We start from the raw sequence: 112,707 nt of genomic DNA, 5'->3' as shown, positions 1-112,707 counted from the left end.
GCCCGGTTACATTCCGAACCCGGAAGCTAAGCCTCATAGCGCCGATGGTACTGCAGGGGGGACCCTGTGGGAGAGTAGGACGCCGCCGAACTTATATTGGAGAAAACCCCTGTACCGGGAAACGGTACGGGGGTTTTCTGCGTTCGGGGTGCGATTCCGGGGTAATGGCAATTCCGGTTCATTGTCGGCGGGTACGGGTACGCATTCGTACCCGTACCCGTACCCGTACCCATACCCGAACCCGTACGCCAGCAGCGTTACTTCAGGCGGGACGAAGAGACGATCGAGACGATGTGGGCGGGGACCAGGAGCCACACGATCGCCGTGATGGCGATGGTGGCGACCTTCGTGGCCGTCAGGTCGCCGAGTGCCGTGTCCACGATCGCGGTCACGAGAAGCAGCAGGGTCGCCTCGATGCCGTTGCACAGGCGGTGCAGTTGGACGGCTGAGGCGAGGCGGCGAACCCGGGCGAGGCCGGTGGAGCGGGGGACCACGGACTGGTCGGTGGCCTTCTGCATGCCGCTGTCCGAACGGGCCACGTGGACGAGGTCGGAGGACGACTTCAGGAGCAGGACGCCGATGGCCGCCACCAGGCCGGCCACCAGGTAGGGGTCCAGGCCGAGTTCGGCGGCGCGCAGGCCCATGCCGACCATGACCGCGGCGTCGGCGAGGTAGGCGCCGAGGCGGTCCAGGTAGACGCCGAGAGGGCTGAACTGCCTGCGCCAGCGGGCCACTTCTCCGTCCACGCAGTCGAGCAGCAGGTAGAGCTGCATGAAGAGGACGGCCAGTACGGCGCCGGCCAGGCCCGGCAGGAGCAGGGCCACTCCGGAGAGGACGCCCGCGAACACCATCACCACCGTGATCTGGTTCGGCGAGACGCGGGTGCCGAGGATCAGGCGGGTGATCCGGAGGGACAGAGCGCGCATGTAGAGGCGGCCGGCCCAGTGTTCCGCTCTGCTGTCCAGCTTGCCCGGTGGGTGGATCACGTTGCGGAGTTCGTCGAGTGGGACCTTGGGCATGCTGCGCTTCTCCATGGAGGGCTGAGGGCTGAGGGCTGAGGGGGTAGGGGGATCTGACGTCGGGTCGACGCCGTACAGGGAAGATCATGGCGGGGACACTGACGGAGGGTGTCGGCAGGGTGGATATCCGGTGGGCGTTGTCGCAGGCGGGCAATACCGTGGATGCCATGAACCACGTGATCCGTTCCATACGTTCCGACGAGTGGGCCGAGGTGCGGGAGCTGCGGCTCGCGGCGCTGCGGGACCCGGTCGCCCATATCGCCTTCCTGGAGACGTACGAGGAGGCCGCGGCCAGGCCCGAGGGGTTCTGGCGCGAGCGGGCGGCCGGAGCGGCTCAGGGGGCGGCTGAGCGGCGTCAGTTCGTGGCCGTGGGCGAGGACGGGGTGTGGGGCGGGTCAGTGACCGTGCTGGTCGAGGAGGCCGGGTCGCGGGACTTCTTCGGGGGCGTCGTCGAGCGGCGGCAGGGGCATCTGGTGGGCGTCTATGTGCGGCCGGAGCACCGGGGGAGCGCGGCCGGGGTGACCGGGGCGCTCTTCGACGCCGCGCTTGAGTGGGCCTGGGAGAGCGGGCTCGGGCGCCTGCGGCTCTTCGTGCACGAGAAGAACTCCCGTGCTGAGGCGTTCTATCGGAAGGCCGGGTTCGCGCCGACCGGCGTGAGCGTGACCGGGGACACCGGGGAGCGGGAGCTGGAGTACGTGATCTCGCGGGCGTAGGGGACTCGGTGGCCGGGTGTCAGACCGGGAGTTCGTACTGCGGCCAGCGGGACCGGGCCTGCTCGTGCGAGCGGAGGAGGGCCAGGGTCGGGAGGCCCCGGGCCGCCCCCGCGGACAGCAGGTCCGGAAGCTGGGGGAGGGGAGCCACGGCCGCCACATCGTCCAGGACGAGGGCAAGTGGTGGGTCGAGGCGACCGGAGGATGACCGTTCGGCCATGCGCCGGCCGCGCTCGACCACGCTTGAGGCGAGGGCCGTCAGGAGCGGCATCGCGCCGGGATTCGCCCTGGGGTCCTCGATGGGTTCACCGACCACATAAAGCGTGCCCCCTTCGTTCACGAAGGAATCCAGAGTGAGGGTGTCACTTCGGTTCGGCGTGCAGGATTCGCGGATGTTGACCGTGGAGAAGGACGAAAGCGCGCGGGCTGTCAACTCCTGCGCGATGTCCCGGCGTTCGGGGTGCGAGGTGAGTGCCGCCTCCAGTTCGCCCGCGGCTCCGGACGCGGCCTTGGGGTTCGTGCGGAGGGCTCGTACGGCGTCCTGTACCTGCGTGCCCTGCGACCAGCGGTGGACGTGGCGGAAGGGCTTGCCCTCCACGGCGGCGGCGTGCAGGTAACTGCGCAGCAGCGTTTCCGCCGCGTCCGCCATGGGCTGGTCCACCTTGGCGGTGGGGCGTACGGGGGCGAGCAGGGTGGCCGCTCTCGCCGCCGCGGTGGCCTTGTCCTCGCAGCCGGCGGAGGGGGACCAGTGGAGGCGGGCCGGGGTGTCGCACAGGTGAGAGGGGTCGTAGAGGAGGACGGGGCCGAGCTTGGCTCTGGCGTCCTTGGTGTCCGACCAGGTTCGCGGGTTCGAGGTGACCACCAGGGCGGGGCCCTCCGCGTCCTGGATCGCCCGGACGGCCTGGGGGTGGCGGGTCTGGGCTGAGCCCAGGAGGACGGGGGCGGCCAGGCGGGGTGTCGTCGCCGGGGTTTCCCAACTGCCCGCGAGGGCGACCTGTTCCAGTGGCTGTGGCTGTGGCTGTGGCTGTGGCTGCGGGGGCGTTGTGGCTGGTGTCGGGAGGGGTTCCCTACCGCTCGCCTGTTCGGCCGGCGCCGACAGGGGAACCGTCGTCGCCAGTGGTTGCTCTGGCGTCGGCTGCTGCGGCTGCGGGTGCGTCGTGGCCGGTGCCGGGATGTTCGCCTGCCCGCCCATCCGTTCGCCCTCCGCCTCCAAGGGAGCCGTCTGCCTCGGCACCTGTGCCTCGATCCGGCGTCTGACCCTCCCCGCCCGCCACCTCGCCACCGTCCCTATGACGAAGACCGTCGTCACCAGCAGCAGCATCAACTGTCCGATGAACAAGCCCCAGAACAGGCCCCAGCCCGACAACTGGTCCGCGGGTGTGCCCGGCCAGGCGCCCGTCAGGTCGTGCGGCTCCCCGACGAGGTGCCGCATGGCCATCGGTGTGTGCGCGAAGGTGACGGCGTGCGGCCAGGCGCCATGGGAGAACAGGCCGGCGATGCCCGTGGACGTCCACACCATCACCGTCATGCCGAGCAGGAAGGCCAGCACTCCGACCAACAGGCCGTCGGGGACCCCTCGTTCGTCGCCGCGCTCTTCCTGTCTCATCTCACGTCACCGTCCTTACGCGACCGTGGACTCGGAGGAACCGTCGAGATCGCCCAGGTGCTGTTCCATGAAGGCGGCCGCGCGTTCCTCCGCCTCCAGTTCCGCGGCGTGCAGCGCGTCGTCGGCGATGAGTTCGGCGGAGGTCTGGGTCATGGCGCGGTCGGTGAAGACGAGGGGGCGTTCGGTCTCCGTGACCAGGTGTTTGACGACCTGGACGTTGCCGTTGACGTCCCAGACCGCGATGCCGGGGGTGAGGGTGGGGATGATCTCGACCGCCCACCTGGGCAGGCCGAGAACCCGTCCGGTCGCTCTGGCCTCGTCGGCCTTCTGGGCGTAGATCGTGCGGGTCGAGGCCATCTTGAGGATCGCGGCGGCCTCCTTCGCCGCGGCCCCGTCCACGACGTCGGACAGGTGGTGGACGACCGCGACGAACGACAGGCCCAGGCGCCGCCCGAACTTCAGCAGGCGCTGGAACAGCTGTGCCACGAACGGGCTGTTGATGATGTGCCAGGCCTCCTCGACCAGGAAGATGCGCTTCTTCCGGTCGGGGCGGATCCAGGTGTGCTCCAGCCACACACCCACGATCGCCATCAGGATCGGCATGGCGATGGAGTTCCGGTCGATGTGGGAGAGGTCGAAGACGATGAGGGGGGCGTCGAGGTCGATGCCGACCGTCGTGGGGCCGTCGAACATGCCGCGCAGGTCGCCGTCGACCAGGCGGTCGATGACCAGGGCGACGTCCAGGCCCCATGCCCGTACGTCGTCTATGGCGACGTTCATCGCCTCGGCCGACTCCGGTTCGGGATGGCGCAGTTGCTCGACGATGTCGGTCAGGACCGGCTGGCGTTCGACGATCGTCTCGTTCACGAAGGCGTGCGCGACCTTGAGCGCGAAGCCGGAGCGTTCGTCGAGTCCGTGGCCCAGCGCGACCTCGATGATGGTCCGGAGCAGGGCGAGCTGCCCGGTCGTGGTGATCGCCGGGTCGAGCGGGTTGAGCCGGATGCCCATGTCCAGGGCGGCGGTCGGGTCCAGCCGGATGGGGGTTATCCCCAGCTCCCGCGCGATGAGGTTCCACTCACCGGCGCCGTCCTCACCCTGTGCGTCGAGCACCACGACCTGCCGGTCGCGGAACCTCAACTGCCGTAGGACGTACGTCTTCTCCAGCGCCGACTTGCCGTTGCCGGACTCTCCCAGCACCAGCCAGTGCGGCGCCGGGAGCTGCTGCCCGTACAGCTGGAAGGGGTCGTAGATGTACCCCTTCCCGGAGTACACCTCGCGGCCGATGATGACGCCCGAGTCACCGAGGCCGGGCGCGGCGGTCGGCAGGTAGACCGCCTGGGCCTGGCCCGTGGACGTGCGGACCGGGAGCCGGGTCGTCTCGATCTTGCCGAAGAGGAAGGACGTGAAGGCGTCGGTCGCCGTGGACAGCGGATCCCGCATCAGAACATCAGCCCCTACCTGCGGATTCCGGTGGCGAACGGCAAGGTGTTGACGAAGGCGCGGTGGTGCTCGCGGTCGCACCACTCCAGCTTCAGATACGACTTGCCGGCCGAGGCGCGGATGGTCCGCTTGTCGCGGGCGAGGGCCTCGGGGGAGCGGGAGCTGACCGTGATGTAGCCGACGAGGTTCACTCCCGCGGCGCCGCTGGCGAGGTCCTCGCCGCGCTGGTCCATGCGTCCGTGGGCGGCGACGTCGCGCGGGTCCACGGTGCGGTTCATCTTGGCGGCGCGGCTGGCCTCGGCGGCGTCGTTGGTCTTCTCGGTCAGCATCCGCTCGATGGCGATCTCGGTGGGTTCGAGGTCCATCGTGACGGCCACGGTCCGGATGACGTCCGGGGTGTGGACGAGCAGCGGGGCGAGGAAGTTGACGCCGACCGGGGTCATCGGCCACTCCTTCACCCAGGCCGTGGAGTGACACCAGGGCGCGCGGGTGGAGGACTCGCGGGTCTTCGCCTGGAGGTAGGTGGGCTCCATGGCGTCGAGCTCGGCCGGCCAGGCGTTGCGCTTGGTCATCGCCTGGATGTGGTCGATGGCGTGGTCCGGGTCGTACATGGAGTGGACGAGGGAGGAGAGCCGGCCCTGGCCCAGCGGCTGACGTACGCGGATGTCGGCTTCCTGGAGCCGCGAGCAGATGTCGGTCAGCTCACGCGCCATGACGACGGCGAGGCCCGCGTCGCGGTCCAGCTTCCGGCCGCCCTGGGGACGGGCCGCGCGGGCCATCGCCTGTGCCTCGGCGGCCAGTTCGCGGGTGAAGTGCATGCAGGCGACGAGATACGCGCGGTGCTGCTCGCTGCTGGTGGACACCATGGACTGGAGCTGGTCGTACGACTGCTGGAGCCAGCCGGGGGCGCGCTCGTCGCCGCGTACGGAGACGTCCTTGGCGTGCGCGTCGGGGTCGGCGGGGAGGGTGCGGGCGAGCATCTGGATGCGGGTGACGAAGCCGTCGCCGTTCGCCACGTGCTTGAGGAGGGTGCCGAAGCGGTCTACGAGGGCTTCCTGGTCCTCGGAGTCGCGCAGGCCGACACCCGGGCCCTCGATCTCGATCGCGGCGGTGACCGTGCGGCGGTCGGCGTGCAGGAGTACGGCGATCTCGTCGGGGCCGAACGGCGCCGCGAGCCAGTTGATCCGGCCGATGCCGGGCGGCGGGCCGATCTCGACCTCGCGTCCGTCGGCGCTGACGCCGGCCTCCATGACGCTGCTGCGGTACGCCGTGCCGCGGCGCAGGCTGCGCTTGTAACTGCGGTTGATCTCGAACCACTTGTAGAACGTGCGGCGCTTGTACGGGACGTACACCGCCGCGAGGGCGACCAGCGGGAAGCCCATCAGCAGCACGATCCGCAGGGACAGCACCGGGACGACCAGACCGCACATCATGCCGAGGAACGCGCCCGCGATGATCAGCGCGATCTCGCCGGACTCGCGGTTCCGGCCGACGATCGCGTTCGGCCGGGCGCGGCCGATCAGATATGTACGGCGGGGCGTGATCACGTGGGACACGTGGGACTCGGTCGTCAACGCCCTTCACCTCCCGTGCGGTTGTTGCGGGCGTTGCTGGCGTGCGGGGTGTTGGCCGGGCTGGTACGCGGTGGGGGTGTGGCGGAGGGGACGGATCCGCCACCTCCGTTCGGCGTACGGGTGCTGTGTGCGGCCACGCCGCCGGAGGCGGGGTTGGCGGGGCGGGCCTGGCTGCCGCCGCCACCGCCTCCGCCGCCGTTGTCGGCGCGGGTGCTGTGGGTCTTGATGCCCTGGGCGACCAGGGTGGCCGGGGAGCTCATGACGGCGGCGGCCTTGCCCTCGGCGCCCTGCATGATGCGGTTGTTGCGGGAGCCGGCGATCTCGTCGCCGAAGCCCGGTACGAAGCGGTAGATCATCGCGCTCGCGAAGATGGCGAGCAGGATGATGGCGAGGCCCGAGACGACGGCGGAGAACGCGTCGGGGCCGTCGGCGGACGACAGGGCGCCGGCCAGGCCCAGCACGATCACGATCACCGGTTTGACCAGGATGACCGCGATCATGATGCCCGCCCAGCGGCGGACGTGGCCCCACAGGTTCTTGTCGACCAGGCCCGCGTACACGACGGTGCCGAGCAGGGCGCCGACGTAGAGGAGGGCGGCTCTGATGACCAGCTCCAGCCAGAGCACGCCGGCGGCGAGGATCGACACCATGGAGACGACGATCAGCATGATCGGGCCGCCGCCGATGTTCTCGCCCTTGGACAGGGCGCCGGAGAAGTTGCCGAAGAAGGTGTCGGTCTGGTTGCCCGTCGTCGCCGACAGGACCTCCGTGACGCCGTCCGTCGCCGAGACGACCGTGTAGAGGATCAGGGGGGTGAACGCCGATGCCAGCACCGTCAGCCACAGGAAGCCGACCGCTTCCCCGAGCGCGGTGGTGAGGGGGACGCCTCGCACCGCCCTCTTCGCCACGGCGAGCAGCCACAGGACCAGCGTCAGGATCGTCGACGCCGCGAAGACCACGGCGTACTGCTGGAGGAACTTCGGGTTCGTGAAGTCCACGTTCGCCGTGTCCTTGACGGCCTCACTCAGCTTGTCGATCGTCCAGGAGGCGGCGTCGGCGCAGCCCTGGGCGAGGGAGGAGAGGGGGTCGAGGGTGTCGGTGACGGGGTTGCTGGGAGTACCCGTAGATCCGCTGTCGTCTTCGCAGTACTGCTTCGCGGGACCGATCAGCAGGCTGCAGGGGTCCTTCGAGGCCGTCGGCGTGGGGGTCGGCGCTGCGAAGGCACGCGTAGCAAGCAGGATGGCCGAGGTTTGCACGACGGCTACGACGGTGGTGAGCCTGAGAACGCGGCTGCGGCTACCGGGCATACGTGAACCCTCCGTACTCCTCGATGGCCTTGCTGATCTCGTCCGAGCCGGCGGCCCTGTCGTCGCCGGGGACCGGGGCGGGTCCGTCCGTCTGGGAGTCCGTCACGATCTTCCAGTCGTCGTTGTCCCACTGGAGGTCGAAGGTCCACGTCTTCCAGGTGGAGGTGACGGGATCCGTGGAGGTCTCCCCGGACATTCCGATGAGCCCCATGTACCAGACGGAGACCTTGGCGGCGCTGTCGCTGTACTGCCCGGCCTTGGTGCCCACGGGGATCGTTCGCGAGACGAACGTGTTTCCATTCGGCGGATTGCCGTTGGCGTCGAGCCCCAGCTTGCCGAGGAAGTCTGTCGAGTAGGCCGCGTCCATCGGGCCCTGGAGTTGGCCTGCCGCGGCGGATGTGTAGATGGTGTTGACGATGTCGTGCCGACTGTCCTTGTTGAACATGCCAGTTGAGCCCAGCGCCACCGCGAAGTTCGCCGCCGCGCTCTCCGCGCCCTGCGGGCTGTGTGCGAACCCCGCCGGGATCCCCGCCACCTTCGACCCCACGGGCCGGTCCCCCGTCGGGGCCGTGGCCGAGGTCTCCGGCTTGTCGGTGGTGGTGTCCGCGGAGGAGGAGTCGTCGCCGCGGTTCGCGAAGGCGATCGCGGCGATCAGGAGGACGACGACGCCGACGACCGTGACCAGGCTGCGGGAGGAGGACCGGCCACGCCGGGCACCCCCGTACACGTCGCCCGCACCACCCGGCAGCCGCGTCCGGGTCTGGCCGGAGCCGCCGTACCCTCTGTCCTCACCGCGCGAGCCGTCGCCGTAGCCGGGTTCGTCACCGAGACTCATGTCGCGTACGCCCCCTCAACCTCTCGCTGAACCGCGTAGTACGACGGTAGCCGTGCTGGTTCCCGCGCGGGCGCGGTGTGGTGAGTCGACATCAGGGAAACGCAACCTCAGCCGGTGGGCACGACGGACGGGTGGGTCGGAGCGGGAGGAGAGGATCCGGGCGAGCCCGGCCCGGCCTAGACGGCCATGCCGTACACGATGGTGAACAGCGTGCCGAGGGACCCGATGATGAAGACTCCGGTGAGGCCCGCGATGATGAGGCCCTTGCCCTGTTCGGCGCTGAAGGTGTCACGGAGGGCCGTCGCGCCGATGCGCTGCTTGGCCGCACCCCAGATCGCGATCCCGAGGCAGAGCATGATGGCGACCGCCATCACAACCTGGACCATCGTCTTGGCTTCGGTACCCAGGCTGCCGAAGGGACCCCAGTCCGGAGCGATCCCGCCGATGATTGTGGTGATGTCGCCCTTTTCGGCTGCGAAAAGCATGTAAGTCACCGCCCCTAGTGGGTAGTTCTGCACCCTCTGCCCTGTGCGCAGAGGTCGAGCCCATTCTCGCCGAAGATGACGCCGTCGGATGTCGACTTGACGTCATTGGTTGGCGGGTTTGGTATGCAAAGGATCGTATGGTCACTCTGTGTATCACGGCTGGTTACGCCGAGCAATGAAGTTGGTGCGGAACCTGTCGTGTGGTTCCGTCGTTATCCCCTATTCATGAAACCGCGGACGGTCGCGCGTCCGCGGGATGTGGCCGAAGGACCGTCAGTCAGAAGGCTATCCCGGGTTGTTGTGGGACAGGGAAACGGGCCGCGGCGCATCGGACGTCCGTGGGCGTACACCGGCGCGGAGGCCGCCTAAGGACCGTCGGACGGGACCGCGGGGCGGTCGGTCCGCCCGCCCTCCGGGTCCATGTGCGGCAGGACGCGGTCGAGCAGGCGCGGTGTCCACCAGGCGCGGTGGCCCAGCAGGGTCATGACCGCGGGCACGAGCAGCAGCCGTACGACCGTCGCGTCGATCAGCACGCTCACCGCGAGGCCCAGTCCGAGCATCTTGACCACGACGTTGTCGCTGACCACGAACGCGGCGAAGACGCTCACCATGATGAGGGCGGCGCAGGTGATCACGCGGGCGGTGATCTCCAGGGCGTGCGCGACGCTCGCCTTCGCGTCGCCGGTGCGCAGCCAGGCCTCGTGCACCCGGGAGAGCAGGAAGATCTCGTAGTCCATGCTCAGTCCGAAGATGATCGCGAACATCATCATCGGCACGTAGCTCTCGATGGGCACCTTGCCCTCGACGCCCAACGCGGGCCCGCCCCAGCCCCATTGGAAGACGGCGACGACGACGCCGTACGACGCCCCGATCGAGAGCACGTTGAGTACGGCGGCCTTCAGGGCGACCAGCAGGCCGCGGAAGACGATGAGGATGATCAGGAAGGCGAGGGCGACGACGACGCCGATGATCAGCGGGAGGCGGCTCGCGACGATGTCGGCGGGGGTCCCGGAGACGGCCGCGGGGAGGGTTTCGTCGACGAGGCGGTTGGTGAGGTCGGTGGTCGCGGCGCTCTGCGGGGCCGCCTTCGAGTAGACCGTGCCGACCAGTACGTCGCCGTCCTGCGTGGGTGTGAGCGGGGTGACGGTGGCCGCGCCCGCCACGTCGGTCAGCTCCTTCTGCGCCTGGGAGGAGAGGGCGGAGCGCTGGTCGGAGGGCACGTCGGTCTGGTCGATGACGACGGTCAGCGGACCGTTGGAGCCGGGGCCGAAGGACTGCGCCATGATGTCGTAGGCCCGGCGGTCGGTGAACGACTTCGGGTCCGCGCCGTCGCCGATGTGGCCGAGCTGGATGGAGAGCAGCGGGATCGCCAGCACGAGGACGGTGACCAGGCCGCCCGCCAGGAACCACCAGGGGCGCCGTTCCACGCGCTGCGCGTAGCGGTGCCAGGTGCCGTGCGCGGGTGCTCCGGGCTCCGCGTCCTTCGAGGCGCCCTTCGAGGCGCCCTTCGAGGCGTCCGTCGCGGCGACCGGCTCCGCGTCCGTCTCCGCGACCGGGCGGCGCACGTGGTAGCGGTCGATGCGCTTGCCGATGAGGCCGAGGAGCGCGGGTACGAGGGTGAGGGCGCCGACGACCGCGGAGACCACCGTGACGGCCGCGGCCACCCCCAGTTTGCCGATGAACGAGACGCCGGAGACCGAAAGACCGGCCAGCGCGATGATGACGGTGCAGCCGGAGACGAGGACCGCCCGTCCGCTGGTGGCGTTCGCGCGCCCCGCCGCTCGCACGGGATCGGCACCGTCCATGAGGTTCTGCCGGTGCCGGGTGATCAGGAACAGGGCGTAGTCGATGCCGACGCCGAGCCCGATCATCGTGGCCAGGGTCGGTGACACCGTGGCGAAGGTGAAGGCGGAGGCGAGCAGCCCCAGGCAGGCCAGGCCGCCGATCACGCTGATCAGCGCCGTGAGGAGCGGGATGCCCGCGGCGATCACGCTCCCGAACCCGACCAGCAGTACGACGATCGCCACCGCGAAGCCGATCAGCTCGCTGACCCGGTCGTCGGCCGCGGGTCTGGCCAGTTCGCCCAGCGGTCCGCCGTACTCGACGTCGGCGCCGGCCGCGCGCAGCGGCTGCACGGAGTCGTCCACGCCGTGGAGGTAGTCGTCGCCGAGGGTGGAGGGCTGTACGTCGAAGCGGACGGTGATGTACGCGGTCTTGGCGTCGGAGGAGAGGGGGCCGACGTCAGGCTGCGACTGGCCCGAGGAGGTCTCCAACGGGTTCTGTACGGCCAGGACGTGCGGCAGTTTCTGGAGGTCGCCGACCGTCTGGGACATCTGCGAGGACAGGTCGGTCAGCGGTTTCGACCGGTCCTGGAGCACGATCTGGCTGCTGTAGCCGCCGGCCGCCGGATCGTGCTCCTTCAGGACGTCCAGTCCCTGCTGCGACTGGACGCCCGGCAGGGAGAAGTTGTCCTCGTACTCCCCGCCGAACGCGCGGTTGAGCAGGCTCAGGGCGACGAGGGCGGCCAGCCACAGGACGATGACGGTCACGAAGTGCCGTGCGCACCATTCACCGAGCCGGCGCAGTCGCATGGGTCGCTCCCAGCGGAGACGTTCGATCACGTCCATTAAACGTCCCGATGATCACCGCGTCCTGTTGGACGGGCGCCCTCGTCCCGCGGCTGCCGGGGTCAGCCGATCGCGTCCGCCAGGACCGTGGCCGTCTTCGCGACCAGCGGGTTGTCCGCGGTGGCGGCCGGGTCGGGCTTGGTGGTCAGCACGGCGATGACGACCGGGGTGCCGTCCGGGGTCCAGGCGATACCGACGTCGTTGGCCGTCCCGTACTGGCCCGTGCCCGTCTTGTCGCCGACCGTCCAGTCCTGGGGCAGGCCTTTGCGCAGGCGTTCACCGCCGGTCGTGTTGCCGAGGAGCCAGGTGGTCAGGCGGGTGCGGTCCTCGTCGCCGAGGGCGTTGCCCAGGGCGAGCCGGGCGTAGGTCCTGGCGATGGCGGCTGGGGTGGTGGTGTCCTCGATCCGTCCCGGCTCGGCGGAGTTCAGGGCCGGTTCCCAGCGGTCCAGCCGGGTTCTCGGGTCCCCGAGGGAGCGGCAGAAGCGGGTGACCGCCGTGGGGCCGCCCAGCTCGGTGAGCAGCAGGTTGGCGGCGGCGTTGTCGCTGTAGCGGATCGCCGCGTCGCAGAGTTCCTCGACGGTGAGGCCCGCCGCCACGTTCTCCGGCTTGACGGTGACCGCTCCGCCGCCGGACGCCGTCACGTAGTCCCCCGTGTAGTGGATCCGCCTGGCGAGCGTCTCGCCGTGCCGGTCCAGGTCCCGCAGTACGGCCGCGACCGCCAGCGTCTTGAACACCGAGCACATCGGGAAGAGCTCCGACGCCCGGTACCGCGCGGTCGCCTTCGTCCCCAGGTTGTGGGCGAACGCGCCGACCCTGGCGCCGTGTTCCTCCTCCAGTGCCCGCAGTCGGGCGTGTATCTCGTTCCGGGTACGGAGGTTCGCGTGCGCCTGCCCTCCGGTGAGCGCGAGTGCGGCGGTCGCGGTGGCCGTGGTGAGCAGGGTGCGGCGCGTTGTCGTCGTGCTTAGGATTTCTCGTCCTCCAGTCCCTGTACGAAGTGGTCGAACTCGCCCGCCTGTACGCCCAGTACGAACGCGTCCCACTTCTCCTGAGTTGTAGTGACGATGTTCGTGGGGTCACCGGTTTCACGGATGTACACGAGGTCCTCGTCCCCGAAGGCGAGCTCGATCCAGGGACCGGGGCCGGTCTCGTCGTCGGGGGCGGCGCGGGTCCACTCCAGATCCGGGGGGATGTCAGCCACGGGGTGAGTCCTGTTTGAGGGTGCGCAGGAGGGTGCGGAAGGTGGCGGGGGCGGCGCTGAGTATCGCCGCGGTGGGGTCGCTGCTTTCGGTGAGATGGATCGTTCCGGCGGTGCCTGCGGCGACATGTATGCAGGAGTTGCCCTGGGCGCAATATGAAGACTTCTGCCAGGTGGGTTCAGGCATCTTGGCTCCTTCACAGGTCATGGATGACTTTGTGGATGAAGTCTCGCGACTGCGCCGGGGGCATTGCTGTGGCCTCCATGCGGTCGAGCAGGACGCGGTACTTGTCGAGCTGGGCTTCGGAGTCCAGGAACGCCGGGCCGTGGGACTGGTCCAGGTTCACCGTGTCGAGCTGTGGCACCGGACCCTTGGAGTAGTAGATCGACTGGCCCGAACCGGGGAACGTTCCGGCGTCGAACGGGATCACGTGGAGGGTGATGTGTGGCCGTTCGGCCATGTCCAGCAGGTGCGCGAGCTGCGCGCGGGTCACTGAGGGCCCGCCGAACTTCATCCGTAGAGCGGCCTCGTGGATGATCGCCTGGTGCGGTGTCGGGGGGTCTCGGTAGAGAACCGCTTGCCGCTTCACGCGGAACGACACCCGGTGCTCGATGTCGGGGGGCGACATCTCGGGTACGTCTTGGCGGAAGATCTCGCGGCCGTACTCCGTGGTCTGGAACAGGCCGGGGATGTGCACGGTCACGGCGGAGCGCAGCATCGTGGCGTGGTGCTCGACCTCGGCGAGATCGAGCAGTATCGCGGGCAGCAGCTCGCGGTACTCCTCCCACCAGCCGCGACCCCGCTCGTTCGCCATGTCGCCGAGTGCGTCTACGAGGGCCTTGTCCCCGCAGTCGTAATGGCAGGCCAGTGTGCGCACCCGCTCGGGGCTCACCCCGGCACGCCCTGCTTCCACGTTGCTGATCTGGTTCTGCTGCACGCCGAGCAGCTTGCTGGCCTGAGTGGAAGTCAGGCCGGCGCGCTCCCGGAGTTTGCGCAGCTCGGTACCCAACCGGAGTTGACGACCCGTCGGGTTGCTTCTCACGGGCTGGCCCGCCTCCCTCGTACAGCAGGTCACCCACACGGGTGATTGATCAGCCCTTTCACGGAAACCGTGTAAGACCTTTTACGGTTGCCGCTACTTTATAGCTCGGGCCCTCGCCCAGAAGCACCCCGCTCGACGGAGCGACCGCGGTCACTGGGCAACGTAACCAAACCACCCAACTACCCACCGAACCGGGAGACTTCCGATGGCAACCGTATCCCCGTCCTGGGCCTACACCCTTCAGCTCCCCCACGATCCCCGTGCCCCCGGCATCGCCCGGGTCACCCTCCGCAGCGTCCTCGCCGCGCACGGGCTGACCGAACTCACCCCCACCGCCGAGCTGCTGGCCTCCGAGCTGCTCACGAACGCCCACCTGCACACCCGGGGCCCGTACGTCCTGCGCCTGCACGCCGCCGAGCCCGACCGGCTCCGTATCGCCGTCTGGGACACCGATCCGACGGTCCCCCCGGGCTTCTCCGGCGAGCCCGGCGGGACCGTACCCCCGGACGATGCCGAACACGGCCGGGGCCTGCACCTCGTACGGGCCTGCGCGGACACGTGGGGCGTGTCGGTGCTGCGGGAGCTGGGGGCCTCGAAGGGCGGGAAGCTGCTGTGGGCGGAGTGTCAGAGGGGTGGCCTATGGTGATTGTTCATGTTCGGAGCGTGAAGGGGGGTCGGCGTGGCAGAGCTTGAGCAACGCTTCAAGGGGGCCGCGTGCACACGCGCGGGGCGTGAAGGCCAGTCGGTGGAGGAGACCGCACAGTACGGTGGATTCACCGCCGAGCGAGGTGTCGGGCCTCCCGCCGATCCCGCTCGCGCAGCCGAGGAAGAGGAAGGTCGGAGGTCGTGCGCCGTGCCCATGCCGTCCGTGCCCCGTATCCATCCGAAGCCCCGCCCCGGGAATCTGCGCGAGGTCGCCGAGAAGATCGAGGAAGCGACGGGTCTGCGTGTGCAGATTCTGGGAGGGAAGCTTGTGATGTCCCCGACGCCGCGTGGCAAGCACGCGGGAGTGATCCATCTCCTTGAGGGGATCATCAGGCCGAAGCTGCGGACGGAGCTTGTCGCGGTGGAGGTGTCGTCCATCGCGATGCCGGACGAAGCGGACGACTTCGTGACACCCGATCTCCTGGTGTGCCCCAGGGATTTCCTGGAGTCGGACGACTGGCTGCTCGATCCGCGTGACGTCGAGGTCGCTGTCGAGGTCATCTCGCAGTCCGAGAAGTCCAGAGGAATCCGGGACAAGGCCGACTGGTACGCCGTCGCGGGCGTCGCCGTCCTCCTTGTCATCGATCCCCGCAAGGGCACCTGGGCCCTGCACACCCGTCCGGACAACGGCGCATACCGTGACGTGCTGCCCGGCAAGTACGGCGAGCCCGTACCGCTCCCGGAGCCGCTCGGTTTCGAGGTCGCGACGGACGGATTCCCGGTGTACGGGAGCTGAGTTCCTGACCAGGAGAGCCCTGGCGACGGTACCGGGGACTGCTGACGGCGGGTCAGTGGGCCATGGGTGGGTGCGACGGACGGCTGTGCGGCACCGGGCCGTATCAGGTTGTGCGTGATCATCCCGTTGTGTGGTGGGCGCCTCTACACTGACCTCGGCGGACTCCTGTGCGGTGAGGGGCGGTTGACGGTGCGTAAGGCATGGGTCGTGGCGATCGCCGCCGTCGGGGGCGGACTCAGCTTCGTGATGGTCCTCGTCGTCGGTGTGTATCTGGTCGCGGGGAACCTCGCGGGCGGCGGCGGGGCGATCACCCTCGCCAAGGGCGCCGTGCCGGCCGCGTATCAAACGCTCGTGCAGAAGTGGGGCAACCTCTGCACCGCCATCAACCCGGCGCTGCTGGCCGCGCAGTTGTACCAGGAGAGCGGGTTCAACCCGACCGCCCAGAGCCCGGCGGCGGCGCAGGGGATAGCGCAGTTCATCCCCGGAACGTGGGCGACACACGGAATCGACGGCGACGGTGACGGCGATCGCGACGTATGGGACCCGAATGACGCGATTCCGTCGGCCGCCTCCTACGACTGCGAGCTCGCCTCGTACGTGAAGGACGCGCCGGGGGACCCCACGCACAACATGCTCGCCGCCTACAACGCGGGGGCGTACGCGGTCATCAAGTACGGGGGCGTACCGCCGTACAAGGAGACCCAGAACTACGTGAAGACGATCACCACGCTGCAGGCGAGTTTCGCCGCGCCGGTGACCCGCGTCGACCCCTCCAAGCAGGCCGCGGCGGCCATCTCGTACGCCCAGGACAAGCTCGGCACGCCCTACCTGTGGGGCGGCAACGGCACCGCTGACCAGGGCGGACGCTTCGACTGCTCGGGGCTGACGAAGGCCGCGTACGAGAGTGTGGGGATCACCCTGCCGCGCGTGGCCAACGACCAGTGGAACGCGGGGCCGCACCCCGCCCGGGAAGAGCTGATGCCGGGGGACCTGGTGTTCTTCTCGGACGACCTCACCAACTCGCGGACCATCCGGCACGTCGGTATCTACGTGGGCGGCGGATACATGATCGACGCACCCCGGACAGGGGCCGTCATCCGCTTCGACCCCATCGACACCCCCGACTACTTCGGGGCCACCCGAGTGACCGAAGATGGCGCGAAAGCATTGCCCACAACGGTGTGAACCACCCCTCTGAGCTGCGGCGATGTATCTCTCTTCGATAACGTCTGAGTGATCATTCGGTGGAGGGTGGAACGTATATCAGGGGACTGTGCGTTCCTTTTCTCGTAGAGCTGATCTACGACCACGGGGGTGGGACAGAGCGCCGCACGAAAGGCTGCGCGCGCGGGAAAGACGACGAAGGGGCCGCAGCACCATGGCTGGACTCGCCGAATCCGGTTCCAATCCCGACGTCGACCTGCTCTACGACATCAACCGCCTGGCACAGGAGGCTCCGCGCTGGTTCGACCGCGGCGTCGAGTTCGTCGGTGAGTACGGGCTGCTGATCGCGATGGGGCTGCTGGTCGCCGGCTGCTGGTGGGCCGTGCGGCGGCGGGGCGGCGAGGAGGCCGCGTCGTCCGTGGCCGCGGTGATCTGGGCGCCGCTGGCCGCAGGCATCGCCGTCCTGGTGAACGTGCCGATACGGGACTTCGTGGCGCGCCCCCGCCCCTTCGTCGACCACCAGGGCCTGGACGTGCTGGTGTCCGGCAAGACCGACTACTCCTTCGTCAGCGACCACGCGACGCTCACCATGGCGGTGGCCGTCGGACTCTTCATCGCCCACCGCAGGTTCGGCCTGGCCGGCATAGGGCTCGCGCTGATCGAGGGCTTCTGCCGGGTCTACATGGGCGTGCACTACCCGACGGACGTGATCGGCGGCTTCGCCCTGGGCACCGCGGTCGCCCTGCTGCTCTCCCCGCTCGCGATGCTGCTGCTGACGCCGTTGACCAAGGCGGTGGAGGGTTCCGCGCGCGTCGGCGGGCTGATCCGGGCGCGCGGGGCGGCCCTCCCCGGCTCGGGCGAGGAAGCGGTGCTCACCGGGGCCCGGGTGGAGCGGCCCGAGGACCGGGACCTGGCGGCGTAGTCCCGCGAAGCGGGAATCCACGCGGCGAGGGGCGGGGACCAAGTCGGTCTCCGCCCCTCGCCCTTGTGCGGCCTCGGCCGGCTCAGGCGCCCGGCTCAGGCGCCCGGCGGAACCAGGATCGCCCAGTCCGCGCCCGGCGCCGTCTCGCTGCCGTCGGCCAGTAGCGCGGTCACCCAGTAGTGGTGCGTGGTGCCGGAGGCGGCGGTCGTGTCCGTGTACGAGGTGCCGGTGACCGGCGTGTCACCGGTCAGGCTCGTGTATTGGCCCGCGGCCGGGTCCCAGCGCAGGACGCGGTAGCCGGTCGCGCCCTGGACCGTGTTCCAGGACAGTTCCACCGTGCCCGAGTCATCGGCGGAGGCCGTCAGGCTCACGGGGGAGCCCTCGGGCGTGCTGACCGAGGGGGTCAGGTCGAGCTCGAAGACACTGCTGACCTGCGCGGTGCCGGTCCACTTGAAACTGGAGTTGTAGCTGGTGTCGACCGCGTCGATCCAGTAGCAGCGCTCGTCGCCGTCGGGCAGGGTCGCGTCGACGTAGTGCGTCGTGCCCGGCGCCAGATAGGCCCACTCGCTCCCGGAGCACACGGCCTCGTCGTCGCTCCGGAGCACCTCGCCCCGGTAGACCGTGTACCGCTTGAGGTCCGTCTCGGAGTTGGCGTTCCAGTCCAGGACGATGCCGTACTCGGTTGCCTCGGAGGTCAGTCCGGTGACGGCGGCCGGCGGAGTGGTGTCCCGGTCCGAGGCGAGTGTGGTGACGCTCGCGGTGGCGGAGGCCACGGACTCGCGGTCGCCGTCGTCGAACCCCTTGATCACGTAGTGGTACGTGGTGTTCGCGGACGTCGAGCCGTCCTCGCAGCTGTACTGCCTGCGGCCGTCGGCCAGCTTGACGGAGGTGATGTCGCAGCGGATCGGCTCGGTGGCGGTGTTCACCGGCAGGGACCTGGAGCGGTAGACGTTGAAGGAGTAGTAGCTGCCGTCCGTGTCCGGGTGGGTCTTCCAGCTCAGGTCGACCCGGTCGGCGTCGGGCTTCGCGGTCACCTCGTGCGGCGCGGCGACGGGCCGGACCGCCGTCGCGACGGCGGCCTCGGAGAGCCTGCCCGCCCCGTCGACGGCCTTGACCCAGTAGGTCGAGGACTCCTTCGAGCGCGGGGCCGTCGTGTCGGTGTAGGTCGTGCCCGTCGCGGACTTGCCGAGGACGAGCGTGCCGTTCCTGTACCGCGTCACGCTGTACTTCACCGCGCCGGGCACCGGGTTCCAGGTGAGCTTGACGCCCTCGTCCAGGCCCTGCGCGGCGAGGCCGGTCGGCGCGGTGACCGCGACGGTCACGACCTTCTGGTCGGCGCTGCCCGTGGAGACGTTGCCCGCCCTGTCGTAGGCGCGGACCTCGTAGAAGTACGTGCGGCCGGGCGTGGACGGCAGGTCCGACATGGTGGTGCCGGTGGTCGTCCCGAGCGCCGTCCAGGTGCTGGTGCCGTCCTGGCGACGGTGGAGGCGGTACCCGGCGAGGTCCATCTCCTTGTTCCGAGCCCAGGTCAGCACGGCCTTCGCCGTCGCGTTGTCGAGCTTCGCGGTCACCCCGGCCGGCGCCAGCGGCTTGACCTTGTCGACGGTGGCGGTGGTACGGGGCGTGTACGTCAGCTTCACGTTGGCGGCGCCGGTCCAGGCGGCGTAGTCGACCCGGAGGCTGTGCTTCCCCGCGGGGATCGTCAGGTTGACCGACTTCTTCCGCGTGGACGAGACGTTCTTCCACAGGTCGATCCTGCGTACGCCGTCGACGTAGACGCGTATGCCGTCCTGCGCCTCGGCGGCGAACGTGAAGGGGCCGCCGGACCCGAAGTCGCGGGTGACGCTCCAGCGGACGGAGAAGTTGTCCTTGGGCAGGGTGACCCCCGCCGGGTCGCCGGTGCCGTAGTTCTCGTTGACCGCGCTGTCGCAGTCCGTCTTCTTCGGGGTGCCCGAGAAGCTGGTGTTGGCGAAGAACTGGCGCTTGAACACGGGGGAGGCGCAGCTGACGGCGGCCGAGGCCGGGCTCGCTTCGACAGCGAGCAGTCCGCCCGCCGCCGCGGCGACGACTACGACGGAGACGGGTCTCAGCCCGGTACGGGTCTTCACAGGTGGGAGAGGCCTTTCGCGCACAGGTTCGAGAGTTGCGCGTAGAAGACCAACGGCCGGGGCGGTTGGTTGTACGGGATCTTCACCGACCGCCCCTGCCAGGACCCGAGTTACAGCGCCTGGGGGAAGGTGAAGACGCGCTTGGGGTCGTACACCCTCTTCAGGGCGGTCAGGCGGGGGGCCGCGTCGCCGTAGTACGCCTTGCGCCAGTTGGTGAGGGTGGGGTCCGTGTAGTTCTGGTAGGCGGCGCCGGACGCGTGCGGGGCCATGGCCTTGTGGGCCGTGGTCAGCCAGGACTCGGCGGTCGCGCCGGAGGTGCCCGCCTGCCAGGCGGCGATGTACTGGGCGAGCATGCGCGAGCGGCGGTGCACGAAGGCCGTCGCGGTGGGGGAGACGCGGTTGACCGCGCCGCCCAGTGCCGTCAGGGCGATGCTGCCGGTGCCGCCCCGGACCGTCGAGATCTGGTTCAGCAGGGCCTGGATGCCCGCCGAGGACAGGGAACGGTCGAAGAAGTCGGATCGGGCCGCGTACGTCTCGCGGCCCAGCGCGCCCTGCGTCGAGCGGCCCGGGGTCGAGCCGGGCAGATGGCACTGGGCGTCGGTGGAGAAGGCGGAGCAGCCCGCGTACACCTCCATCGAGTCCTCGTACGACCTGCGCTTGAGCGAGACGCTGCTCGCGGGGGCGCCGATCGTGTCGGCCAGGCGGTCCACGGCGTTCTGGAGTTCGCCGTACGTGCCCAGGGAGAACGCCGATATGGAGACCGTGGGGGTGCCGCCGGCCGCGTTGGCGAGGTGGCAGGAGGACCAGATCTCGTCGGGCTGCGTCGGGCCCCACTCCTGCCACGCCCTGACCACGGCGGCGGCCCTGGACCAGGGCCAGCTCATGTACGCCGTCACGGACTGCGGGGCCGGGTGGGTGCGGTAGCGGAGTTCGGTGACGACGCCGAAGTTGCCGTTGCCCGCGCCGCGCAGGGCCCAGAAGAGGTCCTTGTTCTCGGTGGCGTTCGCGGTGAGCTGCTTGCCGTCCGCGGTGATCAGCGTCGCCTGGGTGAGGCTGTCGCAGGTCAGGCCGTACGCGCGGGAGACCACGCCGTGGCCGCCGCCGAGGGTGAGGCCGGAGACGCCGACGGTGGGGCAGGAGCCGGCGGGGATGGTGACGCCCTTCGCCGCGAGGGCGCGGTAGACGTCGATCAGCTTGGAACCGGCGCCGACCACGGCCTCGGCGGCGCTCGCGCGGATCTGGTTCAGCTTCGACACGTCGATGACCAGACGGCCGTTGCCGGAGGACCAGCCGGCGTAGGAGTGGCCGCCGTTGCGGATCGAGATCCGCAGGGCGTGGGCGCGGGCGTACGCCATGGCGGTGGTGATGTCGGCGGTGTTGGCGACGTAGGCAACGGCGGCGGGCTTCAGGGAGTCGAAGCGGGTGTTGTAGAGCTGGTGCGCGGCCGGCCAGGTCTGGTCTCCGGGGCGGACCAGGGTGCCGTCGAGGTCCCTGGACAGGGCCGTCCAGTTCGCGGTGGTCGCGGGGGTGGTGGTGGCTGTGTGGAGGGAGGCGGAGGCGGAGGTGGAGGTGGTGGGCTTGGTCGCGCCGGGGGGCGGGGTTTTTCCGGTGGTGGTTCTGCCCGGGTCGTCGCACGCGGTGGTGGCCGTCGCCGTGAGTGTGGCGGCGGCGCCGCCTATGAACGTACGCCGTTGCATGTGGGCCTCCCGATGGTTCTCTTGAACGAGACGGGTGCCCGGGGGGCGGGGTTCCATGGGAGTGGAGCGGAGGGGAGTGGAGTGTGGGGGTGGCGGGTTCGGCTGCGGGGAGGGTTTTTTCGCCCCCTCCGCCCCTTCCCGTCCCGTTTCCGGGGGCTGCGCCCCCTAGCCCCCCGCTTCGCGCTTCGCGCTCGTCCTCAAACGCCGGACGGGCTGGGACCCGAGCGGGCTGAATCTGGCGGGTGTCAGAGGACCGCCAGGTTCAGAGGACCGTCAGGTTCACGATCCAGAAGCTCACGGCTGCTACCAGGGCCGCTGCCGGCATCGTGATGAACCAGCCGAGGATGATGTTCTTGGCGACGCCCCAGCGGACGGCGTTGAGGCGCTTGGTCGCGCCGACGCCCATGATGGCGGAGGTGATGACGTGGGTCGTGGAGATCGGGGCCTTGAAGATGTAGGCCGTGACGAACATGATCGACGCGCCGGTGGTCTCCGCGGCGAAGCCCTGGGGCGGGTCGAGTTCGATGATCTTCCGGCCGAGCGTGCGCATGATGCGCCAGCCGCCGGCGTACGTGCCCAGGGACAGCATCATCGCGCAGACGATCTTCACCCAGACCGGGATGGGGTCGCCCGGACCCTGGACGTCGGCGATGACCAGGGCCATCACCACGATGCCCATGGTCTTCTGGGCGTCCTGGAGACCGTGGCCGAGAGCCATGCCGGCGGCGGAGACGGTCTGGGCGATGCGGAAACCGCGCTTGGCCTTGTGCGGGTTGGAGCGGCGGAACAGCCACATGATGGCGGTCATCACCAGATAGCCGACGACCAGGCCGACCAGCGGCGAGGCGAACATCGGGATCACGATCTTGTCCAGCACGCCGTGCCAGTAGACCGTCGTGCCGCCGGCCAGCGCCGCGCCCACCATGCCGCCGAACAGGGCGTGGGAGGAGGAGGACGGCAGGCCGAAGTACCAGGTGACCAGGTTCCAGGTGATCGCGCCGATCAGCGCCGCGAAGAGGATGCCCATCCCCTTGGAGCCCTCGGGCGTCTCGATCAGCCCCTCGCTGACCGTCTTGGCGACCCCGCTGCCGAGGAACGCGCCCGCCAGGTTCATGACCGCGGCCATCGCGAGCGCCGCCCGCGGTGTCAGTGCCCGCGTCGATACGGACGTCGCGATCGCGTTCGCCGAATCGTGGAAGCCGTTCGTGTACGTGAATCCGAGCGCGACCCCGATGGTCACGATCAGCGCGAAGGTGTCCATGAAGAGGTCAGGACTCCTTGACCGCGATGGTCTCCACCGTGTTCGCCACGTGCTCGAACGCGTCGGCCGCTTCCTCCAGCACGTCCACGATCTGCTTGAGCTTGAGCACGTCCATGGCGTCGTACTTGCCGTTGAAGAGCTGGGCGAGCAGCTTGCGGTGGATCTGGTCGGCCTGGTTCTCCAGGCGGTTGACCTCGATCCAGTACTCGGTGAGGTTGTCCATGGTGCGCAGGTTCGGCATGGCCTCGGCCGTCAGCTCGGCCGCCCTGGCCAGCACCTCGATCTGCTGCTCCACACCCTTGGGGAGCTCCTCGACCTGGTACAGCACGACCAGGTCGACGGCCTCCTCCATGAAGTCCATGATGTCGTCGAGGGACGAGGCCAGGTTGTAGATGTCCTCACGGTCGAACGGTGTGATGAACGAGGAGTTCAGCTGGTGGAAGATCGCGTGCGTGGCGTCGTCACCGGCGTGTTCCGCGGCCCGCATACGCTCTGCGATCTCGGTCCGGCCGGAGGCATCGGCCCCGAGCAGTTCCATGAGGAGTTTCGAGCCCGTGACGATGTTGTCCGCGGATGCGGAGAACATGTCGTAGAAGCTCGTCTCCCTGGGGGTCAGACGAAAGCGCACTTGGGGTCCTCGGGGTGCTTCGGTTTCGGTCAGGCTGATGCTAGGCGCATCATCCGGCCACGGCTAATGGGCCGTCTCCCAGTGTCGCCCATCGGGCACAGTGATCAGCACAGGGTCCGGCCCCGCCATCGGGCAAGGGGGCTATACCCAGCAAAGTTCGATACCATATACCTACCAGGGGTATATGTAAGCGGCGAACCGGACGGGATCTCGACAAGATCCTCCGGAATATCCTCCGAGGTGTCCCCGGGGCCCTCCGGGAGCGCCGACAGGACCATCAGGAGGACGCGATGACCACCACCGAGGCCGGCGCGCCGACGCCCTCCGGCGAACCCCCGCAGCAGGTGGTGACCGACCACGACCGTGGTGTGCACGGCTACCACAAGCAGAAGGACGAGCACCTCAAGCGGCTGCGCCGGATCGAGGGCCAGATCCGCGGCCTCCAGCGGATGGTCGACGAGGACGTCTACTGCATCGACATACTCACCCAGGTCTCCGCCTCCACCAAGGCCCTCCAGTCCTTCGCCCTCCAGCTCCTGGAGGAGCACCTGCGTCACTGCGTCGCGGACGCGGCCGTCAAGGGCGGCGACGAGATCGACGCGAAGGTCGAGGAAGCGACGAAGGCGATCGGCCGGCTGCTGCGCACGTGAGATGTCCCGCATCCGCGCGGTGCGACGCCGTGTGCCGGGTGACGGCGACGGGGGAGGGCTATGGGGCCGGCCCCGGTGGCGCGAAAGCGTCGGTGTGGCGGGGGCCGGGCCACACCCCACTGGCCTGAACGGACTACGGGTTCATGGCCCGCACCGTCTGACGCTCGCGCTCATGGGTGCGAGCGTCGGCCACCTTCAGCACCTCGTCGATGCTCTCAAGACTGAGCCGGTCCTCAAGGGCGGCCGAGGCCGCGATGATCAGGTCTCCGCACAGCTCGATCTCGGCGAGGGCCACGTGGTCCTGAACCGCCGTACCGCCGACCGGAGCCACGTACATCACCTCTTCCTGCCGTCACCGACTTCCTAGAGTAGGTAGCGGCCTACACACCGCGCATGGCACGGAAGAACCATTTCCGGCCCCCAACTCCTCCTACGCCCGCCCCAGCCCCCGCCGCCCGGGGCTATTCGGCGATCTTTCCGGCGAAGATGTCCGCGGACTCCGGCAGCCGTACGTCGACGGCGACCCCGAAGTCGTACAGCAGGGTCGTCGAGGCGACGGCGACGGTGCCCTTGTGCTGACCGTTGACGAAGCTGAAGCGGTGCCGGACCTTGCGCAGCCGTCCCTGCTCGTCGAGGTAGGCGTCGAACGGCACCCGGGCGGTGGCGAACCCTTTCGCCGCGGCCTTCAGCGCGTCCCGGTCGGCCTTCGGCGCGCTGCTCGCGGCTACGCCGAGGTCGGCCGTACCGCGGTAGTGCCGCACCGCGGTGCCCGCGAACTCGGTCCTGCCGACGTACGACGCGGTCCGCGCCCCGCGCAGCAACTCGGCCGCCACGTACGGATCGGTGGCGCCGCCCGTCACCAGGTTTCCGTCGGAGAGGGTGGCCGTGTCGACGCGGACCCACTTGTCGGCGGGGACACCGGCGCCGCGGTTCTTCATGAACAGGGCGCCCGGGGCGAGCAGCTCGGTGATGGGCCGGTGTTCGTCGGCGCCCGCGGGATCCGGCGGCAGCAGCACCTTCAGCCGGCCCCGGCGCAGCTCGAAGTCGTAGACGCCCTCGCCCCGGACGGTGACCCTGGTTCCGCCGGTGGCCATCTCCATGGACGTACGGGCCTTCGCGCTGCCCGCCCGGCGCAGGGTGGCGGCGGCCCGGTGCAGCACCTCGACGCCGTCCGCGCCGGCGGCGGCGCGGGCGTCCTCGGCGACGCCGGTCCCCTCCGAGCACCCCGTGAGACAGACACCGACCAGCAGTCCGGCCGTCGCGACGGCGGCCATCCGGCCGGTCCGCCCGTCGTCCGTCACCCGTGACACCATCGCCTGCCGACCCCCAGCCGGTCCGTCCCGGGGCCCTCGGTCCTCCCCGTCGACCGCTTAACGACGTGTGGGGGTGCTTGTCACGCGTATGCGCGCCGTTCACTTGCCCTGGGTAACGTTGTCGACGTGCCGCAGCAGGACGAGACCGCCCAGACCCAGGAACATCGGACGACCACGGTGGAGCAGGGCCGTTTCTGTCTGGCCCGCTGCACCTGCGGGTGGCGCGGCCCGGCGCGAAGAGCCCGGAGCATGGCCCGCACGGACGCGCTGGAACACGGTCAGGGGTAGGGCCGCGGTAAGAACACGGTGAGAATACGAGCGGGCCCGCCCCCGGGAGCCAGGGGCGGGCCCTTCTCGTCCTCACGGTGGCACCGCCATGCAGCACCGCGAGGGGTTCGGGAGGCGTCGGCTCAGCCGAAACGGCCCGAGATGTAGTCCTCGGTGGCCTGGACCGACGGGTTGGAGAAGATGCGCTCCGTGTCGTCGATCTCGATGAGCCTGCCGGGCTGGCCGACCGCGGAGAGGTTGAAGAAGGCCGTGCGGTCGGAGACGCGGGCGGCCTGCTGCATGTTGTGCGTCACGATGACGATCGTGAAGCGCTCCTTCAGCTCGCCGATCAGGTCCTCGATCGCGAGGGTGGAGATCGGGTCCAGGGCCGAGCAGGGCTCGTCCATGAGGAGCACCTGCGGCTCCACCGCGATCGCCCGCGCGATGCACAGACGCTGCTGCTGACCACCGGAGAGGCCCGAACCGGGCTTGTTCAGGCGGTCCTTGACCTCGTTCCAGAGGTTGGCGCCCTTGAGGGACTTCTCCACGACGTCGTTCAGCTCGGACTTCTTGTAGGAGCCGTTGAGCTTCAGACCGGCCGCCACGTTGTCGAAGATCGACATGGTGGGGAAGGGATTGGGGCGCTGGAAGACCATGCCGATCGTGCGGCGCACGGCGACGGGGTCGATGCCGTGCCCGTACAGGTCCTCCTCGTCCAGCAGCACCTTGCCCTCGACGCGGCCGCCGGGGGTGACCTCGTGCATGCGGTTGAGGGTGCGCAGGAAGGTCGACTTGCCGCAGCCGGAGGGGCCGATGAAGGCCGTCACGGAGCGGGGCTCGACCGTCATGGAGATGTCTTCGATCGCCTTGTGGGCGCTGTAGTAAGCGGTGAGTCCGCTTACGTCGATTCGCTTGGCCATTTCACTCACTGCTTCTTTCGAGGGGGAGACGTCGGTCGCTGATATGGCCGCGTCAGCGACCTGTCTTGGGGGCCTTCCAGCGGGCGATGCCGCGAGCCGCCAGGTTGAGGATCATGATGAAGGCGATCAGGGTGAGCGACGCCGCCCAGGCACGGTCGTACGCCGCGCCCGAGCCCGCGCTGTTCGCGTACTGCTGGTAGATGTACAGCGGCAACGAGGCCTGTGCGCCTTCGAACGGGTTGTTGTTGATGAAGGGGTTGCCGAACACCAGCAGCAGTACGGGTGCGGTCTCGCCCGCGATACGGGCGACCGCAAGCATGATGCCGGTGACGATGCCGCCGAGGGAGGTCGGCAGGACCACCTTCAGGATAGTGCGCCACTTCGGGATGCCAAGGGCGAGGGAGGCCTCGCGCAGCTCGTTCGGAACGAGCTTGAGCATCTCCTCCGTGGAGCGGACGACGACCGGCATCATCAGGATCGCCAGGGCGAGCGAGCCGGCGAAGCCGAAGGGCTGCATGTCGAAGATCAGCATGATGCTCAGGATGAACAGACCGGCGACGATCGACGGGATGCCGGTCATGACGTCGACGAAGAACGTGATGGCCCGGGAGAGGTTGCCGCGCCCGTACTCCACGAGGTAGACGGCGGTGAGCACACCGATCGGCACCGCCATCACCGTGGCGAGGCCGACCTGCTCCAGGCTGCCGATGATGGCGGCGTAGATGCCGCCGCCCGGCTCGGTGTCGGCGACGACTCCCATCGAGTGGCTCAGGAAGTAGACGTCGAGGACCTTGATACCCCGCGAGATGGTCGTCCAGACCAGGGAGACCAGCGGCACGACGGCGAGGATGAAGGCGACCCAGACCAGGCTGGTGGCCACCCGGTCCTTGGCCTGCCGGCGGCCCTCGACGCGGGCGGCGATGCCGTACGTCCCGAAGATGAAGAGGACCGCGGCCATCAGGCCCCACTGGATGTTGCTGTCCAGGCCGGCGGCGGCGCTGATGCCGATGCCGAGGGCTACCGAGCCCGCGGCGATCGCCCACGGGGACCACTTGGGCAGCGTCGCGCCCTGGAGGGTGCTGGGACGCTTCGCGTTCAGGGTGTGGCTCATGCGTTGGCCCCCGAGTACTCCTTGCGGCGGGCGATGATCGCGCGGGCCGCGCCGTTGACCAGCAGCGTGATGACGAAGAGGACAAGACCGGAGGCGATGAGCGCGTCACGGCCCTGCTCGGAGGCCTCGCCGAACTTGCTGGCGATGTTCTGGGCGAAGGTGCCGCCGCCCGGGTCGAGCAGGCTGGCCTGGATGTCGAAGGTCGGCGAGAGGACCGTGGCGACGGCCATCGTCTCGCCGAGCGCGCGGCCGAGGCCCAGCATCGAGGCGGAGATCACGCCGGAGCGGCCGAAGGGCAGCACCGACATGCGGATGACCTCCCAGCGCGTGGCGCCGAGGGCGAGAGCCGCCTCCTCGATCATCTGCGGGGACTGCCGGAAGACTTCGCGGCTCACGTTGGTGACGACCGGGAGGATCATGATCGCGAGCAGGATGCCGACGGTGAGCATCGAGCGCGGGGCGCCGCCCTGCCACTCGAAGATGCCGGTCCAGCCGAAGTAGGCGTCGAGCCAGCCGAAGAGGCCGTTCATCTGCGGTACGAGGATGAGGGCGCCCCACAGGCCGTACACGATGGACGGCACGGCGGCGAGCAGGTCGATGACGTACGAGATGGGGCCGCCGAGCCTGCGCGGGGCGTAGTGCGTGAGGAACAGCGCGATGGCTACCGCGATCGGTACCGCGATGACCATGGCGATGATCGAGGAGACCACCGTGCCGAAGGCCAGGACGGCGATGCCGAAGTCCGGCGGGATGGCGGTGGGGTTCCACTCGAACGTGGTGAGGAAGTTGCTCTCGTCCTTGCTGATCGCGAGGACGGCACGCCAGGTGAGGAAGACCGCGATGGCGGCCATGATCACCAGGAGCAGGATGCCCGAGCCGCGGGAGAGACCGAGGAAGATCCGGTCACCCGGTCGGGTGGCGCCGCGGCTCGCGCGCTTCTGCTCGGTCTCGGTGGGTTCGGGGATCGGGGGAGGGGCTTCGGTGTTCTTCGTCGATATATCCATCGGGATTCTCCGGTCTGCGGAGTCGCACGAGATGTGGGGCTCCTGGCGGCGGTGCACCGGACGCGGTGCGGTCCGGCCCCGGGTATCGGGGCCGGACCGCACCGTCGGGGTTTAGCTCAGGGCCGCGATGGTGGTGCGGACCTTGGAGATGATGTCGGCCGGGATGGGCGCGTAGCCGGCGTCGGCGAGGAGCGCCTGGCCGTCCTCGCTGGCGATGTAGGTCAGGAACGCCTTCGTGGCGGGCAGCGTCTCGGCCTTGTTGCCCTTGTCGCAGACGATCTCGTAGGTGACGAGGGTGATCGGGTAGGCGCCGTCGGCCTTGGTGGTGTAGTTCAGCTGGAGCGCCAGGTCCGAGCCGGTGCCGACGACCTTGGCGTCGGCGATGGCCTTGGTGGCGTTGTCGACGGTGGCCTCGACCGGGGCAGCGGCACCGGTGTCGAGGGACGCGGCGTTGATGCCGTCCTTGGCGTAGGACAGCTCCATGTAGCTGATGGCGCCCGAGGTCTGCTTGACCTGGGCGGCGACACCGCTGGAGCCGCTCGCGGACTGGCCGCCCTTGGCCTGCCAGGCCTTGCCGCCCTCGTACTTCCAGTTGTCGGGCGTCGCGGCGATCAGGTACTTGGTGAAGTTGTCCGTGGTGCCGGACTCGTCCGAGCGGTGGAACGCCTGGATCTTGAGGTCGGGCAGCGTGGCGTCGGGGTTCAGCGCCTTGATCGCGTCGTCGTTCCAGTTGGTGATCTTGCTGTCGAAGATCTTCGCGATGGTCTCGGCGTCCAGGACCAGCTTGTCGACACCCGGGACGTTGTAACCGACCGCGATCGGGCCACCGACCATCGGGAGGTCGACGGCCTGGCCGCCGGTGCAGACGGCCTTGGAAGCGGTGATCTCCTCGGGCTTCAGCGCCGAGTCGGAGCCGGCGAAGGCGACCGTGCCCTGCGTGAACGCGGTGACGCCCGCGCCGGAGCCGCCGCCCTTGTAGTTGATCTGAACGCCACAGGCGGAGCTGAACTGCTTGACCCAGGCGTCGATCGCGTTCTTCTGCGCGGACGAGCCGTCGGCGAGCAGCTGGCCCTTGGCGTCGTCACACTTGATCGAGCTGGTGGAGCCGGTCGAAGCGCTCGTGTCGGAGCTAGCACCGGTGTCGTCCGAGCCGCACGCCGTGAGGGCCAGGGCGCCGGAGACGGCGAGAGCACCGAGGGTGAGGGCCCGCCGGTTCATGCGCTGCTGAAGCTTCACTTTCGGGAGTTCCTTCCAGGAGCCGCCGTCTGGTGGCGGCGTGCGAAGTCTGTGTGATGCGGAGGAGACATCCGTCAGGTCGCCTCGCACCGTGTAAGGCCGAAATTAGGCAGATCAGGTGAAGGCGCCGATGGCCAAAAGTGAACGGAGGGTGAACCCCTGCGGTCGGTGCGGTGAGGTCACGGAACGCTTACGTCGAGGACACGGAGAGATCCCGGATTTGGGGACCCGTGGGGAAACCCTACGTAACCGATCGGGGTCTCACACGTTGCGACGCCGCCACGGATGGCGGGTGCCGTACGTGAGGAAGGATTGACGGTGTGTGACGGAGCCGTCGATGTCAGGCCAGGTGCAGTGCGCTCAGGAGAGCGTCCACCAGCTCGCGGTCGCGGGGCTGGGTGAGGAGGGTGCGGGCCGCGTCCGGGGAGAGCCAGGCGATGCGGTCGACCTCGCGGTTGGGGGTGAAGCGGCCGTCCGTGGCCTTCGCGGCCCAGTAGCTGACCTCCTTGCGGCGGCCGCCCGCGTAGTAGAGGACGGAGGGGAGGCGGGCGCCGGGCGCGCAGCGGAAGCCGCTCTCCTCCTCCACCTCGCGCAGGGCCGCCGCGAGGTGTTCCTCGCCGCGCTTGAGCTTGCCCTTGGGGTGCGACCAGTCGTCGTACTTCGGCCGGTGGACCAGGCAGATCTCCAGCTCGCCCGGAACCCGGACGGGGGAGACGCGCCACAGGACACAGCCGGCGGCCTGGATGGTGTCGTCATCGGTCGTCGTCATGGGTACCTCCGGTTCGTCCCAGCGGGTCCCCTCCAAGGGCGTGGGCAGTCCTGGCGGGGCGTACGGCCTTCACGGCACGTGGGGTGTCACGGAAGGCGTGACGGCCTCACGGGGTGCGCACGGGTTCCTTCTGCCAGCTCTGCTGGAAGGCGAACCGTGCCGCCTCCACCTCGTGCCGCTGGTCGGCGTGCAGCACACCGAGGGCGTACGCCGTCGCCGGGGCGATGCGCGGGGTGCGGGCCGCGGCCGAGGCGGCCGAGGCGGCCTCGGCGGCGTCCCGGTGCTGGTTGAGGGCCTGGCCCGCGCCGAGCAGGCGTACGTCGACCGGGCACTCCTCGCCGTGCAGGACCTCGCGGGCGTAGCGGTGCAGGCGCAGCAGCAGGCGGACCTGGTGCCAGGGGGCGTCCTGGGGCTGCGGCGCGGTGTCGGCGGCGAGGCCGTGCACGAGGGCCTCCGCGTTGTAGGGGTTGCCCGCGGTGAGCAGCGGCAGGGTGCCGACGGCGTCGAGCAGCCGGCCCTCGGCGGCGGCGGCCGGCTGGCGCAGGTCGGTCGTGGTGGCCGTGCCGGTCAGCGGGACCTCGCTGGCCAGGACGGCGACGCTGTCCGCGACGGCGTGGAAGCGGGAGGAGCCCAGTGCCTGGAGGGCGGCCGAGTGGGCGCGGGTGCGGGCCAGGGTCAGCTGGCGGTCGAGCAGCGCGCCCGCCTTCGCGGCGCCGATGGTGAGACTGCTCTTGGGGGCCGCGCTCGCCCCGGGCCCCGCCTGTGCGGGGAAGCCGGTGGCCGAGCCCGTGCCGGACAGCCGGTTCAGTGCGCCGAGCAGCCGCTCCAGGCGGGCCGAGTAGGCGTGCTCGCGGGCCAGGGTGCCCGAGAGCCAGGCCAGTTCGGGGCGCATGCGCTCCGACCAGTCCGCGTCGAGCAGTGGCCGGAAGGTGTGCAGCGAGCCGCTGATCCGGCGGGCCGAGCGGCGCAGGGCGCGGGCCGCGTCGACGGACTCGTCCGAGCCGTTCGACGTGCCGCCGGTCTCGCGGTGCAGGCGCAGCGAGCGGAGGAACTCCGTCGCCTGGGCCCGCAGGTACCGCGCGAGGGCGTCCCCGGATGCGGACACGGACACGGACATGGTCCGGGCCGTGGGGTCGTGGGGGTCAAGGTTTCGCTGTGCCACGCCGGCGCCTCCGGGCGTCTATGAGCATCTCCTGGACGTTCCGCAGGGGCTGGCCCTCGGCATCGGTCGCGTGCCGGGTCCATTCGCCGTCCGGGCCCAGGTGCCAGGAAGCGGTGGTGTCGGACATACCGGTCTCGAACAGCCGGTTGAGGGCTGCCCGGTGGGCCGGGTCGGTGATCCTCACCAGGGCCTCGATGCGGCGGTCGAGGTTGCGGTGCATCATGTCGGCGCTGCCGAGCCAGATCTCGGGTTCGCCGCCGTTGCCGAAGGCGAAGACCCGGGAGTGTTCCAGGAAGCGGCCGAGGATCGAGCGCACCCGTATGTTTTCGGACAGGCCCGTGACGCCGGGCCGGACCGCGCAGATGCCGCGCACCCAGATGTCGACGGGCACCCCGGCCTGCGAGGCGCGGTACAGCGAGTCGATGACCGCTTCGTCCACCATCGAGTTGACCTTGATGCGGACGAACGCGGGGCGCCCGGCCTCGTGGTGCTGGACTTCCTTGTTGATCCGCGAGATCAGGCCGTCGCGCAGGGACTTGGGGGCGACGAGCAGCCGGCGATAGGTCTCACGGCGTGAGTAGCCGGAGAGCCGGTTGAAGAGGTCGGAGAGGTCCGCGCCGACCTGCGGGTCGGCGGTGAGCAGCCCCAGGTCCTCGTAGAGCCGGGCGGTCTTGGGGTGGTAGTTGCCCGTGCCCACGTGGCAGTAGCGGCGCAGGGTGTCGCCCTCCTGGCGCACCACCAGCGACAGCTTGCAGTGGGTCTTCAGGCCGACCAGCCCGTACACGACATGGCAGCCGGCCTCTTCGAGCTTCCTGGCCCACTTGATGTTGGCCTGCTCGTCGAAGCGCGCCTTGATCTCGACCAGGACGAGGACCTGCTTGCCTGACTCGGCCGCGTCTATCAGCGCGTCGACGATCGGGGAGTCGCCCGAGGTCCGGTAGAGGGTCTGCTTGATGGCCAGTACGTCCGGGTCACTCGCCGCCTGCTCCAGGAAGGCCTGGACGGAGGTGGAGAAGGAGTCGTACGGGTGGTGGAGCAGGACGTCCCGTTCGCGGAGCGCGGCGAAGATGTCGGGCGCGGACGCCGACTCGACCTCGGCGAGGTCGCGGTGGGTGCCCGCGATGAACTTCGGGTACTTCAGCTCGGGCCGGTCCAGGCCGCCGATGCCGAAGAGGCCGGTGAGGTCGAGGGGGCCCGGCAGCGGGTACACCTCGGCCTCGGAGATCTTCAGCTCGCGGACCAGCAGGTCCAGGACGTACCGGTCGATGGACTCCTCGACCTCCAGGCGCACCGGCGGTCCGAAGCGGCGCCGCATGAGCTCCTTCTCCAGCGCCTGGAGCAGGTTCTCGGCGTCGTCCTCCTCGACCTCCAGGTCCTCGTTCCTGGTGAGGCGGAACGTGTGGTGCTCCAGGACCTCCATGCCGGGGAACAGCTCTTCCAGGTGGGCCGCGATGACGTCCTCGATGGGGACGTAGCGGTTCGGGGCGGCCTCCAGGAAGCGGGAGAGCAGCGGCGGGACCTTGACGCGCGCGAAGTGGCGGTGGCCGCTGACCGGGTTCCGCACGACGACGGCCAGGTTCAGGGACAGGCCCGAGATGTACGGGAAGGGGTGCGCCGGGTCGACCGCGAGGGGGGTGAGGACCGGGAAGATCTGGTGCCGGAACAGGGTGAACAGGCGGGCCTGTTCCTTCTCCGTCAGCTCGCTCCAGCGGACCAGGTGGACGCCCTCCTCCGCGAGCGCGGGGGCCACGTCCTCCTGGTAGCAGGCCGCGTGCCGGGCCATCAGCTCGCGCGAGCGGGCCCAGATCATCTCCAGGACCTCGCGGGGCTGGAGACCCGAGGCGGACTTGGTGGCCACGCCGGTCGCGATACGGCGCTTCAGGCCCGCCACCCGGACCATGAAGAACTCGTCCAGGTTGCTGGCGAAGATCGCCAGGAAGTTGGCGCGCTCCAGCAGAGGTGTGTTCGGGTCCTCCGCGAGCTCCAGGACCCGTTCGTTGAACGCCAGCCAGCTGCGCTCCCGGTCCAGGAACCGGCCCTGCGGCAGCTGGACACCGTCCTCGACCATGTCCTCGTACTCGTCGAGGTCGGCGTCGAGGTCGGGTTCGAGGTCGGAGACGTTCGCCGCCACCGTGTGTGGACGGTGCGCGGCTATGGAACCGACGGAGGGCTGAGCGTGCTGGACCGGGGCCTGGGCGCTTGGGTGGCTCATGGACCCATTCTTCCGCGCCGGGGGCGTTACCGGCGCGTCGGAGAGCGCGGGCGGCAGCGAAGCGAGGCGGATGTTCCCGTTCAGCGGGGCTGGTACGGGCTCGTTCACCGTCTGAGGCAGGGGCTCGCTTCCGTCGGGAGGCGAAGGCTCTGGCACGGCGGGGTTCATTGGTCGAGCGTCGCAAGGTCGTCTGAATCGATGGTTACGAGGACATGACGTGCGGGATATGGAGGGGCGTCTCCCGGACGTCGGCGGGTCCGGGAGAACACGTCCATTCGGTGCTTGTCAGGCCGTACGCCGCTTGTCAGGCGGTACGCCGCTTCAGGGCCCGGAAGGTCAGGAAGACGGCGAGGGCGGCGACGGCGAGGAGTACGGCGGTCTCCGTGAGCTGGAGGGGCCAGAAGTGGGACGAGGGGTGGTGGACGGCGTAGAGGCCGGAGACGCCGTTCTCGCTCATGCACCTCCTGAGGTCGGCGCCCGTGCCGTCGAGGCAGGCGGGAGTCCGGGCCACCCGCTCGCCCGAGGTGAGGATCACACCCCGTTCCAGCAGTTCCGCGCTGTCCGGGACACGGGAGGCCGCGGCGCCCGTGACGGTCACCGCCGGCCACATGCTGTCCCGCAGGAGGTCCTCAAGGACCAGCAGGGCCACGGTGACGGCGACGGCCAGGCCCAGCGCGGGCAGCGTGCGGCGCAGCAGCATGCCGGCCAGGGCGCCCACCGCGAGGGCGCACAGGGCGGCGGCGACCGTGACGGTGCCGTTGGCGCGGAAGACGTCCGGCTCGTACCAGGCCTGGGCGAGGAGTTCGTGGCCGTCGTTCCACATCAGGCGGTGCAGGAGCACCAGCAGGGTGGTGCCGGCGGTGACCAGGGCGGCCGGCACGGCGAGCTGCGCCGCCAGCCAGCGCGCGGGGGTGACGGACTGCGTCCAGGCGAGGGCGGCCGTGCCGTTCTCCAGGTCGCGGGCGACGAGGGTGGCGCCCGCCCAATCGGCGACGAGGCAGGGCAGGTAGACGATGGCGGAGGTGGCGGTCGTGGCGATCAGGTCGTAGAAGCCGTAGGCCGGGCCGTCGAGCGCCGGGTCCACGCACGTCGGCTCCAGGGAGCACCGGGCCACCGTGCGGTTCCACTCCCGCACGCCGTCCGCGCCGGGGCCGTACGCCCACAGCAGGGCCGCCCCGGTCACCGTGACCAGTGCCGCCCATATCCACAGAGCGGTGCTGTGCACCCGCAGGGCGGTCCAGACCGTGCCGCGTGGCAGGAGCGGGGAGCGGCGCGGGGCGAGCGGGTGCGTGGCGGTGGCCGCGGTCATCGGCGCTCCTTGGCTGGGGTGAGTGGGCCGGTGTGGCGCTTCAGCAGGCGGAAGGCGAGGACGGCCGCGAGGGCGGTGAGGGCCAGCACGATGCCGGTCGCCGTGAGCTGGAGGGGCCAGTAGTGGGAGAAGGGGTGCGAGTCGGTGTAGTAGCCGACGGCGCCGAGGCGGTCGTAAAGGTCGCGGCACTCGGGGACCTCGCTGCTGCCGCAGTACGGGTTGGCGATCCGGGCGCCGGTGGAGGTGAGGAGGCCTTCGTCGACGGTGAGGCCCAGGCTCCTGGGGCTGTAGGCCGTGAGGTCGGTGACGGTCGTCACCGAGGGCCAGAGACGGGGGCGCGCGACGCCGACGGCCGCCCAGACGGCTCCCGTCGCCACGAGCGAGACGACGAGCGCGGCCAGGGAGCGGCGCAGTGCCAGTCCGGCGAGGGCGCCGGTGACCAGGCCGAACAGGGCGAAGGCGACCGTGGTCGGGCCGTTGGCGTGGAAGGTGAGGAGATCGGTCCAGGGCTTGGCGGTGTCGATCTTCCCGCGGCCCTTGGACCACACCAGGTTGTGCAGCAGCACCAGCACGCCGGTCCCGGCGGTGACGAGCGCGGCGGGGAGAGCCAGCTTGGCCGTCAGCCAGCGGGCCGGGGAGATGGACTGGGTCCAGGCGAGCTGCGCGGTGCCGCTCTCCATCTCCCGGCCGGTCAGTGAGGCGCCGGCCCAGGCGGCGACGAGGAACGGGACGAGGTTCACCGCGACGCTCATGTACTGCGTGAGCGACTTGTAGGTGAGGATCGCGTCCTGGTCGTAGGCGCAGGCGGCGCCCGTCATGTCGGAGCAGCCGTTCCACTGCCGCCATGCCGAGGCTGCCGCGTCCGTGAGCGGGCCGTAGAGCCACAGCAGCAGGCCTCCGGCGACGACGAGCAGGCCGGCCCAGACGTACAGGGCGGGGCGGTGCAGCCGCAGCATCACCCGGGTCATGGGGAGGGCGGAGACGGTGCTCATACGGCGTGCTCCTGGGCGGCGGGGCGGGTGGCGTCGAGGGACAGCGCGGGCACCTCGGGGCTGCGCAGATGCGCGAGGACCAGTTCCTCCAGGGAGGGCCGGTCGCCCCGCAGGTCGTCCGCGAGCGCGCCGCCGCGGCGTACGAGCGCGGTGAGCTGGCGTCCGGTGGTGCGGGACTCGACGACGGTGTGCGGGGTGAGGTCCCGGGCGGCGCCGGTGTCCGGGGCGAGCGCCGGGCCGGTGAGCAGGGTGTGCGCGTCGAGCAGGTCGTCCAGGCCGCCCGCGAGACGGACCCGGCCGCCGCCTATCAGGAGCAGGTGGTCGCAGGAGCCCTCCAGGTCGGCGACCACGTGCGAGGACATCACGACGGTGGTGCCGTGCTGGGCGGCCTCGGCCATCAGGGTGCCCATCAGCTCGTGGCGGGCCAGCGGGTCCAGGTCGGCCATCGGCTCGTCCAGGAGTAGCAGTTCGGGCCGCTTGCCGAGCGCGAGGGCGAGCGCGACACGGGTGCGCTGGCCGCCGGAGAGGGAGCGGATCCGGCTCTTGGGGTCGAGGTCGCCCCTGGCCACCACGCGCCCGGCGACCGAGGCGTCCCAGCGGGCCGGGTTGAGCTCCTGGCCCAGGCGGAGCGTCTCGCCGACGGTGAGCTGCGGGTAGAGCGGCTTGCTCTGCGCGACGTAGGCGACGCGCTCGCGGGCGGCGGCCGGGTGCGTGCCGAGCACGGTCAGCGAGCCCTCGGTGGGGGCGAGCAGTCCGGCGGCGTGCGCCAGCAGGGTCGACTTGCCCGCGCCGTTCGGTCCGACGACGGCACAGACGCGCCCCGCGGGGAGCCGGAAGGCGCACTCGCGCAGCGCCCAGTTCCCCCGCCGCCCGAACTTCTTGCCGAGGCCGGCCGCCTCCAAGGCGGTGTCCGTCATTCCTGGTCTCCCTTGCTGAACTGTTCGTCGAGTACGGCGGTGAAGAGCGCTGCCACGTCGTCGCGCTGGAGCCCCGCCTCGCGGGCACGGGCCGCCCAGGCGTCCAGTTCGGCGCTCAGCGGCGAGTCGGCCGGGGCGCTGCCCAGGGACCTGCGTACGAAGGTTCCGACGCCGCGTCTGGCCTCGACCAGGCCCTCGCGCTCCAGCTCGCGGTAGGCCTTGAGGACGGTGTTCGGATTGATCGCGGTGGCCTCCACGACCTCGCGGGCCGTGGGGAGTTTGTCGCCCGGTTCGAGCAGGCCCAGGCGCAGCGCCTGCTTCGTCTGCTGGACGATCTGGACGTATGTGGCGACACCGCTGCGCCGGTCGATGCGGTACTCCACCACTGCGTGACCACCCTTTCACTAGTTAACTAGTGAAAGGGTGGTCCATGAGGGTGTGCGGAGTCAAGTGCGGGATCTCGCGGGATCTTTCGGCGGGCGTGAACCGATCGGGGGAGCTCGTCCGATGAGGGAGCGTGAGGGAAACGAGAAGCGACGGGGAGCTGCTGCGGGCCATCGCGGCGGACGGTGACCGGCGCGCCTTCGAGGAGCTGTACCGGCGGTACGCGCCGTGGCTGACCGCGCGGCTGCGCGGCCGGTGCGCCGACGCCGGGGTCGTCGACGACGTCGTCCAGGAGACGTTCCTCGCCGTGTGGCGCGGCACCGCCCGCTACCGCGAGGAGGGCTCCACCGCGGACGCCGCCGGCTGGCTGTGGCGCATCGGCTCCCGGCGGCTCATCGACACCCTGCGCGGCGACGGCGCCCGCGGGCGGCTGCGGCAGGCGCTGTCCCGCCTGCGGCACCGGGACGAGGACTCCGCCGAGGAACGCGTCCTGGCCGGCGTCGAACACGGCGACCTCGCGGGAGCCCTCACCCGGCTCTCGCCCGAACTCCGCGCGGTCCTCCAGGCAACGGTGATCGACGGGCTCACCACCCGGGAAGCGGCCGTCCTGCTCGGCATACCCGCCGGCACGGTCAAGACGCGGGCACTGCGTGCGCGCAAGCAGTTGCGGGAGGCACTGGCATGAGCCGTAGCGAACTGACCTGGCATGTGCCGGAGGACGACCTCCGCGCCTACGCGCGGGGCGAGTTGACGCCCCCCCGGCTCTGGTCCGCCGACACCCACCTCGCCGCCTGCGCCCGGTGCAGGCAGGCGCTGGCCGCCGTGAGCGACCCGGTCGCGCTGGACACCGGCTGGGAGCGCCTGGACGCCGAACTGGACGCGCCGCGCCCGGGATCGGCCGAGTCGCTGCTCGTGCGGGCCGGTGTCGCCGACCACACCGCGCGGCTGCTCGCGGCCACCCCGGTGCTGCGCCGCTCCTGGCTGTTCGCGGTCACCGCCGTGCTCCTGATGACCGTGGCCGCCGCCCACTCGGTGGAGACCGGGGCCACCCCCAGGCTGTTCCTGGCCCTCACGCCGCTGCTCCCGCTCGCCGGGGTCGCGCTGTCGTACGGGCCCACGCTCGACCCGACGTACGAGATGGCCGTCGTCTCGCCGACGCACGGGTTCCGGCTGCTCCAGCTCCGTACCTTCGCCGTGCTCACCGTCGGCCTCGGCCTGAACGGGCTCGCCACCCTCGCACTGCCCTCCTACGGGCTGCGCGCGCTGGCCTGGCTGCTGCCCGCGCTCGCCCTCACCGGGACAGGGCTCGCGCTGACACCCCGCCTCGGTCCCGTCCTCGCGCCCTCGCTGGTCGGCGGCGCGTGGATCGCGCTGCTGCTGGCGGCGCGGGCCACCACCGCCGGACAGGCGACGCTCCCGCCGTTCACGGCGGCCGGCCAGACCGTCGCGGGGGTGGTCGCCGCGCTCGCCGTCGTCCTGCTCCACCTCCTGCGGGACCGGTTCGACCGGGCGCCCGCGCACGCCCCGTACCCCGGCGGGGGCGCCCAGTGACCTCCGGCCCCGTCTCCACCGACTCCTCCGTCTCCACCGGCTCGACCGACTCCTCCTCCTTCTTCGACAGGAGCGCCGTACGTATGACGCCCACCGTCTCCGCCTCCGGGCTGACCCTCCGCTACGGCAGAACCTTCGCCCTGGACGACGTCTCGCTGCGTCTCGGTGAGGGCGTCACCGGGCTGCTGGGGCCCAACGGGGCCGGAAAGACCACCCTGTTGAGGGTGCTCGCCACCGCCGTGCCCGCCGACCGGGGAGCCTTCACGGTGCTCGGGCACGACCCGGCCGGCGCGGCCGGACGCCTGGAGCTGCGGCGCGAGCTGGGCTATCTGCCGCAGGCCCCGGGCTTCCACGAGGACTTCTCCGCCTTCGAGTTCGTCGACTACGTGGCGATCCTGAAGGAACTCACCGACCGCGCCGCCCGGCACCGCGAGGTGCGCCGGGTGCTCGACGCCGTCGACCTGTCCGACGTACGGGGCAGGCGCCTCAAGAAGCTGTCCGGCGGCATTCGCCAGCGGGTCGCGCTGGCCGCCGCGCTCGTCGGCGACCCCGGCTTCCTCGTCCTGGACGAGCCGACCGTCGGACTCGACCCCGAACAGCGCATGCGCTTCCGCGAGTTGATCGCCCAGGCGGGAGAGGGGCGGACCGTGCTGCTGTCCACCCACCAGACCGAGGACGTCGCGATGCTCTGCCACCGCGTGATCGTCATGGCCCGCGGGCGCGTCCGCTTCGAGGGCTCCCCGGCCGAACTGACCGCGCGGGCGGCGGGCCGGGTGTGGAGCAGTACGGAACGCGACCCGGCCGCGCTCGCCGGCTGGCGAACGGGTACCGGCTCCTTCCGCAACGTCGGTGACCCGCCGCCGGACTCCGAGCTTCTCGAACCGACTTTGGAGGACGGCTACTTGCTCACTCTCGATGACGAGCGCGGTGGGAGCGGTGGGTCCGGTGTCGGCGACGAGGGCGGCGGCCGTGGCGGCCGTGGCGACCGTGGCGAGAGCGCGGGGGCGGTCGCATGAGCGGCACGACCGGGCTTGTCGGGGAGACGGCGCCCACGGGGGCGGAGCCGGCACCGGCACCGGCTCCGGATCCGGCTCAGCGGGCGGGCGGGTGGCGCGGGGCTGCCGCGGTGCTCGACCTCGCCCGTTTCGAGGCGCGCCAACTCCTGCTCCACATACCGGTGTTCGCTTTCCTCCTGATCTACCTCGCCGTCACCGGCTGGGGCCTGTTCAACGGCCGTGAGGGCATGGACGAGTTCCCGGTCCTCCAGGACGTCGACCGGGCCTCCCAGTCCGCCCCGCTGCTCCTCGGCGTCGCGCTGCTCATCTGCGTCAGCCGGACCGTGCTGCGCTCGCAACGGCGCGGTACAGACCGGCACTTCGACGTGCTGGTGATGGAACCGTGGCGGCGTACGGTGGCGCACGCGCTGTCCGTCGTGCCGTACGCGGCGTTCACCGCGCTCGTCGTCGCCTTCGAGATCGTCTGGGCCGCGCACAAGCCGGGCGTCGTCGGGCATCCCTCGCCCGCCGAACTGGCCGTGGGCCCGCTGGTCGTCCTCCTGTCCGGCGTCCTCGGTGTGCTGCTCGCGCGGCTGTTCCGCAACGGGTTCGCGGCCCCGCTCTTCGTCGTAGGCGTCGTCACCCTGCCCACCTTCGTGTCGTCTTCGGGCGCGGCGGGCTCGCACTGGCTGCAATGGCTGTCGCCGGTCGTCAGTGAGACGGGCGCCGACCCGTTGCCCTCCGATCTCCTGGGCCGGCCGGCCGGCTGGCACGCGCTGTATCTGGCGGGGCTCGTCGGGGTGCTGTTCTGCGCCGCGGTCCTCGTCAGCGGCGGCCGGGGCCGGGTCGTCCGAGCGGCCACCGTCGTCACCCTCGCCGCCACGGTCGCGGGTGTGGCCGGGCAGTCCCAGGGTGACTCGGCCGCCCTGCTTGCGGCCCGGACGGAGGCGTCCGTGCGCCCGGAGAAGTTCCAGACGTGCCACGAGTACGGCAGGTCGACGTACTGCGCCTTCCCCGAGTGGGATGCCCGCGCGGCCCTCGACTGGGCCCCGGTCGTCGACCGCGTCCAGGCGCTCGCGGGCGGCGCGGCGGGGGGTGAGCGGCTGACCGTACGGCAGCGGATCGAGGCCCGTTACGGCACGACCACCGACGCCGCGCTCGACTCGTCGACCACGCCGGGCACGGTGACCGTGGGCACCCGCTGGGGCGGCAACCGGGTTCCCGAGTTCGCCGTCGGGGTCGCCACGGTGCTGGTCGCGGGGAGCGAGGCGGCGGCCGTCGAATGGTGCGCCGGGGACGCTCGTGCGGTCACCGTCATGTGGCTGGCGCTCGGCGCCGACGCCGACCCGATGACCGCGTTCCGCAACGTCCGGCTCGGCGACGGCCTCGAAGGCCCCGACCTCGTCCTCGCCCCCACGGACGGCATCTCCCTGTCCACCGAACAGACCCGGATCGTAAGAGAGTTGCTGAACAAGCCCCGCTACAGCGTCATCCCCCGGGTGAAGTCCCACTGGACCGAACTCACCTCCCCGAACACGTCCGTCGCCCGGGTGGCCGACATCCTCGGCGTGCCCGCAGCGCCCGAGGGAACGGCTGACGCGTCGGAGGAGGAGCCGTGCGAGTAGTCGCCCCTGGCGGGGGCGCGCTTTTCAGCATGCCTGGTGGTGGTGAGGTCGGCGGGGTGCCCGGCGGTGGTGGACTCGGCGGGGAGTCAGGCGCCGGCAAACCCGGCGGGGCGCTCGGCGTCAGCGAGTCCCGCAGGGTGCCGGGTGCCGGTGAGCCCGGCAGGGGGCTCGGCGCCGGTGGACCCCGCACGGCGTCTGGCGCCGGCGAGTCCCGCGAGGTGCCCGGCGTCGGTGAGGCTGGCGGGGCTCCTGGCACCGGCGAGCCCCGCGAGGTGCCTGGCACTGGGGAGTGCGGCAGTGTGCCCGGCGTCAGCGAGTCCCGCAGGGTGCTTGGCGCTGGTGGCCCCGGCAGGGTGTCTGGCGTTGGTGAGACCGGCGTGGAGTCTGGCGTCGGGGGATCAGGCAAGGCGCCTGGCGTTGGCGAGTCCCGCAGGGTGCCGGGTGACGGTGAACCGGGCGAGATGTCCGGCGCCGGTGGACCCCGCAAGGCGTTCGGCGCCGGTGGACCCTCCCGGGGGCGTACGTACGCCGTGGTTCGTGCTCTTGTCCGGCCCGTGTGGCGTGGTCTGCCTCGCCGGGCGCCGGCGGTGGGGGCGGGTCTGGGGCTGCTGCTCGTCGGTGCTCCGTGGTTTCTGTCGGTCTCGCCGGAGACCTGGCCCGGCCTCGAAATGCTGCGGGCCGCCGCGCTCGCCTTCGGTCTGGGCCTGGCCTTCCTCTTGGACGACCCGGCCCGGAACACCACGTCGGTGGTGCCGACCCGGCGCCCGGTGCGGGTCGGACTGCGCGTGGCGCTCGCCGTCCCGCTCGCCGCGTTCTGGTGGACGGCCGCGCTGCTCCTCGTACCGCGGGACGCCCGGCCGCCCCTGGGCGCGGTCACCCTGGAGGTCGCCGCCGTCGCCGTACTCGCCCTGGCCGGCGCGTCACTGGCGGTCCGGTGCACGGACGCGGCGGAACCCGGCGTCGCCGTGTCGGGCGCCCTCCTCGGCGGCGGACTCACCGCGGCCTTCCTGCTCCCCCGCGGCTGGGCCCTGATCGTGCCGGCCGCCGACCCGCGCTGGACCGCCGCCCACGAACGCTGGGCGGCAGTCCTCCTCGTGGCCGCGCTGACAGCCGGCGCGGCCTGGCCGGAGCCCCTGCGACGACGGGCGGCGCGGGTCACCGGGCGGCGGTGAGGCGTTGTTGCCCCAAGGGGACGTCTCAGTGGGGGCGAGCAGGGGCAGAAATGTGCAGGCTGGGCCAGGGTGTCGGGTCGGCAAGGGGCGGTGGTCCCGGTGCCGGCTCAGCGGGCCATCCAGCGGTCCATCTCCCGTGCCCGGGCGTCCAGCGCGGTGACGGTGGTGGCCGACGCAATCCGGGGATTGCTGGGAACCTGCACGTCGCGGTGGACGCCACCACTCGCCTGGCCGGACTCCGGTTCGGGCATCTCCACCTCGATTCCCGCGCGCCGTGCGAGCGCGACCGCCGTCGCCACGAACCCTTCGGAGAGAGCGAGGACCACGGAGTGCCCCGTCCGGCAGTGCCAGACGACCAGGACGCGTGCGAACTCCGCGTACACGGCCGGATCGACCTCGAGGGTGTCCGGGTCGCCCCCAATGCTTGCCCTGGCCGATTCCCGAAGGCAGCCTGAGCTCCGCCTCGAAGACCTCGACCTGCCGGAGGAAGAGGCGTCCGGCACCGTTCGACGGGTTCCACAGGGTCCGGTCACCGAGGTCGAAGTACATGCTCATCGCCGATCCCCCTGCTCAGCTGCCCCGGCAAAGAGTAGGAGATCGTGCGGGTGGTGGGCACCTGGGTAAAACGGTGCCTCGGAGGACCGAAGCCCGTTGCTCCAGCATGGGCGGTGGGTGAGTCGTCGCCTCCTACCGCGGGCGGGCGGCCCGCGAGTTGCCCTCGGGCGGCGGAGGGCCGAGTCGTCGGCGTCCCGGTCCTCCGCCGGGCCAGGTCGTGAGAGTCCGGCCTCCCTGCCGCCCGGCGATTTGACGGTCCGGGAGCCCCTCCGGCGTGGGTGGGCCGTGGGGCACGGCTCGGAGGGGGTTGGTCCGTGACGGCTCGCCGATGTAGGCCGGGAGCCGTCGCCGCCCACCGCGGGCGGGTGGCCCGTGAGTTGTCCTCGGGTGGTGGACGGGCGAGTCGTCGGCGCCTCGCTCCTTCACCGGGCCGGGTTGCGAGAGCCCGGCCTCCCGGCCTCCCAGCGGCCCGGAGGCCGACGGGGCAGGCCCCCGCGGGCTCCGCCCCCCGGAGCCAGCGCTGGCGCCCCCCGGCGCCCCCCACCTGGAAAGCGGATCGGCACCCCCACACGCGCTACGCGCCCCCCACACCCCCTACGACTCCGTCCGATACATCAAATCCGTCTCGTAGGTGCGGAAGCCGAGGCGTTCGTAGACCGTGACCGCCGCCTTGTTGTCGGCGTCGACGTACAGCATCGCGGTGGGTAGACCCTGCGACGCGAGGTGGCGGAGGCCGATCGTGGTGAGGGACTTGCCGAGGCCGCCGCCCTGGGCGCCGGGGCGCACGCCGACGACGTACACCTCGCCGAGTCGCTCGCGCGCGTGCACCTTCGTCCAGTGGAAGCCGATCAGTTCGCCGTCGCGGAAGGCGAGGAAGAAGCCGGACGGGTCGAACCAGGGCTCGGCCATCCGGTCGTCCAGGTCGCGCTGGGAGAGGGAGCCCTGCTCGGGATGGTGGGCGAAGGCCTCGGCGTTCACGGCGAGCCAGGCGGCGTCGTCCCGGCCCGGCACGAACGCACGGACGTGCACTCCGTCGGGCAGCCTCGGCTCGGGCAGGTCGAGGTCGGTCAACGGCCGCCGCAGCTGGCGCAGTTCGCGGAAGAGGGAGAGCCCGAGGACCTGCGCGAGATGCCGCGCCGCGGCGTGCCCGCCGCGCGCCCAGACCCGCAGCCGCTTCCCGGACTCGGCGAGCAGCGCGGAGCCCAGCGCCCGCCCGTGCCCGTGCCCCCGGTGCCCCGGATGGACGACCAGTTCGGCGGCCGGCGCCTCCACGGGGTCGGTGTCCTCCAGCTGCGCGTACCCGACCAGTTCGTCGCCCAGGGACAGCAGCAGATGCCGTACGCCCGGACGGGAACCGCCCTTCAGATACAGGCGCCCCTGCTCGGACACCGCCTGCTGTCCGTCGGTGCCGGCGGCATCCGCGAGCAGCCGGAGCACCTCCTCGGCCTGGGCCGGGGAGAGCGCGGAAAGGGTCTCGATGGAGCGGGAGCGGCCGGGGTTCGCGGTGTCGTCGCTGGTCATGGATACGAGGGTACGGCGAGCCGAGCGGATGGACCGAGAGGCAACGGCAACCTCCCCGTAACCACGAACCCCCTGTTGCGCTACGCGCGTTGATTCTAAAGTGCCTGCAAAGCATCGGCCGTCGCACAGCTCCCTGAGCCACCCGGCTCCCGGAGCCCTCATCTCCCTGGGGGGAACCCATGTCGCCGACTTCCCGGCACAGACGTACCTACCGCATACTCGCCGGCGCCGCCGGACTGGCCACCGTCGGCGCCCTGGCCGCCGCAATGCCCGCGAGCGCCGGCCAGGACCGGGGGAGCGGCCACGGCCACCAGCCCACCGGCCGCTACCAGGACGTACAGCTGCTGTCCTTCAACGACCTGCACGGCAACCTGGAGGCGCCGTCCGGCTCCTCGGGCCGGGTGACCGAGGTGCAGGCGGACGGCACCACCAAGACGATCGACGCGGGCGGCGTGGAGTACCTCGCCACCCACCTGCGCGACGCCCGCCAGGGCAACAAGTACTCGATCACGGCCGCCGCCGGTGACATGGTCGGCGCCTCCCCGCTGATCTCCGGCCTCTTCCACGACGAGCCGACCATCGAGGCGCTGAACGGCCTCGACCTGGACGTCAGTTCGGTCGGCAACCACGAGTTCGACGAGGGCGCCACGGAACTGGCCCGCCTCCAGAACGGCGGCTGCCACCCGGTGGACGGCTGCTACAACGACGGCGAGAAGTTCGACGGCGCCAACTTCCCCTACCTGGCGGCGAACGTCACCAAGGAGAAGACCGGCAAGCCGATCCTCAAGCCCTACTGGGTGTGGAAGAAGAACGGCGTCAAGGTCGGCTTCATCGGCGTGACCCTGGAGGGCACGCCGAACATCGTCTCCGCCGAGGGCGTCAAGGGCCTGAAGTTCGGCGACGAGGTCGCCACGATCAACAAGTACGCCAAGGAACTCCAGCGGCAGGGCGTGAAGTCGATCGTCGCGCTGATCCACGAGGGCGGCGCGCCCGCCTCGACGGCGTACAACTACGACTGCGACAGCCCCGGCGCCGGTGACGGCATCTCCGGGCCGATCGTCGACATCGCCAAGAACGTCACCCCGGCCGTCGACGCGCTGGTCACCGGTCACACCCACCAGGCCTACGCCTGCACGATCGACGACCCGGCCGGCAAGCCCCGCACGGTCACCTCGGCCGCCTCCTTCGGCCGTCTCTACACGGACACCACGCTGACGTACGACCGCTGGACCGGTGACATCGCCCGTACGGCGGTGAAGTCCGCGAACCACGTGGTGACGCGTGACGTGGCGAAGGCCGCCGACATGACCGCCCTGATCGACCGGTGGAAGCTGCTCTCCGCCCCGATCGCCTCGCGCCCCATCGGCTACATCGCCGGTGAGATCCCGAGCACCGGCACCGAGTCCCCGCTCGGCGACCTGATCGCCGACGCGCAGCTCGCGCACGCCAAGTCCCTCGACCCCGGGGCCGACATCGCGGTGATGAACCCGGGCGGTATCCGCGCCGGGCTCACCTACGCGGCCAGTGGCGGGGAGGGCGACGGGGTGGTGACCTTCGGCGAGGCGTACACGGTCCAGCCGTTCGCCAACACCGTCAACCTGGTCGACCTCACCGGCGCCCAGGTGATCACCGCGCTCCAGCAGCAGGTCAGCGGCCTGAACGAGGCCTCCCCGAAGATCCTCCAGATCTCCGCGGGGCTCACCTACACGCTGGACCTGACCAAGACGGGCGCCGCGCGCGTGGTCGCCGACTCGGTCAGGCTCAACGGCGCGGCCATCGACCCGGCCGCCACCTACCGCGTCGCGATGAACTCCTTCCTCGCGGGCGGCGGCGACGGCTTCGCGGCGCTGGGCCAGGGCTCCAACGTCCTCGTCGGCAGCGACGACCTCGCCGCCCTTGAGGCCTATCTGACGGCCAACTCCTCGGCAGCCACGCCGTATCCGGTGCCGGCCGCCGACCGGATCACGATCGTGAAGTAGTGATCGTGACGTAGTGATCGTGAAGTAGCACCGCTCGACCAGGGAAAGCGGGGCCGGTACGCATATGCGTACCGGCCCCGCTTCTTTTATAAGTTATGTGTGAGTGGACGGTTGGTTCCCGTTGCGGCCTTAGAAGTGTTTTCAGATGCAATTCACTGAGGTCTAAGGCAAATTGGCGATTTCGGGTTTCGGGGTCCCGTAGTGTTTTCCATGTCGAAAGCGAACAGCGCTTACGGCAAAAGCAAATCAGCACTGCGAACTCGCAGCGGACAAGGGAGAACCCCATGAGCTTCCACAAGATCACCCCGGTCAAGAAGTCCCGCAAGGCCGCCCCCAAGGCCGCGCCGAAGAAGACGGCCGCGAAGAAGCCCGCCGCCAAGCGCCCCGTGGGCAAGCAGGGCCGCTAGCAGCCGCTGCGAGGCGGGGTCACCGGAATTCTCCGGTGACCCCGCCTCGGCCGTGTTCCGGACCGGAAAGGAAAGGTGAGTTGATATGCGGGAAGTAAGGGAGGCGTTCACGCGGTTCTGGCCGCTGACGCGCGGCGACCGTAAATGGCTGGTGCTGATCATCGGCTGCGTGATCGTGGCCGCGCTCGCCGAGACGGCCTCGATCCTGCTCTTCGCGGAGCTCACCGACACCGCCCTGAAATACGGCAGCCTCGCCAAGTTCTGGGGACCCGCGGCCGGTTGGCTCGCCGTCGCCGTGCTCGGCGCGGTCGTCGGCTATCTCGGCAACTCGCTCGCCGTGTGGACCGCCGAGAGATTCGTCCTGCGACTGCGCGCGAGTGTCTTCCGCCACATCCAGGAACTGCCCCCCGACTTCTTCCAGAGGCACCGCAGGGGCGACCTGGTCGAGCGCCTCACCGGAGACGTCGAGGCCATCGAACAGATGGTGGTCTCCGGCGTCGTCGGCACCGTCTCCGCCGCCTTCTCGGCCGTCTTCTACGCCGCCGCCGCGCTCTGGCTCCGCTGGGACCTCGCCCTCGTCACCTTCCTCCTGGCCCCGCTCTTCCTGGTCGCCGCGCGCCGCTTCGCCGGCCGTGTCAGGTCGTCCTCCCAGGAGGAACGCACCGCCGACGGCGCGATCACCTCGGTCGTCGAGGAGTCGCTCGGCAACATCGTGCTGACCCAGGCCTACAACCGGCGCCGCGCCGAGGAGAAGCGGCTCGACACCGAGGCCAGGGCCTGGATGCGCGCGAGTGTGCGCGGGGCGCGGGCGAGCGAGATGTACGAGCAGTTCGTCGAGGTCGTCGAGACGCTGTGCGTGCTCGCGGTGATCGGCCTGGGCGTCTGGGAGATCGCCCAAGGGCGCATGTCGCTGGGCCAGTTGCTCGCCTTCGCCGCCTTCCTCGGCTATCTGTATCCGCCGGTACGCAGCCTGGGCCAGCTCGGTCTGACGCTCACCGCCGCGACCGCGGGCGCCGAGCGGCTGGCGGAGATCCTGGACACCGAGCCCGCCGTCACCGACCCCGCCGACCCGGTTCGGGCCTGGCCCGTACGCGGCTGGGTCAGCCTGCACGGCATCTCGTTCCGCTACCCGGGCGCCGGGCGCGAGTCCCTCCACGACGTGAGCCTCACCGCGGCGCCCGGCGAACTCGTCATCGTCACCGGCCCGAGCGGCGCCGGGAAATCGACCCTCTCCAAACTCCTCACGCGCTTCTACGACCCCTCCTCGGGCGTGATCTGCCTGGACGGGGTCCCGCTGACCGACGTACCCCTGGAGTTCCTGCGCGAGAACGTCGCGCTGCTGCCTCAGGAGACCCTCGTCCTGAACGGCACGATCCGCGAGAACATCGCGTGCGGGCGCCCCGGGGCGAGCGAGGCGGAGATCCGGCGGGCCGCGGCCGACGCCTTCGCGCACGACTTCGTCAGCGCGCTCCCCGACGGTTACGACACGCCCATCGCCCCCGGCACGGCCACCCTCTCCGGCGGCCAGCTCCAGCGGCTGGCCATCGCCCGCGCCATGCTGCGCGGCGCGCCCGTCCTCGTCCTCGACGAACCCACCACCGGCCTCGACTCCGTCGCCGCGCGCCGGGTGGTGGGCCCGCTGCGCCGGCTGATGGCGGGCCGCACGACCATCATGATCACGCACGACCTGAGCCTGGCCCCCGACGCGGACCGCATCCTCGTCGTGGACGCCGGCCGGCTGGTGGAGACGGGCACGCACGAGGAACTGATGAAGCGAGACGGCACCTACGCCCGCCTGGCGACACCGGGGGCAAGCGCCCCGACCCCGCCACCCGGCCGTCCGGCTCCGCAACCGGGCCGTCCGGTCCCGGAACCGGGCCACCCGGCTCCGCAACCCGCCTGTCCGGCGCCGGAAGCCGGCCGTCTGGCTCCGCGATCCGGCCGTCCGGCCCCGGAACCTGGCTGGCAGGCTCCACAACCCGGCCGTCCGGCACCGCCATCCGGCCGACTGGCACCGGAACATGGCCGACTGGCACCGGAACCCGGCTGTCCGGTCCCGCAACCCGGCCGTCCAGCCCCGGCGCTCGGCTTTCTGGCACCGGAACCCGGGTGTCCGGCCGCGCAACCCGGCTGTCCGGCCCTGCAACCCGGCTGTCCGGTCCCGGAACCGGGTCATCCGGCCCCGGCGCTCGGAGGTCAGCCGATCCCGTGCGTGCCGGGTCCGCGCGGGGATCTGTCCGGGGGGCCGCACGTGTCCGGGGGCGCCTCCGGGGTCCGCAGTGTGTAGCCGAGGCCGCGCACGGTGTGGATGAGCCGGGGGCCGCCCCGGCTCTCCGTCTTGCGGCGCAGGTACATCACGTACACGTCCAGCGTGTTGGACGCAGGCTCGAAGTCGAAGCCCCAGACCGCCTTACGGATCCGGGCGCGGCCCAGGACCTTCGCCGGGTGTCTGAGCAGGTACTCCAGGAGGTCGAACTCCGTCTTGGTGAGGTCGAGCGGGTGGCCGCCGCGGGTCACCGTGCGGGCACGCGGGTCCAGCGTGACGTCCGCGAGCGCGAGCCGGTCGCCGTGCTCCGGCGCGGCAGCCCCGCGCTCGGGGCTGCGGCGCAGCAACGCCCGCACCCGCGCGAGGAGTTCCTCGGCGGCGAAGGGCTTCGTCAGGTAGCCGTCGGCGCCGTTGTCGAGGGCGACGATACGGTCGCCGACCGCGTCCCGGCCGGTGATCATCAAGATGGGCACCGTGGATCCGGACGCCCTGATCCGCCTCGTCGCGGCCAGCCCGTCCAGGCCCGGCATAGTGACGTCCATCAGCACCAGGTCGGGCAGGCCGTCCGCCCCGGCGACCAGGTCGAGGGCCTCCCTGCCGTCACCGGCGAGGACGGTCTCGTACCCCTCGAACCTGAGCAGTCTGCCGAGCCCCTCTCGTACCGCCTCATCGTCATCGGCCAGCAGGATCTTCCGTGCCATCCGTCCAACGTGTGACGGAGGGCTGTGGGAGAGCTTGGAGGGGGGTGTGGGGAGGCTGGGGGTGAACGGGCGGCCGGTTCACACGCCGATGTCGACTCCCTCCCCGGCCGGCAGCCAGCGGAACCGGTCCCGGACGTCGGCGGGGGCGGCGGCCAGCCGGCGTTCGACGGCCGCGCGGCCCTCGTGGAAGTGGTGCCAGCCGTCGTAGTGGACGGGCAGGGCGGTGTGCGGACGCATCAGCCGGCACAGCTCGACCGCCTCGGCGGCCGTCATGGTGTAGCGGACGGGCCCCGTCAGCCGGAAACGCACCCCGCCCAGGTGCAGCAGCGCGGTCCCCACGTCGAAGCGGCGCGCGACCTCCCGTACGCCCCCGTACAGGACCGTGTCGCCGGAGATCCACAGCACGCCGTGCCGCTGGCCCTCCCAGGCCAGCGCGAAGCCGGTCACCTCGCCGGTGACCGGTCGGGACAGCGGGGGGCCGTGGCGGGCGGGGGTGGCCGTGATCTCGATCGTCGGGCGGGAGGGGGATCGCAGGCGGTACGTCGTCCAGGGCGCCAGCGCCTTCGCGTTGCCGCCGAGACGGCGGGTGCCCGCGCGGGTGGTGAGCACGGTGTCCGCGTGCGGCAGCAGGGCGCGCCCCGCGGTGTCCAGGTTGTCGCCGTGGTGGTCGTGGCTGAGCAGGACGGCGTCGATGTGCGGAAGCCGGTCCGCGGCGACGGCCGGGCCCGCGGTCTTGTACGAGGAGGTGCCGAGGCCGAAGGCGTAACGGTCGCCCGGCGGGTCGAAGGTGGGGTCGGTGAGCAGCCGCCAGCCGCCGACCTCGATCAGCGTGGTCGGACCGCCCATGTGCGTGATGCGAGCCCGGTCCTCGGTCATACGCGGTCCTCTCGGGGGTGGACCGGGGGCGGCCCGTGAGCCGCCCCCGGCGATCCGTACGGCGATCCGTACGGCGATCCGTACGGCGATCCGTACGGCGATCCGTACGGTGCTGCGTCCGCTGCTACGGCGCTACTTGGCGTGCTCCAGCGCCCAGGAGAGCGCGTGGTCCGCGATCTCCTCCCAGCCGGGCGAGGCCGGCATCAGGTGCGGCTGCCCCGGATACACCTTCACCTCGGTGACGGTGTCCGACTTGTAGTGCCTGGCGTTGGACGCCTGCACCTTGGGCGGCATCAGGTGGTCGAGCTCACCGGAGAGGAACAGCAGCGGCGCGCGGTCGTCGTTGTGGTAGTTCACCCAGATGTCCTGGTGGCCGGGCTGGAGGTTGGCCAGCACGCTGTTCCACAGGATGCGGCCCGAGGCGGGGACCGCGTACCGCTCGTACAGCGCCCGCGACTCCTCCTCGGTGAAGGTGTTGGTGAAGGCGTAGTGCCACTCGTCGTGGGTGAGGCCGACGGCCTTGTGGTGGTTGGCCGGGTTCTTGAGCACGGGGAACGTGGACCTCACCTGGGTCAACGGCACCACCGCCACGCCCTCGGTGGGCGCGGAGTTGATCGCCACCCCGGCCGCGCCGAAGCCGTGGTCCAGCAGGACCTGGGTGAACGCGCCGCCCGCCGAGTGGCCCATCAGGATCGGCGGTCTGTCGAGCCCGCGGACCACGTTCGCCAGGCTCTCGATGATCTGCGGGGCGGTGATCCTCTCGACCGGGGCCGGGTCGGCGTTCAGGGCCTCGACCTCCACCTCGAAGCCGGGGTAGGCGGGCGCGATGACGCGGTACCCCTGCTTCTCGTAGCGGTCGATCCAGTGCTCCCAGCTGCGGGGCGTGACCCAGAAGCCGTGGATCAGGACGATGGTGTCCGGTGCACTGCTCATCGGTACTCCTTGTGAGTCGCGTCGAGTCAAGTCAGGTCAAGTCGGGCCTCGTCGGACGAGGTCGGGTCGTCCGGCGTGGGCCGTCAGCGGGTGGCGCGGTGGGCGGCCAGGATCTGGCGGACCACGACGTCCGGGCGGGACATCATCACGACGTGCGAGGCGCCCCTGACCTCGACGGTCGTGCTCCCCGCGCGCCTGGCCATGAAGCGCTGGAGTTCGGCCGGGATCACCTTGTCGGCGGTGGGGATCACGAACCAGGACGGCAGGCTCTTCCAGGCGGGCACCCCGCTGCCCGAGGCCAGTCCGCCGACGCTGCCAGGGCGTTGGGCCGCCGCCATCACCCGGGTCGTGGAGTGCGGCAGGTCCCCGGCGAACACGTCGTGGAACTTCGCCGGGTCGATGTATCCGTCCAGGCCGCCAAGGGTGCCGTCGGGCAGCGGGAACGGACGGGTCAGCAGCGCCCCCTCCAGCTCGCTCCCCGGGAACATGCCGGCCAGTTGCAGCGCGCTCTCGCCCTCGTCGGGCGCGAAGGCACCGACGTACACCAGGGCCTTCACGTTCGCGTGCCCCCGCCCGGCGTTGGTGATGACCTCGCCGCCGTAGGAGTGGCCGACCAGGATGACGGGCCCGGTGAGGGTGTCGACGACGCTGGAGACGTACGCCGAGTCGTGTGCCAGGTCGCGCAGCGGGTTCGCCGGGGCGATGACCGGGAAGCCGGCCTTCTGGAGGCGCGCGATGGTGTCGTTCCAGCCCGAGGCGTCGGCGAAGACGCCGTGCACGAGGACGATCGTGGGCTTGGGGCCCGAACCCGTACGGGAGTTGGCCGAGGCAGTGGTGGCGGAGACGCCGGTGAGCGTGGCCGTGCCGGCCGCGAGCAGGCCGCCGAGGACACGGCGGCGGGGCTGGTCGTTGGAGGTCAAGAGGGGGTTCCTTCCGGTGCGGGACCGATGGGGGTCCGGGCTTCAGGAGTTGAGGAACTCAAGGAGATCGGCGCCGAGTTGGTCCTTGTGGGTGTCGGTGATCCCGTGCGGCGCGCCCGGATAGACCTTGAGCGTCGCGTTCTTCACCCGGGCCGCCGAGGCCTTGCCGCCCACCTCGAAGGGGACGACCTGGTCGTCGTCGCCGTGGATCACGAGCGTGGGTACGTCGAAGGCGTCCAGGTCGGCGCGGAAGTCCGTGGCGGAGAAGGCCGCGACGCACTCGTAGGCGCCCCGGTGCCCGGCCTGGAGACCCTGGCTCCAGAAGGCGTCCCGGATGCCCTGGGACACGCTGGCGCCGGGGCGGTTGTGCCCGAAGAAGGGGCCGTCGGCCAGATCCCGGTACAGCTGCGAGCGGTCGGCGAGCGAACCGGCGCGGATCGCGTCGAACGCCTCGACCGGTACGCCGCCGGGGTTGTCCTCGGTCTTCAGCATGAACGGCGGTACGGCCGACACCAGCACGAGCTGCGCGATCCGGGCGGTGCCGTGCCGGCCGACGTAACGGGCGACCTCGCCGCCGCCGGTGGAGAAGCCGACGAGGGTCGCGTCCCGCAGGTCGAGGGTGTCGATGAGGACGGCCAGGTCGTCGGCGTAGGTGTTCATCTCGTTGCCTTGCCAGGTCTGGCTGGAGCGGCCGTGTCCGCGCCGGTCGTGGGCGATGACACGGAAGCCGTTCGAGGCGAGGAACAGCTGCTGGGCCTCCCAGCTGTCCGCGTTCAGCGGCCAGCCGTGACTGAGCACGACCGGCCGGCCGCGGCCCCAGTCCTTGTAGTGGATCTGGGCTCCGTCGGCGGCGGTGACAAAGGGCATGCGGGGTGCTCCCGTCTGCGATCCGGATACGACACCCCGATCGTCGGCGCGGACGGGCCCCGCTCGAATCCCGTGCGGTGCGTAGTCGTGACCCCGGTCAGAGGTCCGGGGACCCGCCCAACTGGCGCCGGGAGGCGACATCGAGCTTCCGGAACACCTTGCGCAGGTGGTAGTCGACGGTGCTGGCGCTGATGAACAGCTGGGCGGCGATCTCGGCGTTGGTCGAGCCGTTCCTGGCGAGGCGGGCGATGGTGAGTTCCTGCGGGGTGAGCGCGCCGGCCGCCCCCGCGCCGCCGCGCCGCGGCCGTTCCCCGGTGGCGGCCAGCTCCTGCGCGGCCCGCGCCGCGTACCCGGTGGCCCCCATCGCGTCGAACATCCCGGTCGCCGTGCGCAGTTGCTCCCGCGCGTCCCTGCGGCGCCTGCGGCGGCGCAGCCACTCGCCGTACAGGAGGTGGGCGACGGCGAGATCGGCGCGGGCACGGGTGGCGGACAGCAGGGTGACCGCCTCGCGGTACAGCGGCTCGGCGTCCTCCGCGTCGGCGAGCAGCGCCCGGGACCGGGCCAGCAGACCCAGTGCCCAGGGCGTTCCGGAGGCCGTCGCCCGGAAGGCGAGGGTGTCGAGCGCCGCCGCGGCCGACACCCGGTCGCCGCAGCGCACAGCGGCCTCGACCAGCTGGGGGAGGAGCCGGGAGTGCACTCCGAACACGTCGTGCTCGGTGAGGTCGTGGGCGAGGGTGCGGGCCTTGGCGTAGTCGCCGCGGCCGAGGGCCAGGATCAGCATGCCGATACGGGCGATGGACTCGACCGCGCCGAGGCCCAGCCAGGTGCCGGCCTCCATCGACCCGCGCAGCGCGTCGTCGATGTCCGCGGCCTCCGCGTGCCAGGCGAGCAGCTCGGGATGCCGGTAGACGGCCCATACGTCGTCATTGGCGCCCATCGCCGAACGGATCTGGTGTCCTTCGATCAACAGATCGTCGGCGGTGGCCAGTTCGCCGAAGTTCGTCTCCGCCATCGAGGCGCAGTACAGCGCCGAGTCCAGCTGGAACAGCGAGCCGGTCCGGCGGGCGACGTCGACGGCCCGCTCGATGACGGCGATGTGCGCCTTCTCGTCCCACAGGATCATCGACATCGTGACGACGGGCAGATGACCGCGCAGGAACTCCTCGTCGGACGTCCCCGGGTCCAGGAGCATCGCGCTGGCCCGCCGTACGTGCGGCACCGCGCGTTCGTAGCCGTCGGTGACGAGCACGGCGAAGGCGCGCAGCACCAGGTCGACGCCGGTCGCCTCGGTGGTGCGCGGCAGCATGGCGTCCACGGCACGGGCGACCTCCGCCGCGGTCGTGTCGCGTATGAGGTGCTCCGCGGTGATGACCCGGTCGACCGCTCTCAGCAGCGCCTCGCGGGCGAGGTCCGGAGCCGCGTCGGTGAGGAACAGGGCGGCACGCAGGCACAGGGCGGGCGCCCGCGCGAAGGAGTCGGCGTCGCCGAGCGCGAGCACCGCGTGCGCCCGCACCAGCAGTGACCGGCCCCGGCCGACGTCGTCGAGCGGTTCCGCGCCGATCGCGTCGAGCAGCGCCTCCGCCTGCAACGGCGCCCCCGACCGCAGGGCGGCCTCCGCCCCGGCGAGCAGCCGCCCGGCGCGTATCCCGCCCTCCGGCGTCAGTTCGGCGGCGCGGGTGAGGAAGGTGGCACGGGCCGCGTAACCGCCGCGCGCGCCCGCCCGGTCGGCGGCCCGCTCCACCTCGGCGGCCACCGCCGGGTCCGGTCCGATCGCGGCCGAGGCGAGGTGCCAGGCCCGCCGGTCGGTGTCGCTGGGCCGGTCGGTGACCTTGGCGAGCGCACGGTGGGCCCGCCGCCGGGCCACGCTGGTCGCGCCGCCGTACACCGCCGACCGCACCAGCGGATGCCGGAACTCCACGGCGCCGCGCAGCGCCACGAGCCGCCGGGCCTCGGCGGGCGCGGAGTCCTCGGGACCGCCCCCGAGCCGCCGCGCGGCGCTCGTGATGTACCCGAGGTCGCCGGCGGGTTCGGCGGCGGCGAGCAGCAGCCAGGTCTGCGCCGCCTCCGGCAGTTCGCGCGCCTGGCGGAGGTAGTGCTCCTCCAGCCGGCCGCCCACGGGCAGCGGTTCGGGCAGGACGAGCCCGCCGGACAGCTCGTCGGCGGAGAGTTCACGCCCTAGGTCGGTCAGGGCCAGCGGGTTGCCGCCGGTGGCGGCCAGGATGCGGGCGCCGACCCGGGCGTCGAGCCGGCCGGGAACGGTCTCCCGCAGCAGCTCCAGCGCGAACTCGTCCTCCAGGGCGCCCACTTCGGTGACGGGCAGCCCGGCGGGGATCTCGAACCCGGTCCGCGCGGCGAACAGCAGCCCGACCCCCTCGGCGTGCACCCGCCGCCCCACGAACGCCAGGACTCCGAGCGACTCCCCGTCGAGCCACTGCGCGTCGTCCACGCAGCACAACACCGGCCGCCGCCGGGCGACCTCGGCGAGCAGGGTCAGCGCCGCGAGGCCGACGAGGAACCGGTCGGCGGGCGGCCCGTCGGCAAGACCGCAGGCCACCCGCAACGCCTCGTGCTGGCTGGCGGGCAGCGCCCCGGACTCCTTGAGCCCGTCGAGACCGCCCAGCAGCGGGATCAACAGCCGGTGCAGAGCGCCGAAGGCGAACCCCGCGGCCTCCGACTCCACCCCCGCCACCCGCACGACCCGCAGGTCGGACGCCTCCCGCGCCGCGTGCTCCAGCAGCACGGTCTTCCCGATGCCCGCGTCCCCCCGCAGCACCAGCACACCACTGAGACCTTCACGCAGGTCCCCCACGAACCGATCGAGCGTCTGCCGCTCCCCGACCCGCCCCTTGAGAATCACGCCCGCACCCTCCGCCTGTGCCGACATCCTGCACAGGGCCGGCGGATTTTCACGAGCAAGATCCACAAATACCAAGGATCACTCCGCTTCGGCGTCGGCGCCCGGCCGGGACGGATCCTCCGTACGAACCGCTCAGTCCAGCTGGGGCGGAGGCGTGGGCGCCCCCGGCAGCCGGACCGTCGCCACCGTGCCGCCGTCCCGCGCGGGCGTCAGCGACACCTCGCCGCCCGACTGCTGCACCGTACGCGCGACGATCGACAGGCCCAGGCCCGAGCCCGGCAGCGCCCGTGCGCTCGGGGAGCGCCAGAAGCGGTCGAATACGTGCGGGAGTTCCTCGGCGGGGATGCCGGGGCCGTGGTCGCGGACGGTCAGTTCGCCGTCCTTGAGACGGACGTCGACCGTGCCGCCCTCGGGGCTGAACTTCACCGCGTTGTCGAGGATGTTCACGATCGCCCGCTCCAGCGCGGACGGCTCCGCCCGTACGTACCAGGGCTCGACGTCCGCCCTGATCGTCAGCTCCGGGCCGCGCAGCCGGGCCCGGCGCAGCGCCGCGTCCACCGTCTCCTGGAGCGCCACCACCTGCACGCGGTCCGCCGACGTGCCCGCGTCCGAACGCGACAGCGTCTGCAAGTCACCGATCAGCGCGGCCAGTTCGGTCATCTGCGCGGTGACCGAGGACAGCAGCGCCTTGCGGTCCGCCGGGGGGATCGCGCGGCCCGTCTCCTCGCTCCTGGCCAGCAGTTCGACGTTGGTACGCAGCGAGGTGAGCGGCGTACGGAGTTCGTGACCCGCGTCGGCGATGAGCTGCTGTTGCAGCTCACGGGAGTTGGCGAGGGACGCGGTCATCGAGTTGAAGGACCGGGAGAGGCGGGCGATCTCGTCCTCGCTGTCATCCTCCACGGGGATGCGGATGGTGAGGTCCTCCGTGCGGGCCACCCGCTCGACCGCCTCGGTGAGCTTGTCGACCGGGCGCAGTCCCGCGCGGGCCACCGCGAGGCCCGCGGCTCCGGCGCCGATCACTCCGATGCCCGAGACGAGCAGGAGGATCAGGGCCAGCTCGTTCAGGGTGGCCTGGGTGCTCTTGAGCGGGGTCGCGAGGAGCAGGGCGACGGGCTGCGAGTCGGACGCGTCGACACCCAGGTACAGGGTCAGCACGCGGACCGCGTTGCCGTTCTCGTCCGTGCCGTTGCGGACCACGCCGTTGGAGCTCTTGCCGCTCTTGATCACGTCACGGTCGGACTGGGTGACCTTGACCGTGCCCTGGGAGGCCGGGTCGACGCAGGGGTCGCCCTCCTCCTTGATCAGCTGGACATAGCCGTTGGGCCGGATTCCCTCGGGGTTCTCCTGCGGAGTCGTGGTGCAGTTCTGCAGGAGCTGGATCGTGCCGGGCCTGCGCACCATTTCCTTGAGGTCGCTGTCCACCTGCTCGTACAGCTTCCCCTGGACGATGAACCAGCACGTCACCGAAACCGCCGCCACCCCGAACGCCACCGCCGCCGCGACCAGCATGGCCAGCCGGGAGCGGATCGGCAGGGAACGGAACCGGCGGACGACGCCTCTCACTCCGCGCCGCCCGAGCGCAGGACGTACCCCACACCCCGCACCGTGTGGACGAGGCGCGGCTCGCCGCCCGCCTCGGTCTTGCGGCGGAGGTACATGACGTACACGTCGAGGGAGTTGGAGGAGGGCTCGAAGTCGAAGCCCCAGACCGCCTTGAGGATCTGCTCGCGGGTGAGGACCTGGCGTGGGTGGGCCAGGAACATCTCCAGGAGCGTGAACTCGGTGCGGGTCAGTTCCACGGCCCGCCCCGCCCGGGTGACCTCACGGGTCGCGAGGTCCATCCGCAGGTCGCCGAAGGTGAGCGCGTCCTCCTCGAGGGCGCCGGCCGCGGCGGTCGCGTACGAACTGCGCCGCAGCAACGCCCGTACGCGGGCGAAGAGTTCGTCGAGTTCGAAGGGCTTGACCAGGTAGTCGTCGGCGCCGGCGTCGAGCCCGGTGACGCGGTCGCCGACGGTGTCGCGCGCGGTGAGCATGAGGATCGGGGTCGTCGTGCCCGCCCCACGCATCCGGCGGGCGGCCGTGAGACCGTCCATCCTCGGCATCTGGATGTCCAGGACGACCAGGTCGGGCTGGTACGCGGTCGCCTTCTCCAGCGCGTCCGCCCCGTCGACCGCGACCTGGGTGTCGTACCCCTCGAAGGCGAGGCTGCGCTGGAGTGCTTCGCGCACGGCCGGCTCGTCGTCGACGATCAGGATGCGCTGGGTTTCACGGTCGCCTTCGGCGGGGCTCATGGGCTCGGGTTCCTCGGGTGCGGTGGGACGGGGCCGGTCACTTTCAGCCTCGCACGTTTCCGGGCCGCGTCGTGAAGGGCGTGGAGACCGGTTCGCGAACGAACCGGAGCGTCAGCCCCTTACGAGCGTCGGTCCCGTACGAGCGTCAGCCTCGTACGAGCGTCAGCCCCGTACGACGGTACGGCGGCGGGCCGGGGCCCGGCGGGTTCGCCGGGCGGCGACCGTGGACACCTCGGGAGCCCGGCTCACCGGCGCGTGCAGCTCACGTGCCACTGCCAGGGCCAGGCCGAGACCGGCCGGGTCACCGCCGACGGCGTTGTGCGAGACCTGCCTGATCGAGATCTGCTCGATCGAGGCCCGCTCGGTCGATGCCTGCTGGTTCATGTCGAGCTCCTTGCTCACTCACGGCCCCACGGGGCGTCTCAGTTGTCGGAGCCGCCCGCGCGCAGGGTGGCCAGGTCGGACTTGACGGTGTTGATCGGGATGGCGAACCCGAGGCCGACGCTGCCCGCGCTCGACGAGCTCGTGGCGTCCGTGGCGGAGTACATCGCGGAGTTGATGCCGATGATGTTGCCGTTCATGTCGATGAGGGCGCCGCCGGAGTTGCCCGGGTTGAGGGACGCGTCGGTCTGGAGCGCCTTGTACGTCGTCGTGGACGAACCGGTGTCGCCGTTGAACTGCTGGCCGCCGAACTCGAAGGGCCACTCACCGCTGCCGCCGCCCTGCTGCTGGCCCTGGCTCTCGTCGGTGGAGACGGTGACGTCACGGTTCAGGGCGGAGACGATGCCGCTGGTGACGGTGCCGGTCAGGCCCTCGGGGGAGCCGATCGCGACGACCTCGTCGCCGACCTGGACGCCCGCGGAGTCGCCGAGCGTCGCGGTCTTCAGACCGGAGGGCGCGTCGTCCAGCTTGATCAGCGCGAGGTCCTTGGCGCTGTCGGTGCCGACCACGCTCGCGGTGTACGACTTGCCGCTGCTCAGCTGCACCTTGATCGAGGAGGCGCCGGAGATGACGTGGTTGTTGGTGATGATCTCGCCGCCGGTCGTGATGATCACGCCGGAACCGGTGGCCTCACCGGCGCTGGAGGTGGCGCTGATCTCGACGATGCTCGGGCTGACGGCCGAGGCGACGCCGGCGACCGTGCCCTTCTGCGCGGTGGGTACGACGCTGGTGCTGGTGCTGCTCGACACGGTGTCGTTGCCGGTCAGTTCCTGGATGCCGTACGCGGTGCCGCCGCCGATGGCCGCCGCGACTATCGCGACGGCGGCGAGGAGGGCCAGCGGGCCCTTCGCGCGCTTCTTGGGGGTGTGGTGGGCCGGCACCGGCTCGGCCGTGAGGACGGCGGTGTTCGCGCCGGCCGGCTCGGGGTGGCCGCCGAAGGCGCCGCCGCCCTGGCCGCTGTCGCCGTGCCCGCCGTTCCCGTTCCCGCCGGGGCCCGGCCAGACGGTGGTGCCCGGCTCCACGGCCACGGGCTGGGCCGGCCGGTGGGCCGGCGGGGGCGGCCACTCCGGGTTCACGGGGGAGGAGGCGTGCTGCTGCCGGGGGTACGCGGACTGCTCGTCGCCCTGCACATACCCGGACCCGTCGCCCTGCTGGGGGTGCTCGTACTCGCCGCTGCGGCGGAAGCTCTCGGTCATGGAAAAGAGACTGTCGCCCCATCATGAGAGCTCCCTGAGCGCCCGCTGAGAAGCCCGACAGAAGCTCGTATGCCCGATATAAAGCCGCCCGCGGCCGGGAAACGCCGGGAGGCCGGGAGTCGATGCCGCGGGGTGCCGCCGGGGGCCACGGAAAAATCTCGCAGGTCGTGTGTGCGAATCGTGTACGAATGGGCGCGGGGGATCTAGGATCTCCGGGCCGGAGGGGGGCTCCGCGGTACGCCTGGACCGACGCACGCACGTTCACCTGCCACGCGGGTGGACGCACGTGGCGCTGTCGTCCGGGCCGGTTGTCGTCCGCCCTTCTCGGGCTCCGACGCCGACCCACCTCAGGAGCTTTCCGAGTGATACCTGCTCTGCGTGCCCGCTGGAGACGCCCGCTCACGGTGTTGCCCACGGCCGCTCTCGCGCTGGCGCTGACCTGTGCCGGCGCCCTCGCGGCGCAGCCCGCCACCGCCGCGGACACCTCCCCGCGACTGCCCGACGCGAGCGTCGCCCAGTCCCTGAACCCCGCTCCCGCCGCCTCCGACGCGGAGCTGCGCCACCGTGTCATCGAGGCCGCCCGCGACCGGGCGACGCCCGAGGCCTCGGCCGAGCCGTCCCAGGAGCGGACCGCCCCGGTGAGCCCGTTCATCATCGGCGGCAGTACGACGTCGATCGCCTCGGCGCCGTGGATGGTCCAGCTCTACTACTACGACAGCGTCACCGGAGACGGCTACTTCTGCGGAGGCACCCTCGTCTCCCCGAACAAGGTCCTGACGGCGGCTCACTGCGTCGTCGGCCTCAACTGGGCGAAGAACGGCGTCGTCGTGGCCGGCACCGCGGGGCTGCTCGACGACGTCAACGGCACCGTCGCGGGCGTGTACCGCCAGTGGAGCCACCCCGCTTACAGCGACGAGACCATCCAGAACGACATCGCGGTCCTCACGCTCGACCGCCCGCTGGAGCAGCAGTGGACGCGGCTGGCCGCGTCGAACGACAGCGCGCTCTACAAGACCGGCACCACCGCGACCGTCTACGGCTGGGGCCTGACCTCCGGCGCCGAGGACGCCGACCTGTCGGCGACGCTGCGCAAGGTGAGCCTGCCGGTGGTCGCGGACGCGACCTGCAACAGCGCGATGCAGACGGTCATCGACGGCGACCAGGACTACTTCGCCGAGGGCAAGATGATCTGCGCCGGCACCCCGGCCACCGGCACCGACGAGGGCACCAAGAGCTCCTGCAACGGTGACTCGGGCGGCCCGGTGATCGCCGGCGGCAAGATCATCGGCATCGTCTCCTGGGGTGTCTCGGGGTGCGTCGCCAAGGGCGCCTACCCGGTGTTCACCAAGGTGTCCGCGTACACCGGTGTCGCCCAGCCGCGCATCGACGACACCGACATGAGCTTCGACGGCAGGGCCGACATGCTGGCCCGTACGCCCTCCGGCAGCCTGTACCAGAAGGACAGCAAGGGCACCGCGCTCGCGCCGGCCGCCTACCAGAGCGCCGGCTGGCAGACCATCAGCTGGGCCCTCCAGGCCGACCTGGACCGGGACTTCTACCAGGACCTGATCGTCCGCGAGAAGGGCGACGGCAAGCTGTACCGCAGCTACCTGAACCACAGCTCCGGTGAGTTCACCTGGATGCAGATCAGCACGGTGTGGGGCGGCTACAAGTCGTACGCCATCCCCGGGGACCTGACCGGCGACGCCCGCCCCGACCTCGTCGCGGTGGACGCCGACGGCTCGGTCTACCTCTACCCGGGCAAGGGCAACGGACAGTTCTCCGCCAAGATCAAGGTCATCAGCAAGGCCTGGAAGGGCGTCAAGATCTTCGGCCGCGGCGACCTGAACGGCGACGGCAAGGCGGACCTGCTGGCCCGCAACACCTCGGGAGTCCTGTACCTCTACCGGGGCACCCAGCAGGCGACGGCACCGTGGTCGATCAAGATCAAGGCGCGCACGGGCTGGAACTTCACCTCGTACGTCACCAACGGCGACGTGAACGGTGACGGCATCGCCGACGTCATCGCCCGCGACTCGGCGGGCACGCTCTGGCTCTACCGCGGCACCAACAAGGTCTCCACCGCCATCTTCGGCGCGCGGATCAGCCTGGGCAGCGGCTACAACCGGTACGACCTGCTGTTCTGAGCATCACCGGGAACGTACGCCGGTCCTGCTCAGGCGCTCACTCGCAGCCGCAGGACCGGCGGACGACCAGATGCGACGGGAACAGCTTGACGCGCTCGCGGCGCGAACCCGCGACCCGCAGGCCGTCGTCGAGCACCAGGTCGACGGCCGCGCGGGCCATCGCCGTCCGGTCGGTGGCGATCGTCGTCATCGGCGGATCCGTCAGCGCGGCTTCCTTGACGTCGTCGAAGCCGACCACGGCCAGCTCGCCCGGCACGTCGATGCGCAGCTCGCGGGCGGCCCGCAGCACGCCGATCGCCTGGTCGTCGGTGGAGCAGAAGATGGCGGGCGGGCGGTCGGGTCCGGCCAGGAGCTGAAGGCCCACCTGGTAGGCGTCGTAGCGGTTGTACGGCGCCTCGAAGAGCCGGCCCTCCACCGGGAGACCGGCCTCGTGCATCGCGCGCCGCCAGCCCTCCACATGGTCGGAGACCGGGTCGCCGACCGTCGGGGTCTCCGCGATACCGCCGAGACAGGCGACGTACTCGTACCCGTGCTCCAGCAGGTGGCGGGTGGCGAGCTGGGCGCCGCCGACGTCGTCCGTGACGACCGCGACGTCGTCGATGGCCTCGGGACGCTCGTGCAGCAGCACCACCCGGGCGTCCCAGGCCTCGATCTCCGCGGCGGCGTTGTCGTTCAGGGCGTGGCTGACGAGGATCAGCCCGGAGACCCGCATCCCGAGGAAGGCGCGCAGGTAGTGCACCTCGCGCTCCGCCACGTAGTCGGAGTTCCCGACCAGCACCATTTTTCCGCGCTCGGCGGCGGCCTGTTCGACCGCGTGCGCCATCTCCCCGAAGAAGGGCTGGCGTGCGTCCGGCACGATCAGGCCTATGAGCTCGGTCCTCCGCGACGCCATGGCCTGGGCGACCCGGTCGGGCCGGTACCCCAGCTCCTTGATCGCGGCGAGAACGCGCTCGCGCGTGGCCGGGGCAACCGGCCTCGGTCCATTGTTGATGACATAGCTGACCACGGCGGTCGAAGTACCCGCCAGCCGCGCCACATCATCCCGAGTCACCTTGGCCACGCGCGGAGTCTACGCGGATCGACCTACCGCTGGGCAGGTCGTACGGCTACTTCCTGTGGGTCCTCTGTGGTCCCGGCGTCGGCGGTCGCGTCGAGGTGCGCCGTCTCGTCCGCATCCTCCGGCTTTGGCTGGGCCGCCCTGGCCTTCGCCTCGTCCGTGGAGCGGTCCAGCTTCTCCGGCGTAACGAATCGATAACCGACGTTCCGGACGGTCCCGATCAGCGACTCGTGCTCGACGCCGAGCTTCGCGCGCAGCCGTCGTACGTGGACGTCGACCGTGCGCGTACCGCCGAAGTAGTCGTACCCCCAGACCTCCTGGAGCAGCTGGGCCCGGGTGAAGACGCGGCCCGGGTGCTGCGCGAGGTACTTGAGGAGCTCGAACTCCTTGAAGGTCAGGTCGAGGACCCGGCCCTTGAGTTTGGCGCTGTACGTCGCCTCGTCCACGGAGAGATCGCCGTTGCGGATCTCCATGGGGGAGTCGTCGTTGACGATCTGCTGGCGGCCCATGGCCAGCCGCAGCCGGGCCTCGACCTCCGCCGGACCTGCGGTGTCGAGCAGTACGTCGTCGATGCCCCAGTCGGCGGTGACGGCCGCGAGACCGCCCTCCGTCACGACGAGGATCAGCGGACAGCCGGGTCCCGTGGAACGCAGCAGCTGACAGAGGCTGCGCACCTGCGGGAGATCACGTCGTCCGTCGATCAGGATGACGTCGGCACCAGGGGTGTCGACGAGGGCGGGGCCTTCCGCCGGGGCCACTCGCACGTTGTGCAGCAGCAGGCCGAGAGCGGGAAGCACCTCCGTCGACGGCTGAAGGGCATTGGTCAGGAGCAGCAGAGAACTCATCGAGCCCCACCTGCCAGGGTCGTCCTACGGTCCTGCACGTTTAGCTCGCCCATAACGTCGGTTCCTCCTCGGTCCCTGCGAGGACGTTTGCGGCACTGCTCGGTACTCGCGTCTCCCGCGCCCCGGGGAGCCGCTATGCAATCAGAGCCTCCGTACACCTGCGGTTTCCCGCTTCGTATACAACGGTTAAGAAAGCACAAAAGGACCCGGGGGCTTCTCTGCCCGAGTCCTCTGCCCGTCAGAATAGCCCACATGAGCTCAGGTCCGGCAGGTCAAGTCACGGGATCTTCCCTTCGTCCATCCCTTGAGACGGCCCGGCGCACCCCTTCGCGGAGGTTTCTGCGCACGGTCGACGACGTCACGATCGATGCCGAGTACGACCCTGGAACGCGGCCGTCCAGTGACCTGGCGATCGTCGTCGCGCACGGTTTCACGGGCGATCTGGACCGCCCGCACGTGCGCCGCGCGGCGGCCGCCCTGTCCCGGAACGCGGCGGTCGTCACCTTCTCCTTCCGAGGTCACGGCAGATCCGGCGGCAGGTCCACCGTCGGCGACCGCGAGATCCACGATCTGGCCGCGGCGGTCGCCTGGGCGCGGGAGCTGGGCCACCGCCGGGTGGTGACCGTCGGCTTCTCGATGGGCGGATCCGTGGTGCTGCGGCACGCGGCGCACTACGGATCCGCGGGGCGGGAGCACGGGGGGCGTACGGAAGCGCGTACGGACGCGGTGGTCTCGGTGAGCGCACCGGCCCGCTGGTACTACCGGGGCACCGCGCCTATGCGGCGCGTGCACTGGCTGGTGACCCAGCCGATGGGCCGCGCCATCACCCGCTGCTATCTGCGCACCCGGATCCACGGCCGCGGCTGGAACCCGGTCCCCGCCTCCCCGGTCGAATCGGTCCCCATGATCGCGCCCACCCCGCTGCTGATCGTCCACGGCGACACCGACGGCTACTTCCCCGTCGACCACCCGCGGATGCTGGCCGAGGCGGCGAAGGGTCACGCCGAACTCTGGCTGGAACGGGGGATGGGCCACGCCGAGCACGCGGCCGACGACGAACTGCTGGCCCGCATCGCGGACTGGGCCGCCGCCCACGCGGGCTAGCCTGGCGGTGTTCACAGGGACCATCGACCGACGACTGACTGAGGAACGTGATGGCAAAGGGCACGGTGCGTTACTGGGCCGCGGCCAAGTCCGCCGCCGGCGTCGCGGAGGAGCCGTACGAGGCCGAGACCCTCGCCGAGGCACTGGACGCGGCCCGGGAGCGCCACCCCGGCGAACTCGTCCGCGTACTCCTGCGATGCTCGTTCCTCATCGACGGTGACCCCGTGGGTACCCGCGGGCATGAGACGGTACGGCTGGCCGAGGGCGGCACGGTCGAGGTGCTCCCGCCGTTCGCAGGAGGGTGAGCGAGAGACGATGAGCAACCAGCCGTACGAGCCGCGGTACGAGGGCCAGGACCCCTACCAGCAGCCTCCCCAGCATCAGCAGCCCCCGCCGCAGCCCGACTGGCAGCAGCACACCCAGCAGTGGGAGGGGCAGACCTGGGAGACCCAGACCCACGCCCCCGTCACCTCCGCGGACACGGCGTACCTGCCGCCGCAGGGGTACCAGCAGGCGTACGGGGAGCCGCAGGGCCACGGTTACGGAGAACCCCAGGGTCAGGGGTACGCGGAGCCGCAGGGCCAGGGCTACCCGGAGCCGCAGGGCCAGGGCTACGGGGAGTCGCGGGGCCAGACCTTCGGCCAGGGTCGCCCGGAGCCGCAGGGCCAGGGATACGGGGAGCCGCAGGCGTACGGATACGCCGCCGCAACCGCGCCGCAGCCCCTGCCGCCGGAGACCGCGGGCACCGAGGGCTGGGCCCGCGCCCCGCAGCCGCCGGAGGAACCCCAGGGATACGCCCCCGCCGCCGTGGACGGTCCCGGCTACGGGCCTCCGACGATCACCGGCAACGCCCGCGTCACCGACGCCCAGCGCGCCCGCGCCGAGGGCCGGTCGCCCATCATCGAGCCCGGGATCCAGCCCGCCGCGCTCACCGCGCTGCTCGGGCTGCTGCTCTCCGGTACGGCGGCGGTCGGGGAGTACGCCCTCGTCGTACCCCTCGTACTGCTCCAGGCCGTCACCGCGGCCGGCTGGTTCCGGCTGAACGGGATGTGGCCGGCCAGGCAGGGCATCGCGCTGGCGTTCGCCGGCGCGCTGACCGCCGACGTGGTGCTGCTCGTCGCGGGCCGGGAGAACGCGCCCGCCGCGATCCTCGGCACCCTCGGAGTGTGGGTGCTGCTCACGCTGGTGCTCCAGCTGCGCAGTCACGCCGACGCGGACACCCGGATGTCCGGGCTGATGGCGACCGTCGCCTCGGCGGCACTGGCGATCGTCGCCGCCGGATACCTCGCGGCCGAGCCGGACGCGGTGTCGGTGGGCGCCGTGGCCGTCGCCGTCGCGGTCCTCGCCCGCGCGCTGCCGCTGCCCACGGCGGCCTCCGTGGTGGTGGCGCTGCTGGCCGCCACGGGCGCCGGGATCGCGGTCGGCGGGATGACGGACATCGGCACGCAGGGCGCCTTCATCGGCCTCGGCGCCGGGGTCTGCGCGCTGATCGGCCACCGCGTCGCCAGCTACGACTACCCGTCCCGCTTCGTCCACTTCACCGCGGGAGTGGCCCTTCCGCTGGCCACCGCCGCACCCGCCGTCTATCTGCTGGGGCGCGCCTTCGGCTGACGGGTCCGAGAGGGTCCCGGGCGCAGGCCGTTCGTCACAGCTGATCGACAACTGTTCGAAGTGACGCCCGGGTTGGACGATGTTCAAGGTTAGGCTCGGCGACTGGCGGCCACTCCGGCCGTCACGGGGGTCGTCGCGGCTCGTCGGGACCAGGTCGAGGTTGGGGAAACAGCCAGCATGCGCGCTTTGCGAATATTTCTGATCGTCGCCGTCATCCTGGGCGGTCTGTTCGTCATCGCGGACCGGGTGGCGGTCGGTTTCGCGGAGGACGAGGCGGCGGACCGGATCAGGACCAGCGAGGGCCTGTCCAGCACCCCCGACGTGTCCATCGAGGGCTTCCCCTTCCTCACCCAGGCCCTCAGCGGCGAGCTGGACGACGTGCGGATCGGCATCAAGGACTACGAGGCGTCGACGAGCGGCAACGACACCACCACCGCCATCCGCATCGAGGACCTCGACGCCCAGATGCACGGCGTCGTCTTCAGCGGCAGCTACAGCTCGGCGACCGCCGACAGCGCCACCGGCACGGCGAGCATCTCCTACGCCGAGCTGCTCAAGGCCGCCAAGTCCGAGACCACGGACGTCACGGCAGGCGTCACCGCCCAGGTCGTCGGCCTCTCCGACGGCGGCAACGGCAAGATCAAGGTCACCGTCGAGGCGACCGTCCTCGGCACCAAGCTGCCCCAGCCGATCTCCGTGCTCAGCTCGGTCAGCGTGGCGGGCGACACGGTGAAGGTGCACGCCGACACCCTGCCGAACCTGGGCGTCGACCTCGCCGAGGACGCGGTCCGCTCGGTCACCGACTTCGAGCAGAAGATCGACCAGCTGCCCGGCGGCATCCAGCTCGACAAGGTCGAGGCGGCCCCGAACGGCGTCGACATCTCGGTGAAGGGTTCGGACATCCGGCTGGTCGGGTAAGAGGGCCTGCGGGTTCGAGGGCTCCAGGCGGGAGGGGCCGCGTCCGGGGGTATTTTTCCGCCCTCCCTGGGTGTCAGCGGCTCTCCCCGGGCGTCGTCGGTCCGAAGGGCGAGACGTCCTTGTCCGTTCAGCAGATGGGCCGACGGGGACAGAGCGGGCACAGGTGCCCGGAAGCCGTACGGGAGTGGCCTCGCCGCTCTCTTGTTCCCACATTGCGGACGATCGCGTCTCAGTATTCGACACGCCGGTGACATCCCCGGCTGTCCGTCCCTACGATCGACGACATGCAGTGCAATTTGAGCGTCCTCCGTTCGCGAGGACAGGCGGATTTCACGAAGCGGCGGGCAGTGGACCTGTGCCGCGTCGCCGCCATGCTCTGTCGCACTTTCTGAGCGGAAGCGTCTTTTCTTCCGCGAGCCGGGCCCTTCGACCTCTCGTGTCAGGGCCACCCCGCGCCGCCCGGCCGCCATCGGCATGGCCGCGCACCCTCTCCCAACGCACGCCCCGCCGCAACTGCCCCGGAGGAGAACGAGCATGAGCCGCAGCGACGTCCTGGTAGACGCCGACTGGGTCCAGGACCACCTGGACGACCCCAGTGTGGCCATCGTCGAGGTCGACGAGGACACGTCCGCGTACGAGAAGAACCACATCAGGAACGCGATCCGGATCGACTGGACCAAGGACCTCCAGGACCCGGTCCGCCGCGACTTCGTCGACCAGGAGGGCTTCGAGAAGCTCCTGTCGGCCAAGGGCATCGGCAACGACACCCTCGTCGTGCTCTACGGCGGCAACAACAACTGGTTCGCGTCGTACGCCTACTGGTACTTCAAGCTGTACGGCCACGAGAACGTGAAGCTCCTGGACGGCGGCCGCAAGAAGTGGGAGCTCGACTCCCGCGACCTGGTCGTCGAGGTGCCCACCCGGCCCACGACCGACTACAAGGCCAAGGCCCAGAACACCGCGATCCGCGCCTTCCGCGACGACGTCGTGTCGGCCATCGGTTCGCAGAACCTGGTCGACGTGCGCTCGCCCGACGAGTTCAGCGGCAAGCTGCTCGCGCCGGCCCACCTGCCGCAGGAGCAGTCGCAGCGTCCGGGCCATGTCCCGTCCGCGCGCAACATCCCGTGGTCGAAGAACGCCAACGACGACGGCACCTTCAAGTCGGACGACGAGCTCAAGGAGCTCTACGCCGACGAGCAGGTCGACCTGGCCAAGGACACGATCGCGTACTGCCGTATCGGTGAGCGTTCCGCGCTCACCTGGTTCGTGCTGCACGAGCTCCTCGGTGTCGAGAACGTCAAGAACTACGACGGTTCCTGGACCGAGTACGGCTCCCTCGTCGGTGTGCCGATCGAGCTCGGCGCCAACAAGTAACCGGCTGAATCGGCAAGTCTCGGCAAATCTCGGCAAGCAAGGCCTGAAGGACGGAAACGAAATATGTGTGGAGCGAAGGCCGGCGGTCCCGACGCCTCGACGATCAAGCCCGGTGAGACCACGATCCAGGGCCACGTGACCCGCGACGGCGAGCCCGTCACCGGTTACGTCCGCCTGCTGGACTCGACCGGCGAGTTCACCGCGGAGGTCCCGACCTCCGCGACGGGCCAGTTCCGCTTCTACGCCGCCGAGGGCACCTGGACCGTACGGGCCCTGGTCCCCGGAGGCACCGCGGACCGCACGGTCGTCGCGCAGACGGGCGGCCTCGCGGAGGTCGCGATCGCCGTCTGACGGCACACCTGAGTGGCCAAGGGCCGCACCCCCGGGGGTTGGACGCTTTCCGGATCGGGGTGCGGCCCTTCGGCTTGCCCCGGCCCGGGTCACCACGGCCGTGGCGGGCCTACGCTGGAGGCATGTACGCACGACGGCGGCACGTCTACTTCGCCATGATGGGGACGTGCATCGGGCTGTTCGTCCTGGCGTGGGGAGTCGTACGGCTCTGGTCCGTCCCCGCGGCCGTGGGCATGTGTGTGGTCGCGATGCTCATCCCGCCCGTCGCCGCGATCGCGGCCAACCGCCGGGGCCCCGACGACCGCTGGTGGGACGACCCCTCGGGCGATCCCAAGTCCGACGACTGGTGGGACGAGCTGGACGGGAAGAAACGGCGGAGGTAAGCGGCACCCCTGCTGTCCGCGGGTGCGCACCTGTCCGCGGGTGCGCACCGCTCAGTAGACCAGCGCCTGCGTCCCGTCGCCCATCGCCTCCTGGACGAAGACCTGCGCACCCGCGATCCGTACGCCCTCCAGGACGTCCTTTTCCGCGATGTCCCGCCGGGCCGCGCACTGCGTGCACAGGGTGACCCGGCCGCCCGCCAGGATCGAGTCGATCAGGTCGGGCAGCGGCGCCGCGTGCGGCAGCTCGAACTCCGCTGCCCGGCCCGGCAGCGCGAACCACGCGGACTCGCCGGTCAGCCACAGGGACACCTCGACCCCGCTGGCCACGGCCACCGCCGCGACGGTGAACGCCTGCGAGCAGCGTTCGGGGGCGTCGGCCCCCGCGGTCACCTTGATCACGAGCTTGTTCGCCATGCCCGAATCGTAGTCGGGGGCAGGTCCGAATCGTGATCAACTTCCGTGCAACCCAAAGCGTTGGCCATGGGTCTCCTGTGCGCGCGGATAAGGAATCCGCTCTTCTCGTTCTGTGGGGGGACGCGTTGGAAGTCCTGGAAGAGTCCGAAAAACCCGAGGTACCCGGAAGACCCGAGACGCCTGAAGCACCCGGGGTGCTCGTGGCACCCGACGAGTCCGACGTCGCGGAAGTACGCGTGCGCCGTCGAGGGCGTACGACCCTGTTGATCGCCACCGCCGCGGTGCTCGGCCTCGTCGCCGGTACCTGCGCCGGTTTCCTGGTGCAGGCCGACCGTGAGCCGACCGCGCTGCCGCCGCTCTCGCAGCCGGTGCTGGCGCAGGCCAAGGGCGAGGGCCCCGAGCCTCTGTCGGCCGCGCAGGACCGCAAGGTGAAGACCGACGGCGACCTGCGCAAGCTGCTGCTGAAGAGGCCGAAGGGGGCGAAGGACGCGGAATCCGGTGTCGACACCTGGTTGAACATGGCCGACTACGCGGACCGGTTGCTGAGGTCCGACGAGATGTTCGACGACCTCGCCGGTGACGAGTTCAGGCGCGCGGTCGCCACCGGCTGGGACGTGGGCAGCACGTACACGGTCCAGATCCGGCTCGTGCAGTACCGCCAGGAGGAAAACCTCGCCGCGCAGCAAAGAACCGGCGATTGGAACGTGGACGACACCACCAGCTGGTCCATCCCCGGTACGGGCGACGGCATGGCCTACGTCTCCATGAAGCCCGATATCGAGCCCGGCTATCTGCCGCTGTACCGCGCGGAGGCGCATGCCTGGCGCGGTGACATCGCCATGGAGATCTGGGTCTACGACAGCAGGCCCATCCCCAAGTCGAAGATCATGGACCTGGCCGAGCGGCAGATGGAGCGGCTGTGAGCGAGCGACCGACAACTGTCGAGCCGGTGGAGCCGACGGACTCCGTAGCGTCGGCAGAGCCCCTGGAGCCTGCGGGATCCGACGCGGAATCCGCGGGTGAAGCCGCTTCCGCGCCCCCGAAGAAGCGCGTACGCCGTGGCCGTATCTTCGCCATCGCGGGTTCCGTTCTTCTGGCCGGTGCCGTCGTCGGCGGTGCCGGCTACACGGTCGTCACCGTCCAGGACGCCGACCGTGACGCGGGCGCGCCCACCTGGAAGTTCCCGAAGGCCGCGAAGGACGAGGCCGGGACGGTGAAGGCCGCCTCCGGGCTCGCCGCCATGCTCGTGCCGTACGACGGCGACCGCTGGAGCCGAGGCCCGGACAACGACCAGTTCGGCGCCGATGTCTCCCTGAGCGGGGCCGAGGCCACCGCCCTGCGCAAGGAGTCGTACCGGGACCTGCCCCGTTCCCAGCGGCGCGAGCTGGAGAAGCAGATAGACAAAGAGCCCATCAAGGGCATGGCGATGCGCAGCTATCTGAACGCGGAGGCCGCGCACGACTACGCGTACGGCACCGACAGCGCCTACACCGTGAGCATCGTGCTGTCCCGTATGAACGACAGGGCGACGGTCCGGGACATGTCGACGTTCCAGAACGAGTTCCTCGACGCCGTCGACATCTTCCGCGAGGGGCCCGAGATCAAGGGTCACAAGAACGCGCGGTGCTTCCTTCCGCCCAAGGACGCCGAAGAGAAGCTCGACATGATGCTGTGCTCCGCCTACCAGGGAGACGTGCTGGTCAGCGCCATCGCGTACGGGGCCAAGCCACTGGACACCAAGGGCGTCGCGGCGCTGTTGCGCGAGCAGCTCGACCGCATCGCGGAGCCTGGGGAGGCGGTATGACGACCGAGCAGACCGAACGGGCTGAGGCGCCGGCAGAGGTGGGGACCGAGGTGCCGCCCATGCCCGAGGCGCCCCCGGAGGTGCCGGACGAGCACGCCGCACCCGCCCCGCCCGTCAGGAAGGACCGCCGGGTCCTGCGCGCCGTCCTGCGCTGGACCGCCGCCGTGGTGGTCTTCGCGGCGGTCGGTACGTCAGCGGCGTACGGCATCACCCGGATGGAGCGGACCGACGTACCGGGACTGGCGACCGAGACGGACGGGCGCTGGGAGTACCCGACGATCAGCAGGCCGCCGCTGCCCTCCGGCAGTCCGGGCCCGTTCGCCGAGGTGAACACGGCCGGTGCCCACTACGCCGACCTGCGAAAGCTCCTGCTCCCGGCCCCGAAGGACGCGAAGGCCGACGCGGCGCTGCGCGGTGAGGACGGCTGGCTGCCGACGAAGACGTTCCTGGCGGAGTACGCGACGAAGTACGAGCGGGACACCGTCGGACAGCTGCTGACCGACTACGGGCTGCGGCACATCGCGGCGCGCGGCTGGACCACGCCGGACGGCACGCGCACGCGTATCTACCTGCTGCGGTTCGGCACCGCGGCCGTGGCTGACGAACTGGTGTCCAGCGAACTCATCAGCTACAACTCCCCGGTGCACGCGGCGCGTGGCGCCGAAGCGGTCGAGGCGGACACAGGGTTCGCGGAGGACGCCCAGGTCGCCGACGTCGTGCGTTACGCGTACGTGGAGACCAAGCCCTACGGTCCCGAGCAGGTCCGGCAGGCCTACCTCTCGGCCGCCGACACCATCGCCGTGGTCCTCCAGTCCCGCAAGGGCAGCGCGAAGACGGTGCCGTTCCAGCAGACGGTGACTCTGCAGAGCCAGCTCCTCGGCTGAGCCCCGACGCGCACCTCGCAGAGAACGCCGGGCCCCACCCGACTAGAGTGGGGCCCGGCCCTGTACCGCCTTCACCGTGTCACCCGAGGAGCACCCCGTGCTTGAGGCATTCTTCGAAGCCCTGCTGGTCCTGGTCTGTGTAGGCGTTCTCGCCTTCGCCGGGCTGACCGTGAAGAAGCTGTACCAGGGCCAGCGCTGACCACCACGAAGAAAAGCTGCTCATGATCGAGATCCCGTCCGACCTGCACAAGGACCTGCTCCCGCTGACGTTCCTGCTCGGCACCTGGGCGGGCGCGGGTGTCCACGACTTCCCCGGCTCCGAGAAGTGCAACTTCGGGCAGGAGGTCACCTTCACCCATGACGGGCGGGACTTCCTGGAGTACCACTCGCACACCTGGGTGCTCGACGCCGACGGCAACAAGGTCCGTCCCCTGGAGACCGAGTCCGGCTTCTGGCGCATCGACGCCAACCGCAAGGTCGAGGTCGTCATGACCCGCGACGACGGCGTCGTGGAGATCTGGTACGGCGACCTGGCCGCCAAGCAGCCGCAGATCGACCTGGTCACGGACGCCGTGGCGCGCACCGCCGCGTCGGGCCCGTACACCGGTGGCAAGCGGCTGTACGGCTACGTGAAGAGCGACCTCATGTGGGTCGGCGAGAAGCAGACCCCCGAGGTCGAGCTGCGTCCCTACATGTCCGCGCACCTGAAGAAGGTCGTCACCCCCGAGGAAGTCGAGCGCTGGGCCAAGGCCCTCCCGGACGACATGCCTGACGACGGGATCACGTTCTTCAAGTAGGCGCCCGCCCGGGACCGGCTCCACACGGTCCCGGCCGGAACCTTTCGCGGAAGATCCGGCTTCGCCGACGGCGGCCTACACTGGGCGGCGTGGTAAGCACCGACTGGAAGAGCGATCTGCGGCAGCGCGGTTACCGGCTGACCCCGCAGCGGCAACTCGTGCTCGAAGCGGTGGACACGCTGGAGCACGCCACGCCGGACGACATCCTGATCGAAGTACGCAAAACGGCGTCGGGTGTGAACATCTCGACGGTTTACCGGACGCTGGAGCTCCTCGAGGAGCTCAGTCTGGTCAGCCACGCCCACCTCGGGCACGGCGCCCCGACGTACCACCTGGCCGACCGGCACCACCACATCCACCTGGTGTGCCGGGAGTGCAAGAACGTCATCGAGGCCGACACGTCGGTCGCCGCCGAGTTCACCGCGAAGCTCCGCGCGACGTTCGGCTTCGAGACCGACATGAAGCACTTCGCCATCTTCGGCCTCTGCGAGGACTGCTCGCTCAAGAATTCAATTACCGAGTCGTAGGCTAGGCATATGAAGAGCCCTCTGCTGTCCCTGACCGGCGCCGTCTCCGCCGAGGGTGTGGACGAAGGTGTCGCAGCCCACTACGGAGACCTGTTCCGCGAACAGCGTGCCCTCGCCGACGGCACCGGCTTCGTGGACCTCTCGCACCGCGGCGTCGTCTCCGTCACCGGGGACGACCGGCTCGCCTGGCTGCATCTGCTGCTCACCCAGCATGTGACGGACCTCCCGGCGGGCACCGCGACGGAAGCGCTGATCCTCTCCGCGCACGGCCACATCGAGCACGCGCTGTACCTCGTCGACGACGGCACCACCACCTGGGCCCACGTCGAGCCCGGCAGCCAGGACGCGCTGATCGCGTACCTGGAGTCCATGAAGTTCTTCTACCGCGTCGAAGTCGCCGACCGGACCGGGGAGTTCGCGGTCGTGCACCTGCCGGCCGGTTCCATCGCGGAGGTCCCCGAGGGAGCCGTCGTCCGCGAGACCCCGTACGGGCGCGACCTCTTCCTGCCGCGTACGGAACTGGAGTCCTTCGCGGACAGGAGCGGCCCCGCGGTCGGGCTCCTCGCGTACGAGGCCCTGCGCGTCGAGAACCACCGGCCGCGCCTCGGGTTCGAGACCGACCACCGCACCATCCCGCACGAGCTGGGCTGGATCGACAGCGCGGTGCATCTCCAGAAGGGCTGCTACCGCGGGCAGGAGACCGTCGCCCGCGTGCAGAACCTGGGCAAGCCCCCGCGCCGGCTCGTCTTCCTCCACCTCGACGGCAGCGAGGTCCATCTTCCGCCGCCCGGCACGGAGTTGCGCCGCGCCGACGAGGGTCCCGACGGGCGGAAGATCGGCGTCATCACCACCGCCGTACGCCACCACGAGCTGGGCCCGATCGCGCTGGCCGTGGTGAAGCGGAACGTGCCGCTGGACGCGCCGCTGCTCGCCGACACGACGGCGGCGGCGCAGGAGGTCGTGGTCGAGCCGTAATCGCGGCTGCGTCTCCAGCAGGAGCCGTGGGCCGCGGCTACATCTCCAGCAAGAGCCGTAGGCCGCGGCTACATCTCCAGCAGGACCGTGAACGGGCCGTCGTTCGTCAGCGAGACACGCATCTGCGCGCCGAACCGGCCCGTCGCCACCGTCGCGCCCAGGGCGCGGAGTTGGGCGACCACCTTGTCGACCAGGGGCTCGGCGAGGTCGCCGGGAGCGGCCGCGTTCCAGGTGGGGCGGCGGCCCTTGCGGGCGTCGCCGTACAGCGTGAACTGGCTGATCACCAGCAGCGGCGCGTCGATGTCCGAGCAGGACCGCTCCTCACTCAGCATGCGAACCGACCAGAGTTTGCGGGCGAGTTGGGCCGCCTTCTCCTTGGTGTCCTCGTGCGTGACCCCGACCAGGACGCACAGGCCCTCGCCGCTGATCTCGCCGACCGTCTCACCCTCGACGACGACGCTCGCGCCGTCCACTCTCTGCACCACCGCACGCATACGGACCATCATGCCGTGCGCGCGTACGGCGGCCCGGTGCGGGCCCTTCGTGTGATTTCCGGGTTCGCCAAACCCCCATCCGGGGCCGATCGGGGGCACTCGGTCACATAGCGACCACTCGGAGTGGCACCATGCGGGTGTTGCGGTGCGTTCAGGGGCGCATTCATGGCGCACGCGTGGGACGCACCGCGCCGGTCGAGGGGACGGTAGAGGCACATGAGCACACCGAGTACGGGGCAGCCGCCCGAGGCCGTGTCACTGACCCGTACGAGCCCACGGGCGGGACGGACGGAAGCGACCGGAGGGACTGGTGTGACCGGGGTGACCGGCGTGGCGTCGGGGATGGCGGCGCGACCGCCGGTGCAGCGCACCGACAGCTGCCCGCCCACGGCGGAGGATCCGCGACCCGACCTGCCCGTGCTGCGGCTGCCCGAGCTGCGGGTACTGCGCCGGGACGCCCAGCGCGACGAGGCCGACCTCAGCTATGTGCGGCGGCTGCTCCAGGGGCGCATCGACATCCTGCGGGCCGAGCTGGCGCGCCGCGGCGGGCTGCGGACACCCGGGGCCGGGCAGCCGCTGGTCGTCGGTTCCGGGGAGCCGTCGGTCGTCGAGCGGCTCTCGGAGATCCTCACGGACGCCCCCGCCCGGCACCGTTCCTCGGCCCGCCATGTGACGGTGGGCACGCCGTACGGCGAGGAGTACCGGCGGCTGGCCTCCGACATGCTCTCCGAGGTCGAGCTGTCGGACCTCGGCGCCCGCACGGACGAGGAGCTCGGCGCGGGGATGGGCCGCCTCGTACGGTACGAACGGCAGGTCTCCCTGCGGCGCCAGCAGCTCCAGCGCACGGCCGACGACTGCAGCGCGGAGATCGCCCGCAGGTACCGCGAGGGCGAGGCGCAGGTGGACGACCTTCTCGTGTGAGGAGTCCTCCTGTCTTTCAGCCCGTCCGGCGTTTGAGGACGAGCGCGAAGCGCGACAGGGGGGTCTGGGGGCGCAGCCCCCGGATACGGGACGGGCAGGGGCGGAGGGGGCGAGAAAAACCCCCGCGACACCCCCGCCGCCGTACACCTAGCGTGGCCCCATGACCGACCGCGCCCTCACCGACTCCAGCGATTCCACCGGCTCCGCCCGTTCAAGCGACTCCACCCGCTTCATCGACGTACGAGCGATCACCAAGGACGAGATCCCGGAGTGGATCCGCGCCCTGAACACCGGTTTCCTGCGCCCGCCCACCGCATCGGAGCAGGAGATCGCGGACCGGCGTACGTACATCGACCCGGACCGTACCCTCGCCGCGTTCGACGACGGCCGCTGCGTCGGGACCTTCCGGTCGTTCCCGCAGGAGCTCACCGCGGTGGGCGGCGCCCTCGTCCCGGCGGACGCGATCTCGAACGTCACCGTCACGCCCACGCACCGCCGCCGGGGCATCCTCAGCCGCATGATGGCCAGGGACCTCGCCGCGGCGAAGGAACGGGGAGACGTGGTGGCGACGCTGATCGCCGCCGAGTACCCGATCTACGGCCGGTACGGATTCGGGCCCGCCACCTCCACCGCCGAGTGGATCGTCGACGTACCCAGGACGGGCCTTGACCCCCGCTGGTCGGGCCCCGCCGACGGCGGCCGTGTCGACCTCGTCGACGGCGAGGACGTCCGCAAGATCGGCCCCGAACTGCACGAGAGGCTGCGGCGCGGCCGGCCGGGCGCGGTGAGCCGCGACGAGCGCTGGTGGCGGATCAACACCGGTGTGCCGGAGGTGACTTCGGGTTCCTGGACCGAGCCGTACTACGCGGTGTACCGCTCGGCGTCCGGTGAGGTCGAGGGCATGGTCTCCTACGAGTCGGACGACAGGTGGGACGACAAGCGGCCGCACAACACGGCGGACGTGAACTGGCTGATCGCCGTGACGCCGACGGCCGAGCGCGCCCTGTGGCACTACCTGTGCTCCATCGACTGGATCACCAAGGTCAAGACGGGCTGGCGGGCCCCCGACGACCTGCTGCCGCACCTGCTGCCCGATCCCCGCGCCGCCCGCGTGACCACCCAGGCGGACTGGCTGTGGGTGCGGATCCTGGACGTCGTACGGGCTCTGGAGGCGCGTACGTACGCGGGTACGGGGACGCTGGTGCTGGAGGTGACGGACCGGGACGGGCTGTCCTCCGGGCGCTACCGGCTGGAGGCGGGGCCGGACGGGGCGTCCTGTGCGCCGACCACTCTGGACGCGGAACTCACCTTGGGAGTCGGGGAGTTGGGGCGGCTCTGGCTGGGGGACGAGTCGGCGGTGCGGCTGGCGGCGCTGGGTCTCGTCCGGGAAGAACGAGCGGGCGCCGGCTCCGTGGCCGACGCCCTGCTGCGCACGTCCAGGCGGCCTTGGTGCCCGGACATCTTCTGATCGGGTGCGGTCGTGCTCCTTCCGTGCGGGTGGCGGCCGGTGATCCGTAGCTGTAGCTGTTCAGTTGTGGTTGTGGGTGGTGCTGGCCGATCGGGCTCCCGGCTCCCCTCCGGAGGGGAGCCCGGTCGGCCGGACTGTCCAGGCGGTGGCGCCCGATCAGCCGGACTGGGCGAGCAGCATCACGATGAGCACAGCTCCGATGCCGCTGAGCATGGTGTTCCTGGCCTTGATGCCGATGGTCAGCGCGACGAACGCGATGATGCCCATCGGCCCGTACTTCCACTGGACGAGCTGCTCGAATCCGATGGCGAGGGCGGCGACGACGAGGGCGACGAACGGCATGACGGTCCCTCCTGAGGGACAGGGAGGCGAACCTCCGCTGGTATCGGCTGGTATCGGCTGGTATCCGCTGATATCCACTGGTATCCGCTGGGAACCGTCCACCCGGTCGTCACATGTGACCCTGGCGGCCAACCCCCCGAAAGTTTGACCATGTTGCTCAAGTTGGTGACCAACTCATTGCTAGTTATCTCCGCGTTGGGTCGACTCATAACCACCTGCTCGGTAACTGCCCAAAGATGGCGGGAAGTTGTAGGGTTTGGTCGTGGACCCGGAAGATGCCGCGGCCGACGGGCGGAGCAGGTCACCACGCCAACTGGCATCGCATCGTGAGGTGGCCGACGAGCTGCGCAGCCGGATCAGGTCCGGTCAGCTGCGGGCCGGCCAGCGCATGCCCACGCAGGCCAAGCTGGCGGACGAGTTCGGCGTCGAGCGCGGGGCGGTCCGGCAGGCGCTGCGCATCCTCCAGTCCGAGCGGCTGCTCGTCAACGTGTCCAAAGGGAGCCCGGCGACCGTCGCGGACGACCTGGGAATGGCTCTGACCGGGCCCGAAGCGGCGCCGCGGCCCACGACGGTGGCGCTCGGCGCGCGGATAACGGAAGCGTTCGCGGCCCCGCACGTGGAGATCGACGCGCTGTGCCTGACGTCGATCTCGCTCACGCTCGCGGTGGGCGAGCCGCTCCGGCAGATCCACGCCGAGCGCATAAAACCGGCCAGGATCGACGTCCGCGTGCTGCTTCCCAGCGGAGACATCCCGCTCGCCTTCCCGGCCCCGGTGGACACCTCGGCCGGCGGCGGGTTCGGCGACGACCGGCTCCAGCGCAACTGGCTGGCCAACCGCAACGCACAGGGCCAGGTCCTGCGGCACAACCTGCTCGCGCTGCGCGCCACGCACGGCATCGAGGTCAACGTCACCTTCCGCGCGCTCCCCTTCACGCCGCCCGTGAAGCTGTATCTGCTCAACGGGACCGAGGCGCTCTTCGCGTACTACACCCTCGCCAGGCGCGAGGAGGAGATCGACCACGTGAACCTGGAGATGTACGACGTCCAGGGCACCCAGTCCATGCTGTTCCCCTTCGTACAGGGGGCCGGGATGCGGGACACGACGTTCGTCGAGCAGTCCCACCTGTGGTTCAACGCGCTGTGGGAGACCATCAGCTCGGAGCTGCTGCTCACGAGCTGAGGCCTCCTGGGCGGGGCCGTACCCGGTCTGGCGGACGCATCGGACGCCCGCGGGTCAGAGGGCGGGGCCCGCGACCATCAGGGCCAGGACGACCGCCCCGATCGAGCTGCACATGGGGTTCTTGGCCTTGATCCCGATGGTGAGCAGCAACAGTCCGACGATGCCCGCCGGGCCGTAGTGCCATTGGACGAGCTGCTCGAAGCCGATGACGAAGACGGCGGACACGAGGGCGATGAGGGGCATGGTGGTTCCTCCTGGTGACTCCTGAGGGGCGATCGGAAAGGGGGAAGCAAAACTTCCGCCAACTTGAGCTAGTTGGCAACCAACTATGCTTAAGTTGTCCCCACTTGGCTGGTACTCATAAACAACTTTCAAACAACTCCCCATAGATGGATGCGAGTTGTAGCGTTTGGTCGTGACCCAGGAGAACGTGGCAGTGAACGGCGGCAGAAAACTCTCGTCCCAGGAGATCGCCGACGCCCTGCGGGACCGGATCCGTGCCGGGGACCTCAAGGCGGGCGACCGCCTGCCCACCCAGGCGGAACTGGCGGAGGAGTTCGGCGTCGAGCGCGGCACCGTCCGCCAGGCCCTCAGCTCACTCCAGAGCGACGGTCTTCTGAGCAACACCGGGCGGGGCAGTCCGCCGCGGATCGCGGACGTGTCATCCGCGCGTGACGAACCCCAGCCGACGATGGTGGGTCTCGCGCCCCGCCTCGCCGAGGCGTTCGCGGCCCCGCACGTCCGGGTGGACGCGGCCTGCCTCACCGCCGAGACCCTGATGCTGGCCCTCGGCGAGCCGGTGCGCCTGATCCACGAGGGCAGGATCCGGCCGGAGTCGATCGACGTCCGCATCCTGCTGCCCTCCCGGGACATCACCCTGGCGTTCCCTGTCCCGGTGGAAGGCCGCAGCGAGGGGGACCCGGTCCACAAGCGCTGGCTCGACCAGCGCAACGCCCAGGGGCACGTGCTGCGCCACAACCTCCAGACCCTGCGCCGCTCGCACGGCATCGACGTGAAGGTGACCTTCCGCGCGCTGCCGTTCACCCCACCGGTGAAGCTGTACCTGCTCAACGGGTCGGAGGCGCTGATCGCGTACTACATGATCACCAGACGCGAGGAGCAGGTCGACGCCGGCGGAGTCCTCGACATGTACGACACCCTCGGCTCCGCCTCCCTCCTCTTCTCCTTCGAGAAACAGGCCGGCCACCGCGACGCCTCCTTCGTGGAGGAATCCCAGAAGTGGTTCGACGCCCTCTGGGAAACCATCACCACGGACCTGACACTCTCCTAGTGACTCCTGATGCAGCGCAGACTGAACCGGTGGCGACAGAGACAGAGAACCTTCGGGAAGTGATCGAACGCGCCCGCTTCGTGCTCTTCGACTTCGACGGGCCGATCTGCCGGCTCTTCGCGGGGCACTCGGCGGAGGACGTGGCGAGAAACCTGGTGGACTGGTTGGAGGGTCAGGGGCTGCGGGGGTTGCTGAGCGAGGAGGAACGGGTCCATCCCGATCCGCATGTCGTGCTGCGCGTGGTCAACATGCGGCATCCGCACAGCGACCTGGTGGCCGAACTAGAGGAACTGCTCACCCAGCACGAGCTCAAGGCGGTGCCCTCCGCGTGGCCGACCGCGTACGCGGATCCCCTGATACGGACATGGAGCGCCGTCGGCGTACGCCTCGCGGTGGCGACCAACAACTCGCCCCGGGTGGTCACCAGTTACCTGAACGGCCGAGGTCTCTCCGAATGCTTCGCCTCCCACGTCTACGGCCGCACCCGCAACCTGGACCACCTCAAGCCGCATCCGCACTGCCTCAACCGGGCCCTGAACGCCCTGGGCGCCGCCCCCTCGGCCGCCCTCATGATCGGCGACACGCCCTCGGACTTCCTCGCCGCCCGGGATGCCGGGGTTCCGTTCCTCGGCTACGCGCGTAACGAGGAGAAGGAGGGGTTGCTGCGGGAGGCCGGCGCCGAGCACGTGGTGCCGTCGATGGAGCTGTTGCTGCGGGTGCTTCGGGGTCAGCTCTGAAGCTGGGAACCGATGTCAGCTCTGAAGCCCGAGATCGACGTCAGCTCTGAAGCTGGAAGGTGAGTAGGAGGAAGAGGAAGGCCGACCAGCCGGCCAGCCTCGGCTGTCCCGTCCGTATCCCCACCAGCGCCACGGTGAGCAGCACCAGCCCGGCGAACCCGAGTTCCGAGTGCACCAACTGGGCTGTTCCGTACTCGACCGCCGCGCCCACTAGTTGGAAGAAGAACATGTCCCCACCCCGTCCACTTCACTGAATCGGCCATCAACCGTCCAACTGCCCTTCCAATTGGACTGGTTGCCTTGAGTTGGGTGTGCCCTCTCGGCCTGATCCCCTAACTCGTAGGCGACTTGAAGGTCAGGTGACCGGCAAATCCGGCCACCAATTGACCGGAAGCAGTTTGATCGGCGGCTGGGAGCGGTACGGTCGCGATGTGAGCGAAGAGCGCGGCGACGGAGGCGGCACCGAGTGGGAGAGGGTCCTGATGGTGCTGCGCACCCGTATAGCGGACGGTGCCTACCCACTGGGATCCCAGCTTCCACCGCAGCGTGAACTGGCCGACGAGTTCGACGTGTCACGCGACACGGTGCAGCGCGTCATGCGCGAGCTCAGCAGCGAGGGCTGGGTCAAGTCCCGTCAGGGCAGTGGTTCTCGGGTCGTGAAGAGGCCGACCCACGCAGGGACGCCGAAGCGGGACGCGCCCCGGGTGCGCGCGGCCCTGGGCACCTTCATCGCCCGTGCTTTCGCCCAACCGGTCGTGCAATTGGACGTGTTCACCCTCACGTCGGAGTCCTTGGACGCCCACATCAGGTTGCAGTCCGAGCTCATCCGGCTGGGGGACGTCAGGCCCGAGCGGATCGAACTGCGCATGCTGTTGCCCTCGGAGTCGCTCGTACTCCCCTATCCGCGGACGAAGTCGCCGGAGGAGCCCGGACGGCTGGGCCAGTTGCAGGACCGGCTCCGCGCCATCACCCGCCGACACACGATCTCTCTGCGCACCGCCCTGCGAGACCTGCACACGGAGGGCCTGGTCCCGTCCGTACAGGTGGAGATCCGGCACGTGCCGCTGACCCCCACCTTCAAGCTGTACCTGCGCCCAGGCGCGGAGGCGTTGTTCGGGCCGTACGAAATAGTGGAGCGCACCATCCTGCTGGACGACGGCACGGAGGTCGAAGCGCAGGATGTGCTCGGTCTGGGATCGACGCTGACCCGGCACGTAAACGACGAAGGCGATCCGGACTCCCCGGGATCTGTGTTCATGGAGAGCATGCAGGCCTGGTTCGACTCCTGCTGGGAACTGCTCGCGGAGCGGGACTGAAGTCCGGCCGGAGTCCAGCGGGCTTCGACCGGCATGCGGCTCGCAGGTGGTATCTCTCTCAGGTATCGAATGCGGGAGTCCGCACGTCCGACGTGCGGGCGCGGGCATAAGGTGTGCTCACTTCTCTCGCTACGCATGAACATCAGTGGCGACGCACGTTTATCCAGGAGTACACCCTTGGGCAAGCCCATGCCTGGTCCGCTTGTTCCAGAAGAAGCAGCGGACGCCGCGAATCTCCGGTTCGTGCGGTACGCCAAGGCGTTGGGTTCGTTCGGCCGTGGCCACCACAACCTGAACTACATGGTGCGCCCGCTCACCGCCGACCGGCACCTGGTGGCCGACGAGGACGGGCAGCCGGTGACCGTACGGGAGCCCATTCCGTCGGCGTTGCCTGTGGTCATCAGGACCTGGCAGGACGAGGCGGAGATCCTCGACAGCATCCGGGGCGCGCTGCCGCACGTTCCCCGGTGCCTGGTCAAGGGACCGGACCTGACCGTCCTCAGCTATGTGGAGGGTGTGCCGCTTTCCAGCATCTGCCCGAACGGCAAGCCGGTCGACCCCGACCTGATCGCCGCTCTCGCGGGCCTCCTGGCGGACATGACGCAGGTGCGCAGACAGCATCTGCCCCCGCTTCCGCAGTCCTGGCCTCGATCCAGCAGGAACAGCAGGGCCTTTCTGCTGGCGCTGGCGTCCGCGGCGGAGGAGCAGATCCGGCAGCGCAACTGGGCGGAGTTCGGAGGCCTGTTCGCGATGCTGGGCATCCCGAAGGACGCGATGGTGAAGTTCGCGGAACGGGTGCCGGCGCTCATCAGGCGCCCCTTCAGCCTGCTGCACACGGACCTCCACCGGGACAACGTGATCGTCTCCTACCACGGTGACCCACCCCTGATCTGTGTCGACTGGGAGCTGGCCTCCTTCGGCGACCCGCTGCACGACCTCGCCACGCACCTGGTGCGGATGCAGTACCCCGACTATCAGTGGCCGGAGGTGATCGAGGCATGGAGCAAGGCCATGGGCGAGCGGCGCAGCAACGCAGTCGATGGCCTCGACCGCGATCTGAAGCACTACCTCGCCTTCGAGCGCGCCCAGTCCGTCTATCCGGACGTGATGCGTGCCGCCACCTCGCTCGGTGACTCCTTCGGGCAGCGGGACCTGGACGCGGCGGCACAGGCCGTGCGGCAGGCTCTGATCGCGGCCGAGGAGCCGCTGCGGCTCAAGAAGGTGCCGGAGGAGAGCGAGATCGGGCGCATCCTCTTCCGGTGGAACGAGTCCCACGGCGTGAAGGCGAGCAGTGAGAAGTCGCTCAACCAGATCGTCTGGACCCGCGACGTCCGGGTCCCGCCCCACCCGGAGTTCTCCGCGGAGGCGGTGAGCGAGGCGCTTTTCCAGGAGGGAGCCGCCGCCGCCGACCGTGTCTTCAAGGGGACGGCGCATCTCAACACAGCCGTCCGCGTGCGCGGAGTCCCCTTTCCGGTCATGGTCCGCCGGAAGGTGGGCTCGGCGAATCCCCGGGAACGCAGGTTCCTCAACGAGCACGCCGTCCTGCGGGCGATCGAGCGGTCGCAGGTCGGTGTGTGTGCCCCAAGGGTGCTTGCCCTGGGCGTCAGCGGTTTGAGGGATCCTTTCACCATCCACTCCTACGAGGGGCCCTTGGACGGTTTCAGCCCTCCGGAGCACCCCGAGAGCGGACTCCGGCCGCACGAGGCGGACGATCTCGTGAACCAGCTCGCCGCGCTGACGTACGTCGACTGCGATCAGCTGGATCCCGAGATGAACGGGCTGGAGTTCTACTGGGAGTTGCAGTACGAGCTGGTCCGCATGGTGAACGAACTGCCCAAGGCCACCATGGAGGTGGCGCGCGAACTCGGGTTGCCCAGCAGTTCCCGGCTGCTCGAGATCCTCGGTCGCCACACGCTGGTCCCGCGTCGTCCGGTGCTCCTGCACGGTGATCTCAACCCGTGGAACCTGGTGCGCCGGGAGGAGGGCGGCCTGGTCCTCATCGACTGGGAGATGGCGATGGTCGGTGACCCGTTGTACGACCTGGTCCGCCACATGCATCTCACCCCGACCCTCCGCGAGATCAGCGACCGGCTGTTCGCCCGCTGGCACCGCCTGCTGCCGGAGGAGTGCACGCAGGGCTGGCGCGAGGACTGGCGCGTGTACCGGTGGATGGAGGTCGTCCGCTCCGCTTACGTGGACCTGGACCGTCTCGTGACGGGTGACAGCTTGGAGGCTCCCAATGTCCGCAGGGCGGTCGACACCTACGCGATGACCCTGGCCGCGGCCACCGCCGCGCTGGGGATCCGCGAGAAGGGGAAGGCACCGGCAAACCCCTACCTTGCCCGTGCGCTGCTGCCACGGGACGATGGGGGCCGACCGCCGGCCGAGGTCTCCGCGGACGTCTGAAGCTGCCGGCCGCACGGTCACCGGGGGCAGGTGCCGCACGGCCTCCACAACATGGCGGGCCGGACCATGCCGCGCGGCGTGGGTTCCGGGTTCCACGACCCCAAGGGCTGCCACACCGCCACACCGACCTCGGTATCCGGTCCCGCGGAGCCGGTGACGACGCCGAGGCGACTGTCGCCACCTGGAACAAGCACCTCGACGACCTCTGGATCCTGTCGCTGAAGCCGAGCCGGCGTCGCGGGCCCGCGGTCCGAGCGAGCCGGCCGTGGTCCGGGGACTCCCTCACACCCCCAACACCACCTTCCCCACCACCCCCCGCCCCTCCACAGCCGCATGCGCGTCGCCCGCCCGCTCCAGCGGGAACACCTCGCCGATCACCGGTCGCAGCCGGCCGGCGGCGGCCTCCGCGAGTGCGGTGGTGGTGAGGCGGTGAAGTTCGGCGGGAGCGAACTGGACGTCGGCGATGCCGAAGAGGGCGATGCCCCGGCGGGCGGCTTCGTCGGGGTCGATGGGGGAGAAGCCGCCCGACGGTGCGCCGTGCGCGGAGAAGCGGCCACCGTCGGCCGTCAACGGGAAGGCCGCCGCGCCGAGTCGGCCGCCCACGCCGTCGAGGACGACGTCGGCGGCCGGTACGGGTCCGCCGAGCGCGTCCCGGGCGGCAGAGACCCAGTCGGCACGCGTGGCGTCGACGGCCGCGTCCGCCCCCAACTCCCGTACCAGGGCGACCTTCTCCGCGCCCCGGGCGACCCCGACCACCCGGGCCCCGCACGCGTGGGCCAGCTGGACCAGCAGCGTGCCCATGCCCCCGGAGGCGCCGAGGACGAGCACGCGGTCGGTGGCGCCGACGCCGGTCAGTTCGAGGAGGCCGGTGGCGGTGACGCCGTCGTGGACGAGGGCCGCCGCGGTGCGGAGGTCCAGGGGGTCCGGTACGACCGTCAGGGCCGAGGCCGGCGCCACGGCCCGCTCCGCGTAGCTGCCCGTCACGAAGGCGGTGACCCGGCGGCCCAGCCACTCCTCGGGGACCTCCGCACCGAGGGCGGCGACGACACCCGAAACGCCGCCCCCGGGGACGAACGGCGGTGTCACCGGGAAGAAGTCACGGCCCCAGCCGCTCCTCACCTGGGTCTCCACGAAGATCGTGTCCACGTAGGCAACATCGATCACCACCTCACCGGTCCCCGGAACCGGGTCCGCGATCTCCACCGGCACCAGAACCTCGGGGCCGCCGAACGCCTTCACCTGTACTGCTCGCATCGCTCGCTCCTGGCATCAGGGTCACTGCCGCGCAGTCTTCGGCCTCAAGCGCGCTTGAGGTCAAGGGCGGACCGGATGGCGTGCGGCGGCGCGGATGGCCTGCGGTGGTCCGGCCGCGGTGGCCCGGCCGCGGCGGCGCGGATGGCGTACGACTGCCCGGATGGCCCGCGGCGGCGCGGTGCGTAGGCTCGTGGCATGGCTGAGAGCGGGCTCCGGGAGCGCAAGAGGCAGCGGATGTACGAGGCCGTGTCCGACATCGCGATCGGGCTCTTCCTGGAGAAGGGGTTCGACAGCGTGTCCGTGGCCGAGGTGGCCGCCGCCGCCGAGATCTCCAAGCCGACCCTCTTCCGGTACTTCCCGGCCAAGGAGGATCTGGTCCTCTACCGTTTCGCCGACCACGAGACGGAGGCCGCGCGGGTCGTCGCCGGGCGGCCGCAGGCGCAGTCGGTCACCGACGCCCTGCTGGAGCACTTCCTGGACGGACTCCACCGGAACGACCCCGTCACCGGGCTCAACGACCACCCGAACGTGCTCGCCTTCCACCGGCTGCTCTACGGGACCCCGTCGCTGGCGGCACGGGCGTACGCGTACGTCGAGCGTTCCGAGGCGGCTCTCGCCGAGGCCCTGGGCGGCGGCCTCGACGCCCGGCTCGCGGCCGGCCAGATCACCGCCGTACGGCGTGTCCTCGCGCTGGAGAACTGGCGGCGGATCGCCGAGGGCGAGCGGGCGGCGGAGGTGCGGCTCGACGCCGAGGCCGCGGCCCGGCGCGCGTTCGCCGGGCTGGCGGCGGGCTTCGCGGGTCTCACCGCGCTTCGGGGACCGGACAATCCCCACGCCTCTGGCGTTACCGAGTAAATAATGTAACTCGGTCACGTTATTCCGCTACCCTGGACGGAATGACGTCACCCCACCCTGCCCTCGACGAGGCTGTCACCCGGTCCCTCGCCCAGTCCCTCGTCCGTGAACGCGCCTACCACGACGCCTGCCGCACGGCCCTCGCCGCGATGGTCGCCGGTGCCGAGGAACAGGTCGTCACCGGCGAGGACGTCTCCGCCTCCGGAGCCGACGCCGAAGTGCTCGGGTACCGCCTGCGCAGCCACGCGAAGGAGATGCGCGAACTGCCCGAAGGCCCGCTGTTCTTCGGCCGGTTGGACTTCGAGGGCGTGACCGCGGACGGCCGTGCGGCGGCCGGTGAGTACGCGGGTGAGCACGCCGGGCAGAGCTACCACATCGGCCGGCTGCGGATCACCGAACACCCTTCCGCCCCGCCCCTGGTCGTCGACTGGCGCGCCCCCGTCTCGCGCGCCTTCTACCAGGCGAGCGCCCGCGCGCCGCAGGGCGTCGCCGTCCGGCGCCGGTTCGGCTGGGCGCCGGGGAGCCTCGGGGAGTCCGCGGACCTCACGGGCCTGGAGGACGAGCACCTAACCCAAGCCCTCTCCCCTCCTTCCCCCACCCCTTCCCCTTCCCATTCCCACTCGCTTCCCGAGCGGCCGAGCCGCATCCTCGCGGGCGAGATCGAGCGCCCCCGCGTCGGCCCCATGCGCGACATCGCCGCGACCATCCAGCCCGAACAGGACGATCTCGTACGAGCTGATCTCGCGGCCTCGGTCTGCGTGCAGGGCGCCCCGGGCACCGGCAAGACGGCCGTCGGACTGCACCGGGCCGCGTACCTCCTCTACACCCACCCGCAGCGCATCCGCCGCGGAGGTCTGCTGATCCTCGGCCCCAACCGCACCTTCCTCTCGTACATCTCCGAGGTCCTGCCCGCGCTCGGCGAGACCGGCGTACGGCAGTCGACCGTGTCGGACGAGATCGCCCGGCATCCCGTCACGGGGGCGGACGACGAGCGCGCCGCCGTCGTCAAACACGACGCGCGGATGGCCGAGGTGCTCCGCCGGGCGCTGTACGGGGGGATCGGCGGGCCCGTCGACTCCCTTGCCGTGCCGGACGGTTCGTACCAGTGGCGGGTCTCGGCCGGTGAACTCCACCGCATCGTGGACGGCGTACGCGCCGAGGAACCCCCGTACGCCGTCGGGCGCGAACGGGTGCGGACCCGGGTCGTGGGCTGCCTGCTGGCGCAGGCGGAAAGGCGCGCCGGGCCGCCGCCCAACGCCTGGGTGCGGAAGATCTCGCGGGCCAGATCCGTCAGCGCGTACGTCGACGCGGTGTGGCCCAAGGTGCGTCCCGAGGAGGTTCTCGCCCGACTCCTCACCGACGCGGGGGCGTTGGAGACGGCGGCGGAAGGGATTCTGGACGCGGATGAGCGGAAGGCGATCCTGTGGGCGAGGCCGCCGCGCTCGCACAAGTCGGCGCGCTGGTCGGCCGCCGACCTCGTACTGCTCGACGAACTCGCCGGGCTCATCGAACACCCCGAGGGATACGGCCACTTGGTGATCGACGAGGCTCAGGACCTGTCGCCGATGGAGTGCCGGGCGATCGCGCGACGGGCGTCCTTCGGATCCCTCACCGTGCTCGGCGACCTCGCGCAGGGCACGACTCCTTGGGCGGCCAGGAGCTGGCCCGAACTCCTGGCGCACCTGGGCAAACCGGATGCCACGGTCGTTCCCCTGACCATCGGCTACCGGGTTCCGGCAGCCGCCGTCGAACTCACCAACCAGCTGCTGGCGCGCCTGGATGTGGGACTGCCGCCCGCCCGGTCGCTGCGGTCCGACGGGGAGTTGCGGGTGCGGCGGGTGTCCGACGTGCTCGCCGCGACCGTCGACGCCGTGCACGGAGCGCTCGCGCACGAGGGCTCGATCGGCGTCATCGCCGCCGACGCCGAGGTCGCAGGCGTCCGGGAGGCGCTGCGCGCCGCGGGCGTCGAGACCGCCGGACCCGATGAACTCGGCGCGAGGGTGACGGTGTTGCCCGCCACCCTCGCCAAGGGACTTGAGTACGACCATGTCGTCGCCGTCGAACCCGCGGCCGTCGCCGAGGCGGAGGTGCGCGGCTCGAACCGCCTGTACGTGGTGCTGACGCGGGCGGTTTCGCGGCTGGACGTGGTGCACGCGCGGCCCCTGCCGTGGTGAGCCGCAGGGCGGCCGGGTTCCGCGGTGAGCCGAGGGGACCGGCTTCCGTGGTGAGCCGAGGGGGCCGGCTTCCGTGGTGAGCTACCAGCCCGGGTCGCCCACGGAGGTCAGGAGCGGGATCAACTGCTCTTCCTCATAGGCCAGATGGGCTTCGAGTTCGGTCGTGAGGCGTTCCACCTCGGCGAGTGCGAGGCCGGGCTCCACCTGCTCGTCGGCGAGTACCTCGCCCAGTTGTCCGAGCAGTTCGGCGATCCGCTCGTGCTCCTGGCCCAGTCGGTCGAAGGCCGGCGCGAGTTCGGGGTGGCGGCCGGCGAGGAGCGGGAAGATGCCGAGTTCCTCGCCGGTGTGGTGGTTGTGCAGGCCCTGGCAGAGCGTGAGGCAGTTGACGCGGAGCTGGGCGCCGAGGGCGGCGCCCGACTTCCTGAACTCCGCACGGATGAGCACGAGTTCGCGCCGGAAGGCGTCATGGATCACCTTCAGGCCATCGGCCATGGAGGTCGCGTTCACGTTCGGTGGCCCGTCCGGCTCGATTTCGTGCAGGGCCACCACGGGGATCACCCGGTCCGTCTTCGCCTGGTACTCGGCCCACCCCGGGTCGCTCTCCACCGCGCGGGCGAACACGCGGTCCCGTTCGGCGCGTTCGAGCACGACGGCGTCCGCGTCGTACGTGAACACCCCGTCCTCGACCGTCACCCTCGGGTTGGCGACCAGATTGCGGTACCAGTCCGGATGCTCGTGCGCGCCACCGGCCGAGGCGATGACGAGGACCCGCTCACCTCCGTCGGGGTAGTAGCCGACGGGAGTCGTGTGCGGGGTTCCGGTGCGGGCGCCGACGGTGGTGAGCAGGAGCAGCCGGGCTCCCTCGAAAAAGCCGCCGACCTTTCCGTGGTTGGCCCTGAATTCTTCGATGACCTGTTGATTGAAGGGGTTGGGCATTCGCTGCTTTCTTTTGTTTTCGGGCAGGCGAAATCCCGTGAGGGAGAAATGGACGCACGAATGCATGCGGGCACGCGGAATCTCACATGGAGCTCGCATGGAACTCGCACGGAGCACACAGGAGGGTGCCGCTGAGGGCGCGTGGGTGGAGTGCGTCGTACGAACGCGTGGTACGGGGGGCGTCTACGAACGCGTCATACGGAGTCGTCGTACGAAGGCGTCGTACGACGATGTCGTACGCGGTGTTGGCGGGCGGGGATCTACCCCGCCCCGGCCTCACTCGGAGGCCGGGTGCCCAACTCGTTCACGGCACAAGGCCGACCCGGCAGTCATAGGCGTAACCGTAATGCCTGTGCGGGCGGAGAAGCAATGCCCAATTGTTTCTCCGATTCGGTCCTGGCTGATTCTGGATCATTCGGAAGGCGTGCCCCCGTAAGGTGCCTCCCCGTGACAGTCTCCTCAGTCGAGGCGCCGCTCTGGCGCGACCGGCAGTTCGTCCTGCTCGCCTCGGCGCGGGTCCTCTCCGTGCTGGGAAACGGCTTCGCGCGGGTGGCGCTCGCGTTCGCGGTGCTCGCGCTGCCGGGGGCCGGACCCGGTCGGTTGTCGCTGGTGCTGGCCTGCCAGGCGTTGCCGCAACTGGTGTTCATCCTGGCGGGCGGGGTGATCGCGGACCGGATGTCCCGGTCGGGGCTGATGGTCCTGGCGGACGTCATGGGGGCCGGGGCGTACACCGGACTGGCCGTCATGGTGCTGACCGGCCACGCACCGCTGGTGGCGATGTGCCTGCTGGCGGTGGTGGCCGGATCGGCGACGGCCCTGTTCGCCCCGGCGCTGGACGGTCTCGTACCGCTGATCGTGCCGTTGGACCGCCTGCAGCGGGCCAACGGACTGCTGCGGGTGGGCACCAACAGCTCACTGCTGCTGGGTCTGGCGCTGTCCGGGGTGACCGTGGCCCTGGTGGGCGCGGGCTGGGCGCTCGCGCTCAACGCCGCTTCCTTCGTCGTCAGCGCGGTACTGACGGTCCGGCTGCGGGTGGCCGCGCGGCCTCGCAAGAAGGCGTCGGGGTGGTCTGAACTGCGGGAGGGCTGGCAGGAGTTCGCCTCCCGGCAGTGGCTGTGGGTGGTGGTCGCCCAGTACTCGGTCGTGATCGCTGTGACCAACGCCAACGTCGGGGTCCTCGGCCCGCTGACGGCCGAGCGGCACCTCGGCGGTGCGCGGGCGTGGTCGGTCATCGTGGCGGCTCAGGCCGTGGGTACCGTCGCCGGAGCAGGACTTGCCTCCCGTGTGCGGGTGAGGCACCCCGTCCGAGTGGCCGTCCTCTGCACCTTTCCGGCCGCCGTGCCGATCGCCCTGCTCGGCGCCGAAGCCCCGGTGTGGCTGATCTCGGCGGCCATGTTCGGCGCGGGTGTCGCCGGAGACTTCTTCGGCGTGCTCTGGGCCACCACGATCCAACAGGAGATCCCGGAACGGCTCCTGTCCCGCGTCAGCTCCTACGACTGGTTCGGCTCCCTGGCGCTGGCCCCGCTCGGCCTGCTGTTCGCCGGCCCCCTGGCCGCCACCCTGGGCACCCGCCGAACCCTGGCCGGCTGCGCGACCCTCCTCACCCTGGCCACCACGGCGGCCCTCCTCTCGCCCCAGGTGCGCAACCTCCGCACCGACGGGGAGGGAAGGAGTTGAGCGCCGGTGTCGACGACAAGGTCAGTTGGTCGTGGTCGTGGTCGTGAAGTCATACACGGAGCATTCCGCGAGGGGGACGAACCCGATTCGCTGGTAGAGGGCGTTGCTGGTGGGGTTGGCCGGATTGGCGTGCAGTACGACGTCGGTGGCGCCCGCGGCCAGGGCGGCCCGGCTCACCTCGACCGTCGCGGCACCCGCGTAGCCGTGACCGCGCAGGTGGGCCGGGGTGTAGACGGGGTCCACCTGGACCACGCCGGACACCGTCGGGTTCACGCCCGCGACGGAGACGGGTGTGCCGTCCGGGGTCTCCCAGAACGTGTAGCGCTTGTCGGCGAAGCGGGTGCCGGCCCAGGAGCCGGCGTCGATGGTGACGACTTCCCCCACGTCCGTGGCGAACCTCCGTATCCAGCTCATGAGTTGCTCCTGGTCCCGCTCGCCCACCGGCCGGCCCCGGCCCGGTGGGACCGGCTGCGGTGGGGTGAGCGTGCCGAGGCGGTACAGCCGGATGCGGGTGCGGAGCGACGGCGTCGCGCCGGTGTGCCGCTGCCAGGCCTCGGCGAAAGCGGTGGCGGTGTCGAGGGTCGCGCTGACGTACGGGAGCGAGTGCCCGAGGGCGGCCAGGTGTGCGGCGAGGGCGTCGGCCCCCTCGGGGGTGAGGGGGGTGAGGCCCAGGCCGAGGGACGGCAGCCGGTGCAGGGTGGCGAGGACCTCACCCTCCCGCTCCAGCCGCCCGAAGAGGGGCGCCTGAGTGCCGTACGACGCCGCCCCGCGGGTCCGCAGCCTCTCTATCGCCGTCAACTGCGTGACATGCAGGGCGGGCCGCGACCGCACGAAGTCTCCGGCCCGGGCGAGAAAGTCGTCGACGTCTTCGGTGAGGTACCAGCCATCGGGTCGCATGCCCGATGATCTCCCACGCCGCACCTACGACCAGCGGGTTTGCGCCAGGGCGAGGCTGCCGTGCCTTCTCATCGTCGGTCGGGCCTCCAGTGGGGCCTCCGCGCCGGGAAGGTGGCGATCGCCCTCGTGTCCGTTCCGAGTAGAAGTAAACAGACATTGAGAGCCTGACCAGGCAGTTTTCACTTCCGGTGGGACACTGCGGTGCACGGGAGTTCCACTCAAACTGCTCTCCGGTGTCGTTGCCGAGTTCCGGCGTCAGGCGTCCCGTTTGACTTGATCAGACGCGGTGGCTCTGACCTGTTCCTTTTCAATCATCCTGGGACGCCCGTTGTCGCGATCTCCCTGTGTAGGGGGTGCGTTCGTATTGCTGCGGGCAGACGGACAGGTAGCGCTCCGTGAACAAGATCGAACAGCAGGAGTGGAACCGGGAGGGGGCGTTGGCCTGCTCGGACACGACGACCGATCCGCCCGGGGTCGAGGTCGGCAGCTCCGGCTCCAGGGAGGCTGGCGGGATGCGGTCAGGGTGCGGCTCGTACATCATGGTGCGCACCATGACCGTCCTTCAGTTACCGTCGCCGGCTCAACTGGGCGCGCGCGGCAGTACGGGTTCGGTTGCGCTCGGGACTGCCCCCTGAGAGGAAACAGCCCGAGGGTTAGAAGAGGAGTCCTTTGGCGTTGGTGAGGAAGAAGGGGTGTCCCTCTCCACGACCAACCAGAGCACCGTCAGGATGGCGATGCCCACCAGGAGCGCGGCACCCAGCTTCGGGTCCTTGTAGGCGCAGTACACCCCAAGCCCGGCGAGGGTCAGTGCAACGACCACGAAAAGAGTCATCGCTGCTCCCCCCGCCGTACAGCAGCGGACGGCCGCGCGTCTGACGCAGCCAGAAGCAATGCACCCGATGTAGCGGTATATCCCGTTTGAGGGCTGATCCAGCTCGACGCCGGGGCGTCGAGGAGCTTAGTCTCGGGAATGTCTTTGATGGTTCTTCTCCTGGTCTTGAGATCCAACTCGTTCAGGCGAGGACTGTCGGACTACGCGGGCGGCTCCCTGTTGGCGCAGGGGGCCGCTCTGTTTTTGCCTCCAGGTGATCGAGGGCTGTCGGACTACGCGGCGACCAGAAACCCGTTGGCGCGGTCGCTGTCGGTGGGTGATTCCGACAGCGCTGTTGCTGGTCAAGGAGAAGCCTACGCAGTCGCTCCCGAGCCGTTGTAAACGTGCAGGGGACCACACCGCTCGTGAGTGACCGTCAAATATGCTTCTACCTGCGGATTTACCGCCCCGGACGGTCCGTCAGGGTGTGTGCGAGGCGCCTGTCACGGCACCTACAAAGGGCGGTGATTTTCACCCTTCAGGGGTCCTCGACCTCTTCTCGGGACCGGGAGCCTCGACACGTGAGCACGCTTCTTGTGTGACCGCGATCACTGATCCAGAACCAGGAGGTCAGCGTCCTCGCTGAGCGAGGCGGCGTCCGGAGCCGAGGCACGGGCGGACAAGGCGGCACAGGGCCGCGTGTCATCCCTCCTCCTTGTTCATCGCTGTGTTCGGCGCGGCGGACGCGCCCGCCTGACTGTCGGCGTCGACTCCCGGAGTCAGCAGCGCGAGCTGCTCGGCCTCCAAGCGTTCGATCTCCGACTTGCTCAGGTTGATGTTGAACGGCTTGACCAACTGGTAGGTGTGCACCCACTCGTAGCCGCGCATGGTGCGCGTGTTCACCACCTCGTCGGTCCCGGCCTTCACCAGCAGCTCGTGGCGCAGCAGCTCCTCGATGCCCCGCGCCATCGTGTGGCGGCCCAGTCCCAACGCCCTGGCGCCGCGGGTGTCCTGCGGGAGGGTGAAGGTCTCTCTCCGCCTGCTCATCGCGGCCAGCAGGACGGCCTTGCCGGGCATCTCCAGCTTCCGGTGCCAGCCCTCGCGCCAGTATGCGAAGGGGACCCGGAAGTAGACATCGCCCTTGGCGCCGGTGGGAGCGGTGTAGGGCAGCGAGATGTCCCCGACCAGTCCGCACTCTCGGCGCTTGACGATGCGCTTCAGATGGCCGTGCTGCTGCCGCTCGATCAGGCCCAGCTTCTCCAGGTGCTGCCACTGCCGCGAGACGGCTACGCTCGCGTTCCGGTCGGGGAGCATGTAGATGCCGGCCGCCCGCCCCCAGAGCTGCGAGCGCTCGGTGACGCCGTAGTCGCCGCCGGTGGTGACGGCGTAGACCAGCAGCAGCAGCTCCAGGGCGTGGGGGGCCCGCAGTAGCTTGGACAGGGGACCCGGCCCGGTGGTCGGCTCCCCGAGCAGACCTTCGATGCGGGTCTGGATGAACTCCCGGCGGATCGGGAAGACGTCGTCGTGTCGCTGGGAGCGCCGCAGCAGGTACTCGATCGACTCCTCGTGGGTCATCACCCGCTCGGTCATGGCCTTGCTCCCTCCGTCGGCACCCCGACGGTGCCCCCGCGAAGAGGATGCCCCCAACTGTGCGCTCCGGCCGAACGCCGCCCACTCGTCCCGCGCACCCTCTTCACCGGTGCCGGAGGAAGTGATAGAGCCAAGACTACCTAGGACCCCCGTATAGGGCCGTGTGCGCCGAAACAGCAGGTCATTGTGCAGCAACACTGAATCTGTGCGTATTTCTGGCACACAAGGTTGCAGTCTGAGAACCCATTGACTGCGTAGATCCGAGTCAGAGAGTGAACTGGAAACGCATCGGCCCTAGCCGAGCAACCCCGGCCCGGGTGCGGCCGCCCTCCAGGTGCTGGCCCCACTCAAGGGCGGACCGGAACCCGGACGGGTCCCGGCCGGGGAGACCACCCAACAGCGGCGACCCCGCCGACCCATCAGGCTCGGTCTTGGCTGGAGAGGAGTCGACGGCACCCGCCGGGCGAGACGTCTCGCCCGGCTTGCCCTCGGGGTGCCCCTCATGGTGTCGGCCCTCGCGGATCGGTCGTCGTGTCCGAGTAGGCCAACGCCCCGTCCCGGTTGCACTCCTACCGTTCGACCCGTTCGATCTTGTTCACGGAGCGCTATATGTCCGTCTGCCGCAGCAATACGAGCGCACCCCCGTGTATGTGCTCAGCCTGTGGGCACCCGGCCACGGGGGTCGACCCAGCGGAACAAGGCATCGTGGTGGAAAGAGCTGGCACGACTGGCAGGGCTGAAGAGGCGGCCTCCCCGGCTGGGCCGAAGCGTGGTGACTCCGAGCCGGTGGGCTGCTTCCGCGAACACGGCGTCGATCGCGTTCTTGTGTGCCTCGGGAGTGACTTCCTGGCTGGCGGGGATGCGCTGGACTCGCCAGTTCTCATCCCCGATGAGGCCGAGCATCGTGACGAACTCCGGGTAGGTCGCAATGAATTCATAATCCCTGACTCTTCGGCGGACCAGGTTCGAGTACTCGGGTTGTCGAGGAGCCGGTGGGATCTGGGCCAGCCGGGATCGCCAGCGCTTTTGCAGCTCCGGCTGGGCCCAGGTGACGAACCAGCCCTGGATGAGCCGCGACGCTTCAGCCGTCGCCGTGGCGAGGGTTCCAGAAAGACGGTGGGCCAACCGGAGGTGCTTCTTCTGTGCGGTGATCAGCTCCGGCAAGTGGCCGATCGGATAGTGATGTGCCGAGTCAAGCCAGACTTTGTGCCGGTGACACAGGCGCAGTGAGTGCGGTAAGTGTGCCAGGACGGTTTCGGAGATCCCGTAACGGCTGCGCATGCACTGTGGGCAGGGGACGTAGTAGCGGCGGCGGACACGGACGTCTGTGTCTGCGGCTCGGGCCTCGGCGTCAGCGATGGCAGGGAGGCGGTCTCGGAGCTCGTTTTCGGTGAGGCCGGTCATGATCGAGAAACGGGGGAGGGCCTGCGCCGGCCAGTGCCAGAGTGCGTCCGTCCTCCGGTCGATCATGGTCCCGGTGCAGGGAAAGAGTGTCAGTCCGATTCGTCCGGGCAAGGTGTGGTTGGCCTTGGCGAGCCGGTGCAGATACCAGCCCAGGACCTCTCCGCGGACTGGTGGCAACGGGACGGGCAGGAGTCGAGCGGGCTCCTCCCAAGGCTCCATGGCTCAGGCGGCCTTCGGCTTGCGGCTGGTTCGGCCGGAGGGTGCTTTCGGCTGGGACTGCTGCGCGGTGTGGTCCAGTTCGATCGAGTCCAGCAAGCGCTTGGTGATCTTCTCGGAACCTGTGTCGATGGCAGCGATCGCGGCCTCGCGGATTAGCTGGGACAGGCTGCCGATCAGGCCGCTGGTGCGGTCGTGCAGATAGGCGTCGAGGGCCAGCAGGGCCTCGGGCTTGTGGCGGTCGAGCCGCAGCGAGCTTTCCATGGTGGCGATCAGAGCCTGCCACTGTTCACGGTCAGCACGGCTGCGGCGGCCGAATGCCTTAGAAGGGATGACGCTGTAGCGACCGGAGATCTGCTGGCCTCGGACGCCCTGGAACAGAGTGCTGGTCTCGACGTTGAGCCCCGCCAGGACGAAGGTCGCGGCGATCCGTTCAGAGAGATATTTGAGCTGGTCGGAGGCTTCGGCTCCGCTGCGGGTCGTCAGATCGAGATTGTGGATCTCATCGACCAGGACAAGGACTGTACCCAGTCTGCCCAGCAGGTCACAGACAGCGTTGGTGATCTGGACCTGGCTCATGCGGTAGTGCAGAGGGATACCGAGGAAACGGGCGAACTCGCCCGCGAGGATCTTGGGGGTGGCGGCTGGCGGGACGGTCACGAAAACCACCGGTAGAGCCGGGCCGGTGCCAGGACTGCGACGCCGGACGAGCTGTTCGACGTTCTTGCCCAGCTGCGTGATCGCGGTTGTCTTTCCGGTGCCGGAAGTGCCGGACACGATGAGCCCGCGACGCGCGGAAACCTGGTGTCGGTTGAGCAGGATGCGTGTGCGGCCCGTCGTGACCACCTTCCGGATCGTCGGGGTCGCGACTACTACGGAACGCGTGTGGTAGTCGATCCGGATCTCCTGGTAGGACTCCAACTCATCTGCGTCCAGGCTCACTCCAGGGGGCAGAGGCGAAGGCGGCTCAAGGTTTTCGTCGACGAACGCCCGCCATCCCTCTTTGGTGGTCAGAGTCGCGTACGGGTTCTTGATGAGACCTGACGCTTGATCGGTCACAGGCGGCTCCCGTCGGTGAAGGCGTCGAAGACGCCGAAGGGGATGACGGTCGACTGGCTGTCCCCACCTGTGTCTTCGTCCTCGCAGTCCGGCTCGACCGACGGCGAGGGCGGCAGGGCAGAGACTGGCCGGGCGGGCTCCAGGGCTGCCCGAGTACGGGCCGCGATCCGCCGGTCGGGGCCGGACTCGGCCCGGGTCAGCAACTGCTCGACGACGGCCGCGATGGCGGCCTGGTCGGTGCCGTCCATGGCGCGCAGTGACAGCAGTTCGCGGGCTCTGCGCCAGGTGAAGTCCGCGAACGGCGCTGAGACCAGGTGCCGGTGGGTCCAGTGGGCGGTGATCCACTGTCCGGTGCGGGCGTCACGTACCCAGACCTGGGCCAGGTCGTAGGGGTCGTAGTGGACTTCCCAGAGACCGCCTTTCGTGTCGACGCCGGACGGGCGTCGACGTAGCGGACTCAACTCCCCGCTGTTGTAGGTGCGGTGGTCGATGCGGATGCCGTAGTCGTTGACGGACCGCCAGACCACCGGCAGCAGCTCCAGGTAGTCCTCTCCACTCAGGGGCAGGGGAAGGTAGCCGGTCCTGGAGACCAGCAGGGCGTACGCATCGTTGGGCGACATCGCCCGACGCGGCAGGAACGGACTGCGCAACCCCTCGTGTGGCCGCTGCTGCCAGCAGGCCACGATCCACTCCTGGAGCAGGTCGTCCAGCTCCGCGAGCGTCCATACCGCCTCAATCTGGGCCCCGCGACGAGTCACGTTTGAGCCTGTGTAACCGGCGACGTGCTGGCAGAACAAGGTGTTGATGGACGAGAACGTCCGCTCCACTACCCCCTTGTCCGTCGGCGTCGCAGGCCGCGACGGCTGGACGGAGATACCCAGCGACCGGCAGGCCGACACGAAGGTCTCGGACACGAACACCTTGCCGTGGTCGATGCCGATGGTCTCCGGAACGATCACCGGTTTCGCAGCCGCCCGTTCCAGCCGTGCATCGACGCCCAGCAGCCGGGCGTGCGGAATGAGCGTCGCCGACAGTGCCAGAGCATCGGCCCAGCTCGGTCGCATCGGCTCCGGGACCAGCATCTTCGCCAGCAGCAGGGACGCGTCCACCGCCTTCGTGCCCGCTGGCCGCAGCACCGCGGCGCAGATCGTCCGCGTCGCCAGGTCGACACCGATCGTCAGCTCAGCCCGGCCCGTCACCCCGTCGTCCAGGACGACCATCACGTCCAGCGGCGTGGTGTCGATCTGCACCATCTCGCCCGGCCGGCAGGCCGCGGATGGCGTGAACACCCCCTGCGGACGACGGGCCTGCGACCGGCGAGAAGTCGCCTCACCGAAGGCATGCGTTCCCTCGCTCATCACCTCAACCAAGCGGTAGAACGCCGACTTCGACGGCAGCGGGACCACCGATGGCCCGTGCTTCTCGGCCAGCAGAGCCTCCACCCGGCGCCGGAGCCGGCCCCGGGTGCCCGTGGACTCATCCGCCTGCGCGGCCAGCACCTCCGCGACCGCCGAGACCACTCGTTCATCGGCCCGCCCGGTCGGAGAGGACAGACGGGTCTTGCGGTGATCCACGAGCCCCCAGAGCCCTTGCTCGCGGTAGCGCTTGCGCATCCGGCGGACCGTGACCGCACTCACCTTCCAGCCCAGCGCGCTCAACTCGGCTGCCTTCGCCGTCTCACGCTCCTGAAGTGTGCGTGCCGCCGGGTCGTACTCAGGTCGCGGAGCGGTATCCGCGCTGGCATCCACGGGCCTGCCGAACTCCACCTCGGTCACATGCCGTTCCCAAGCGGCGGCCCTGTCCGCCTCCTGTTTCGGCACCACGTCCAAGAGCGCGAACGGAGGCATCCGGGGTGGTCCCTCGCCCTGGTCGACGAACTCGAATCCGTCGGCCGCCAGCAGATGCGCCAGCAGGATCAGGCTCGCCGTGCCCGCCTCATCGACCAACCGCACCGTCGTTCCCGATAGCCCCACCACCGTGTGCAGTTGGTCATCCAGCCGGAGCCGGTCCCCGACACGCAAGGCAGCCCGCAGCACCGGACGTCCGGTCACCGCCCCTCCACCCGCGACACCAGCGTCGTATCCGTCAGCGGACGCGACAGATCCGCCCCCAGCCGCCCCTGCCAGAGCAGATGAAAGACCACCGGCAGCACCGCGATCGGATCACCCGCCAGCGAAGCCTGCCCCACCAGGGGCGACGGCACCGAGAACAGCGCCAGCAGCCGTTCCACCATGCCCTCCGCGACACCGTGCCGAGGGTGCCTGTAGCCCGCCAGCCAGCGGACATTCACCATCCGGACCGCATCCACTTCGCCGACCACCCGATAGCCCCACCCGGCGCTTGCGCAGGCCGCCCGCGTGGCCGCGAACTTCGCCGCCGACCGCGGATCGATCCGGTCCAGCGGGCGGCAGTCCACCACCAGGCGCCGCCCGTCCTCGAACCGCGCGAAATAGTCCGGAGCATGAGAGACCCGCTTGCCCCGCTCGTCCTCCCAGAACAGCCAGAACGGCTGCGACAACAGCCCGGTGACCTCCGGCGTGAAGTCCAGCAGCATCGCATGATCCCGCTCCAGCCAGGACTCAAACCCCACATGCCCGCCGGTCGTCGCCGACCAGTACAGCCCCGGGAAATGCCGCTGCCCCCGATACGACGGGAATCCCCGAACGGGAAGCCCCGCCTCGAACTCAACACCCGAAGTCTCGAACAGCGGCACCCGGTGGTCACCACCGGCGTCCCGCCACCCGATCTCGAAACCATCCCTATGTGATGGTGCTGATGCCCCCTGCTCATGCAGCCGCATGAAGGCAACTGTGCAGGTCTGCCGGGACTGAGCAGGTCGAACGGGACTAAACCCCCCATGCGAGCGAACCGGGGGCAGGACCGAAGTGCCGGACCTATCGGTTCCAAACCTGCCGCACTTGTCAGTGCTCCCCGGCAGGATGGCGTCAGGAAAGCGACTGATCCAGGAGAGAAAGCATGGCCACAAGCGGGTTCAAGATTAACAAGCAAGGCATCAGGAAGATGATGCAGGAGATCCAGCGAGAGATGGACAAGCATCCGGTCACGGCAAAGGTGGAAGCTGACACGTCGGGCGTGTCCTTCGGGGGCGGCAATGTCTTCAACGGGCCCGTGATTTACGGAGACCTCAACGGTGCCCAGCTCGCCTGGGGCAACTCCACCGTCAATCAGACGCAGAACCAGGAGCGACAGCAGATCGCGCCGGGGTTCGAAGCCATCGCCCAGGCCGTCGTTGACGCCTTGAGGGAGCTGCCCACGATGGGCGTCTCTGAAGAGGACATCGAAGACGCGGCTGTGGTCGGAGAGGAGATCCTGAACGAGGTCGTCCAGGCGGAGCCCAGTCGAGGGAAGGTCCGCCGAGCTGTGGCAGCCCTCAAGGGATACTTCGCGCCCATTGCCACAGGTGCTGTGACCGCAGGTGCCGTTGTCGGCTCCGAGGAGACGGCCAGGGCTGTCATCGAACGCCTTACTGCCGCTCTCTGAGGTGAGGTGTGCCGTCAGAACCTCTGGGACTCGATCACTTCACTGATCAGTTCCAGATGGAACGGTCATCTCTACCGGGAACGGACAACAGAGACAGGACACCGACTGAGCCTCCTGGGTGGTGTGGCGCACTTTTGCAAGCGGGTGCTTGCAATTGTTAGCAGGGGTGGGGCAAGGTGGAGGCATGGCTTCGCTCAACGTCGGCAATCTTGGTGAGTATCTGCGCGAGCAGCGGCGCAACGCGCAGCTCTCGTTGCGGCAGCTTGCCGAGGCCGCCGGGGTGTCCAATCCGTATCTGAGCCAGATCGAGCGCGGGCTGCGCAAGCCGAGCGCGGAGGTGTTGCAGCAGGTCGCCAAGGCGCTGCGGATCTCCGCCGAGACGCTGTACGTGCGGGCCGGCATCCTCGACGCCGAGCGGGACCGGGACGAGGTCGAGACGCGCGCCGTCATCCTCGCCGATCCCACGCTGAACGAGCGGCAGAAGCAGGTGCTGCTCCAGATCTACGAGTCCTTCCGCAAGGAGAACGGGTTCGAGATCACCCGGCTGGACGAGGACGATCAGGGCATTGGCGCCGAAGTGCGGCACGCTGACGTGCGGCACACCGACGTACGCCCGGGTCACCAGATCGATGAGGACAGCGATCGGGGCACCGGTCAGGACGTAGCGGATGCCGGGCATTCGCGGAGCACGACGGACACCGCTGTCCGTGGCTCCGTCACGACCGACGGCAGTGACGCCGATCCGCAGCAGACCGCCAGTTGACGAGGACGACCAGCAACACGAACACCGCCGTACGCGGTACCGCCGACACGCCGGTTCCGCCGCGGACTACCCAAACCCTCAGCTGAACGCGAATCCGGGAGGACCATCGCATGGCCATCACCGACGACATCCGCAAGGCCGCCACGGACCCGACCCCGCTCTACTTCCTCGCCGGCACGGCCGAGCTGGCCGTTCAGCAGGCCAGGAAGGTGCCCGGGCTTGTGGAGCAGATCCGTGTCGAGGCGCCGTCGCGGATCGAGACGGTCCGCAGCTTCGACCCGAACGCCGCCCAGGAGAAGGCCGCCTCCCGTGCCAAGGAGGCGCAGGAGACCATCCAGTCCAGGGTGACGGAGTTCATCAGCACGCTCGACACCGACCTGAAGAAGATCGGTGAGTCCGCTCAGGACCTCGCTCTGCGCAGCGTCGGCGTCGCCGCCGAGTACGCCGTGAAGGCCCGCGAGGCGTACGAGAAGGTCGCCGAGCAGGGCGAGCAGGCCGTGAAGACCTGGCGTGGCGAGGCCGCCGAGGAGATCGAGGAGCTGGCGATCGTCGTCGAGCCCTCGGCCGAGCCGGGCGAGGGCTCGATCAAGGAAACGCCGAAGCCCGTCGTGCCGAAGCCGGTCGCCAAGCCGGTCGCGCCGAAGCCCGTCGCTGTCGTGGCCGAGCCCGCCCCGGCCAAGAAGCCCGTGGCCAAGAAGGCCCCGGCCGCCAAGAAGACGACCGCCGCGAAGAAGACCACTCCTCCCGCGAAGTAGGCGGAAACGGCCGTGTCGGCGAGCGGCGGCGCCCAGGCGGGCGCCGCGTCGGCGGGCGGCCGGGTCAAGGCGAGGACAACGGGCCGGGCACTCTCAGAGTTCCCGGCCCGTTCTGCGGGTACGGTGGCGTAGAGACGACTCGAATCGGGCGGTGGGCATTGTGCTGTTGACGGCATTCAGCGGCTTCATGTCGGTGATTTTCCTTGGCATTCTGGTGCTCGCCGTGGTGGCACTGGTGATGGCAGCAGTGGCCCGCGACGACGCGTACCGCGCCGCTGACAAGCAGAACAAGATGTTCTGGCTGATCATCCTGGGAGTCACGGTCGCCGTGAACCTCCTGGTTCCGATGATCTTCCTGCAGATCGCCGGCCTGGTCGCCACGATCGTCTTCTTCGTGGACGTACGCCCCGCGATCCGCCAGGTCTCCGGCGGTGGCGGCGGTCGCCGCGGCGGAAGCAGCAGCGACGGCCCGTACGGCCCCTACAACGGCGGCCGGTAGACACACCCAGGTCGGCCCCCGCAGCCCCGGCTCGGCTCCCGCGGCTCCGGCTCCGTGCGCCTAGCGACGGCTTCCATAGGCCGACCACGACCGTGCCCCGAGCGGCCCGCGCACTCCCGCACACCACGCCCGGGACCGCCCGGGACCGCCCGGAACCGACCGAGATCAACGACTACCGCCACCGCTACCGCCACCGCTACGGCATACGCTCCAGCATCAGCACCGCCACGTCGTCCGTGAGCTCCCCGCCGTTGAGTTCGCGCACCTCGCTCACCGCCGCGCGCAGCAGTTCCTCGCCCTGGAGTCCCTGGGCGAGCTGGCGGCGGACCATGTCCACCATGCCGTCCTGGCCGAGCCGCTCCTTGCCCGGACCGATGCGGCCCTCGATCAGGCCGTCGGTGTAGAGCATCAGACTCCACGCGCCGCCCAGCTCCACCTGCTGGCGTGGCCAGCGGGCGCCGGGCAGCAGGCCGAGCGCCGGGCCGCCGTTCTCGTACGGCAGCAGCTGGGCGGGTCTGCCGGGGCGGGCGATCAGCGGGGACGGGTGGCCGGCCAGGCAGAGCCCGGCGCGGCGGCCGTCCGGCGAGATGTCCACCGTGCAGAGCGTCGCGAAGATCTCCTCGCTGTCGCGCTCGTGCTCCAGGACCTGCTGGAGGGTGGAGAGCAGTTCGTCGCCGCACAGCCCCGCGAACGTCAGCGCCCGCCAGGCGATGCGCAGCTCCACGCCGAGCGCCGCCTCGTCGGGCCCGTGCCCGCAGACGTCGCCGATCATCGCGTGCACGGTGCCGTCGGCGGTGCGGACGGTGTCGTAGAAGTCGCCGCCGAGCAGGGCCCGGGAGCGGCCGGGGCGGTAGCGCGCGGCGAAGCGGAGCGAGGAGCCCTCCAGGAGCGGCGTGGGCAGGAGCCCTCGCTCCAGGCGGGCGTTCTCCTGCGCGCGCAGCCGGGACTCGGTGAGGCGCCGCTCGGCCCTGTCGGAGCGTTTGCGCTCCACCGCGTAACGGATCGCGCGGCTCAGCAGCCGGGCGTCCAGCTCGTCGCGGAACAGGTAGTCCTGGGCGCCGACGCGCACCGCCTCCGTGCCGCGCTCGGTGTCGCCGGACGCGGTGAGCGCGAGGACGGCGTGCCGGGGCGCGAGCCGCAGGACGTGCTTGAGGGTGCCGAGTTCGTCGTCGGGCTCGGCGGTCCGGGCCGCGGACGGCAGCGCGAGGTCGAGGAGGACGCAGTGGACGTCGTCGGTGAGCAGGCGCTCGGCCTCGGTGAGGTTGCGGGCGCTGCGGACCCGGATCGGCCTGCCGGTGGCGTCCAGCATGTCGGGCACGCTGAGGGAGCCGGCCGGGTCGTTCTCGATGACCAGCAGGGTCAGGTGGGCCGTGGCGGCACTGTCGGCCGGGGTCGCGGCGGCGGTCGCGGATCCCGGCCCGGCGGAGCCGCCGGGTTCGATTCCGGGTGGGCCGCCGGGTGAGAACGCGTCCGGAGCCGGACCACTCTCCACGGCCGGGATCGCTCTCTGCCGCGGTACGGGTACGGGCATCGTCTGGGTTCCTTCCCTCCCCCCGAGGGCGTGGTGGAGCGAAGTGCTCGCACCACCGACCGGGACCATAGCGTCAGCGGGTGCCGAAACGGAATGGTGTGCCGCCCGGGGTCTGGCAAACAGCCACCGTCATATGCCGCATCCTGTAACGCACTTGGACACGACTGGGCTTCCCCAGGGATGACGAAGGTCACGTCCCCAAGGTTGCGGGGAGAGGGTAACCGTGCGCTGTGTCACGTGGGGCAGGTCACGCCCGGCGGGGCAATTGGGACAAGTCGGTGCGCGGGGGGTGCGGAGTGCCTCACGCGTCGGGCCGTACGACCCCCAGGATCGGCATCGAACCGGCCCCGGCGATCGTCACCGTCCGTCCGGGCCTGGGGGCGTGCACGATGGCGCCGTCGCCTATGTACATCGCGACATGGCTGGCGTCGGCGAAGTAGATGATCAGGTCACCGGGGAGCATGTCCCGCACGTCGACGCGGGTGAGCTGCTTCCACTGCTCCTGGGAGGTGCGCGGAATCCCGCCTCCGGCGGCGGCCCAGGCCTGTGAGGTCAGCCCCGAGCAGTCGTAGGACCTCGGGCCCTCGGCGCCCCACACGTACGGCTTGCCTATCTGCGCGGTCGCGTACGCCACCGCCTTCTTTCCCTGCGCGGAGGCCTTGCCGTCGCCCGTCGGGGCGAAGCCCGAGTTCAGCCAGGCCGCCTGTGCCTGGTAGGCGGCTTCCTCCTCCAACTGCGCCAGCCGCTCCTTCTCCTCCTTCTCCAGCCTGGACTCGAGCTTCCGCGCGGCGGCGATCCGCTGCTTGATCTTCTTCTTCGCGTCGGCCTCGGCCTTGCGGTGGGTCTCCAGCTCGGTCCACTGCGCGGAGGCGTCCTTCGCGTACTGCTCCAAGTCCTGCTGGGTGCGCGTCATCTCGGCGAACAGTCCGGTGGCCGCGTGCTGGCCCTGGCGTACGCGGCCCGCGCCGTCCAGGAAGTCCTGCGGGTCGTCGCTCAGCCACAGCCGGGCCTCGGGCGGCAGCCCGCCGCCGCGGTACTGCTCGCGCGCGGCGGCGCCCGCGAGGTCCCTCAAGTCGTCCAGCTTCTCCTGGCCCTTGACGATCTCCTGGGCCAGCCCGACGATCTGCGCGGACTGCTGTCTGGCCTGCTCCTCCGCCGCGTTGTACGCGTCCGTGGCCACCGACGCGTCGTGGTAGAGGGTGTCCAGCTTCTTGCGGACCGCCTCAAGTTCCCTGCCGCTCGCGGACGTCGGCGTCGCGGAGGGGGGCAGCGACAGGTCCGGGGTCGTGGTCGGAGCCGAGGTCGGTGTCGGAACCGAGGTCGGTGTCGGATCCGGGCTGGCGTACGCCGTGCCGGGTGCCGCCAGCACCGCGCAGGCACAGGCGCACGCGCAGGCCAGGGCCATGGCCGTCGTGGTCAGGCTCCGCTTGCCGGATCCCATGTCCCCGCCCCCAAGCTGATGGACCGTCAGTAACTTACGGGTGCCTGGGGGATCGTGCCATGTCGGCGCTCAACACGACAGAGGCGGGCAATGACTCCCTCCCCTCCCCGGCGGCACGATCTCCGTCTCCCGCGGAACGTTCTCCGTCCCCTGCGAAACGATTTCCGTCCCCCGCGGAACGATCTCCCGGCATGTGTGACGAACGGCTCACGCCCCGCGTTCCCCAGGAGGTCGGGTCACTCCCAACGTTCCCTCGGGGTTCATGTCGTGCGCGGCGCCAACGCCTCCCAGCGCAGCGTCACTTCACCCTGTCGCCAGCGGGAGGCGCCGTCCGTGACCGGCCAGTCGGCCGTCAGATCACGGACCGTCCGTATCCAGCGCTGCCGGGCGCCGTACGAGGCGTAGGGCGCGGCGGCGGCCCAGGCGCGGTCGAAGTCGCGCAGGAAGGCGTGCACGGGCTCGCCCGGAACGTTGCGGTGGATGAGGGACTTCGGGAGACGCTCGGCCAGGTCGGAGGGGCGGTCCAGGGAGCCCAGCCGGGTGGCGAAGGTGACCGTGCGCGGCCCCTCGGGGCCGAGGGCGACCCAGACGTGCCGGCGCCCGATCTCGTCACAGGTGCCCTCGACCAGCAGCCCGCCCCGCGACCCCCTCGACGGGTCCGCCGGCGCGAGCCGCGCGCACAGCCGCTGCCAGACCCCGGCGACCTGCTCCTCGTCGTACTGGCGCAGCACGTTCGCCGCGCGGATGAGCCAGGGGCGGCCCGGCACCGGGACCTCGAAGCCGCCGTGCAGGAAGACGAGCCCCTCGCGCTCGTACGGCCTGGCGGCCGCGACCCGGGCCGGTTCGATCTCGACGCCCACCACGCGGGTGCGGGGAGCGACGGTGCGCAGGCGCTGGAGCAGCTCGACCGCGGTCCAGGGCGCGGCGCCGTAACCGAGGTCGACGGCGATGGCGATGGGGTCGGGCTCGGGCTCGGGGCCGGTGGCGCGCCGCAGCTCGGCTCCGTGCGTCGCCGCGATCCAGCGGTCCATACGGCGCAGGCGGTTGGGGTTCGTGGTCCCGCGCGTCACCGTTCCCACGGGGCGGGACGCTGCGCGGGCTGTCATGCGTACGAGGGTATGCGGGCCAGGAGGAGGCCGCGCGAGCCTGTGGATAACCCCAGCCGGTGTCCAGGACGGCCTGCACAACGTAAACGATCATCGAACGGTTGATCGATCCGCGGTAATGATTCGGCAAAATGGAAATGGAGCGGACCGGTCCGGCGTTCTGGGTGTTCGGAGGGTGTCCCACATCCTCCGACAGGCATGCCCGTTCGCAGCGAGGAGGAACGCCACGTGAGCCAATACATCACCCGGCTCGGGCTTCGCTCCCCGGCGGGGTCTCGGCTCAGGCTGCACCGCAGGGCCCGCCGGGTCGCGATGCTCTCCGTGCACACCTCGCCCCTGCACCAGCCCGGCACCGGCGACGCGGGCGGTATGAACGTCTACATGGTGGAGCTCGCCCAGCGGCTCGCCGCGATCAACATCGAGGTCGAGATCTTCACCCGCGCGACCACCGCGGCCCTCCCGCCGACGGTGGAGCTCGCCCCCGGTGTCCTCGTACGCCACGTCGACGCCGGCCCTTACGAGGGCCTCGCCAAGGAAGAGCTCCCTGCCCAGCTGTGCGCCTTCACGCACGGTGTCATGCAGGCCTGGGCGGGTCACCGCCCCGGCTACTACGACCTCGTGCACTCCCACTACTGGCTCTCCGGCCAGGTCGGCTGGCTCGCCGCCGAACGCTGGGGCGCCCCCCTGGTGCACGCGATGCACACCATGGCCAAGGTCAAGAACGCCGCGCTCGCCGAGGACGACACCCCCGAGCCCGCCGCCCGCGTCATCGGCGAGACACAGATCGTGCGCGCCGCCGACCGCCTCATCGCCAACACCGCCGAAGAGGCCGACGAGCTCGTACGCCACTACGAGGCCGATCGCCGCAGGGTCGCCGTCGTCCACCCGGGCGTCAACCTCGACCGCTTCCGCCCCGCCGACGGCCGCGCCGCCGCCCGCGCCCGCCTCGGACTCCCGCAGGACGCCATGATCCCGCTCTTCGCCGGCCGCATACAGCCGCTGAAGGCCCCCGACGTGCTGCTGCGCGCGGTCGCCGTCCTGCTCGACGAGCGCCCCGACCTGCGCTCCAGGATCGTCGTCCCCGTGGTGGGCGGCCCCAGCGGCAGCGGCCTCGCCAAGCCCGAGGGGCTCCAGAAGCTCGCCGCGCGGCTCGGCGTCGCCGACGTCGTCCGATTCCGGCCCCCCGTCGGTCAGGACGAGCTCGCGGACTGGTTCCGCGCGGCGTCGGTGCTGGTCATGCCCTCGTACAGCGAGTCGTTCGGACTGGTGGCCGTCGAGGCGCAGGCGACCGGCACGCCGGTGATCGCGGCCGCGGTCGGCGGACTCCCCGTCGCCGTGCGCGACCAGGAGACCGGTTTCCTGGTGAAGGGACACGATCCCGCCGCCTACGCGCGCGTGCTGCGCGAGTTCGCGGACAACGGCGAACTGTCCGCCAGGCTCGGCGCCGCCGCCGCCCGGCACGCGCGGGGCTTCGGCTGGGACACCGCGGCGGCGGCCACGGCGGACGTCTACACGGCCGCGGTCCAGGAACACAGGCGTCGCGTACGCTCCCACCATGGCTGACGACGCTCCCCCCACGGCTGACGTACGGCAGGCGGCACAGGTCGTCGAGGGGTTCCTCAAGGACGCCGAACTCGACTGGGAGAGCCCGGCACCCGGCAACTACGTGGTGAAGCTCCCGGGCACCCGCAAGCTGTCGACGACCCTCTCGCTGATCGTCGGAAAACACTCGCTGTCCCTCAACGCCTTCGTGATCCGCCACCCCGACGAGAACGAACCCGCCGTCCACCGCTGGCTCCTTGAGCGCAACCTCAAGCTGTACGGCGTGGGTTACGCGGTCGACGCCCTCGGCGACATCTACGTGGCCGGGAAGCTGCCGCTGGCCTCGGTCGCGCCGGACGAGATCGACCGCCTGCTCGGCTCGGTCCTGGAGGCGGCGGACGGCTCCTTCAACACCCTCCTGGAGCTCGGTTTCGCCTCCGCGATCCGCAAGGAGTACGCGTGGCGGGTGTCCCGCGGCGAATCGACCCGCAACCTGGACGCGTTCACCCACCTGACCGAGCGCCCCTCCACCGGTCCCGGCAACTGACCTTCCCCGCTCGCCGATTAACCCCCGCACACCCTCTTCCCCGCCCGGGGTCGCCGTGGCATGCTCACGGCCGACGCGGACATGAACTTCGTTCACATTCATAGACATCGGGAAGAGTCGGCCTCGGTAGGGGCCGACGAGATGAACCGACGGGATGAGCGGGATCAGCGGAAGCCGACGGAAGTCGACGGAAGGCGGGCGGGGCATGAGCAACGGACACGTGGACATCAGCAGACGCGGCCTGCTCGGCGGCGCGATCGCCGTCACGGCCGTCGCCGTGACCGGCGAAGCGGCGGCGGCCACCCGGACGGGCACTCCGGGTACAGGCACCCCGGGGACGGGCACTTCGGGTACGGGCACTCCGGGGGCAGGCGCCCCAGGGACGGCCACCCCGGGCCAGGTCCCCGCACTCTGGCGGGAGTTCGCCCGCACCCCCTTCACCCACCCGCAGATCCCCTACGTCGGCAGGGCCGGCTACCGCTCCGGGGCGGCGCGCTTCCCCCGTCGCCCCGTGGTGGCCGACGTCCGCGACCACGGAGCCGTGGCGGACGACGGCAGCACGGACTGCGCCCCCGCGATCAACCGTGCCATCGCTGCTGCCGGCAGGGCCGGCGGTGGCACGGTTCTCATCCCGCCCGGCACCTTCCGCATCGACGACCTGATCCACGTCGGGTACTCGAACGTCGTCCTGCGCGGCGCGGGCAGTGGCCGTACGAAGCTGTACGCGACCAGGAACCTCACCGAGCTGATCGGCGTCTACGGCTCCCGCTACGGCGGCGACAAGTCGTCCTGGTCCTGGGCGGGCGGCCTGGTCTGGCTCTGCCCGACGGATCGTTTCGCCACCCTGACGACCGCCATCAGGGCGAAGGCGTGGCCCTTCGAGGGCTGGACCGGCAACAAGCGCGACGAGTGGCGGACGCTGACGACCCTCGCACCCGCGCGCCAGGGCTCCCGGACGGTGCGGGTGGCGGACCCGGGGAAGCTGAAGCCAGGCCAACTCGTCCTCCTTCGCCTCGCCGACGACGCCGACCACACCCTCCTGGAGCACATGTCGGGCGGCGGCCCGGCCGCCGAGGCGTACCTCTGGGACGACAAGACGAAGCTGACGAGTTACGTCCCCTACGAGTGGCCCGTACGCGTCGCGCGCGTGCGGGGCGACAGGGTCACCCTGGAGCGCCCGCTCCCGCTGGACGTGCGCCCCGAATGGGACCCGCGCCTCACCACCCTCGCCGAACCGCTGACGGGCTCAGGCGTCGAGGGCCTCACCCTGGAGGCGGTGGAGACCCCGCAGAGCCCGCACCTCCTCGACAAGGGCCACAATGGCGTCATCTTCCAGTGCGCGTACGACTGCTGGGCCGACGACGTGGTCGTACGCCATGTGGACAACGGTTTCGGCCTGGTCGCCGCCTCCGCCTGCACCCTGCGCCGCACACGGGTGGCGGGCCGCGGCGCGCACCACCCGTACTTCTGCCGGGAGGGCTCGCACGACAACCTCGTCGAGGACTTCACGGTCGAGCAGCGCACGGCCCCGGCGCCTGCAGGCACCCAGCTCCACGGCATCAACGTGGAGGGCCTCTCCTCGTACAACGTCTGGTCCCGCGGCGACATGCGGATGGGCACCTTCGACTCGCACCGCGGGCTGCCGTTCGCCAACGTGCGCACCGACATCACGGTCGACAACACCGGCCAGCACGGCGGGGACTACTCGGCGGGCCCCCTCTTCGGCGCCCGCTTCACCCACTGGAACATCCGCGTCACCAACTCCCGCGCCGGCCTGATGAAGATCGACGGCCTCGCGCCGTACAGCGCCACCGTCGGCATCAACGAGGTGACGGAGTTCGGCCAGATCGACGTCCCCGACTTCACCGGCGACCTCCACACCCGCCTGGAGCTGTACGGCACGACGGACGCCGTACGCCCGCGCAACCTGTACGACGCTCAGCGCGACCTGTAGGTCACCGGCCGGCACCGCCCCGCGCGTACCGCCCCGGTGGCACCCCCACCAGCTTCCTGAAGTGGCGGGTGAGGTGGGACTGGTCGAAGAAGCCGGTCTCCGGGGCCACCTCGCCCGGCGGCCGTCCGTCGAGCAGCAGGCGGCGGGCGCGTTCGACGCGGCGGGACATCAGGTACTGGTGCGGGGCGATCCCGAAGGCCGCGCTGAACGCCCGGACCAGGTGGGCGGGGTGTGCCTGGAGGAGCTGGGCGGCCTCCTCCAGGGCGACACCCTCGACGATCCTCGCGTCGAGGAGGTCGCGCAGCCGGTCGGCGAGGGCGCGGTCGGGCCGTACCGGCTCCTGGAGCGGCCGGGGCCGCAGATGCCCGCGCAGCCGCTCGCCCACCAG

At 70.4% G+C, this 112,707-nt stretch carries 106 protein-coding genes, 1 rRNA gene and 2 pseudogenes (1 of these 109 only partly in view); 48 read left to right on the top strand and 61 right to left on the bottom strand.

Annotated elements, in window-relative coordinates:
• Positions 1–91: ribosomal RNA gene (rrf, locus tag ACIP79_RS34265) — 5S ribosomal RNA — on the top strand; the annotation flags it as partial.
• A 166-nt stretch (positions 92–257) separates the two neighbouring features.
• Here rrf and ACIP79_RS34260 read toward each other — a convergent pair.
• Positions 258–1,019, bottom strand: coding sequence for a CDP-alcohol phosphatidyltransferase family protein (locus ACIP79_RS34260; RefSeq protein ID WP_401229699.1), 762 nt, complete (start codon positions 1,017–1,019; stop codon positions 258–260).
• Between the two features lie 167 nt (positions 1,020–1,186).
• Here ACIP79_RS34260 and ACIP79_RS34255 point away from each other — a divergent pair, with 167 nt between their 5' ends.
• The gene (locus ACIP79_RS34255) at positions 1,187–1,732 is read left to right on the top strand and encodes a GNAT family N-acetyltransferase (protein WP_401229696.1); all 546 of its coding nucleotides are present in this window, start codon (positions 1,187–1,189) and stop codon (positions 1,730–1,732) included.
• A gap of 19 nt (positions 1,733–1,751) precedes the next feature.
• Here ACIP79_RS34255 and ACIP79_RS34250 read toward each other — a convergent pair whose 3' ends face one another.
• The 11 genes from ACIP79_RS34250 to ACIP79_RS34200 all read right to left on the bottom strand — a co-directional run bounded on the left by ACIP79_RS34250 (position 1,752) and on the right by ACIP79_RS34200 (position 13,841).
• Positions 1,752–3,335 (bottom strand): type IV secretory system conjugative DNA transfer family protein, encoded by a 1,584-nt coding sequence (locus tag ACIP79_RS34250; protein WP_401229694.1) that lies wholly within the window; start codon positions 3,333–3,335, stop codon positions 1,752–1,754.
• A 15-nt stretch (positions 3,336–3,350) separates the two neighbouring features.
• Positions 3,351–4,775, bottom strand: coding sequence for an ATP-binding protein (locus ACIP79_RS34245; RefSeq protein ID WP_383682171.1), 1,425 nt, complete (start codon positions 4,773–4,775; stop codon positions 3,351–3,353).
• A 14-nt stretch (positions 4,776–4,789) separates the two neighbouring features.
• A complete protein-coding gene (locus ACIP79_RS34240; RefSeq protein ID WP_383682169.1) occupies positions 4,790–6,349 on the bottom strand; it encodes an SCO6880 family protein in 1,560 nt (519 codons plus the stop codon).
• Positions 6,346–7,656, bottom strand: coding sequence for a hypothetical protein (locus tag ACIP79_RS34235; protein WP_401229691.1), 1,311 nt, complete (start codon positions 7,654–7,656; stop codon positions 6,346–6,348). The genes ACIP79_RS34240 and ACIP79_RS34235 overlap by 4 nt, the downstream gene beginning before the upstream one ends.
• Entirely contained in the window at positions 7,646–8,491 is an 846-nt protein-coding gene (locus ACIP79_RS34230) for a hypothetical protein (RefSeq protein WP_401229688.1), read from the bottom strand. Before ACIP79_RS34230 ends, ACIP79_RS34235 begins: the two co-directional genes overlap by 11 nt.
• A 176-nt stretch (positions 8,492–8,667) precedes the next feature.
• The gene (locus ACIP79_RS34225; protein ID WP_326722163.1) at positions 8,668–8,976 is read right to left on the bottom strand and encodes a hypothetical protein; all 309 of its coding nucleotides are present in this window, start codon (positions 8,974–8,976) and stop codon (positions 8,668–8,670) included.
• 365 nt (positions 8,977–9,341) lie between these two features.
• Positions 9,342–11,567 carry an MMPL family transporter gene (locus ACIP79_RS34220; protein ID WP_401229685.1) on the bottom strand — a complete coding sequence of 742 codons (2,226 nt, stop codon included), beginning with the start codon at positions 11,565–11,567 and terminating at the stop codon, positions 9,342–9,344.
• Between the two features lie 98 nt (positions 11,568–11,665).
• Positions 11,666–12,571, bottom strand: a complete 906-nt coding sequence (gene bla / locus ACIP79_RS34215) for a class A beta-lactamase (protein ID WP_401229723.1) — start codon at positions 12,569–12,571, stop codon at positions 11,666–11,668.
• Entirely contained in the window at positions 12,565–12,801 is a 237-nt protein-coding gene (locus ACIP79_RS34210) for a DUF397 domain-containing protein (RefSeq protein ID WP_383682161.1), read from the bottom strand. The genes bla and ACIP79_RS34210 overlap by 7 nt, the downstream gene beginning before the upstream one ends.
• Positions 12,794–12,985: a DUF397 domain-containing protein gene (locus ACIP79_RS34205; protein ID WP_401229682.1), complete on the bottom strand. Its 192-nt coding sequence runs from the start codon at positions 12,983–12,985 to the stop codon at positions 12,794–12,796. Before ACIP79_RS34205 ends, ACIP79_RS34210 begins: the two co-directional genes overlap by 8 nt.
• A 10-nt stretch (positions 12,986–12,995) precedes the next feature.
• Complete coding sequence (locus ACIP79_RS34200) at positions 12,996–13,841, bottom strand: helix-turn-helix domain-containing protein (protein ID WP_401229679.1); 846 nt, start codon at positions 13,839–13,841, stop codon at positions 12,996–12,998.
• A 205-nt stretch (positions 13,842–14,046) separates the two neighbouring features.
• Here ACIP79_RS34200 and ACIP79_RS34195 point away from each other — a divergent pair, with 205 nt between their 5' ends.
• The 4 genes from ACIP79_RS34195 to ACIP79_RS34180 all read left to right on the top strand — a co-directional run bounded on the left by ACIP79_RS34195 (position 14,047) and on the right by ACIP79_RS34180 (position 17,368).
• Entirely contained in the window at positions 14,047–14,487 is a 441-nt protein-coding gene (locus ACIP79_RS34195; protein ID WP_401229678.1) for an ATP-binding protein, read from the top strand.
• 213 nt (positions 14,488–14,700) lie between these two features.
• Positions 14,701–15,282: a Uma2 family endonuclease gene (locus tag ACIP79_RS34190; RefSeq protein ID WP_401229720.1), complete on the top strand. Its 582-nt coding sequence runs from the start codon at positions 14,701–14,703 to the stop codon at positions 15,280–15,282.
• Positions 15,283–15,465: 183 nt separating this feature from the next.
• Positions 15,466–16,467 carry an NlpC/P60 family protein gene (locus ACIP79_RS34185; protein WP_401229675.1) on the top strand — a complete coding sequence of 334 codons (1,002 nt, stop codon included), beginning with the start codon at positions 15,466–15,468 and terminating at the stop codon, positions 16,465–16,467.
• 193 nt (positions 16,468–16,660) lie between these two features.
• Entirely contained in the window at positions 16,661–17,368 is a 708-nt protein-coding gene (locus ACIP79_RS34180) for a phosphatase PAP2 family protein (RefSeq protein WP_401229673.1), read from the top strand.
• Positions 17,369–17,463: 95 nt separating this feature from the next.
• Here the strand turns inward: ACIP79_RS34180 and ACIP79_RS34175 are convergent, their stop codons facing one another.
• The 4 genes from ACIP79_RS34175 to ACIP79_RS34160 all read right to left on the bottom strand — a co-directional run bounded on the left by ACIP79_RS34175 (position 17,464) and on the right by ACIP79_RS34160 (position 23,062).
• Complete coding sequence (locus ACIP79_RS34175) at positions 17,464–19,476, bottom strand: PA14 domain-containing protein (RefSeq protein WP_401229671.1); 2,013 nt, start codon at positions 19,474–19,476, stop codon at positions 17,464–17,466.
• Positions 19,477–19,586: 110 nt separating this feature from the next.
• Complete coding sequence (locus ACIP79_RS34170) at positions 19,587–21,173, bottom strand: FAD-binding oxidoreductase (protein ID WP_401229669.1); 1,587 nt, start codon at positions 21,171–21,173, stop codon at positions 19,587–19,589.
• 262 nt (positions 21,174–21,435) lie between these two features.
• Complete coding sequence (locus ACIP79_RS34165) at positions 21,436–22,434, bottom strand: anion permease (protein ID WP_383682151.1); 999 nt, start codon at positions 22,432–22,434, stop codon at positions 21,436–21,438.
• Between the two features lie 7 nt (positions 22,435–22,441).
• A complete protein-coding gene (locus ACIP79_RS34160) occupies positions 22,442–23,062 on the bottom strand; it encodes a DUF47 domain-containing protein (protein WP_266459195.1) in 621 nt (206 codons plus the stop codon).
• A 290-nt stretch (positions 23,063–23,352) separates the two neighbouring features.
• On the opposite strand from ACIP79_RS34160, the gene ACIP79_RS34155 reads away from it, so the two are divergent.
• On the top strand, positions 23,353–23,712 hold the full coding sequence (locus tag ACIP79_RS34155) for a metal-sensitive transcriptional regulator (RefSeq protein WP_383682150.1): 360 nt from the start codon (positions 23,353–23,355) through the stop codon (positions 23,710–23,712).
• Between the two features lie 133 nt (positions 23,713–23,845).
• Here the strand turns inward: ACIP79_RS34155 and ACIP79_RS34150 are convergent, their stop codons facing one another.
• Positions 23,846–24,049 (bottom strand): hypothetical protein, encoded by a 204-nt coding sequence (locus tag ACIP79_RS34150; protein WP_383682148.1) that lies wholly within the window; start codon positions 24,047–24,049, stop codon positions 23,846–23,848.
• Positions 24,050–24,173: 124 nt separating this feature from the next.
• Positions 24,174–24,986 carry a hypothetical protein gene (locus tag ACIP79_RS34145; RefSeq protein WP_401229717.1) on the bottom strand — a complete coding sequence of 271 codons (813 nt, stop codon included), beginning with the start codon at positions 24,984–24,986 and terminating at the stop codon, positions 24,174–24,176.
• 165 nt (positions 24,987–25,151) lie between these two features.
• Between ACIP79_RS34145 and ACIP79_RS34140 the strand changes: the two genes are divergently transcribed.
• Complete coding sequence (locus tag ACIP79_RS34140; RefSeq protein WP_383682147.1) at positions 25,152–25,313, top strand: hypothetical protein; 162 nt, start codon at positions 25,152–25,154, stop codon at positions 25,311–25,313.
• A gap of 122 nt (positions 25,314–25,435) precedes the next feature.
• Here ACIP79_RS34140 and pstB read toward each other — a convergent pair whose 3' ends face one another.
• From pstB to ACIP79_RS34085, 11 genes are all read right to left on the bottom strand, one after another.
• Positions 25,436–26,212 carry a phosphate ABC transporter ATP-binding protein PstB gene (gene pstB, locus ACIP79_RS34135; RefSeq protein ID WP_383682146.1) on the bottom strand — a complete coding sequence of 259 codons (777 nt, stop codon included), beginning with the start codon at positions 26,210–26,212 and terminating at the stop codon, positions 25,436–25,438.
• A gap of 52 nt (positions 26,213–26,264) precedes the next feature.
• Positions 26,265–27,323 carry a phosphate ABC transporter permease PstA gene (pstA, locus tag ACIP79_RS34130; protein WP_401229664.1) on the bottom strand — a complete coding sequence of 353 codons (1,059 nt, stop codon included), beginning with the start codon at positions 27,321–27,323 and terminating at the stop codon, positions 26,265–26,267.
• Complete coding sequence (gene pstC, locus ACIP79_RS34125) at positions 27,320–28,327, bottom strand: phosphate ABC transporter permease subunit PstC (protein ID WP_383682143.1); 1,008 nt, start codon at positions 28,325–28,327, stop codon at positions 27,320–27,322. The genes pstA and pstC overlap by 4 nt, the downstream gene beginning before the upstream one ends.
• A gap of 111 nt (positions 28,328–28,438) precedes the next feature.
• Positions 28,439–29,563 (bottom strand): phosphate ABC transporter substrate-binding protein PstS, encoded by a 1,125-nt coding sequence (gene pstS, locus ACIP79_RS34120; protein WP_401229660.1) that lies wholly within the window; start codon positions 29,561–29,563, stop codon positions 28,439–28,441.
• Between the two features lie 340 nt (positions 29,564–29,903).
• Positions 29,904–30,332, bottom strand: coding sequence for an NUDIX hydrolase (locus ACIP79_RS34115; protein WP_401229658.1), 429 nt, complete (start codon positions 30,330–30,332; stop codon positions 29,904–29,906).
• 106 nt (positions 30,333–30,438) lie between these two features.
• Positions 30,439–31,494 carry a CHAD domain-containing protein gene (locus tag ACIP79_RS34110; protein ID WP_401229655.1) on the bottom strand — a complete coding sequence of 352 codons (1,056 nt, stop codon included), beginning with the start codon at positions 31,492–31,494 and terminating at the stop codon, positions 30,439–30,441.
• Positions 31,475–33,706 (bottom strand): RNA degradosome polyphosphate kinase, encoded by a 2,232-nt coding sequence (locus ACIP79_RS34105; protein ID WP_401229652.1) that lies wholly within the window; start codon positions 33,704–33,706, stop codon positions 31,475–31,477. Before ACIP79_RS34105 ends, ACIP79_RS34110 begins: the two co-directional genes overlap by 20 nt.
• A gap of 304 nt (positions 33,707–34,010) precedes the next feature.
• Positions 34,011–35,015, bottom strand: a complete 1,005-nt coding sequence (locus ACIP79_RS34100; protein ID WP_401229650.1) for an ABC transporter permease — start codon at positions 35,013–35,015, stop codon at positions 34,011–34,013.
• Entirely contained in the window at positions 35,012–36,007 is a 996-nt protein-coding gene (locus tag ACIP79_RS34095; RefSeq protein WP_401229648.1) for an ABC transporter permease, read from the bottom strand. Before ACIP79_RS34095 ends, ACIP79_RS34100 begins: the two co-directional genes overlap by 4 nt.
• Positions 36,004–36,924, bottom strand: a complete 921-nt coding sequence (locus ACIP79_RS34090) for an ABC transporter ATP-binding protein (RefSeq protein WP_401229646.1) — start codon at positions 36,922–36,924, stop codon at positions 36,004–36,006. Before ACIP79_RS34090 ends, ACIP79_RS34095 begins: the two co-directional genes overlap by 4 nt.
• Complete coding sequence (locus ACIP79_RS34085) at positions 36,921–37,310, bottom strand: GntR family transcriptional regulator (RefSeq protein WP_383682131.1); 390 nt, start codon at positions 37,308–37,310, stop codon at positions 36,921–36,923. Before ACIP79_RS34085 ends, ACIP79_RS34090 begins: the two co-directional genes overlap by 4 nt.
• Positions 37,311–37,441: 131 nt before the next feature.
• Between ACIP79_RS34085 and ACIP79_RS34080 the strand changes: the two genes are divergently transcribed.
• The 5 genes from ACIP79_RS34080 (at position 37,442) to ACIP79_RS34060 (ending at position 42,651) form a co-directional block, all read left to right on the top strand.
• Positions 37,442–37,993, top strand: coding sequence for an RNA polymerase sigma factor (locus ACIP79_RS34080; RefSeq protein ID WP_383682129.1), 552 nt, complete (start codon positions 37,442–37,444; stop codon positions 37,991–37,993).
• Positions 37,990–38,859, top strand: coding sequence for a zf-HC2 domain-containing protein (locus tag ACIP79_RS34075; RefSeq protein ID WP_401229642.1), 870 nt, complete (start codon positions 37,990–37,992; stop codon positions 38,857–38,859). The genes ACIP79_RS34080 and ACIP79_RS34075 overlap by 4 nt, the downstream gene beginning before the upstream one ends.
• An 83-nt stretch (positions 38,860–38,942) precedes the next feature.
• Positions 38,943–39,875 carry an ABC transporter ATP-binding protein gene (locus ACIP79_RS34070; protein ID WP_401229714.1) on the top strand — a complete coding sequence of 311 codons (933 nt, stop codon included), beginning with the start codon at positions 38,943–38,945 and terminating at the stop codon, positions 39,873–39,875.
• A complete protein-coding gene (locus tag ACIP79_RS34065) occupies positions 39,872–41,479 on the top strand; it encodes an ABC transporter permease (RefSeq protein WP_401229639.1) in 1,608 nt (535 codons plus the stop codon). Before ACIP79_RS34070 ends, ACIP79_RS34065 begins: the two co-directional genes overlap by 4 nt.
• Positions 41,480–42,066: 587 nt before the next feature.
• Positions 42,067–42,651 (top strand): ABC transporter, encoded by a 585-nt coding sequence (locus tag ACIP79_RS34060; RefSeq protein WP_401229636.1) that lies wholly within the window; start codon positions 42,067–42,069, stop codon positions 42,649–42,651.
• A 107-nt stretch (positions 42,652–42,758) separates the two neighbouring features.
• On the opposite strand, the gene ACIP79_RS34055 is transcribed toward ACIP79_RS34060, so the two are convergent.
• From ACIP79_RS34055 to mshD, 3 genes and pseudogenes are all read right to left on the bottom strand, one after another.
• Complete coding sequence (locus ACIP79_RS34055; protein WP_401229634.1) at positions 42,759–43,034, bottom strand: DUF6086 family protein; 276 nt, start codon at positions 43,032–43,034, stop codon at positions 42,759–42,761.
• Between the two features lie 103 nt (positions 43,035–43,137).
• Positions 43,138–43,200 (bottom strand): annotated as a pseudogene (locus tag ACIP79_RS34050) (hypothetical protein); the annotation flags it as partial.
• Between the two features lie 600 nt (positions 43,201–43,800).
• A complete protein-coding gene (gene mshD / locus ACIP79_RS34045; RefSeq protein WP_401229631.1) occupies positions 43,801–44,727 on the bottom strand; it encodes a mycothiol synthase in 927 nt (308 codons plus the stop codon).
• Between the two features lie 179 nt (positions 44,728–44,906).
• Here mshD and ACIP79_RS34040 point away from each other — a divergent pair, with 179 nt between their 5' ends.
• From ACIP79_RS34040 to ACIP79_RS34030, 3 genes and pseudogenes are all read left to right on the top strand, one after another.
• A complete protein-coding gene (locus tag ACIP79_RS34040) occupies positions 44,907–46,706 on the top strand; it encodes a bifunctional metallophosphatase/5'-nucleotidase (RefSeq protein ID WP_401229628.1) in 1,800 nt (599 codons plus the stop codon).
• Positions 46,707–46,990: 284 nt separating this feature from the next.
• Entirely contained in the window at positions 46,991–47,113 is a 123-nt protein-coding gene (locus ACIP79_RS34035) for a hypothetical protein (RefSeq protein WP_401229625.1), read from the top strand.
• A gap of 85 nt (positions 47,114–47,198) precedes the next feature.
• A pseudogene (locus ACIP79_RS34030) lies at positions 47,199–48,920 on the top strand (ABC transporter ATP-binding protein); the annotation flags it as partial.
• A gap of 389 nt (positions 48,921–49,309) precedes the next feature.
• On the opposite strand, the gene ACIP79_RS34025 reads toward ACIP79_RS34030, so the two are convergent.
• The 10 genes from ACIP79_RS34025 to ACIP79_RS33980 form a co-directional block, all read right to left on the bottom strand.
• Entirely contained in the window at positions 49,310–50,080 is a 771-nt protein-coding gene (locus ACIP79_RS34025) for a response regulator transcription factor (protein ID WP_401229622.1), read from the bottom strand.
• A gap of 78 nt (positions 50,081–50,158) precedes the next feature.
• The gene (locus ACIP79_RS34020) at positions 50,159–50,956 is read right to left on the bottom strand and encodes an MBL fold metallo-hydrolase (protein ID WP_401229620.1); all 798 of its coding nucleotides are present in this window, start codon (positions 50,954–50,956) and stop codon (positions 50,159–50,161) included.
• A gap of 132 nt (positions 50,957–51,088) precedes the next feature.
• Positions 51,089–51,889 (bottom strand): alpha/beta hydrolase, encoded by an 801-nt coding sequence (locus ACIP79_RS34015; RefSeq protein ID WP_401229617.1) that lies wholly within the window; start codon positions 51,887–51,889, stop codon positions 51,089–51,091.
• A gap of 83 nt (positions 51,890–51,972) precedes the next feature.
• Positions 51,973–52,809, bottom strand: a complete 837-nt coding sequence (locus ACIP79_RS34010; RefSeq protein ID WP_401229615.1) for an alpha/beta fold hydrolase — start codon at positions 52,807–52,809, stop codon at positions 51,973–51,975.
• A 42-nt stretch (positions 52,810–52,851) separates the two neighbouring features.
• Positions 52,852–53,676: an alpha/beta fold hydrolase gene (locus tag ACIP79_RS34005; RefSeq protein ID WP_401229612.1), complete on the bottom strand. Its 825-nt coding sequence runs from the start codon at positions 53,674–53,676 to the stop codon at positions 52,852–52,854.
• Between the two features lie 97 nt (positions 53,677–53,773).
• Positions 53,774–56,533: a LuxR C-terminal-related transcriptional regulator gene (locus ACIP79_RS34000; RefSeq protein WP_401229609.1), complete on the bottom strand. Its 2,760-nt coding sequence runs from the start codon at positions 56,531–56,533 to the stop codon at positions 53,774–53,776.
• Between the two features lie 132 nt (positions 56,534–56,665).
• Positions 56,666–58,096 carry a sensor histidine kinase gene (locus ACIP79_RS33995; RefSeq protein ID WP_401229606.1) on the bottom strand — a complete coding sequence of 477 codons (1,431 nt, stop codon included), beginning with the start codon at positions 58,094–58,096 and terminating at the stop codon, positions 56,666–56,668.
• Complete coding sequence (locus tag ACIP79_RS33990) at positions 58,093–58,824, bottom strand: response regulator transcription factor (RefSeq protein WP_383683659.1); 732 nt, start codon at positions 58,822–58,824, stop codon at positions 58,093–58,095. The genes ACIP79_RS33995 and ACIP79_RS33990 overlap by 4 nt, the downstream gene beginning before the upstream one ends.
• 162 nt (positions 58,825–58,986) lie before the next feature.
• Positions 58,987–59,208 carry a hypothetical protein gene (locus ACIP79_RS33985; protein ID WP_401229603.1) on the bottom strand — a complete coding sequence of 74 codons (222 nt, stop codon included), beginning with the start codon at positions 59,206–59,208 and terminating at the stop codon, positions 58,987–58,989.
• Between the two features lie 38 nt (positions 59,209–59,246).
• Positions 59,247–60,461 carry a S1C family serine protease gene (locus tag ACIP79_RS33980; protein WP_401229600.1) on the bottom strand — a complete coding sequence of 405 codons (1,215 nt, stop codon included), beginning with the start codon at positions 60,459–60,461 and terminating at the stop codon, positions 59,247–59,249.
• Between the two features lie 362 nt (positions 60,462–60,823).
• Between ACIP79_RS33980 and ACIP79_RS33975 the strand changes: the two genes are divergently transcribed.
• Positions 60,824–62,608, top strand: a complete 1,785-nt coding sequence (locus ACIP79_RS33975) for a trypsin-like serine protease (protein WP_401229598.1) — start codon at positions 60,824–60,826, stop codon at positions 62,606–62,608.
• A 37-nt stretch (positions 62,609–62,645) separates the two neighbouring features.
• On the opposite strand, the gene ACIP79_RS33970 is transcribed toward ACIP79_RS33975, so the two are convergent.
• Entirely contained in the window at positions 62,646–63,668 is a 1,023-nt protein-coding gene (locus ACIP79_RS33970; protein WP_401229595.1) for a LacI family DNA-binding transcriptional regulator, read from the bottom strand.
• Between the two features lie 23 nt (positions 63,669–63,691).
• On the bottom strand, positions 63,692–64,510 hold the full coding sequence (locus ACIP79_RS33965; RefSeq protein ID WP_401229593.1) for a response regulator transcription factor: 819 nt from the start codon (positions 64,508–64,510) through the stop codon (positions 63,692–63,694).
• Between the two features lie 252 nt (positions 64,511–64,762).
• On the opposite strand from ACIP79_RS33965, the gene ACIP79_RS33960 reads away from it, so the two are divergent.
• The 7 genes from ACIP79_RS33960 to ACIP79_RS33930 all read left to right on the top strand — a co-directional run bounded on the left by ACIP79_RS33960 (position 64,763) and on the right by ACIP79_RS33930 (position 70,251).
• Positions 64,763–65,614 (top strand): alpha/beta hydrolase, encoded by an 852-nt coding sequence (locus ACIP79_RS33960; protein ID WP_401229591.1) that lies wholly within the window; start codon positions 64,763–64,765, stop codon positions 65,612–65,614.
• A 50-nt stretch (positions 65,615–65,664) separates the two neighbouring features.
• Entirely contained in the window at positions 65,665–65,919 is a 255-nt protein-coding gene (locus ACIP79_RS33955; protein ID WP_401229588.1) for a MoaD/ThiS family protein, read from the top strand.
• 10 nt (positions 65,920–65,929) lie between these two features.
• The gene (locus tag ACIP79_RS33950; RefSeq protein WP_401229585.1) at positions 65,930–67,225 is read left to right on the top strand and encodes a hypothetical protein; all 1,296 of its coding nucleotides are present in this window, start codon (positions 65,930–65,932) and stop codon (positions 67,223–67,225) included.
• Positions 67,226–67,402: 177 nt separating this feature from the next.
• Positions 67,403–68,143 carry a DUF2993 domain-containing protein gene (locus tag ACIP79_RS33945; protein ID WP_401229582.1) on the top strand — a complete coding sequence of 247 codons (741 nt, stop codon included), beginning with the start codon at positions 67,403–67,405 and terminating at the stop codon, positions 68,141–68,143.
• A gap of 534 nt (positions 68,144–68,677) precedes the next feature.
• The gene (locus tag ACIP79_RS33940; protein WP_383683641.1) at positions 68,678–69,517 is read left to right on the top strand and encodes a sulfurtransferase; all 840 of its coding nucleotides are present in this window, start codon (positions 68,678–68,680) and stop codon (positions 69,515–69,517) included.
• A gap of 63 nt (positions 69,518–69,580) precedes the next feature.
• Positions 69,581–69,868 (top strand): DUF1416 domain-containing protein, encoded by a 288-nt coding sequence (locus ACIP79_RS33935; RefSeq protein WP_329300438.1) that lies wholly within the window; start codon positions 69,581–69,583, stop codon positions 69,866–69,868.
• Between the two features lie 122 nt (positions 69,869–69,990).
• Entirely contained in the window at positions 69,991–70,251 is a 261-nt protein-coding gene (locus ACIP79_RS33930) for a DUF3099 domain-containing protein (RefSeq protein WP_401229580.1), read from the top strand.
• 51 nt (positions 70,252–70,302) lie between these two features.
• On the opposite strand, the gene ACIP79_RS33925 is transcribed toward ACIP79_RS33930, so the two are convergent.
• A complete protein-coding gene (locus tag ACIP79_RS33925; protein WP_401229577.1) occupies positions 70,303–70,665 on the bottom strand; it encodes a DsrE family protein in 363 nt (120 codons plus the stop codon).
• A 194-nt stretch (positions 70,666–70,859) separates the two neighbouring features.
• Between ACIP79_RS33925 and ACIP79_RS33920 the strand changes: the two genes are divergently transcribed.
• From ACIP79_RS33920 to ACIP79_RS33895, 6 genes are all read left to right on the top strand, one after another.
• Positions 70,860–71,588, top strand: a complete 729-nt coding sequence (locus ACIP79_RS33920) for a hypothetical protein (protein WP_401229574.1) — start codon at positions 70,860–70,862, stop codon at positions 71,586–71,588.
• Complete coding sequence (locus ACIP79_RS33915) at positions 71,585–72,469, top strand: hypothetical protein (protein ID WP_401229572.1); 885 nt, start codon at positions 71,585–71,587, stop codon at positions 72,467–72,469. Before ACIP79_RS33920 ends, ACIP79_RS33915 begins: the two co-directional genes overlap by 4 nt.
• Complete coding sequence (locus ACIP79_RS33910) at positions 72,466–73,353, top strand: hypothetical protein (protein ID WP_401229569.1); 888 nt, start codon at positions 72,466–72,468, stop codon at positions 73,351–73,353. The genes ACIP79_RS33915 and ACIP79_RS33910 overlap by 4 nt, the downstream gene beginning before the upstream one ends.
• A 221-nt stretch (positions 73,354–73,574) precedes the next feature.
• Positions 73,575–74,150, top strand: coding sequence for an FABP family protein (locus ACIP79_RS33905; protein ID WP_383683628.1), 576 nt, complete (start codon positions 73,575–73,577; stop codon positions 74,148–74,150).
• Positions 74,151–74,239: 89 nt separating this feature from the next.
• Positions 74,240–74,677 (top strand): Fur family transcriptional regulator, encoded by a 438-nt coding sequence (locus tag ACIP79_RS33900; protein ID WP_383683626.1) that lies wholly within the window; start codon positions 74,240–74,242, stop codon positions 74,675–74,677.
• Between the two features lie 9 nt (positions 74,678–74,686).
• The gene (locus ACIP79_RS33895) at positions 74,687–75,652 is read left to right on the top strand and encodes a YgfZ/GcvT domain-containing protein (protein WP_401229566.1); all 966 of its coding nucleotides are present in this window, start codon (positions 74,687–74,689) and stop codon (positions 75,650–75,652) included.
• Positions 75,653–75,720: 68 nt separating this feature from the next.
• Here ACIP79_RS33895 and dtd read toward each other — a convergent pair whose 3' ends face one another.
• Positions 75,721–76,146 carry a D-aminoacyl-tRNA deacylase gene (gene dtd, locus ACIP79_RS33890; protein WP_401229563.1) on the bottom strand — a complete coding sequence of 142 codons (426 nt, stop codon included), beginning with the start codon at positions 76,144–76,146 and terminating at the stop codon, positions 75,721–75,723.
• Positions 76,147–76,362: 216 nt separating this feature from the next.
• Between dtd and ACIP79_RS33885 the strand changes: the two genes are divergently transcribed.
• Together ACIP79_RS33885 and ACIP79_RS33880 are read left to right on the top strand one after the other, a co-directional pair.
• On the top strand, positions 76,363–77,067 hold the full coding sequence (locus ACIP79_RS33885) for an AmfC protein (RefSeq protein ID WP_401229560.1): 705 nt from the start codon (positions 76,363–76,365) through the stop codon (positions 77,065–77,067).
• A gap of 160 nt (positions 77,068–77,227) precedes the next feature.
• The gene (locus tag ACIP79_RS33880; RefSeq protein WP_401229557.1) at positions 77,228–78,535 is read left to right on the top strand and encodes a GNAT family N-acetyltransferase; all 1,308 of its coding nucleotides are present in this window, start codon (positions 77,228–77,230) and stop codon (positions 78,533–78,535) included.
• A gap of 156 nt (positions 78,536–78,691) precedes the next feature.
• Here ACIP79_RS33880 and ACIP79_RS33875 read toward each other — a convergent pair whose 3' ends face one another.
• Positions 78,692–78,877: a hypothetical protein gene (locus ACIP79_RS33875; RefSeq protein WP_383680671.1), complete on the bottom strand. Its 186-nt coding sequence runs from the start codon at positions 78,875–78,877 to the stop codon at positions 78,692–78,694.
• Between the two features lie 256 nt (positions 78,878–79,133).
• Here ACIP79_RS33875 and ACIP79_RS33870 point away from each other — a divergent pair, with 256 nt between their 5' ends.
• A complete protein-coding gene (locus tag ACIP79_RS33870) occupies positions 79,134–80,057 on the top strand; it encodes a winged helix-turn-helix domain-containing protein (RefSeq protein ID WP_383680669.1) in 924 nt (307 codons plus the stop codon).
• Between the two features lie 54 nt (positions 80,058–80,111).
• On the opposite strand, the gene ACIP79_RS33865 is transcribed toward ACIP79_RS33870, so the two are convergent.
• A complete protein-coding gene (locus ACIP79_RS33865; protein WP_383680667.1) occupies positions 80,112–80,300 on the bottom strand; it encodes a hypothetical protein in 189 nt (62 codons plus the stop codon).
• 166 nt (positions 80,301–80,466) lie between these two features.
• Between ACIP79_RS33865 and ACIP79_RS33860 the strand changes: the two genes are divergently transcribed.
• Positions 80,467–81,348: a GntR family transcriptional regulator gene (locus tag ACIP79_RS33860; RefSeq protein ID WP_383680665.1), complete on the top strand. Its 882-nt coding sequence runs from the start codon at positions 80,467–80,469 to the stop codon at positions 81,346–81,348.
• Positions 81,348–82,085 carry an HAD family hydrolase gene (locus ACIP79_RS33855; protein ID WP_401229551.1) on the top strand — a complete coding sequence of 246 codons (738 nt, stop codon included), beginning with the start codon at positions 81,348–81,350 and terminating at the stop codon, positions 82,083–82,085. Before ACIP79_RS33860 ends, ACIP79_RS33855 begins: the two co-directional genes overlap by 1 nt.
• A 40-nt stretch (positions 82,086–82,125) precedes the next feature.
• Here ACIP79_RS33855 and ACIP79_RS33850 read toward each other — a convergent pair whose 3' ends face one another.
• The gene (locus ACIP79_RS33850) at positions 82,126–82,314 is read right to left on the bottom strand and encodes a hypothetical protein (RefSeq protein WP_401229549.1); all 189 of its coding nucleotides are present in this window, start codon (positions 82,312–82,314) and stop codon (positions 82,126–82,128) included.
• 202 nt (positions 82,315–82,516) lie between these two features.
• On the opposite strand from ACIP79_RS33850, the gene ACIP79_RS33845 reads away from it, so the two are divergent.
• Both ACIP79_RS33845 and ACIP79_RS33840 read left to right on the top strand, forming a co-directional pair.
• Positions 82,517–83,401 carry a GntR family transcriptional regulator gene (locus ACIP79_RS33845; protein WP_401229548.1) on the top strand — a complete coding sequence of 295 codons (885 nt, stop codon included), beginning with the start codon at positions 82,517–82,519 and terminating at the stop codon, positions 83,399–83,401.
• A 189-nt stretch (positions 83,402–83,590) separates the two neighbouring features.
• Positions 83,591–85,807: a phosphotransferase gene (locus ACIP79_RS33840; RefSeq protein ID WP_401229711.1), complete on the top strand. Its 2,217-nt coding sequence runs from the start codon at positions 83,591–83,593 to the stop codon at positions 85,805–85,807.
• A 282-nt stretch (positions 85,808–86,089) separates the two neighbouring features.
• On the opposite strand, the gene ACIP79_RS33835 is transcribed toward ACIP79_RS33840, so the two are convergent.
• Positions 86,090–87,061, bottom strand: coding sequence for a zinc-binding dehydrogenase (locus tag ACIP79_RS33835; protein WP_401229545.1), 972 nt, complete (start codon positions 87,059–87,061; stop codon positions 86,090–86,092).
• 195 nt (positions 87,062–87,256) lie between these two features.
• On the opposite strand from ACIP79_RS33835, the gene ACIP79_RS33830 reads away from it, so the two are divergent.
• The gene (locus tag ACIP79_RS33830) at positions 87,257–87,916 is read left to right on the top strand and encodes a TetR family transcriptional regulator (RefSeq protein WP_401229542.1); all 660 of its coding nucleotides are present in this window, start codon (positions 87,257–87,259) and stop codon (positions 87,914–87,916) included.
• Positions 87,917–87,957: 41 nt separating this feature from the next.
• Positions 87,958–90,090: a HelD family protein gene (locus tag ACIP79_RS33825; RefSeq protein WP_401229539.1), complete on the top strand. Its 2,133-nt coding sequence runs from the start codon at positions 87,958–87,960 to the stop codon at positions 90,088–90,090.
• A gap of 81 nt (positions 90,091–90,171) precedes the next feature.
• On the opposite strand, the gene ACIP79_RS33820 is transcribed toward ACIP79_RS33825, so the two are convergent.
• Positions 90,172–91,026, bottom strand: a complete 855-nt coding sequence (locus ACIP79_RS33820; protein WP_401229536.1) for a nitroreductase/quinone reductase family protein — start codon at positions 91,024–91,026, stop codon at positions 90,172–90,174.
• Between the two features lie 447 nt (positions 91,027–91,473).
• On the opposite strand from ACIP79_RS33820, the gene ACIP79_RS33815 reads away from it, so the two are divergent.
• On the top strand, positions 91,474–92,703 hold the full coding sequence (locus ACIP79_RS33815; RefSeq protein WP_401229533.1) for an MFS transporter: 1,230 nt from the start codon (positions 91,474–91,476) through the stop codon (positions 92,701–92,703).
• A gap of 21 nt (positions 92,704–92,724) precedes the next feature.
• On the opposite strand, the gene ACIP79_RS33810 is transcribed toward ACIP79_RS33815, so the two are convergent.
• On the bottom strand, positions 92,725–93,600 hold the full coding sequence (locus ACIP79_RS33810) for a GNAT family N-acetyltransferase (RefSeq protein ID WP_401229530.1): 876 nt from the start codon (positions 93,598–93,600) through the stop codon (positions 92,725–92,727).
• A 395-nt stretch (positions 93,601–93,995) separates the two neighbouring features.
• On the opposite strand from ACIP79_RS33810, the gene ACIP79_RS33805 reads away from it, so the two are divergent.
• Positions 93,996–94,235, top strand: coding sequence for a hypothetical protein (locus ACIP79_RS33805; protein ID WP_401229528.1), 240 nt, complete (start codon positions 93,996–93,998; stop codon positions 94,233–94,235).
• A gap of 878 nt (positions 94,236–95,113) precedes the next feature.
• Here ACIP79_RS33805 and ACIP79_RS33800 read toward each other — a convergent pair.
• The 5 genes from ACIP79_RS33800 to ACIP79_RS33780 form a co-directional block, all read right to left on the bottom strand.
• Positions 95,114–96,001 (bottom strand): hypothetical protein, encoded by an 888-nt coding sequence (locus ACIP79_RS33800; RefSeq protein ID WP_401229525.1) that lies wholly within the window; start codon positions 95,999–96,001, stop codon positions 95,114–95,116.
• Positions 96,002–96,655: 654 nt separating this feature from the next.
• Positions 96,656–97,165, bottom strand: coding sequence for a hypothetical protein (locus ACIP79_RS33795; RefSeq protein ID WP_401229522.1), 510 nt, complete (start codon positions 97,163–97,165; stop codon positions 96,656–96,658).
• A gap of 462 nt (positions 97,166–97,627) precedes the next feature.
• The gene (locus tag ACIP79_RS33790) at positions 97,628–98,680 is read right to left on the bottom strand and encodes an AAA family ATPase (protein WP_401229519.1); all 1,053 of its coding nucleotides are present in this window, start codon (positions 98,678–98,680) and stop codon (positions 97,628–97,630) included.
• A complete protein-coding gene (locus ACIP79_RS33785; protein ID WP_401229516.1) occupies positions 98,677–100,731 on the bottom strand; it encodes a Mu transposase C-terminal domain-containing protein in 2,055 nt (684 codons plus the stop codon). The genes ACIP79_RS33790 and ACIP79_RS33785 overlap by 4 nt, the downstream gene beginning before the upstream one ends.
• Positions 100,728–101,480 (bottom strand): TnsA-like heteromeric transposase endonuclease subunit, encoded by a 753-nt coding sequence (locus ACIP79_RS33780; RefSeq protein WP_401229512.1) that lies wholly within the window; start codon positions 101,478–101,480, stop codon positions 100,728–100,730. Before ACIP79_RS33780 ends, ACIP79_RS33785 begins: the two co-directional genes overlap by 4 nt.
• Positions 101,481–101,656: 176 nt before the next feature.
• Between ACIP79_RS33780 and ACIP79_RS33775 the strand changes: the two genes are divergently transcribed.
• The 4 genes from ACIP79_RS33775 (at position 101,657) to ACIP79_RS33760 (ending at position 104,198) form a co-directional block, all read left to right on the top strand.
• The gene (locus tag ACIP79_RS33775; protein WP_401229509.1) at positions 101,657–102,181 is read left to right on the top strand and encodes a hypothetical protein; all 525 of its coding nucleotides are present in this window, start codon (positions 101,657–101,659) and stop codon (positions 102,179–102,181) included.
• A gap of 184 nt (positions 102,182–102,365) precedes the next feature.
• On the top strand, positions 102,366–102,944 hold the full coding sequence (locus ACIP79_RS33770) for a helix-turn-helix domain-containing protein (protein ID WP_401229506.1): 579 nt from the start codon (positions 102,366–102,368) through the stop codon (positions 102,942–102,944).
• Between the two features lie 110 nt (positions 102,945–103,054).
• Positions 103,055–103,699, top strand: coding sequence for a hypothetical protein (locus ACIP79_RS33765; RefSeq protein ID WP_401229503.1), 645 nt, complete (start codon positions 103,055–103,057; stop codon positions 103,697–103,699).
• 160 nt (positions 103,700–103,859) lie between these two features.
• A complete protein-coding gene (locus ACIP79_RS33760) occupies positions 103,860–104,198 on the top strand; it encodes a DUF2516 family protein (protein WP_383680675.1) in 339 nt (112 codons plus the stop codon).
• Between the two features lie 196 nt (positions 104,199–104,394).
• On the opposite strand, the gene ACIP79_RS33755 is transcribed toward ACIP79_RS33760, so the two are convergent.
• The 3 genes from ACIP79_RS33755 to ACIP79_RS33745 all read right to left on the bottom strand — a co-directional run bounded on the left by ACIP79_RS33755 (position 104,395) and on the right by ACIP79_RS33745 (position 108,276).
• A complete protein-coding gene (locus ACIP79_RS33755; protein ID WP_401229500.1) occupies positions 104,395–105,729 on the bottom strand; it encodes a PP2C family protein-serine/threonine phosphatase in 1,335 nt (444 codons plus the stop codon).
• A gap of 301 nt (positions 105,730–106,030) precedes the next feature.
• Positions 106,031–107,170: an NlpC/P60 family protein gene (locus tag ACIP79_RS33750; protein WP_401229497.1), complete on the bottom strand. Its 1,140-nt coding sequence runs from the start codon at positions 107,168–107,170 to the stop codon at positions 106,031–106,033.
• Between the two features lie 260 nt (positions 107,171–107,430).
• Entirely contained in the window at positions 107,431–108,276 is an 846-nt protein-coding gene (locus ACIP79_RS33745) for a class I SAM-dependent methyltransferase (RefSeq protein WP_401229494.1), read from the bottom strand.
• Between the two features lie 228 nt (positions 108,277–108,504).
• On the opposite strand from ACIP79_RS33745, the gene mshA reads away from it, so the two are divergent.
• The 3 genes from mshA (at position 108,505) to ACIP79_RS33730 (ending at position 112,319) form a co-directional block, all read left to right on the top strand.
• On the top strand, positions 108,505–109,839 hold the full coding sequence (gene mshA, locus ACIP79_RS33740; RefSeq protein WP_401229491.1) for a D-inositol-3-phosphate glycosyltransferase: 1,335 nt from the start codon (positions 108,505–108,507) through the stop codon (positions 109,837–109,839).
• Positions 109,832–110,365, top strand: a complete 534-nt coding sequence (locus tag ACIP79_RS33735; RefSeq protein ID WP_401229488.1) for a YbjN domain-containing protein — start codon at positions 109,832–109,834, stop codon at positions 110,363–110,365. Before mshA ends, ACIP79_RS33735 begins: the two co-directional genes overlap by 8 nt.
• Positions 110,366–110,570: 205 nt before the next feature.
• Positions 110,571–112,319 carry a glycosyl hydrolase family 28-related protein gene (locus ACIP79_RS33730; RefSeq protein WP_401229485.1) on the top strand — a complete coding sequence of 583 codons (1,749 nt, stop codon included), beginning with the start codon at positions 110,571–110,573 and terminating at the stop codon, positions 112,317–112,319.
• Between the two features lies 1 nt (position 112,320).
• On the opposite strand, the gene ACIP79_RS33725 is transcribed toward ACIP79_RS33730, so the two are convergent.
• Positions 112,321–112,707, bottom strand: the end of a protein-coding gene (locus ACIP79_RS33725; RefSeq protein ID WP_401229482.1) for an AraC family transcriptional regulator. Its footprint extends 426 nt past the window's final position; the window shows 387 of its 813 coding nt (coding positions 427–813); its start codon lies off the right edge, out of view — the gene reads right to left on this strand; it ends in the stop codon at positions 112,321–112,323.

Origin of the sequence: Streptomyces sp. NPDC088747 (assembly GCF_044751025.1) — a bacterium.
GTDB lineage: Bacteria > Actinomycetota > Actinomycetes > Streptomycetales > Streptomycetaceae > Streptomyces.
This window is presented reverse-complemented; position numbering and strand designations above follow the sequence as displayed.

Excerpts from the sequence above, each read along its gene's own strand:
- ACIP79_RS33830 (WP_401229542.1), top strand. The coding sequence starts at position 87,257 with ATGGCTGAGAGCGGGCTCCGGGAGCGCAAGAGGCAGCGGATGTACGAG.
- ACIP79_RS33965 (WP_401229593.1), bottom strand. The coding sequence starts at position 64,510 with ATGAGTTCTCTGCTGCTCCTGACCAATGCCCTTCAGCCGTCGACGGAG.
- ACIP79_RS34035 (WP_401229625.1), top strand. The coding sequence starts at position 46,991 with ATGAGCTTCCACAAGATCACCCCGGTCAAGAAGTCCCGCAAGGCCGCC.
- ACIP79_RS34040 (WP_401229628.1), top strand. The coding sequence starts at position 44,907 with ATGTCGCCGACTTCCCGGCACAGACGTACCTACCGCATACTCGCCGGC.
- mshD (WP_401229631.1), bottom strand. The coding sequence starts at position 44,727 with ATGACCAGCGACGACACCGCGAACCCCGGCCGCTCCCGCTCCATCGAG.
- ACIP79_RS34145 (WP_401229717.1), bottom strand. The coding sequence starts at position 24,986 with ATGGCCGCCGTCGCGACGGCCGGACTGCTGGTCGGTGTCTGTCTCACG.
- ACIP79_RS33955 (WP_401229588.1), top strand. The coding sequence starts at position 65,665 with ATGGCAAAGGGCACGGTGCGTTACTGGGCCGCGGCCAAGTCCGCCGCC.
- ACIP79_RS33980 (WP_401229600.1), bottom strand. The coding sequence starts at position 60,461 with ATGACCGAGAGCTTCCGCCGCAGCGGCGAGTACGAGCACCCCCAGCAG.
- ACIP79_RS34195 (WP_401229678.1), top strand. The coding sequence starts at position 14,047 with ATGGCAACCGTATCCCCGTCCTGGGCCTACACCCTTCAGCTCCCCCAC.
- ACIP79_RS34090 (WP_401229646.1), bottom strand. The coding sequence starts at position 36,924 with ATGACGGACACCGCCTTGGAGGCGGCCGGCCTCGGCAAGAAGTTCGGG.
- ACIP79_RS33750 (WP_401229497.1), bottom strand. The coding sequence starts at position 107,170 with ATGGGATCCGGCAAGCGGAGCCTGACCACGACGGCCATGGCCCTGGCC.
- ACIP79_RS34170 (WP_401229669.1), bottom strand. The coding sequence starts at position 21,173 with ATGCAACGGCGTACGTTCATAGGCGGCGCCGCCGCCACACTCACGGCG.
- ACIP79_RS33875 (WP_383680671.1), bottom strand. The coding sequence starts at position 78,877 with ATGCCGTTCGTCGCCCTCGTCGTCGCCGCCCTCGCCATCGGATTCGAG.
- ACIP79_RS33825 (WP_401229539.1), top strand. The coding sequence starts at position 87,958 with ATGACGTCACCCCACCCTGCCCTCGACGAGGCTGTCACCCGGTCCCTC.
- ACIP79_RS34250 (WP_401229694.1), bottom strand. The coding sequence starts at position 3,335 with ATGAGACAGGAAGAGCGCGGCGACGAACGAGGGGTCCCCGACGGCCTG.
- pstA (WP_401229664.1), bottom strand. The coding sequence starts at position 27,323 with ATGAGCCACACCCTGAACGCGAAGCGTCCCAGCACCCTCCAGGGCGCG.
- ACIP79_RS34100 (WP_401229650.1), bottom strand. The coding sequence starts at position 35,015 with ATGACCGCGGCCACCGCCACGCACCCGCTCGCCCCGCGCCGCTCCCCG.
- ACIP79_RS34005 (WP_401229612.1), bottom strand. The coding sequence starts at position 53,676 with ATGCCCTTTGTCACCGCCGCCGACGGAGCCCAGATCCACTACAAGGAC.
- ACIP79_RS34065 (WP_401229639.1), top strand. The coding sequence starts at position 39,872 with ATGAGCGGCACGACCGGGCTTGTCGGGGAGACGGCGCCCACGGGGGCG.
- ACIP79_RS34115 (WP_401229658.1), bottom strand. The coding sequence starts at position 30,332 with ATGACGACGACCGATGACGACACCATCCAGGCCGCCGGCTGTGTCCTG.
- ACIP79_RS34205 (WP_401229682.1), bottom strand. The coding sequence starts at position 12,985 with ATGCCTGAACCCACCTGGCAGAAGTCTTCATATTGCGCCCAGGGCAAC.
- ACIP79_RS34020 (WP_401229620.1), bottom strand. The coding sequence starts at position 50,956 with ATGACCGAGGACCGGGCTCGCATCACGCACATGGGCGGTCCGACCACG.
- ACIP79_RS33765 (WP_401229503.1), top strand. The coding sequence starts at position 103,055 with ATGGCCATCACCGACGACATCCGCAAGGCCGCCACGGACCCGACCCCG.
- ACIP79_RS34155 (WP_383682150.1), top strand. The coding sequence starts at position 23,353 with ATGACCACCACCGAGGCCGGCGCGCCGACGCCCTCCGGCGAACCCCCG.
- ACIP79_RS33925 (WP_401229577.1), bottom strand. The coding sequence starts at position 70,665 with ATGGCGAACAAGCTCGTGATCAAGGTGACCGCGGGGGCCGACGCCCCC.
- ACIP79_RS33945 (WP_401229582.1), top strand. The coding sequence starts at position 67,403 with ATGCGCGCTTTGCGAATATTTCTGATCGTCGCCGTCATCCTGGGCGGT.
- ACIP79_RS33745 (WP_401229494.1), bottom strand. The coding sequence starts at position 108,276 with ATGACAGCCCGCGCAGCGTCCCGCCCCGTGGGAACGGTGACGCGCGGG.
- ACIP79_RS33840 (WP_401229711.1), top strand. The coding sequence starts at position 83,591 with ATGCCTGGTCCGCTTGTTCCAGAAGAAGCAGCGGACGCCGCGAATCTC.
- ACIP79_RS33985 (WP_401229603.1), bottom strand. The coding sequence starts at position 59,208 with ATGAACCAGCAGGCATCGACCGAGCGGGCCTCGATCGAGCAGATCTCG.
- ACIP79_RS33775 (WP_401229509.1), top strand. The coding sequence starts at position 101,657 with ATGGCCACAAGCGGGTTCAAGATTAACAAGCAAGGCATCAGGAAGATG.
- ACIP79_RS34095 (WP_401229648.1), bottom strand. The coding sequence starts at position 36,007 with ATGAGCACCGTCTCCGCCCTCCCCATGACCCGGGTGATGCTGCGGCTG.
- pstB (WP_383682146.1), bottom strand. The coding sequence starts at position 26,212 with ATGGCCAAGCGAATCGACGTAAGCGGACTCACCGCTTACTACAGCGCC.
- ACIP79_RS34150 (WP_383682148.1), bottom strand. The coding sequence starts at position 24,049 with ATGTACGTGGCTCCGGTCGGCGGTACGGCGGTTCAGGACCACGTGGCC.
- ACIP79_RS34075 (WP_401229642.1), top strand. The coding sequence starts at position 37,990 with ATGAGCCGTAGCGAACTGACCTGGCATGTGCCGGAGGACGACCTCCGC.
- ACIP79_RS34230 (WP_401229688.1), bottom strand. The coding sequence starts at position 8,491 with ATGAGTCTCGGTGACGAACCCGGCTACGGCGACGGCTCGCGCGGTGAG.
- ACIP79_RS33835 (WP_401229545.1), bottom strand. The coding sequence starts at position 87,061 with ATGCGAGCAGTACAGGTGAAGGCGTTCGGCGGCCCCGAGGTTCTGGTG.
- ACIP79_RS33780 (WP_401229512.1), bottom strand. The coding sequence starts at position 101,480 with ATGCGGCTGCATGAGCAGGGGGCATCAGCACCATCACATAGGGATGGT.
- dtd (WP_401229563.1), bottom strand. The coding sequence starts at position 76,146 with ATGCGTGCGGTGGTGCAGAGAGTGGACGGCGCGAGCGTCGTCGTCGAG.
- ACIP79_RS33905 (WP_383683628.1), top strand. The coding sequence starts at position 73,575 with ATGATCGAGATCCCGTCCGACCTGCACAAGGACCTGCTCCCGCTGACG.
- ACIP79_RS33895 (WP_401229566.1), top strand. The coding sequence starts at position 74,687 with ATGAAGAGCCCTCTGCTGTCCCTGACCGGCGCCGTCTCCGCCGAGGGT.
- ACIP79_RS34180 (WP_401229673.1), top strand. The coding sequence starts at position 16,661 with ATGGCTGGACTCGCCGAATCCGGTTCCAATCCCGACGTCGACCTGCTC.
- ACIP79_RS33770 (WP_401229506.1), top strand. The coding sequence starts at position 102,366 with ATGGCTTCGCTCAACGTCGGCAATCTTGGTGAGTATCTGCGCGAGCAG.
- ACIP79_RS33850 (WP_401229549.1), bottom strand. The coding sequence starts at position 82,314 with ATGTTCTTCTTCCAACTAGTGGGCGCGGCGGTCGAGTACGGAACAGCC.
- ACIP79_RS34220 (WP_401229685.1), bottom strand. The coding sequence starts at position 11,567 with ATGCGACTGCGCCGGCTCGGTGAATGGTGCGCACGGCACTTCGTGACC.
- ACIP79_RS33755 (WP_401229500.1), bottom strand. The coding sequence starts at position 105,729 with ATGCCCGTACCCGTACCGCGGCAGAGAGCGATCCCGGCCGTGGAGAGT.
- ACIP79_RS33990 (WP_383683659.1), bottom strand. The coding sequence starts at position 58,824 with ATGAGCCCCGCCGAAGGCGACCGTGAAACCCAGCGCATCCTGATCGTC.
- ACIP79_RS33865 (WP_383680667.1), bottom strand. The coding sequence starts at position 80,300 with ATGCCCCTCATCGCCCTCGTGTCCGCCGTCTTCGTCATCGGCTTCGAG.
- ACIP79_RS33820 (WP_401229536.1), bottom strand. The coding sequence starts at position 91,026 with ATGCCCAACCCCTTCAATCAACAGGTCATCGAAGAATTCAGGGCCAAC.
- ACIP79_RS33940 (WP_383683641.1), top strand. The coding sequence starts at position 68,678 with ATGAGCCGCAGCGACGTCCTGGTAGACGCCGACTGGGTCCAGGACCAC.
- ACIP79_RS34225 (WP_326722163.1), bottom strand. The coding sequence starts at position 8,976 with ATGCTTTTCGCAGCCGAAAAGGGCGACATCACCACAATCATCGGCGGG.
- ACIP79_RS33880 (WP_401229557.1), top strand. The coding sequence starts at position 77,228 with ATGACCGACCGCGCCCTCACCGACTCCAGCGATTCCACCGGCTCCGCC.
- ACIP79_RS33935 (WP_329300438.1), top strand. The coding sequence starts at position 69,581 with ATGTGTGGAGCGAAGGCCGGCGGTCCCGACGCCTCGACGATCAAGCCC.
- ACIP79_RS33910 (WP_401229569.1), top strand. The coding sequence starts at position 72,466 with ATGACGACCGAGCAGACCGAACGGGCTGAGGCGCCGGCAGAGGTGGGG.
- ACIP79_RS33885 (WP_401229560.1), top strand. The coding sequence starts at position 76,363 with ATGAGCACACCGAGTACGGGGCAGCCGCCCGAGGCCGTGTCACTGACC.
- ACIP79_RS34260 (WP_401229699.1), bottom strand. The coding sequence starts at position 1,019 with ATGCCCAAGGTCCCACTCGACGAACTCCGCAACGTGATCCACCCACCG.
- pstC (WP_383682143.1), bottom strand. The coding sequence starts at position 28,327 with ATGGATATATCGACGAAGAACACCGAAGCCCCTCCCCCGATCCCCGAA.
- ACIP79_RS33730 (WP_401229485.1), top strand. The coding sequence starts at position 110,571 with ATGAGCAACGGACACGTGGACATCAGCAGACGCGGCCTGCTCGGCGGC.
- ACIP79_RS34245 (WP_383682171.1), bottom strand. The coding sequence starts at position 4,775 with ATGCGGGATCCGCTGTCCACGGCGACCGACGCCTTCACGTCCTTCCTC.
- ACIP79_RS34190 (WP_401229720.1), top strand. The coding sequence starts at position 14,701 with ATGCCGTCCGTGCCCCGTATCCATCCGAAGCCCCGCCCCGGGAATCTG.
- ACIP79_RS34165 (WP_383682151.1), bottom strand. The coding sequence starts at position 22,434 with ATGGACACCTTCGCGCTGATCGTGACCATCGGGGTCGCGCTCGGATTC.
- ACIP79_RS34255 (WP_401229696.1), top strand. The coding sequence starts at position 1,187 with ATGAACCACGTGATCCGTTCCATACGTTCCGACGAGTGGGCCGAGGTG.
- ACIP79_RS34070 (WP_401229714.1), top strand. The coding sequence starts at position 38,943 with ATGACGCCCACCGTCTCCGCCTCCGGGCTGACCCTCCGCTACGGCAGA.
- ACIP79_RS33960 (WP_401229591.1), top strand. The coding sequence starts at position 64,763 with ATGAGCTCAGGTCCGGCAGGTCAAGTCACGGGATCTTCCCTTCGTCCA.
- ACIP79_RS33930 (WP_401229580.1), top strand. The coding sequence starts at position 69,991 with ATGTACGCACGACGGCGGCACGTCTACTTCGCCATGATGGGGACGTGC.
- ACIP79_RS33735 (WP_401229488.1), top strand. The coding sequence starts at position 109,832 with ATGGCTGACGACGCTCCCCCCACGGCTGACGTACGGCAGGCGGCACAG.
- ACIP79_RS34235 (WP_401229691.1), bottom strand. The coding sequence starts at position 7,656 with ATGCCCGGTAGCCGCAGCCGCGTTCTCAGGCTCACCACCGTCGTAGCC.
- ACIP79_RS33800 (WP_401229525.1), bottom strand. The coding sequence starts at position 96,001 with ATGACCGAGCGGGTGATGACCCACGAGGAGTCGATCGAGTACCTGCTG.
- ACIP79_RS33950 (WP_401229585.1), top strand. The coding sequence starts at position 65,930 with ATGAGCAACCAGCCGTACGAGCCGCGGTACGAGGGCCAGGACCCCTAC.
- ACIP79_RS33810 (WP_401229530.1), bottom strand. The coding sequence starts at position 93,600 with ATGCGACCCGATGGCTGGTACCTCACCGAAGACGTCGACGACTTTCTC.
- ACIP79_RS34025 (WP_401229622.1), bottom strand. The coding sequence starts at position 50,080 with ATGGCACGGAAGATCCTGCTGGCCGATGACGATGAGGCGGTACGAGAG.
- ACIP79_RS34105 (WP_401229652.1), bottom strand. The coding sequence starts at position 33,706 with ATGAGCCACCCAAGCGCCCAGGCCCCGGTCCAGCACGCTCAGCCCTCC.
- ACIP79_RS34015 (WP_401229617.1), bottom strand. The coding sequence starts at position 51,889 with ATGAGCAGTGCACCGGACACCATCGTCCTGATCCACGGCTTCTGGGTC.